General features: G+C 73.7%; 99 protein-coding genes, 3 pseudogenes and 3 riboswitches (2 of these 105 running past the window's edge). Of the genes and pseudogenes, 51 read left to right on the top strand and 51 right to left on the bottom strand.

What is annotated here, in order from left to right; translation table 11 throughout:
- From QWJ13_RS17145 to QWJ13_RS17130, 4 genes are all read right to left on the bottom strand, one after another.
- A protein-coding gene (locus QWJ13_RS17145) for a roadblock/LC7 domain-containing protein (protein ID WP_316525420.1) crosses the window boundary here: on the bottom strand, positions 1-315 show its 5' portion. Its footprint begins 81 nt before the window's first position; 315 of the gene's 396 nt are visible here — the first part of the coding sequence; it begins with the start codon at positions 313-315; its stop codon lies beyond the left edge, outside the window.
- Positions 316-397: 82 nt separating this feature from the next.
- The gene (locus tag QWJ13_RS17140) at positions 398-1,381 is read right to left on the bottom strand and encodes a transcriptional regulator (protein WP_316525418.1); all 984 of its coding nucleotides are present in this window, start codon (positions 1,379-1,381) and stop codon (positions 398-400) included.
- 4 nt (positions 1,382-1,385) lie between these two features.
- Positions 1,386-1,769, bottom strand: coding sequence for a hypothetical protein (locus QWJ13_RS17135; RefSeq protein ID WP_316525417.1), 384 nt, complete (start codon positions 1,767-1,769; stop codon positions 1,386-1,388).
- Between the two features lie 560 nt (positions 1,770-2,329).
- Positions 2,330-2,938 (bottom strand): TetR/AcrR family transcriptional regulator C-terminal domain-containing protein, encoded by a 609-nt coding sequence (locus QWJ13_RS17130; RefSeq protein WP_316525416.1) that lies wholly within the window; start codon positions 2,936-2,938, stop codon positions 2,330-2,332.
- A gap of 215 nt (positions 2,939-3,153) precedes the next feature.
- Here QWJ13_RS17130 and QWJ13_RS17125 point away from each other — a divergent pair, with 215 nt between their 5' ends.
- Together QWJ13_RS17125 and QWJ13_RS17120 are read left to right on the top strand one after the other, a co-directional pair.
- Positions 3,154-4,794 (top strand): amidohydrolase, encoded by a 1,641-nt coding sequence (locus QWJ13_RS17125; RefSeq protein ID WP_316525415.1) that lies wholly within the window; start codon positions 3,154-3,156, stop codon positions 4,792-4,794.
- Between the two features lie 124 nt (positions 4,795-4,918).
- Entirely contained in the window at positions 4,919-6,439 is a 1,521-nt protein-coding gene (locus QWJ13_RS17120) for an APC family permease (RefSeq protein ID WP_316525414.1), read from the top strand.
- A 130-nt stretch (positions 6,440-6,569) separates the two neighbouring features.
- Here QWJ13_RS17120 and QWJ13_RS17115 read toward each other — a convergent pair whose 3' ends face one another.
- From QWJ13_RS17115 to QWJ13_RS17105, 3 genes are all read right to left on the bottom strand, one after another.
- The gene (locus tag QWJ13_RS17115; RefSeq protein ID WP_316525413.1) at positions 6,570-7,580 is read right to left on the bottom strand and encodes an LLM class flavin-dependent oxidoreductase; all 1,011 of its coding nucleotides are present in this window, start codon (positions 7,578-7,580) and stop codon (positions 6,570-6,572) included.
- A 76-nt stretch (positions 7,581-7,656) separates the two neighbouring features.
- Positions 7,657-8,298, bottom strand: coding sequence for a DUF2269 domain-containing protein (locus tag QWJ13_RS17110; protein WP_316525412.1), 642 nt, complete (start codon positions 8,296-8,298; stop codon positions 7,657-7,659).
- Between the two features lie 164 nt (positions 8,299-8,462).
- Positions 8,463-9,650, bottom strand: coding sequence for a peptidoglycan-binding protein (locus QWJ13_RS17105; protein ID WP_316525411.1), 1,188 nt, complete (start codon positions 9,648-9,650; stop codon positions 8,463-8,465).
- Positions 9,651-10,037: 387 nt separating this feature from the next.
- On the opposite strand from QWJ13_RS17105, the pseudogene QWJ13_RS17100 reads away from it, so the two are divergent.
- From QWJ13_RS17100 to QWJ13_RS17085, 4 genes and pseudogenes are all read left to right on the top strand, one after another.
- Positions 10,038-11,352, top strand: a pseudogene (locus QWJ13_RS17100) (DUF6271 family protein).
- Positions 11,349-11,846: a GNAT family N-acetyltransferase gene (locus QWJ13_RS17095; protein WP_316525409.1), complete on the top strand. Its 498-nt coding sequence runs from the start codon at positions 11,349-11,351 to the stop codon at positions 11,844-11,846. Before QWJ13_RS17100 ends, QWJ13_RS17095 begins: the two are co-directional and overlap by 4 nt.
- Positions 11,847-11,986: 140 nt before the next feature.
- Entirely contained in the window at positions 11,987-13,000 is a 1,014-nt protein-coding gene (gene adhP, locus QWJ13_RS17090) for an alcohol dehydrogenase AdhP (protein WP_316525408.1), read from the top strand.
- Positions 13,001-13,604: 604 nt separating this feature from the next.
- Entirely contained in the window at positions 13,605-14,591 is a 987-nt protein-coding gene (locus QWJ13_RS17085) for a hypothetical protein (protein WP_316525407.1), read from the top strand.
- Positions 14,592-14,594: 3 nt separating this feature from the next.
- Here QWJ13_RS17085 and QWJ13_RS17080 read toward each other — a convergent pair whose 3' ends face one another.
- Together QWJ13_RS17080 and QWJ13_RS17075 are read right to left on the bottom strand one after the other, a co-directional pair.
- Positions 14,595-15,242 (bottom strand): response regulator transcription factor, encoded by a 648-nt coding sequence (locus QWJ13_RS17080; RefSeq protein ID WP_316525406.1) that lies wholly within the window; start codon positions 15,240-15,242, stop codon positions 14,595-14,597.
- Entirely contained in the window at positions 15,227-16,477 is a 1,251-nt protein-coding gene (locus tag QWJ13_RS17075) for a sensor histidine kinase (protein WP_316525404.1), read from the bottom strand. Before QWJ13_RS17075 ends, QWJ13_RS17080 begins: the two co-directional genes overlap by 16 nt.
- Before the next feature lie 228 nt (positions 16,478-16,705).
- On the opposite strand from QWJ13_RS17075, the pseudogene QWJ13_RS17070 reads away from it, so the two are divergent.
- The 9 genes and pseudogenes from QWJ13_RS17070 to QWJ13_RS17030 form a co-directional block, all read left to right on the top strand.
- Positions 16,706-18,316: pseudogene (locus QWJ13_RS17070) on the top strand (AMP-binding protein); the annotation flags it as partial.
- Positions 18,317-18,349: 33 nt separating this feature from the next.
- Entirely contained in the window at positions 18,350-18,733 is a 384-nt protein-coding gene (locus tag QWJ13_RS17065; protein ID WP_316526003.1) for an acyl-CoA thioesterase, read from the top strand.
- Positions 18,730-21,087: an oxidoreductase gene (locus tag QWJ13_RS17060; protein ID WP_316525403.1), complete on the top strand. Its 2,358-nt coding sequence runs from the start codon at positions 18,730-18,732 to the stop codon at positions 21,085-21,087. Before QWJ13_RS17065 ends, QWJ13_RS17060 begins: the two co-directional genes overlap by 4 nt.
- 3 nt (positions 21,088-21,090) lie before the next feature.
- On the top strand, positions 21,091-22,062 hold the full coding sequence (locus tag QWJ13_RS17055; RefSeq protein WP_316525402.1) for a carbon-nitrogen hydrolase family protein: 972 nt from the start codon (positions 21,091-21,093) through the stop codon (positions 22,060-22,062).
- On the top strand, positions 22,059-23,201 hold the full coding sequence (locus tag QWJ13_RS17050; RefSeq protein WP_316525401.1) for a cupin domain-containing protein: 1,143 nt from the start codon (positions 22,059-22,061) through the stop codon (positions 23,199-23,201). Before QWJ13_RS17055 ends, QWJ13_RS17050 begins: the two co-directional genes overlap by 4 nt.
- A 17-nt stretch (positions 23,202-23,218) precedes the next feature.
- Entirely contained in the window at positions 23,219-24,112 is an 894-nt protein-coding gene (locus QWJ13_RS17045; protein ID WP_316525400.1) for a fumarylacetoacetate hydrolase family protein, read from the top strand.
- A 43-nt stretch (positions 24,113-24,155) separates the two neighbouring features.
- Positions 24,156-24,908, top strand: a complete 753-nt coding sequence (locus tag QWJ13_RS17040; protein WP_316525399.1) for a maleate cis-trans isomerase family protein — start codon at positions 24,156-24,158, stop codon at positions 24,906-24,908.
- A gap of 93 nt (positions 24,909-25,001) precedes the next feature.
- Complete coding sequence (locus tag QWJ13_RS17035) at positions 25,002-25,847, top strand: PaaX family transcriptional regulator (protein WP_316525398.1); 846 nt, start codon at positions 25,002-25,004, stop codon at positions 25,845-25,847.
- Complete coding sequence (locus QWJ13_RS17030; protein WP_316525397.1) at positions 25,844-27,472, top strand: amidohydrolase; 1,629 nt, start codon at positions 25,844-25,846, stop codon at positions 27,470-27,472. The genes QWJ13_RS17035 and QWJ13_RS17030 overlap by 4 nt, the downstream gene beginning before the upstream one ends.
- 7 nt (positions 27,473-27,479) lie before the next feature.
- On the opposite strand, the gene QWJ13_RS17025 is transcribed toward QWJ13_RS17030, so the two are convergent.
- Both QWJ13_RS17025 and QWJ13_RS17020 read right to left on the bottom strand, forming a co-directional pair.
- On the bottom strand, positions 27,480-27,998 hold the full coding sequence (locus QWJ13_RS17025) for a universal stress protein (protein ID WP_316525395.1): 519 nt from the start codon (positions 27,996-27,998) through the stop codon (positions 27,480-27,482).
- Between the two features lie 95 nt (positions 27,999-28,093).
- Positions 28,094-28,771 carry a hypothetical protein gene (locus QWJ13_RS17020; protein WP_316525393.1) on the bottom strand — a complete coding sequence of 226 codons (678 nt, stop codon included), beginning with the start codon at positions 28,769-28,771 and terminating at the stop codon, positions 28,094-28,096.
- Between the two features lie 64 nt (positions 28,772-28,835).
- On the opposite strand from QWJ13_RS17020, the gene QWJ13_RS17015 reads away from it, so the two are divergent.
- The 3 genes from QWJ13_RS17015 (at position 28,836) to QWJ13_RS17005 (ending at position 31,048) form a co-directional block, all read left to right on the top strand.
- Positions 28,836-29,477 carry an alpha-ketoglutarate-dependent dioxygenase AlkB gene (locus QWJ13_RS17015; RefSeq protein ID WP_316525392.1) on the top strand — a complete coding sequence of 214 codons (642 nt, stop codon included), beginning with the start codon at positions 28,836-28,838 and terminating at the stop codon, positions 29,475-29,477.
- A gap of 87 nt (positions 29,478-29,564) precedes the next feature.
- Positions 29,565-30,329: a VOC family protein gene (locus QWJ13_RS17010; protein ID WP_316525391.1), complete on the top strand. Its 765-nt coding sequence runs from the start codon at positions 29,565-29,567 to the stop codon at positions 30,327-30,329.
- 110 nt (positions 30,330-30,439) lie between these two features.
- Positions 30,440-31,048, top strand: coding sequence for a DUF7691 family protein (locus tag QWJ13_RS17005; RefSeq protein WP_316525390.1), 609 nt, complete (start codon positions 30,440-30,442; stop codon positions 31,046-31,048).
- Between the two features lie 192 nt (positions 31,049-31,240).
- Here QWJ13_RS17005 and QWJ13_RS17000 read toward each other — a convergent pair whose 3' ends face one another.
- The 3 genes from QWJ13_RS17000 to QWJ13_RS16990 form a co-directional block, all read right to left on the bottom strand.
- Positions 31,241-32,119 carry a carbohydrate ABC transporter permease gene (locus tag QWJ13_RS17000; RefSeq protein WP_316525389.1) on the bottom strand — a complete coding sequence of 293 codons (879 nt, stop codon included), beginning with the start codon at positions 32,117-32,119 and terminating at the stop codon, positions 31,241-31,243.
- A 23-nt stretch (positions 32,120-32,142) separates the two neighbouring features.
- Positions 32,143-33,120, bottom strand: a complete 978-nt coding sequence (locus tag QWJ13_RS16995; protein ID WP_316525388.1) for a carbohydrate ABC transporter permease — start codon at positions 33,118-33,120, stop codon at positions 32,143-32,145.
- A 143-nt stretch (positions 33,121-33,263) separates the two neighbouring features.
- Positions 33,264-34,574, bottom strand: a complete 1,311-nt coding sequence (locus QWJ13_RS16990; RefSeq protein WP_316525387.1) for an extracellular solute-binding protein — start codon at positions 34,572-34,574, stop codon at positions 33,264-33,266.
- A 326-nt stretch (positions 34,575-34,900) separates the two neighbouring features.
- On the opposite strand from QWJ13_RS16990, the gene QWJ13_RS16985 reads away from it, so the two are divergent.
- A complete protein-coding gene (locus QWJ13_RS16985) occupies positions 34,901-35,707 on the top strand; it encodes an IclR family transcriptional regulator (protein WP_316525386.1) in 807 nt (268 codons plus the stop codon).
- Between the two features lie 48 nt (positions 35,708-35,755).
- Here the strand turns inward: QWJ13_RS16985 and QWJ13_RS16980 are convergent, their stop codons facing one another.
- The 3 genes from QWJ13_RS16980 to QWJ13_RS16970 all read right to left on the bottom strand — a co-directional run bounded on the left by QWJ13_RS16980 (position 35,756) and on the right by QWJ13_RS16970 (position 37,740).
- Complete coding sequence (locus QWJ13_RS16980; RefSeq protein ID WP_316525385.1) at positions 35,756-36,292, bottom strand: universal stress protein; 537 nt, start codon at positions 36,290-36,292, stop codon at positions 35,756-35,758.
- Between the two features lie 179 nt (positions 36,293-36,471).
- Complete coding sequence (locus QWJ13_RS16975; RefSeq protein WP_316525384.1) at positions 36,472-37,173, bottom strand: TetR/AcrR family transcriptional regulator; 702 nt, start codon at positions 37,171-37,173, stop codon at positions 36,472-36,474.
- A gap of 174 nt (positions 37,174-37,347) precedes the next feature.
- Positions 37,348-37,740: a ribonuclease gene (locus QWJ13_RS16970; protein ID WP_432277540.1), complete on the bottom strand. Its 393-nt coding sequence runs from the start codon at positions 37,738-37,740 to the stop codon at positions 37,348-37,350.
- Positions 37,741-38,045: 305 nt separating this feature from the next.
- On the opposite strand from QWJ13_RS16970, the gene QWJ13_RS16965 reads away from it, so the two are divergent.
- Both QWJ13_RS16965 and QWJ13_RS16960 read left to right on the top strand, forming a co-directional pair.
- Positions 38,046-39,617: a carboxyl transferase domain-containing protein gene (locus tag QWJ13_RS16965; RefSeq protein ID WP_316525383.1), complete on the top strand. Its 1,572-nt coding sequence runs from the start codon at positions 38,046-38,048 to the stop codon at positions 39,615-39,617.
- A gap of 487 nt (positions 39,618-40,104) precedes the next feature.
- Complete coding sequence (locus QWJ13_RS16960; RefSeq protein ID WP_316525382.1) at positions 40,105-40,479, top strand: aggregation-promoting factor C-terminal-like domain-containing protein; 375 nt, start codon at positions 40,105-40,107, stop codon at positions 40,477-40,479.
- A gap of 163 nt (positions 40,480-40,642) precedes the next feature.
- Here the strand turns inward: QWJ13_RS16960 and QWJ13_RS16955 are convergent, their stop codons facing one another.
- Positions 40,643-41,101 (bottom strand): HD domain-containing protein, encoded by a 459-nt coding sequence (locus tag QWJ13_RS16955; RefSeq protein WP_316525381.1) that lies wholly within the window; start codon positions 41,099-41,101, stop codon positions 40,643-40,645.
- 163 nt (positions 41,102-41,264) lie between these two features.
- Between QWJ13_RS16955 and QWJ13_RS16950 the strand changes: the two genes are divergently transcribed.
- A complete protein-coding gene (locus tag QWJ13_RS16950) occupies positions 41,265-42,191 on the top strand; it encodes an AEC family transporter (protein WP_316525380.1) in 927 nt (308 codons plus the stop codon).
- Between the two features lie 37 nt (positions 42,192-42,228).
- On the opposite strand, the gene QWJ13_RS16945 is transcribed toward QWJ13_RS16950, so the two are convergent.
- Positions 42,229-42,663, bottom strand: coding sequence for a MarR family winged helix-turn-helix transcriptional regulator (locus QWJ13_RS16945; protein ID WP_316526001.1), 435 nt, complete (start codon positions 42,661-42,663; stop codon positions 42,229-42,231).
- Between the two features lie 138 nt (positions 42,664-42,801).
- Between QWJ13_RS16945 and QWJ13_RS16940 the strand changes: the two genes are divergently transcribed.
- Positions 42,802-43,683, top strand: a complete 882-nt coding sequence (locus QWJ13_RS16940) for an alpha/beta fold hydrolase (protein ID WP_316525378.1) — start codon at positions 42,802-42,804, stop codon at positions 43,681-43,683.
- 327 nt (positions 43,684-44,010) lie between these two features.
- Here QWJ13_RS16940 and QWJ13_RS16935 read toward each other — a convergent pair whose 3' ends face one another.
- A complete protein-coding gene (locus QWJ13_RS16935) occupies positions 44,011-44,274 on the bottom strand; it encodes a dsRBD fold-containing protein (RefSeq protein WP_316525377.1) in 264 nt (87 codons plus the stop codon).
- Positions 44,275-44,954: 680 nt separating this feature from the next.
- Here QWJ13_RS16935 and QWJ13_RS16930 point away from each other — a divergent pair.
- Together QWJ13_RS16930 and QWJ13_RS16925 are read left to right on the top strand one after the other, a co-directional pair.
- Complete coding sequence (locus QWJ13_RS16930; protein ID WP_316525375.1) at positions 44,955-45,953, top strand: DMT family transporter; 999 nt, start codon at positions 44,955-44,957, stop codon at positions 45,951-45,953.
- A gap of 6 nt (positions 45,954-45,959) precedes the next feature.
- Positions 45,960-46,631, top strand: coding sequence for a DUF6629 family protein (locus QWJ13_RS16925; protein ID WP_316525373.1), 672 nt, complete (start codon positions 45,960-45,962; stop codon positions 46,629-46,631).
- A 22-nt stretch (positions 46,632-46,653) separates the two neighbouring features.
- Here QWJ13_RS16925 and QWJ13_RS16920 read toward each other — a convergent pair whose 3' ends face one another.
- Both QWJ13_RS16920 and QWJ13_RS16915 read right to left on the bottom strand, forming a co-directional pair.
- Complete coding sequence (locus tag QWJ13_RS16920; protein WP_316525372.1) at positions 46,654-48,003, bottom strand: MFS transporter; 1,350 nt, start codon at positions 48,001-48,003, stop codon at positions 46,654-46,656.
- The gene (locus tag QWJ13_RS16915) at positions 48,000-48,620 is read right to left on the bottom strand and encodes an ArsR/SmtB family transcription factor (RefSeq protein ID WP_316525371.1); all 621 of its coding nucleotides are present in this window, start codon (positions 48,618-48,620) and stop codon (positions 48,000-48,002) included. The genes QWJ13_RS16920 and QWJ13_RS16915 overlap by 4 nt, the downstream gene beginning before the upstream one ends.
- Positions 48,621-48,927: 307 nt before the next feature.
- Here QWJ13_RS16915 and QWJ13_RS16910 point away from each other — a divergent pair, with 307 nt between their 5' ends.
- The 3 genes from QWJ13_RS16910 to QWJ13_RS16900 all read left to right on the top strand — a co-directional run bounded on the left by QWJ13_RS16910 (position 48,928) and on the right by QWJ13_RS16900 (position 53,281).
- Positions 48,928-49,695 (top strand): histidine kinase, encoded by a 768-nt coding sequence (locus QWJ13_RS16910; RefSeq protein WP_316525370.1) that lies wholly within the window; start codon positions 48,928-48,930, stop codon positions 49,693-49,695.
- A 54-nt stretch (positions 49,696-49,749) separates the two neighbouring features.
- Positions 49,750-51,480 carry a DNA polymerase/3'-5' exonuclease PolX gene (polX, locus tag QWJ13_RS16905; protein WP_316525369.1) on the top strand — a complete coding sequence of 577 codons (1,731 nt, stop codon included), beginning with the start codon at positions 49,750-49,752 and terminating at the stop codon, positions 51,478-51,480.
- Between the two features lie 136 nt (positions 51,481-51,616).
- On the top strand, positions 51,617-53,281 hold the full coding sequence (locus QWJ13_RS16900) for a peptide-N4-asparagine amidase (RefSeq protein ID WP_316525368.1): 1,665 nt from the start codon (positions 51,617-51,619) through the stop codon (positions 53,279-53,281).
- A gap of 352 nt (positions 53,282-53,633) precedes the next feature.
- On the opposite strand, the gene QWJ13_RS16895 is transcribed toward QWJ13_RS16900, so the two are convergent.
- A complete protein-coding gene (locus tag QWJ13_RS16895) occupies positions 53,634-54,290 on the bottom strand; it encodes a response regulator (RefSeq protein ID WP_316526000.1) in 657 nt (218 codons plus the stop codon).
- 118 nt (positions 54,291-54,408) lie between these two features.
- Here QWJ13_RS16895 and QWJ13_RS16890 point away from each other — a divergent pair, with 118 nt between their 5' ends.
- The gene (locus QWJ13_RS16890; protein WP_316525367.1) at positions 54,409-56,079 is read left to right on the top strand and encodes a purple acid phosphatase family protein; all 1,671 of its coding nucleotides are present in this window, start codon (positions 54,409-54,411) and stop codon (positions 56,077-56,079) included.
- 89 nt (positions 56,080-56,168) lie between these two features.
- On the opposite strand, the gene QWJ13_RS16885 is transcribed toward QWJ13_RS16890, so the two are convergent.
- A complete protein-coding gene (locus QWJ13_RS16885; RefSeq protein ID WP_316525366.1) occupies positions 56,169-57,413 on the bottom strand; it encodes a sensor histidine kinase in 1,245 nt (414 codons plus the stop codon).
- Positions 57,414-57,571: 158 nt separating this feature from the next.
- On the opposite strand from QWJ13_RS16885, the gene QWJ13_RS16880 reads away from it, so the two are divergent.
- Together QWJ13_RS16880 and QWJ13_RS16875 are read left to right on the top strand one after the other, a co-directional pair.
- Entirely contained in the window at positions 57,572-58,144 is a 573-nt protein-coding gene (locus QWJ13_RS16880; protein WP_316525365.1) for a hypothetical protein, read from the top strand.
- 276 nt (positions 58,145-58,420) lie between these two features.
- A complete protein-coding gene (locus QWJ13_RS16875; RefSeq protein WP_432277556.1) occupies positions 58,421-59,083 on the top strand; it encodes a (2Fe-2S)-binding protein in 663 nt (220 codons plus the stop codon).
- 37 nt (positions 59,084-59,120) lie between these two features.
- On the opposite strand, the gene QWJ13_RS16870 is transcribed toward QWJ13_RS16875, so the two are convergent.
- Positions 59,121-59,915, bottom strand: a complete 795-nt coding sequence (locus QWJ13_RS16870) for a cache domain-containing protein (RefSeq protein WP_316525363.1) — start codon at positions 59,913-59,915, stop codon at positions 59,121-59,123.
- Between the two features lie 51 nt (positions 59,916-59,966).
- On the bottom strand, positions 59,967-60,716 hold the full coding sequence (locus tag QWJ13_RS16865) for a FadR/GntR family transcriptional regulator (RefSeq protein WP_316525362.1): 750 nt from the start codon (positions 60,714-60,716) through the stop codon (positions 59,967-59,969).
- A gap of 237 nt (positions 60,717-60,953) precedes the next feature.
- Here QWJ13_RS16865 and QWJ13_RS16860 point away from each other — a divergent pair, with 237 nt between their 5' ends.
- From QWJ13_RS16860 to QWJ13_RS16850, 3 genes are all read left to right on the top strand, one after another.
- Positions 60,954-62,522, top strand: coding sequence for an APC family permease (locus QWJ13_RS16860; protein ID WP_316525361.1), 1,569 nt, complete (start codon positions 60,954-60,956; stop codon positions 62,520-62,522).
- Between the two features lie 68 nt (positions 62,523-62,590).
- The gene (locus QWJ13_RS16855; RefSeq protein WP_432277555.1) at positions 62,591-63,709 is read left to right on the top strand and encodes a CaiB/BaiF CoA transferase family protein; all 1,119 of its coding nucleotides are present in this window, start codon (positions 62,591-62,593) and stop codon (positions 63,707-63,709) included.
- Entirely contained in the window at positions 63,706-64,878 is a 1,173-nt protein-coding gene (locus QWJ13_RS16850) for an acyl-CoA dehydrogenase family protein (protein ID WP_316525359.1), read from the top strand. The genes QWJ13_RS16855 and QWJ13_RS16850 overlap by 4 nt, the downstream gene beginning before the upstream one ends.
- A 160-nt stretch (positions 64,879-65,038) precedes the next feature.
- Here QWJ13_RS16850 and QWJ13_RS16845 read toward each other — a convergent pair whose 3' ends face one another.
- From QWJ13_RS16845 to QWJ13_RS16825, 5 genes are all read right to left on the bottom strand, one after another.
- Positions 65,039-66,091: an ABC transporter permease gene (locus tag QWJ13_RS16845; RefSeq protein WP_316525358.1), complete on the bottom strand. Its 1,053-nt coding sequence runs from the start codon at positions 66,089-66,091 to the stop codon at positions 65,039-65,041.
- A 207-nt stretch (positions 66,092-66,298) separates the two neighbouring features.
- Positions 66,299-67,885 (bottom strand): alpha-amylase family glycosyl hydrolase, encoded by a 1,587-nt coding sequence (locus QWJ13_RS16840; RefSeq protein WP_316525357.1) that lies wholly within the window; start codon positions 67,883-67,885, stop codon positions 66,299-66,301.
- A gap of 124 nt (positions 67,886-68,009) precedes the next feature.
- Positions 68,010-68,726: a bifunctional 4-hydroxy-2-oxoglutarate aldolase/2-dehydro-3-deoxy-phosphogluconate aldolase gene (locus QWJ13_RS16835; RefSeq protein ID WP_316525356.1), complete on the bottom strand. Its 717-nt coding sequence runs from the start codon at positions 68,724-68,726 to the stop codon at positions 68,010-68,012.
- Positions 68,723-70,345, bottom strand: coding sequence for an N-acyl-D-amino-acid deacylase family protein (locus QWJ13_RS16830; RefSeq protein ID WP_316525355.1), 1,623 nt, complete (start codon positions 70,343-70,345; stop codon positions 68,723-68,725). The genes QWJ13_RS16835 and QWJ13_RS16830 overlap by 4 nt, the downstream gene beginning before the upstream one ends.
- Positions 70,345-71,646, bottom strand: coding sequence for an alanine racemase (locus QWJ13_RS16825; RefSeq protein WP_316525354.1), 1,302 nt, complete (start codon positions 71,644-71,646; stop codon positions 70,345-70,347). The genes QWJ13_RS16830 and QWJ13_RS16825 overlap by 1 nt, the downstream gene beginning before the upstream one ends.
- Before the next feature lie 223 nt (positions 71,647-71,869).
- Between QWJ13_RS16825 and QWJ13_RS16820 the strand changes: the two genes are divergently transcribed.
- The 4 genes from QWJ13_RS16820 (at position 71,870) to QWJ13_RS16805 (ending at position 74,546) form a co-directional block, all read left to right on the top strand.
- Positions 71,870-72,982, top strand: a complete 1,113-nt coding sequence (locus QWJ13_RS16820) for a sugar kinase (RefSeq protein WP_316525353.1) — start codon at positions 71,870-71,872, stop codon at positions 72,980-72,982.
- Between the two features lie 31 nt (positions 72,983-73,013).
- Complete coding sequence (locus QWJ13_RS16815; RefSeq protein WP_316525352.1) at positions 73,014-73,763, top strand: IclR family transcriptional regulator; 750 nt, start codon at positions 73,014-73,016, stop codon at positions 73,761-73,763.
- A 27-nt stretch (positions 73,764-73,790) separates the two neighbouring features.
- Positions 73,791-74,201: a RidA family protein gene (locus QWJ13_RS16810; RefSeq protein ID WP_316525351.1), complete on the top strand. Its 411-nt coding sequence runs from the start codon at positions 73,791-73,793 to the stop codon at positions 74,199-74,201.
- 117 nt (positions 74,202-74,318) lie between these two features.
- Positions 74,319-74,546, top strand: a complete 228-nt coding sequence (locus QWJ13_RS16805; RefSeq protein ID WP_316525350.1) for a hypothetical protein — start codon at positions 74,319-74,321, stop codon at positions 74,544-74,546.
- Positions 74,547-74,571: 25 nt separating this feature from the next.
- Here QWJ13_RS16805 and QWJ13_RS16800 read toward each other — a convergent pair whose 3' ends face one another.
- Entirely contained in the window at positions 74,572-76,122 is a 1,551-nt protein-coding gene (locus tag QWJ13_RS16800) for an APC family permease (RefSeq protein ID WP_316525349.1), read from the bottom strand.
- Positions 76,123-76,461: 339 nt separating this feature from the next.
- The gene (locus QWJ13_RS16795) at positions 76,462-77,421 is read right to left on the bottom strand and encodes a M23 family metallopeptidase (RefSeq protein ID WP_316525348.1); all 960 of its coding nucleotides are present in this window, start codon (positions 77,419-77,421) and stop codon (positions 76,462-76,464) included.
- A gap of 2 nt (positions 77,422-77,423) precedes the next feature.
- A riboswitch (cyclic di-AMP (ydaO/yuaA leader) is annotated at positions 77,424-77,563 on the bottom strand.
- A 355-nt stretch (positions 77,564-77,918) separates the two neighbouring features.
- Here QWJ13_RS16795 and QWJ13_RS16790 point away from each other — a divergent pair.
- Complete coding sequence (locus tag QWJ13_RS16790) at positions 77,919-79,454, top strand: MFS transporter (protein WP_316525347.1); 1,536 nt, start codon at positions 77,919-77,921, stop codon at positions 79,452-79,454.
- A gap of 7 nt (positions 79,455-79,461) precedes the next feature.
- Here QWJ13_RS16790 and purB read toward each other — a convergent pair whose 3' ends face one another.
- Positions 79,462-80,901, bottom strand: a complete 1,440-nt coding sequence (purB, locus tag QWJ13_RS16785; RefSeq protein ID WP_316525346.1) for an adenylosuccinate lyase — start codon at positions 80,899-80,901, stop codon at positions 79,462-79,464.
- Between the two features lie 151 nt (positions 80,902-81,052).
- Here purB and QWJ13_RS16780 point away from each other — a divergent pair, with 151 nt between their 5' ends.
- Positions 81,053-83,167 (top strand): HelD family protein, encoded by a 2,115-nt coding sequence (locus QWJ13_RS16780; RefSeq protein ID WP_316525345.1) that lies wholly within the window; start codon positions 81,053-81,055, stop codon positions 83,165-83,167.
- A 39-nt stretch (positions 83,168-83,206) separates the two neighbouring features.
- Here QWJ13_RS16780 and QWJ13_RS16775 read toward each other — a convergent pair whose 3' ends face one another.
- The 3 genes from QWJ13_RS16775 to QWJ13_RS16765 form a co-directional block, all read right to left on the bottom strand.
- Positions 83,207-83,662, bottom strand: a complete 456-nt coding sequence (locus QWJ13_RS16775; RefSeq protein WP_316525344.1) for a MarR family winged helix-turn-helix transcriptional regulator — start codon at positions 83,660-83,662, stop codon at positions 83,207-83,209.
- 75 nt (positions 83,663-83,737) lie between these two features.
- Positions 83,738-84,154 (bottom strand): DUF3037 domain-containing protein, encoded by a 417-nt coding sequence (locus tag QWJ13_RS16770; RefSeq protein WP_316525343.1) that lies wholly within the window; start codon positions 84,152-84,154, stop codon positions 83,738-83,740.
- Positions 84,151-84,906 carry a HipA family kinase gene (locus QWJ13_RS16765; protein ID WP_316525999.1) on the bottom strand — a complete coding sequence of 252 codons (756 nt, stop codon included), beginning with the start codon at positions 84,904-84,906 and terminating at the stop codon, positions 84,151-84,153. The genes QWJ13_RS16770 and QWJ13_RS16765 overlap by 4 nt, the downstream gene beginning before the upstream one ends.
- A 202-nt stretch (positions 84,907-85,108) precedes the next feature.
- On the opposite strand from QWJ13_RS16765, the gene QWJ13_RS16760 reads away from it, so the two are divergent.
- Positions 85,109-86,467, top strand: coding sequence for an NAD(P)/FAD-dependent oxidoreductase (locus QWJ13_RS16760; protein ID WP_316525342.1), 1,359 nt, complete (start codon positions 85,109-85,111; stop codon positions 86,465-86,467).
- Between the two features lie 61 nt (positions 86,468-86,528).
- On the opposite strand, the gene QWJ13_RS16755 is transcribed toward QWJ13_RS16760, so the two are convergent.
- The gene (locus QWJ13_RS16755; RefSeq protein ID WP_316525341.1) at positions 86,529-87,866 is read right to left on the bottom strand and encodes an aminotransferase class I/II-fold pyridoxal phosphate-dependent enzyme; all 1,338 of its coding nucleotides are present in this window, start codon (positions 87,864-87,866) and stop codon (positions 86,529-86,531) included.
- Positions 87,867-87,900: 34 nt separating this feature from the next.
- Between QWJ13_RS16755 and QWJ13_RS16750 the strand changes: the two genes are divergently transcribed.
- From QWJ13_RS16750 to QWJ13_RS16725, 6 genes are all read left to right on the top strand, one after another.
- Positions 87,901-88,572 (top strand): pyridoxamine 5'-phosphate oxidase family protein, encoded by a 672-nt coding sequence (locus tag QWJ13_RS16750; protein WP_316525340.1) that lies wholly within the window; start codon positions 87,901-87,903, stop codon positions 88,570-88,572.
- 13 nt (positions 88,573-88,585) lie between these two features.
- A complete protein-coding gene (locus tag QWJ13_RS16745; protein ID WP_316525339.1) occupies positions 88,586-89,290 on the top strand; it encodes an FMN-binding negative transcriptional regulator in 705 nt (234 codons plus the stop codon).
- A gap of 195 nt (positions 89,291-89,485) precedes the next feature.
- Positions 89,486-90,820 (top strand): sugar porter family MFS transporter, encoded by a 1,335-nt coding sequence (locus tag QWJ13_RS16740; protein WP_432277554.1) that lies wholly within the window; start codon positions 89,486-89,488, stop codon positions 90,818-90,820.
- A gap of 73 nt (positions 90,821-90,893) precedes the next feature.
- Positions 90,894-91,595, top strand: coding sequence for a dienelactone hydrolase family protein (locus QWJ13_RS16735; RefSeq protein WP_316525337.1), 702 nt, complete (start codon positions 90,894-90,896; stop codon positions 91,593-91,595).
- Positions 91,596-91,660: 65 nt separating this feature from the next.
- Positions 91,661-92,929 carry an MFS transporter gene (locus QWJ13_RS16730; RefSeq protein WP_316525335.1) on the top strand — a complete coding sequence of 423 codons (1,269 nt, stop codon included), beginning with the start codon at positions 91,661-91,663 and terminating at the stop codon, positions 92,927-92,929.
- Between the two features lie 7 nt (positions 92,930-92,936).
- The gene (locus tag QWJ13_RS16725) at positions 92,937-93,194 is read left to right on the top strand and encodes a hypothetical protein (protein ID WP_316525334.1); all 258 of its coding nucleotides are present in this window, start codon (positions 92,937-92,939) and stop codon (positions 93,192-93,194) included.
- On the opposite strand, the gene QWJ13_RS16720 is transcribed toward QWJ13_RS16725, so the two are convergent.
- Together QWJ13_RS16720 and QWJ13_RS16715 are read right to left on the bottom strand one after the other, a co-directional pair.
- On the bottom strand, positions 93,172-93,960 hold the full coding sequence (locus QWJ13_RS16720; RefSeq protein ID WP_316525333.1) for a CPBP family intramembrane glutamic endopeptidase: 789 nt from the start codon (positions 93,958-93,960) through the stop codon (positions 93,172-93,174). The two genes, QWJ13_RS16725 and QWJ13_RS16720, sit on opposite strands and share 23 nt — an antisense overlap.
- 92 nt (positions 93,961-94,052) lie before the next feature.
- On the bottom strand, positions 94,053-95,558 hold the full coding sequence (locus QWJ13_RS16715) for a glutamate-cysteine ligase family protein (RefSeq protein WP_316525332.1): 1,506 nt from the start codon (positions 95,556-95,558) through the stop codon (positions 94,053-94,055).
- Positions 95,559-95,934: 376 nt separating this feature from the next.
- Here QWJ13_RS16715 and QWJ13_RS16710 point away from each other — a divergent pair, with 376 nt between their 5' ends.
- Together QWJ13_RS16710 and QWJ13_RS16705 are read left to right on the top strand one after the other, a co-directional pair.
- On the top strand, positions 95,935-96,507 hold the full coding sequence (locus tag QWJ13_RS16710; RefSeq protein ID WP_316525331.1) for a hypothetical protein: 573 nt from the start codon (positions 95,935-95,937) through the stop codon (positions 96,505-96,507).
- 403 nt (positions 96,508-96,910) lie between these two features.
- Positions 96,911-97,102, top strand: coding sequence for a DUF5999 family protein (locus QWJ13_RS16705; protein ID WP_316525330.1), 192 nt, complete (start codon positions 96,911-96,913; stop codon positions 97,100-97,102).
- A 130-nt stretch (positions 97,103-97,232) separates the two neighbouring features.
- Here the strand turns inward: QWJ13_RS16705 and gcvP are convergent, their stop codons facing one another.
- Complete coding sequence (gene gcvP, locus QWJ13_RS16700; RefSeq protein ID WP_316525329.1) at positions 97,233-100,133, bottom strand: aminomethyl-transferring glycine dehydrogenase; 2,901 nt, start codon at positions 100,131-100,133, stop codon at positions 97,233-97,235.
- Positions 100,134-100,237: 104 nt separating this feature from the next.
- Positions 100,238-100,370, bottom strand: a riboswitch (glycine riboswitch).
- Between the two features lies 1 nt (position 100,371).
- Positions 100,372-100,475: riboswitch (glycine riboswitch) on the bottom strand.
- A 233-nt stretch (positions 100,476-100,708) separates the two neighbouring features.
- Between gcvP and QWJ13_RS16695 the strand changes: the two genes are divergently transcribed.
- Positions 100,709-101,746 carry a PRC and DUF2382 domain-containing protein gene (locus QWJ13_RS16695; protein WP_316525328.1) on the top strand — a complete coding sequence of 346 codons (1,038 nt, stop codon included), beginning with the start codon at positions 100,709-100,711 and terminating at the stop codon, positions 101,744-101,746.
- Between the two features lie 187 nt (positions 101,747-101,933).
- On the top strand, positions 101,934-103,430 hold the full coding sequence (locus QWJ13_RS16690) for an MFS transporter (protein WP_316525327.1): 1,497 nt from the start codon (positions 101,934-101,936) through the stop codon (positions 103,428-103,430).
- 163 nt (positions 103,431-103,593) lie between these two features.
- On the opposite strand, the gene QWJ13_RS16685 is transcribed toward QWJ13_RS16690, so the two are convergent.
- The 10 genes and pseudogenes from QWJ13_RS16685 to QWJ13_RS16640 all read right to left on the bottom strand — a co-directional run.
- The gene (locus QWJ13_RS16685) at positions 103,594-105,039 is read right to left on the bottom strand and encodes a DNA polymerase IV (protein ID WP_316525326.1); all 1,446 of its coding nucleotides are present in this window, start codon (positions 105,037-105,039) and stop codon (positions 103,594-103,596) included.
- Between the two features lie 63 nt (positions 105,040-105,102).
- Complete coding sequence (locus QWJ13_RS16680; protein WP_432277553.1) at positions 105,103-105,807, bottom strand: SanA/YdcF family protein; 705 nt, start codon at positions 105,805-105,807, stop codon at positions 105,103-105,105.
- Positions 105,808-105,929: 122 nt separating this feature from the next.
- Positions 105,930-106,574 carry a MerR family transcriptional regulator gene (locus QWJ13_RS16675; RefSeq protein ID WP_432277539.1) on the bottom strand — a complete coding sequence of 215 codons (645 nt, stop codon included), beginning with the start codon at positions 106,572-106,574 and terminating at the stop codon, positions 105,930-105,932.
- A 236-nt stretch (positions 106,575-106,810) separates the two neighbouring features.
- Positions 106,811-107,287: a bifunctional nuclease family protein gene (locus tag QWJ13_RS16670; protein WP_030062493.1), complete on the bottom strand. Its 477-nt coding sequence runs from the start codon at positions 107,285-107,287 to the stop codon at positions 106,811-106,813.
- Positions 107,288-107,384: 97 nt separating this feature from the next.
- On the bottom strand, positions 107,385-108,077 hold the full coding sequence (gene ftsR / locus QWJ13_RS16665; protein WP_316525996.1) for a transcriptional regulator FtsR: 693 nt from the start codon (positions 108,075-108,077) through the stop codon (positions 107,385-107,387).
- Positions 108,078-108,256: 179 nt separating this feature from the next.
- Complete coding sequence (locus tag QWJ13_RS34370) at positions 108,257-108,799, bottom strand: double zinc ribbon and FHA domain-containing protein (protein WP_432277538.1); 543 nt, start codon at positions 108,797-108,799, stop codon at positions 108,257-108,259.
- A 568-nt stretch (positions 108,800-109,367) separates the two neighbouring features.
- Entirely contained in the window at positions 109,368-110,279 is a 912-nt protein-coding gene (locus tag QWJ13_RS16655; RefSeq protein WP_316525995.1) for a DUF881 domain-containing protein, read from the bottom strand.
- A gap of 265 nt (positions 110,280-110,544) precedes the next feature.
- The gene (locus tag QWJ13_RS16650) at positions 110,545-110,877 is read right to left on the bottom strand and encodes a small basic family protein (protein ID WP_316525322.1); all 333 of its coding nucleotides are present in this window, start codon (positions 110,875-110,877) and stop codon (positions 110,545-110,547) included.
- Complete coding sequence (locus QWJ13_RS16645) at positions 110,874-111,962, bottom strand: DUF881 domain-containing protein (RefSeq protein ID WP_316525320.1); 1,089 nt, start codon at positions 111,960-111,962, stop codon at positions 110,874-110,876. The genes QWJ13_RS16650 and QWJ13_RS16645 overlap by 4 nt, the downstream gene beginning before the upstream one ends.
- Before the next feature lie 177 nt (positions 111,963-112,139).
- A pseudogene (locus tag QWJ13_RS16640) lies at positions 112,140-113,046 on the bottom strand (sugar phosphate nucleotidyltransferase) (it continues 1,521 nt past the right edge of the window).

The raw sequence follows: 113,046 nt of genomic DNA, 5'->3' as shown, positions 1-113,046 counted from the left end.
CAGGTGCAGCCGGCCGACGTTGACCTCCGGGTGCGCCAGCAGGGTCAGCACGCAGCTGCCGCCGGCCGCGTAGGTAGCGACGTAGCCGTTCTCGCCGCGCACCAGCGACTCGCGGAACTCGCCCTGGCCGGTGGTGTCGGCGAGCCGCTGGGCCAGTGAGAGCGAGGCCGCCGTCATCGCGGCCAGGCCGGAGGGTTCGGTGCCGTGGGTGTCGTGCGCGACCAACAGGCCGTCCACGCTGGCGACCAGGCCGCCCGCGAGGTGCGGGACCCGGTGTTTGACGGCGCGCAGTTCGGCGAGCAACTCGGTCTCCAAGGCGATCAGTTGTCTCCTTCCGACACGCTGCTTGAGCGCCCGCCTCATGGCCGGAGCGACGGGGTCGCGGGCGGGGAATGGGTCAAAGCCGGGCCTCCAGAAGGTTTCGGACCCGGGTCAGCAGGGCGACGTCCGGGTCGGGGACGGCCAGCGGGTGGGCCGCTGCCGTGGTGGGCGGGCGTTCGGAGCGCGTGGGGGTGTCGGCGGGAGTGGCCCCCCGGAGACTGGCGCCGGGGACCCGGCGGTGCAGGCCTCCGACCGGTCCGTCGGCGACCGGCGCGGGGGCTTCGGCGGCCGGGGCCGCCGGTGGGGGAACCTCGGCAGCCGGGGCCGGGGTCGGCGCCGCGGCCGTCGGACGCGGGGTGTCCAGCAGCCCGGCGGCGGCCAACCGGCGGACGTCCGCCGTCACGCCGAAGCCGGAGCGGCCGAGCAGCCGGGCCAGGTCCGCCGGGGTTCTCCGGCCGTCGGCGTGGTCCAGCAGCTCGCGGCGGCGCCGCCCGGGCGGGCGGTGGGACACCGGCCGGCCGCGCTCGACGGGGCGGACGGGCGTCGCGTCGAGCAGGCCCCATGGCCAGATCCGGTCGAGCAGCTGCCGCCGTCGTTCGACCTCACGGCAGATCCTGGCCGGGGAGACTTCGGCGACCGGCCCGAGCCAGTGCCGGGCGTCGGCCTCGAACCGCCAGACGCCGCCGGCCGAATCGGCGAGGACGAAGAACGCGGCGTCGAACAGCGTTCCCAGATGGCCGAGTTCGAGCTCTCCCCGGGTGATCAGCCGCTGTTCGACCAGCGCCTCGCCGACCCTCGACCGCGAGCCGTGGAGCCGGAGCAGCTCGGCCCAGCGCTCGGGGGTGATCCGGCCGCAGCCGGTGAGCAGGTCGGCCAGGCCGGGCGCCCGGGGTGACTCGGCGGCGGTCACCTGCCCGTCGACCAGGTGGAGGCTGCCGAGCGGTCCACGCAGGGCGCCGGTGACGCGGCGGTCGGCGAGCAGGGCGAGCGCCTCGTCCGGGGTCTTCGGGGTGGCGGAGTCCGCGGGGAGCGGCGGCACGGTGCCGGTTGCGGCGATCACGCGCTCACCCCAGCACCAGTTCCTCGGCGAGGGCCTGGAGGCGGAAGCGGGCGGCGGCGAGGTTGCCCTGCTCCCGGTCGAGCCAGAGGTGCAGGACGAGCCTGCTGTCGAAGGCGGTGTCGATGAAGCGGATCAGGTGGTAGCTGCGGCCGGCGGTGACGATGATGTCCTCCAACGGGGCCCTGGGGTCCTCCGCGGCGGTGAAGGTCTGGCTCTCGACTGCCGCCCGCACCAGGTCGGTTGCCTCGGCGGCGGCGGTCTCGTACTCCCCGGTCGGGCTGTCCCCGAGGTTGCCGAGGGCCAGTCCGCTGCTCCAGTCCACCAGGCTCGCGGCGCGGGCCCCGGCGATCGCCATCGCTCCGGAGAGGCATTCGTCGATACCGGACACACCGGCTCCTTCGCGGGGTCTGGGCGGCCGGGCGCGACGGGGCGCCGACCGGTTCACCACCAGCAGTGGCAGGTTCGACACGGAAGGCTACTGCCGGATTTCATATGACGAACATTCCAGCGGCATATTCACTTCAGCAACGATCAGTTCCAGCCAAGATGTGACGACGGATCAGGCCAGGCGGAGGAGCCGGGCTGCTGGTGGACCAGGGGCGCCAGAGTGCCGTTCACCGGCCACCTGGCACGGGACCTTGGCCGATACCGGGCCGTGCCGCGGGGTTTCGAGGCCGAAGATGCGATAAGAGGACAAGCCTATGGGGCGCACAATACGACGAAGGGGCTCGTTCCGCTGGACGGAACGAGCCCCTTCGAATGGAGCGCCAGGCCCGGGTCGCACGGACTCTCCCTACTGAAAGTAGGGCGTGCTCTGGTAGCACCGCTGACGCCTGCTCAAGAGTCCGTTTCCCGGAAGGTCACTTCCTCTCGACGTGCAGGACACTAGCAGGTCATCACACCTGGTCAGAAATCGCGCCCACCCGAGCGAGGACGGAGGGCGACCGATCAGCCCAGCAGTGCCCGGTAGCCCTCGATCAGGGCGGTGAGGCCGAGCTCGAAGGCCCGGTCGGCGCGCTCGCGCCCGGCGGGGACGGCGTCCAGGGCCCCGGCCAGCCGGGGGGTCGCGGCGCGGTCGACGGCATCGACCATGACGTCCGGGGCGACCAGGTCCAGCGCCGAGCCCAGCAGGAAGCTCTCCAAGGCGGTGATCAGGCCCATCACGTCCTGGGCGGCGAAGCCCGCGTCCTCCAGAGTGACGACGGCCCGCTCGTACAGCTCGTGCATGAACGATTCGGCGAGCGGCGCGGTGGCGAGCAGCCGGACGATGCCGGGGTGTTCGGCGAAGGCGTCCCGGTAGGCGTGCGCCCAGGTGCGCAGCGCGGCGTCCCAGGGCTGGTCCCACATCGACTGCTCGCCGATGGCGCGCACCAGCTCGGCGCGCATCAGGGCGACGATCTCGGCCCGTCCGGCGACGTGGTGGTAGAGCGCGGAGGGGCTGACCTTGAGCGCGCCGGCCAGCGCGGGGATGGTGAGGTCCCCGGCCTCGTCGACCAGTCGCAGCGCGGTGTCCACGATGCGCTGCCGGTCCAGCAGGGGTGTGCGCGGCCTGGGCATGCCCGGTTCCTCACCTTCGGGGTCGCCGGGCGGCCCGTCGGCCCCGGCTGACCAAGATCGCCGTCCATCGTCGTTATCCAAGCGTTACTGAACGGCTTTCAGTAAAACCCTTCCACACCCGCCGGTGCCGCGCCTACGGTAACCGAACCCCATTCGGTTAGGCAGGCCGCGCACCCGTCGGCCTGCCCTGCCCCGGAGAGGACGCACACCCCCGTATGCGTGCCGAAACGATCTTCACCGGCGGCCGGATCCACACCGGAGACCCCGCCCTCCCCCGCACCCACGCCCTCGCCGTCAGCGCGGGGCGGATCGCCGCCCTCGGCGATGCCGCCCTGGCCCTGCGCGACGAAGGAACCGAGACCGTCGACCTCGACGGCGGCGCCCTGCTGCCTTCCTTCGGCGACGGCCACATCCACCCGCTGATGGGCGGCATCGGCCTGCTCGGCGTGCCGGTCCGCGACTGCACCAGCCTGGAGCAGGTCGTGGACGCCGTCCGCGACTGGGCGCAGCGGCACCCCGAGGCCGAGTGGATCACCGGCGACGCCGTCGACCCGTGGCTGGCCGAGGGCGGGCTGTTCGACGCCCGGCTGCTCGACGAGGCCGTACCGGACCGACCGGTGCTGCTGCGCACCATGGACCACCACACCGGCTGGGCCAACAGCGAGGCGCTGCGCCGGGCCGGGTACGGGCCGGACACACCCGAGCCGGTGGGCGGCGAGATCGTCCGCCGGCCGGACGGCAGCCCGCTCGGCACCCTGCGCGAGTTCGGGGCGCTCAACCCCGTCCTCGCGCTGGTCCCGCCGCGGCCGGTGGCCGAGCAGGTCGCCGCGCTGCGGGAGAGCACCGCCGCGCTCGCGGCCGCCGGGCTGACCTGGCTCCAGGATGCCTGGGTCGAGCCCGCACAGGTGGACACCTGGCTGGCGGCCGTGGCCGAGGAGGACCTGCCGGTCCGGGCCGGGCTCGCCCTGCTGCTCGAACCGGACGGCTGGCGCGAGCGGCTCCCCCGGCTGGCCGCCGACCGCGACCGGGTCGAGGCCGCCGGGCGCGGCCGGCTCAGCGCGCGGGCGGTCAAGTTCTTCGCCGACGGCGTCATCGAGTCCGGGACGGCCGCGCTGCTGGAGCCGTACAGCGACTGCCCGCACTCCCACGGCGTGGCCAACTGGACCGGCGCCGAACTGGCGGAGGCCGTCACCGCGGTGGACGCGCTGGGCTTCCAGCCGCACATCCACGCGATCGGCGACCACGGCGTGCGGATCGCGCTGGACGCCGTCGAGGCCGCCACCCGCCGCAACGGACTGCGCCCCCGCCGACCGGTGATCGCCCACGTCCAGCTGGTCCACCCGGAAGACCTGCCGCGCTTCGCCGAACTCGGTGTGATCGCCAACTTCGAGCCGCTGTGGGCGCAGACCGACCCGCTGATGACCGAGCTCACCCTGCCCCGGATCGGCCCGGAGCGCGGCGCCCGGCAGTACCAGATCGCCGCCCTGCTGCGCGGCGGCACCCGGGTCTCCTTCGGCAGCGACTGGCCGGTCACCCGGTACGAGCCGCTGGCCGGGCTGGCCACCGCCGTCACCCGGCAGAGCCCGGACGGCCTGCCGGAGGGCGGCTGGCTGCCCGAGGAACGGATCGGGCTCACCGAGGCGCTGGCGGCGTACTCGGCGGGCGTGGCGCACCAGGCCTTCGAGGAGGCCGAGTGGGGTGTGCTGCGGCCGGGCATGCGGGCCGACCTGGTGCAGCTGGCCACCGATCCGTACGCGGTGCCGGCCGCGGAGTTGGCCTCGATCGAGGTGTCCGGCACCTGGCTCGGCGGGCGCCGCACCCACGGTGGGCCCGGCGGCAACGGCTCGACGAACTGACGGACCTTCCCACCGGCGCCGGCCGACCCCCACGGCGGCGGTGCCTCGTTCTCCGGTCGGCGGCCGACGTGTTCGTCGCCGCCGACCGTCCCACCCTCGTTCGCACGACCCAGGAGAGCCCCCCATGAACCTGCCCTCCGACGCGGCCTCCTCCTCCGCACTCCGCCCTCCCGACACCTCGTCCGCTCCCGCCCCCGACGCCGGATCCCCGGTGCCTTCCGGCGGCCTGGAGCGCGGGGTGCTCGGCACCGGCGACATCGTCTTCTTCGTGGTGGCCGCCGCCGCGCCGCTGACCGTGATGGCCGGCGTGGCACCGTTCGCGATCTCCTTCGGCGGCATCGGCACACCGGTCGCCTACCTGGCCACCGGCGTGGTGCTGGCACTCTTCGCGGTCGGGTTCACCGCCATGACCGCGCACATCCGCAACGCCGGAGCCTTCTACGCCTACGTCACCCGCGGCCTCGGCCGGGCCGCCGGGCTGGGCGCCGCGCTGCTCGCGGTGCTCTCGTACAACGCGATCCAGATCGGCATGTTCGGTGCCTTCGGGTTCTTCGCCCACACCACGGCCGCCGACCTGCTCGGGCTGGACCTGCCCTGGCCGGTCTGGGCCCTGTTCGGGGTCGCGGCGGTCTGGTTCCTCGGCTACCGCTCGATAGACCTCGGGGCCAAGGTGCTCGGGGCGCTGCTGATCGCCGAGACCGGGATCCTGCTGGTGCTCGCGGTGGCGGTCCTGGTCAAGGGCGGGGCGCACGGGCTGAGCCTGTCCTCGTTCACACCCGAGCACGTGTTCTCCGGCGGGATGGGCGGGGTGCTGGGGCTCTCCTTCGCCGCCTTCATCGGCTTCGAGGCCACCGCGATCTACCGCGAGGAGGCCCGGCAGCCGCACCGGACCGTGCCGCGCGCGACCTACGCCGCGATCGCCTTCCTCGGCCTCTTCTACACCTTCATCACCTGGATGATCGTGCAGGCCTTCGGCGACGCCGAGGCCGTCGCGACCGCCACCGCCGACCCGGCCGGGATGTTCTTCACCGCGATGACCGATTACGTCGGCGGCTGGGCGACGGACGTGCAGCGGGTGCTGATCGTCACCAGCCTGCTCGCTGCGCTGCTGGCCTTCCACAACACCATCACCCGGTACGGCTACGCGCTGGCCGCCGAGGGGGCCGCGCCGGCCGCGCTCGGCCGGATCCACCCGCGCCACGGCTCGCCGTGGATCGGCGGCATCGCCCAGTCGGTGCTGGCGGCGGTGGCCGTCGCGGTGGCCGCGCTGATCGGTGCGGACCCGTACGACCAGTTCTTCCTCTGGGTGAACTCCCCCGGGGTGGTCGGCATCCTGGTGCTCCAGGCGCTGGCCGGACTGGCCGTGTTCGCCTTCTTCCGCCGCAACCGGGCGGCCGCCGCGAGCGCCGGGGTGTTCCGTACGGCCGTGGCGCCGCTCGCCGCCACGGTGCTGCTGTGCGGGGCCACGGGCCTGGTGGTGTGGCGGCTCGACCTGTTCACCGGCGCCGGTGCCGAGGTCAACTGGCCGTTGGTCGCGATCGTGCCGATGGTGTTCCTGACCGGTGTCGGGATCGCCCTGCGGCTGCGGGCCCGACGGCCGGAGGTCTATGCGCGGCTCGGGACGAGCGAGGTCGACGCGGGCTGAGCACGGCGGCAGGCCGGGGCGGACCGGGCCCGCCCGGGCCGGGCCGGGCGACGAACCCGCTCAGGCCCGCCCGCTCGGGCACCCCCGCTCGGGCACCCCCGCTCAGACCTGGCCGCTCAGACCTGGCCGCTCAGACCTGGCCCACGGCCTCGGCGAGCAGCCGGTAGGAGTCGAGCAGCGCGATGCGGTCGTAGGTGCTGGTGGTGACCAGGAACTCGTCCGCCCCGCTGCGCTCCACCAGCGCCGCCAGCTCGGCGGCGGCCTGCTCCGGGGTGCCCGCGATGTGGTCCTTGAGCGACTGCTCGAACCCGGCCCGCTCCCTGGCCGTCATCTCCCGGGCGCGGATCTCGGCGGCGGGGGCCAGCGGCGGGAACTCGCCGTGGGTGCGGGAGTACGCGCCGGCCCAGGCCTCCGGGACGAGCAGTTCGCGCGCCCGCTCCGCCGTGTCGGCGACCGCCACCGTGCCCGAGACCACCACATAGGGCTCGGCGGCCTGGGCCGAGGGGCGGAACCGGGTGCGGTAGCGGTCGATCGCCGCGAGCATCCGCTCCTCCCCGCGGGCGGCGGCGATGACCAGCGGCAGCCCGGCCTCGGCGGCCAGGTCGGCACCTGCGCCGGTGGCCAGGACGAAGGCCGGGACGTGCAGGCCCTCGGCCGGCCGGGCGTGGACGCCTCGGTGGGCCTGCTGCGAGCCGTCGAAGTAGCCGAGCAGTTCGGCCAGTTGGGCACCGAAGTCCTCCGCGGCGTCCTTCTCCCGCCCGAGCGCCCGCCGGACACCGTCGGTGAAGCCCACCGAGCGCCCGAGCCCCATGTCGATCCGCCCAGGGAACAGCGCGGCCAGCACCCCGAACTGCTCGGCCACCACCAGAGGTTGGTGGTTGGGCAGCATCACCCCGCCGGTGCCGACCCGGATGCGGGTGGTGGCCGACGCCACCGCCGCGGCGAGCACGGTGGGCGCCGAACCGGCCACCCCCGGCACACCGTGGTGCTCGGAGACCCAGAACCGGTGGTATCCGAGCCGCTCCGCCTCACGGGCGAAGGACACCGTGTCCCGTAGCGCCTGGGCCGGCTCCTCGCCCTGTCTGGTCCGGGAGCGGTCGAGCACGGAGAGCCTGGTCCTGGGCGGCGCGGCACTGGTCACGCCGGTGGACAACGCCCGCCCGCCGCGAGGGCATTCCCCGGGGTCGGAGCCAGGGCCAGGGCCGTCGGCCGACGGGTCAGGCGCCCGCCCCGGGTATTCGGCCCCGGCCGCCGCCCGCGGCCGCGGCCTTGCCCGTGCGACGGCCCCAGGGCTTGGACACCGACAGGATCACGGTGAAGAGGTAGAGGGCCAGCGCCACCGCCGGAACGATCACCGCGTTGTAGCGGACGAAGCCGAGCTCCGCCGCCGTGATCGCGCCGGTGGGATGCGCGTCCACCACGCGCACCGCGTCGTGCAGCCGGTCGGTGAGGGCGAAGACGGAGGCCGCCATCGCCCCGAGCGTCACCCAGAACTTGGTACTCACCCAGTAGTAGCGGAACAGCCCCCACGGTGTGCCGAGGCCGAGCGCCACCCCGCTCAGGAAGGTGAGCAGGCTCAACGGCAGGATCAGCACGTCACCGAGCAGGCCCATCGCCCGGTAGGCGGTGCGCAGCCGGTCGGCGTCCCCCGCGGGCAACGCCGTCAGCGCCGCCACCGCCAGGGTGAGCAGGCAGAGCATCAGCGCCAGCCAGCTCACCGAGGCGACGACGTGCAGGACGACCAGGGACTTGCGTGCCGCCGGCGGCAGGCGGCGGCCGGTGGACGCTGGTGGGGCCGGTGCGGCCGGCCGGCCCGGCGTCGGTTCGGACGCCGCGACGGCGCCGGTGGGCGAGCGCACGGGGAAACCTCCTTCGAGCGGGACCATCTCAGGACGGCCCCAGGCTCTCCCGTCCGAGCCTCGTCCGGCATCCGACGGTGGAAGTAACCTCGGCTACTCCCGGGCGAGTACGCGCCCCCGGCGACAGCCGGACCACGCCTCCCCCGGGAGTAGCGGCACCGCTGTCAGTCGGTCACCGCGAACCCCTGTGCCGCGCCCAGCTGGTACAGCGAGGCCGCTCCGGGAATCCCGTCCGCCGCACCTCCCTGGTATCCGCAGCGCCGCTGCCAGGCCGCGTACGCGGCGACCGTCCGGGTGCCGAACGAGCCGTCCACCCACCGCTGGTCGAGCAGCCCCTCGTCCGCCAGCGCCTGCTCCACGATCGCCACCTCGGCCCCGTACGTGAGGTGCCCCTGCTCGGCCCCCGGGTCGGCCCCGGCGGCGGCGACCACGTGGGACACCGAGACCGTCCGCTGCCCGGGCAGGTAGCCGAGCAGCCGGCGCAGCGAGCCCTCCCCCGGGACGCCGTCGGCGGCCTGCCCGGAATAGCCCAGACTCCTTTGGTAGTCCGCGTAGTTCTCGGTGTCCGCGTCCGTCCAGTTCGGGCCCGGACCGGAGCGGTAGTGGTCGCCGAAGCCGTGCGAGACCAGCGCCCGCCCGACCGTCGTCACCTGGTAGCCCTGGGCGCCGTAGCCGTACGCCAGGCCGTTGATGTTCACCTGGTAGCGGGCGGGCGTGGCCGGCGGCACCGGCTGGTGCTGCGAGGGCGGGACGTCCGGGCCGCCGGCCGTGAAGTCGGGCCAGGAGCCGGGGTCGGTGTGGTCGTTGTACGGCACGTGGGCGTGCGCGTACCAGCCGCCCTGGGTCTCCCAGACCTGCTCGTCGCGGTGGCCGGAGAAGTCGACCGGTCGGCCCATCGGCCAGTAGTCGGGCACGCCCCAGGAGGCGAGCCAGGCGTGGATGCGGCCCCAGCCGGCGCACGGGGTGTCGACGAGCCGGGGGTAGACGCCGCCCTGGTAGCGGCAGTAGGGGAAGAACACCGCCTCGATCTGGATCACCACCCGCCCGGCCCGGTTGGTGCGGGTCGGGCTCTGGCTGGGGCTGAGCAGGCTCTTCGAGCGGGAGTCGGCCGGGAACATCTGCGCCACCCGGCCGCTGAACGGGTCCCAGATGAGGTGCGGGGCGTCGCCGGCGCCGCCGCCGGTGAAGTAGCCGACCAGGTCCTCGTAGGGGCACCAGTCCTGCGGGGCGGCGGCGGTCGCGTTGCGGTCCCAGGTGATGTGGGCGATGGCCTTCGGCGGGTACTGCTGGTCGGTCGGCGCGTGATCGCCGAGGTCGTGGATGTCGGCACCGGGCAGCCACAGTTCAGGCATTGCGGCCTCCTCCGAACGGCGTGAGGGCATCACTTCCCATATCGGCAGGAACGGCTCGCGGATTAACCCGCGGGCGCAATTCGGCCTCGATGAACCCCTCACACTCGCCCGGCCGTTCGACTGCACGAGAGGTATTCGCCACCGCGTGCGAATCGGGTGCCCGTGCGGGGGCGGCCGGTCGTGCGGAGGGGGCGCATTCCACCCCCACCGGGGCCCCGCTGTCCATCGTTGACATCAAAAGTGGGCCGGTCCACGGTAGTCCGGCGGACCGGCCCCGGGCCCCCGCCCGGGGGCCTCGCGCGCACCCAACTCCCGCTTGTCTCAACAAATCTGACGATCCAACGGAGAATCCCGCACCAGCAAAGAGTCTGCCTCGCCCTGCCCACCATGCGCCCCTGCCCCGAGACCATCGCGGACCTCGCCGAGGAGGCGGCCTACGCCGTCGCGAACTTCGGGGTCGAGGCGCACCTCCTCATCCTGGACACCACCGGCGCCGCCGACTTCGCGAAGAACGCGGGCGCCGTGGCCGCGCTGGAGCCGACCCCCGGCGTGGTCGTCCACCACCTGGGCGAGGAGCGGCAGCGGGAGTTCCTGCGCCGGGTGGCCGAGCGCTCCGGCGCCGCCCACCCCGAGCTGCTGCTCGACCTGATGCTCCCGCCGGCCGTCGCGTACGGCTCCTGCGTCAACCGGCTCTTCCTGGGCGCGGCCGCCCTGGGCTGCGGCTCGGCGCACCTGCGCAACGACGACGCCGACTTCCAGGTCGTCGACGGGCGGAAGGTCTTCCCGATCCACCACGAGCTGCTCTCGATCGGCCGACCGGCCGGCGAGGCGGCGGCCGGGGTCACCCGCTCCGAGCTCGACCCGGCCGACGCGGACAGGCCGGTGATGCTGGTCAGCGGCTCCTTCATCGGCGAACTCAACGTGGACATCAGCGAGATCCGCGAGCTGGACCCGGCCGTCTACCGCGACGTGGTGCGCCTGTGGACCCCGCCGGTGTGGTCGCAGGAGGAACGGGACGCGATGGTGGACGTCTCCTTCAAGGGCGCCGGCTCCGAGCCGTTCGACACCGACGAGTCCGTCCTCGGCGCGCCCGACATCTGGGACGTCTACATGTGCAACATCGCCCTGGACCACCGGGCCTACGAGGTGCTGCCGCTCCTGCCCTCGATCGAGACCATCGGCAGCGACTACGCCCTGCTGCACGCCCTGGTCCACTCCCGGCTGCCCGGCGTCGTCCACAACCGCCACATCGTCAACTACTACACGCCCGAGCGCCGCACCGGCGCCGGCTTCGTCTCCTACCAGCTGCGGTTCGTCAAGTTCCTGCTCTCGATGCTGTACCTGTATCCGGTCTACGGCGGCATGATCGACCTCGGCCGCGGGCTGCTGGACGAGCGGCACGGGCTGAAGGTCGAGCCGATCCTCGACCTGGTGCGGGGCAGCGTCGACTGGGACCGGGCCGGGAACGAGCACTTGCCTGGACGTCCTGGACCGCTCCTACCGCAAGCTGGGCGGCAAGTACGCCGAACTCGCGGACGTGGTGGCCGAGCAGCGCCCGCGACTCCTGGACGAGGCGCGGGAGGACGCGCAGCGCTGGGCCGTGCTGGTGGAGGCCTGGGCGCCGCTGGTGGCCGCCGCCAAGGAGGAGGGGCTCGGCGCCGACACCGAGGAGACCGACGCCGCCGAGGTGCCCACCCGGTGAGCGAGGACCTCCTGATCCGGCGGCTGGCCGCCGACGACTGGGACGTCGTGGTCGCACTGGAACACGACGCCTACGCGGCCGACGGCCTGTCAGAGGGCCGGGAGGCGCTCCGGTCCCGTGCCGTCGGCTCGCCGGAGACCTGCTTCGTGCTGGAACGGCGCGGCACCGTCCGCGGCTACCTGCTGAGCCTGCCGTACCCCCCGTTGCACTGCCCCGACCTCACCCGGCCGGAGCAGGCGGCGCACGAGTCGGGCAACCTGCACGTGCACGACCTGGTGATCGCCGAGGAGCTGCGCGGGCGGGACGTCGCGCTGGGGTTCATGCGGCACTTCCGGGAGCGGGCGCAGGAGCTGGGCTTCGAGCGGATCTCGATGATCGCGGTGCGCGGGGCGGACATCCTGCTGCGGCTGCTCGGCTACCGCGCGCACCGGGAGGTGGCCGTCCCCGCGTGCTACGGGCGGCGCGCGGTCTACATGTCGATGCCGGTGGGCTGACCTGCGGGGATGCCCGGACGGATGATCACCCTTTCGGCCTAGTCCGGACGGCGCGGCTCACTCCGTCGGGTGAAGCTGGTGGCGGCTGCGCCCGCGCGCGGCCGCCGATCGCACCGCCCGTACACCCGAGGGAGCAGCGCATGAAGGCCGCCGTCGTCCACGACTTCACCGCACCGCTGGCCATCGAGGACCGGCCGGTACCGGAACCGGCCGCGCACCAGGTCCGGGTCCGGATCGAGACCTCCGGCCTCTGCCACACCGACATCCACGCCGCCCGCGGCGACTGGCCGGTCAAGCCCAGCCCGCCGTTCGTCCCCGGGCACGAGGGCGTCGGCATCGTGGAGGCGGCCGGCCCGCAGGTCCGGCACGTCCGGGTCGGCGAGCGGGTCGCCATCCCCTGGCTCGCGGACGCCTGCGGGCGCTGCGACCAGTGCGTCTCCGGCTGGGAGACGCTCTGCCTGGACCAGCACAACAGCGGCTACTCGGTGGACGGCGGCTACGCCGAGTACGCGCTCGCGCACGGCGACTACGTCGTCCCCGTCCCGGACGGCATCGACCCGCTGGACGCCGCGCCGCTGTCCTGCGCGGGCGTCACCACCTACAAGGCGCTCAAGGTCTCCGACGCCGGCCCCGGCACCCGGGTCCTGGTCTCCGGCATCGGCGGGCTCGGCCACCTGGCCCTCCAGTACGCCCGGATCTTCGGCGCCGAGACCATCGCCGTGGACGTCACCGACGACAAGCTGGCGCTCGCCCGCGAACTCGGCGCCGACCACGTCCTGGACGCCCGCACCCAGGACGTCGCCGCCGAGGTCCAGGCCCTGGGCGGCGCCCACGCCGCGATCGCCCTCGCCGTCAGCAACGCCTCCTTCCAGGCCGCGTACGGCGCCCTGCGGCGCGGCGGCACCCTCGTCCTGGTGGCGCTGCCGGCCGAGGGAAAGCTCGAACTCCCGGTCTTCGAGACGGTGTTGAACGGCACCAAGGTGATCGGTTCGATCGTCGGCACCCGCGAGGACCTCGCCGAGGTCTTCCGGCTGCACGCCCTCGGCCGCACCCGGGTGATCCGCGAGACCCGCCGGCTCGACGACGTGAACGGCTGCTTCGACGAGGTGCTGAGCGGCAAGGTCTCCGCCCGTCTGGTCTTCGACCTGCGCTGACCGGGGCGGTGCGGCCGCACCCCACCGGGCCCGCCATGTGGTTCGTCCGGTGGCGGGCCCGGCCCGGCGGCGGGCACCATGCCCGGATGCCGTCACCGCCGTACGCCGTCGCCCTCAACCCGCGCTGCCGCCCGCGCTCCCCGGCCGGCTCCTCGACGCCGCCGACGCCGACGAGGAGCCGGCCCTCGTGCTCGCGGACCGCCCGGACCTCACGCCGGAGCAGGTCCGCCGCTCGCCGAACGCGACGAGGACACCGCCGTCCGGCTCGCCTACGGCGGGCTGCTGCGCGTGGCGGACGTCGACCCGGCCGCCCGACCGGCCGTTGCGCTCGCCCTGCTGGACGAGGGGCGCGGCGACCCGGCCTGGACCCCGGGGCCGGCCCGGCACCCAGCTCCGCGCTTCGGCACCGCACCGGTTCCGACCGCCTGGATCGCCGACCGCTACGGCCCGGACCACCTGGCCTGGACCGCCCCCGCGACGACTGACCCGCCGACGACGTCCGGGAGCGGTCGCGGTCGCGTCTCCGTTCCGTTCGGCATGCGTACGAAGTGGCCGACGGTCCGGGATCATGGGGGCAACCACTCGTGCGGCAAGGGGAGTTGCCATGGGGGACGACAGCGGGTTGGCATCGGCCGCGGCAGCGGCGCTGCTGGGCGACGGGCCGCACCGGGCGGTGGCGGACGTGGTGCGGGCGCGGCTGCGGATGGTGCCGGAGGGGGCCCGGGCACTGGCGGCGGTGGAAGCGGCCCCGGGAGACCCCCGGGCTCGGGCACTGCTGACCGCTGCGGTGGCGCAACTGCTCGCCTCCGACCGGGCGTTCGCGCAGTACCTGGCCACCACCGGGCTCGGGAAGCCGTCCGATCCGACCACTGTCCACCTGCGGACCGGCCCGCCGTCCGCGCCGCCGGGCAGCCCGACCACCGTCCAGCTGCGGGTCGACCCCGCGGCCGCCCGGGCGCTCGCCGCCCGCAGGAGCGGGACCGGGATCGTGGCGGCACTCGCCCTGGTGCTGGTCACCGCGCTGGTCGCGCTCGGCGTCCATCTGGGCTCGCGCCCGCTGCTGAAGCCGGGCGGGCCCGATCTGCCGCACGCCGCACCGGCCTTGCGCGACCCGGCGGTGCTGCGCGGCGTGCTGCCGCAACAGCCGCCGCTGCCCGGCTGGCAGCTGGAGCACGGTCCGGACTCGGGGACGGGCCAGGACGGCCCCGTGCCGTGCCTGCTGCCGAGCTCCTGCGACCGGCAACTCGGCTACGCCACCGTGCTGTTCGGAGCCCCGGACGTCCAGCAGGTGACGCTGAGCGCGGTCTCCTTCGACTCCCCCGGGGCGGCCGCGCAGGCCTTCGCCGCCACCCTCGACCAGACCCCCGGGGCCGAGCCCACGGCGGCGCCCCTGGCCGGGATCGGCGACCAGAGCGCCGCCCGCGTCGAGGGGTCGTCGGCGGTGGCGCTGGTCCGGGTCGGCAGCGTCCTGCTGCTGACGCGCGAGAACGACCCCGGCCGGGTGATCGGCGACAACCTGCTCCCCGGTCTCCTCCGGCTGCTCGCCGAACGCGCCCGGGCGGCCCAGCAGGGCAGCAGTCCGACTCCCTGACCGTCAGGGCTTGTCGAGGTAGGCCAGCACTGCCAGTACCCGCCGGTTGCCGTTCTCGTCGTCGGTGAGCCCGAGCTTGCCGAACATCGAGGTGGTGTACTTGCCGATCGCGCTGTCGCTGAGGAACAGCCGCCCCGCGATGGCCTGGTTGGACAGCCCCTCCGCCATCAGGGCGAGCACCTGCGACTCGCGCTCGGTGAGCCGGTCCAGCCGCCGGTTGGCGGGGGCCGAGGAGACCAGCGCGCCGATCACGGCCGGGTCCATGGCCGCGCCGCCCGCCGCCACCCGTTCCAGGGCGTCGAAGAACTGGTCGCCGTCGAACACGCTCTCCTTGAGGAAGTACCCGACGCCGCCCGCGCCGTCGGCCAGCAACTCCCGGGCGTAGAGCTGCTCGACGTGCTGGGAGAGGATCAGCACCGGCAGTCCGGGCACCTCCCGGCGTGCGGCGAGGGCCGCCCGCAGTCCCTCGTCCGACTGGGTCGGCGGCATCCGGACGTCGACGACGGCGACGTCCGGGCGCCAGGTCAGCAGGGCGTCGAGGGTCTCCGGTCCGGTGGTGGCCGTCGCGACCACCTGGTGCCCGTAGGCCTCGATCAGGTGGACCAGTCCCTCGCGCAGCAGGTAGAGGTCCTCGGCTACAACAATTCGCATGGCACCATGATCGTCGCTCGGGTCGGGCCGCCGACCGGGCTGGTGAGCTCCAGGGTGCCGTCGAACACCGCGAGGCGCCGCCGCAGTCCGGCGAGGCCTCCCCCGCTCCCCTCCGCGGCACCGCCGCGCCCGTCGTCCAGGACCTCCACCACGACACCGGTCTCGCTGTGCCCGACGGTGATCCGCACCGTCGCCGCCCCGGCGTGTTTGGCGGCGTTGGTGAGCAGTTCGGCGACCCCGAAGTACACCGCGGACTCGACCGGCGGCTCCAGCCGGAACGGCCCGTCGGTGCCGACGGCCACGTCGAGCGGGCTGTTCAGGGCGAGCGCGCGGACGGCGTCCACCAGCCCGCGCTCGTTCAGCAGCGGCGGGTTGATGCCCCGGACCAGGTCGCGCAGTTCGGCCAGCGAGCTCGCCGCGCCGGCCCGGGCCGCCCGCATCAACGCCCGGGCCCGCTCGGGATCGGCCTCCATCAGCTTCTCCGCGGTGGCCAGCGAGAGTCCGAGCGCGACCAGGCCCGCCTGCGCGCCGTCGTGCAGGTCCCGTTCGATCCGGCGGATCTCGGCGGCCTGGGCGACCGTCACGTCGGCCCGCTGGGCGGTCAGCTCGTCCACCCGCTCGGCCAGCAGCATCGCGCCGGACGGGCCGAGGAAGCGGACGGCCACCGGCTCCACCAGCCGCCAGGCGTACGGCGAGGCGGCGACGGCCGCCACCGCGGCCGTCGCCCCGACCAGCCGGGCCGCCGGCTCCGGCCGCAGCAGCCCGTACACCGCCGACACCGCCACGGCCGGCGGGAGCAGCGCGGCCAGGCCCGCCGTGAACGGGACGGTCACGGCGAACCGCAGGTCGCGCCAGGTGGCCGGGTCGCTCCACCAGGTCCGCCAGGACTGGTCCATGAGGGCGTCCCTGCGGCTGCGCTCGTAGCCGTACCCGTTCCACCAGTAGCCGGTGGACATCCGGGTGACCGGCCCGGCCGTCCGGTAGCCGGCCGGAACGACGGTGCCGGTCCACCGCTCGACCAGGAAGCGCACCGCCCGGCAGACCGGACGGGCCAGGGCGAGCGTGCCGGTGCCCGCCAGCACCACGGGCAGCAGCCAGGACCACGGGTTGGCCGGGCCCCAGAGGACACCCAGGGCCGCGGCCGCCGCCCAGAGCGCCGGGATCGGCAGGGTGACGGCCGCCACCGCGACCGCCCGCAGGAACCCCCGCGCCGCGCGCCCGCCCCATGAACCCATGCCCCGCCCCCGCTCTCCGTCCGATGCGACCACTGTGCACCGTACGGAAACCGTCGGTGTCCTGCGAGGCCGAAGAGTGTGGCCGGCCCCACCCCATCGTGGGCCCCGGCCCATCCGCCACGCGCACGGCCCGCGTCCGTCGCCCGAATGCATGTATCGCTCTCTTGACTGGCGTCACCGACACGCCATACTGGCCTCACTCCCGCTCGCACGATGAGGTGCCCGCCCATGGAGCTCTCCCCCTCAGCGCACGTGGACACGTTCTGTCGAGACCACCTCCCACCCTTCGAGCAGTGGCCGGAACTCCTCTTCGAACTCCCGGAGTTGGCCTACCCCGACCGCCTGAACTGCGCCGCCGCACTACTCGACGACACCATCGAACGCCTCGGCCCGGACCGCCGCTGCCTGCTCACCGCCACCGAGCGGTGGTCCTACGGCGAACTGCGCGACCGCGCCGACCGGATCGCCCGCCTGCTGACCGAGGACCTCGGCCTCGCCACCGGCAACCGGGTCCTGCTGCGCGGCCCCAACACCCCCTGGCTGGCCGCCTGTTGGCTCGGCGTCCTGAAGGCCGGCGGGGTGGCCGTGACCACCGTGCCGCTGCTGCGGGCCGCCGAACTGAGCGAACTGTGCGGCATCGCCAAGCCCGCCGTCGCCCTGTGCGACCACCGCTTCCTGGCCGAACTGCACCGGGCGCACACCCCCGGGCTGCGCGTCCTGCCCTACGGCGGTACCGGCCCGGAGGACCTCACCGCCCGCTGCGCGGCCACACCCGCCGGCTTCACCGCCGTCCCGACCGCCGCCGACGACGTCGCGCTGATCGCCTTCACCTCCGGCACCACCGGCCGCCCCAAGGCCACCCTGCACTTCCACCGCGATGTGCTCGCCATCGCCGACACCTTCTCCCGCCACCTGCTGCACCCCACTCCCGAGGACCTGTTCGCCGGCACCCCGCCGCTCGGCTTCACCTTCGGCCTCGGCGGCCTGCTGGTCTTCCCGCTGCGGGCGGGCGCCGCCGGTCTGCTGCTGGAGCAGGCCACCCCCGAGCAGCTCGCCGAACAGGTCCGCCGGCACCGGGTGAGCGTGCTGTTCACCGCGCCGACCGCCTACCGGACGATCCTCGCCGCCGGGCTGGCCGACCGGCTGGCCGGGGTGCGGTGCTGCGTCTCGGCGGGCGAGCCACTGCCAGCCGCCGTCGGACAGGCCTTCCACGCGGCCACCGGGCGGCGGCTGATCGACGGCATCGGCGCCACCGAGCTGCTGCACGTGTTCGTCTCGGCCGCCGGGCAGGACATCCGCCCCGGCGCCACCGGCAAGCCGGTGCCCGGCTACCGGGCCACGGTGCTGGACGGGCAGGGCCGCCCGGTGCCGGACGGCGAACCCGGGCTGCTCGCCGTCAAGGGCCCGACCGGCTGCCGCTACCTGGACGACGAGCGCCAGCTCGACTACGTCCGCGACGGCTGGAACCTCACCGGCGACACCTACGTCCGGGACGGCGACGGCTACTTCTGGTACCGGGCGCGCCATGACGACATGATCGTCTCGGCCGGCTACAACATCGCCGGGCCCGAGGTGGAGCAGGCGCTGGCCGCCCACCCCGACGTGGCCGACTGCGCGGTGGTCGGCGCGCCGGACGAGCGGCGCGGCACCGTGGTCAAGGCGTACGTGGTGCTGCGCGCGGGCGTCCCGGCCGGCCCGGAGACGGTGCGCGCGCTCCAGGAGCACGTCAAGGGCGCCATCGCGCCGTACAAGTACCCGCGGGCGGTCGAGTTCGTGCCCGAGCTGCCGCGCACCGCGACTGGCAAGCTGCACCGCGCCGAGCTGCGGCGACGGGCCGCACTGACCCCGGCCAGCGTCGCCATCGAGCGCCGGGTGGAGTGGTCCGACACCGACGCCGCCGGGCACTACCACTTCTCCGCCGTGCAGCGCTGGGCCGAGGCGGCGGAGGCCGCGCTGCTGCGCCGGCTCGGGCTGGCGGAGCTGTTCGGGCGGATACCCCGGGTGCACTTCGAGGCGGACTACCGCGAGCGGCTCTGGTTCGGCGACCTGGTCCGCACCGAGCTGCGGGTGGTCCGGGTCGGCGGCTCCTCACTGCACTACGCCTTCGAGGTGTACGGCCCACACGGGCTGGCCGCGAGCGGGCGGATGTCGGTGGTGCACGCCGCCCCGCACGAGGCGGGCGCCGTGCCGTGGCCCGCGCAGGTCCGCCGCACCCTGGCGGAGGCCGGGCCGCAGCGCCCCGAGGTGCTCGCATGACCGCGGTGGCCCGGCGGATCGCGGTGATCGGCGCCGGGCCCGGCGGGCTCTACTTCGCCGCCCTGGCCAAGCAGCTGGCACCCGAACGGGAGCTCACCGTCTTCGAACGGGACGGCCGGGACGACGAGTTCGGCTTCGGCGTGGTCTTCTCCGACGAGACCCTGGACGGCATCGCCCAAGCCGACCCGCGGGTCTTCGCGGCGATCAGCGCCGAGTTCGCCCGCTGGAGCGACATCGACGTCCGCTACGCGGGCGAGGTGCGCACCAGCGGAGGCCACGGCTTCGCCGCCCTGGACCGCAACCGGCTGCGCGCCATCCTGCGGCGGCGCTGCGCCGAGCTGGCGGTGGACGTGCGCTACCGCACCCCCGCCCCACCGGTGGACGAACTGGCCGCCGAGTACGACCTGGTGGTGGCCGCCGACGGCATCCGCTCCGGCACCCGGGCGGCCCATCCGGAGGCCTTCCGCCCGGAGCTGGACGAACGCCACTGCCGCTACATGTGGCTCGCCACCGACAAGGTCTTCGAGGCCTTCACCTTCATCGTCGAGCAGTACGACTTCGGCGTCCTCCAGGTGCACGCCTACCCGTACAGCGCCACCCGCTCGACCTTCATTGTCGAAGCGGCCGCGGACGCCTGGCACCGTGCGGGCTTCGAGTCCCTGGCCGCCCGGGAGTTGACGCGCGGCGAGAGCGACCTGGCCAGCGTGCGGCGCTGCGCCGAGCTGCTGGCCGGCCACCTGGACGGCCACCGGCTGATCCCCAACGCCTCCCGCTGGATCCGCTTCACCACCGTCCGCAACGGGAGTTGGCGCCACCGCAACACGGTGCTGCTCGGCGACGCCGCGCACTCCGCGCACTTCTCGATCGGCTCGGGCACCAAGCTCGCCCTGGAGGACGCCCTCGCCCTGGCCGCAGCGCTGAGCGAACATCCCACCCTGGACAGCGCGTTGGAGTCCTACGAGGCCGAGCGGCGCCCGGTGGTGGAGTCCACCCAGCGCGCCGCGCAGGCCAGCCTGGAGTGGTTCGAGACCATCGGGCGGCGCACCGGGCAGGGCGCCGACCAATTCGCCTTCAACCTGCTCACCCGCAGCCGGCGGGTCACCTACGGCAACCTGCGCGCCCGCGACCGGGCCTTCGTGGACGCCGTGGACACCGCCTTCGGCGGCTCACCCGGGGTGCCGCCGATGTTCCGGCCACTGAAACTGGGCGCGCTGGAGCTGCGCAACCGTATCGTGGTGCCCCCGCTGGCCACCTTCACCTCCCCCGACGCGCTGCCCAGCGGCTTCGACCGGGCTCAGCTGACCGGGCACGCGCTCGGCGGCGCGGGGCTCGTCCTCGCCGGGATGACCGCGGTCGACCCCGAGGGCCGGGCCACCAACCGCTGCCCGGGCCTGTGGACCGACCACCAGGAGGCGGCCTGGCGCCAACTCCTGGACGCTGTCCGGTCGGTGAGCGACACCCCGGTCGGCATCCAGCTGACCCACGCCGGCCGCCGCGGCGCCACCGCCGCCCCCGGGCCGGACGGCATCGGGCGCCCGCTGGCCGACGGCTGGCCGCTGACCGCGCCCTCGGCCATCCCGTGGGACGCCGACAGCCCGGTGCCGCACGAGGCGAGCGAGATCCAACTCACCTCCATCACCGCGGACTTCGCGGCCGCCGCCGAACGCGCCGGCCGGGCCGGGTTCGACGCGCTGGAGCTCCAGTTCGGACACGGCCATCTGCTCTCCTCCTTCCTCTCGCCGCTCACCAACCACCGAACCGACCACTACGGCGGCCCGCTCGCGAACCGGCTGCGGCTGCCCCTGGAGGTGCTGACCGCGGTGCGCGCCGTCTGGCCGGCCGGCCGGCCCCTGCTGGTGCGGATCTCGGCGAGCGACTGGGCGCCCGGCGGCACCACCGAGGAGGAGGCCGTGGCGATCTGCCGGGCGCTCGCCGAGGCGGGGGCCGACGCGCTGGACGTCTCCACCGGCGAGGTGGTGGCGCACCAGCGGCCGCCGTACGGGCGTGGCTACCAGACGCCCTTCGCCGAGCTGATCCGCGCCGCCACCGGCCTGCCCACCATCGCGGTCGGCGCGATCTCCGGGCCGGACGACGCGAACTCCGTCCTGCCGGCCGGGCGGGCCGACCTGGTCGCGGTCGGCCGGGCGCAGCTGTACGACCCGCTCTGGACGCTGCACGCCGCCGCCGAACAGGGCTACACCGGGCCCGGGGCCCGCTGGCCCGAGCCCTGGCGGGCGGGCAGCCGCAAGCCGCCGGGCCCGAACGCCGACCGGGTCGCCCCGCGCCTGCACCTGCTGCGCGAGCCGCCCGCGCCCGTCCACCGCCGCTGGTCACCACCGCTTCCCGAGGAGTGACGGATGCCCCACCTGCCCCGCTTCACCGCCGCCGCCGTGCAGGCCTCCCCGGTCTACCTGGATCCGGCCGCCACCGTCGACAAGGCCGTCGCACTGGTCCAGGAGGCGGCCCGCCGCGGCGCCGAACTGGTCGTCTTCCCCGAGGTCTTCGTCCCCGGCTACCCGTACTGGAACTGGACGATGAACCCGGTGCAGGGCTCGCCCTGGTTCGAGCGCCTGTACCGCGCCGCCGTGGACGTCCCCGGTCCGCACGTCGACGCCCTGTGCGCCGCCGCCCGGCAGGCCGGCGTGGTGCTGGTGATCGGGATCTGCGAGCGCGGCCGGCCCGCCCTCGGGACGCTGTACAACACCCTGCTGATCATCGGCTCGGACGGAGAACTGCTCAGCGCGCACCGCAAGTTGGTGCCGACCTGGGCCGAGAAGCTGACCTGGGCGCAGGGCGACGGCAGCACCCTCAAGGTGCACCCCACCAGCGTCGGCCCGCTCGGCGCGCTGGCCTGCGGCGAGAACACCAACCCGCTGGCCCGCTTCACCCTGCTGGCCCAGGGCGAACTGGTCCACGCCGCCTGCTACATCGCGCTGCCGGTGGGCCCCGAGGACTACGACATGGCGGACTCGATCGCGCTGCGCACGGCCGCCCACTGCTTCGAGGGCAAGGTGTTCTCGGTCGTCTCCTGCTCCACCATCTCGCCCGAGATGGTGGAGCAGCTCGCCGGCGACGACCCGCGGGTCCGTAAGCAACTCGCCCGCCCGCACAGCGCCCTGTCCGGGATCTTCGGTCCGGACGGCCGTGCCGTCACCGATCCGCTGGTGGACGAGGAGGGCATCGTCTACGCCGAGATCGACCTCGGCCGCTGCGTCCAGCCCAAGCAGATGCACGACATCGTCGGCCACTACAACCGCTTCGACGTCTTCCGGCTGCACGTGGACGACCGTCCGCTGCGGCCGCTGGTCTTCCCCGAGGAGCAGGCGTGACCAGCCTCGAAAGCACCCCGCACCACGGCGATCCGCTCACCGACGACGACCGGATCGGCCGGGCCCGGGTCACCGACAGCCCCGAACTACTCGCCTACTACGAGGAGTTGGCGGAGCACCAGGCCGGCGCCCTGTGGACGGTCGCGAACGAGATCGAACCCTGGTACCCCCAGCCGAAGTCCGTCCCGGTGCTCTGGCGCTACGCCGACCTCCGTCCACTGGTGGGCAAGGCGCTGCCCCTGGTGAAGGCCGACGACGCGGGGCGCCGGGTGGTGATGCTGGTGAACCCCGGTCGGCGCGAACTGAGCGCCGCCGTCGGCCTGTTGTACACCGGCCTCCAGATCATGGGCCCCGGCGAGGCGATGACCGCGCACCGTCACCAGGCCTCCGCCCTGCGCTTCGTCCACGAGGGCACCGGTGCCTGGACGATCGTGGACGGGCAGAAGCTGAAGGTCGGCCCGCGGGACTTCGCCATCACCCCCAACAACACCTGGCACGAGCACGGGAACGAGTCCGACGACGCCCCGGTGATCTGGCAGGACGGCCTGGACATCCCGCTGGTCAACACGCTCGACGCCAACTTCTACGAGGTCCACCCCGAGCTCCACCAGCGGCCCGGGCCGGTCATCAACTCCTCACTGCTCAGCTACGGCGCCAACCTGCTGCCGTACGGCGTCGAGAAGTGGACCAGGCCCTACTCGCCGCTGTTCGGCTGGCCCTGGGAGCCCAGTTACGAGGCGCTGGCCCGGCTCGCCCGCGCCACCGAGGGCTCGCCCTACGAGGGCGTGATCATGGAGTACACCAACCCGGTCACCGGCGGCCCGGTGATGCCGACCATGTCCGCCCACCTGCAACTGCTGCGCCCGGGCCAGGCCACCCGCGCCCACCGGCACACCGGCTCGGTGGTCTACACGGCGGCCAAGGGGCACGGCGTCTCGGTGGTCGCCGGGCATCGCTTCGAGTGGCGGCAGGGGGACATCTTCGTCGTGCCGTCCTGGGCCTGGCACGAGCACGCGAACCTCGACCAGGGCGAGGACGCCTGCCTGTTCTCCTTCGACGACTTCCCGCTGACCCGTTCACTCGGCCTCCACCGCGAGGAAACCCACCCGGACGGGCACCAGCCCACCACGACCGCCTGACCAGGGAGCCCACCGCCATGCAGCTGCTGACCTTCCGCGCCGACGGCGAGGACACCCCCCGCCTCGGCGCCCGGCTCGACGGCGACCGGATCGCCGACCTGACCGCCCTCGCCACCGCCGCCGGAGTCCGGCTCCCCGCCGACCTCCTCGGGTTGATCCGCGCCGGGCGGCCCGCCCTGGCCACCGTCCACGCGCTGCTCGCCGCAGTCCCGCCCACCCGGCCGCTCGCCGAGGTCTCGCTGTGCGCGCCACTGCGCCCCGGCAAGATCGTCGGCGTCGGGCTCAACTACGTGGAGCACGTGGCCGAGGCGCACCGCAGCCTGGACACCGACCGCGAACTGCCGGACCGCCCGGTGCTGTTCAGCAAGCCCTCGACCGCCGTCACCGGCCCCGGCCGACCCATCCTGCACAACGCCCACCTCACCAAGCAGCTCGACTGGGAGTGCGAACTCGCCGTGGTGATCGGCACATCCGCCTTCCGGGTGGCCGAGGCCGACGCACTGCGGCACGTGTTCGGCTACAGCATCGTCAACGACATCAGCGCCCGCGACCAGCGCCGCTCCGGGCAGTGGTTCTTCTCCAAGGGCCAGGACAGCTACGCGCCGTTCGGCCCGGTCGTGGTGACGGCCGACGAGATCCCGGATCCGCAGCGGCTCGACCTCTCGCTGCGGGTCAACGGCGAGCTGCGGCAGGACTCCAACACCCGCCACATGCTGTTCGGCGTCGCCCGGCTGATCGCCGACATCTCCTCCGGGATCACCCTGGAACCGGGCGACGTGATCGCCACCGGCTCCCCCTCGGGCGTCGGCGCCGGGATGGTGCCCCCGCAGTTCCTCCAGCCCGGCGACCTGGTCGAGGCCACCATCGAGCGGATCGGCACGCTCGCCAACCCGGTGATCGACGCCCGATGATCGACGCCCGGTGATCGACGCCCGCTGAGAGGAGCCCCGCCCGATGACCACCTACCGGATCGGCCAGATCGTCCCCAGTTCCAACGTCACCATGGAGACCGAGGTCCCCGCCCTGCTGCGGGCCCGCGAGGCGGTCGCCCCCGAACGGTTCACCTTCCACTCCAGCCGGATGCGGATGACCAGGGTCACCCCCGAGCAACTGCGCGCCATGGACGCCGAGTCCGACCGCTGCGCCGCCGAGCTCTCGGACGCCCGGGTGGACGTGCTCGGCTACGCCTGCCTGGTCGCGGTGATGGCCGCCGGCCCCGGCTACCACCGCGACGCCGAGCGGCGGCTGCACTTGCGCACCGTCCAGAACGGTGCCCCCGCGCCCGTGGTCACCAGCGCCGGGGCCCTGGTCGCCGGGCTACACGAACTCGGGGCCGCGAAGGTGGCCATGGTCACCCCGTACCTGCGGCCGCTGGCCCGGACGGTGGTCGAATACCTCGCCGCGGAGGGCATCGAGGTGCTCGACCACGCCGCCCTGGAGATCGCCGACAACCTCGACGTGGCCGCCCACGATCCGGCCAAGCTGCCCGCGATCGCCCGCGGTCTCGCCTACACCGAGGCGGACGCGGTGGTGCTCTCGGCCTGTGTGCAGCTGCCCTCGCTGTCCGCCGTCGAGGAGGCCGAGCAGCAGCTGGGCAAGCCGGTGGTCTCGGCCGCCGTCTGCACCACCCACCAGCTCCTGCGGGCCCTCGGCCTGCCCGCCTTCGCCCCGGGGGCCGGGCAGTTGCTCTCCGGGGCGTACGCGTAGGACGGCTCGGGCGCCCGGGAAGGCAGGAACCCACGCCCTCGGACCGGCACTCTCGTTATGATCGCCACCACCGTCGGGGAGGAGGGCCCGCGCATGTCCGAGAGCACCACCCGGCCCAGCTCCCTGATCCACACCGTCTACGGCGAGTTCGTCCGCCGCCTCGGCGGCTGGATATCCATCGCCGACCTGATCGCGCTGCTGGCCGAGCTGGACGTCGACGGCCCGGCCGTCCGCTCGGCGACGTCCCGGCTGAAGAAGGCCGGCACCCTGCTCCAGGAGCGCCGCGCGGGGACCGGGTACCGGCTCGCGCCGGCGATGGAGCCGGTCTTCGAGGAGGGCGACCGGCGGATCTTCCACAGCCTGGGGCCCGCCGAACTGGCGGACGGCTGGGTGGTGGCGGTCTTCTCCGTCCCCGAGTCCGCCCGCGCCCACCGCCACCAGCTGCGCTCCCGGCTGAGCTGGCTCGGCTTCGGCAACGCCGCCCCCGGGGTCTGGCTGGCGCCCGCCCGGCTGCTGCCGGACGCCCGCCGGCTGCTGGACCGGCTCGGGCTGAGCGCCTACGTCCACCTGTTCCTCTCCGCCGAGTACGCGGGCTTCGCCGATCTCCGTACGGCGGTGGCGAGTTGGTGGGACCTCCCGGCGATCGAGGCGCAGTACGCGGCCTTCGTCGGCACCTGGCGCCCGGCCGCCGAGGAGCTGCGCGGGCGCTCGCCGGTCGACCCGGCCGAGGCGTTCCGCGACTACGTGCCGATGCTCACCCAGTGGCGCCGGCTGCCGTACCTGGACCCCGGGCTGCCCGCCCAGCTGCTGCCCGCCGGCTGGAACGCGGTGCCGGCCCGCGCGGTGTTCACCGAGTTGCACGGACTGCTCGCCGGGCCCAGCCTGCGGTACGTCGAGAAGGTCACCGGGCAGTCCCGCCGTCCCCAGGAGCCGCAATGACCGACCCCGCCCCCGCCTCGACCGCCGGGCTGCTGATCCGCGCCGCCGCCGTGCACACCCTGGTGCCCGGCGAGCCGCCGCGTCGCGCGATCGCCGTCACCGGCGGCCGGATCACCGCTCTCGCCCCCGCGCCCGACGGACTGGACGCCCTGATCGGGCCGGACACCGAGGTGGTGGACGCCCCCGGCTCGACCGTGCTGCCCGCCTTCGACGACACCCACACCCACCTGGTCCTGGCCGCCCAGAGCGTCCACGGGGTGCCGGTCCACCGGGCCCGCGACCTGACCGAGTTCCTCGGCCTGATCCGCGAGCGCGCCGCCCGCACCCCCGCCGGGGAGTGGATCCACACCACGGTCAACTGGCAGGAGGCGCTGCTGACCGAGCAACGGATGCCCACCACCGCCGAGTTGGACGCGGCCACCGCCGACCACCCGGTGCTGGTGCGGCGCGGCGCGTACAACATGGTGCTCAACTCGGCGGCGCTGCGGCTGGCCGGGATCACCGAGGCCACCGAGGCGCCGCCCGGCGGCGTGATCGAGCGCGACGAGCACGGGCGGCTCACCGGCCGACTGGTCAACCGGGCGGTGGAGCCGGTCGAACGGGTGCTGCCACGCCCCACCCTCGCCGAGCGGATCGAGGGCCTGCGCGCCGCCTCCGCCGCCTTCGCCGCCACCGGGATCGGCACCGTCCGCGACTGCCTCGTCCCCGTCGAGGACCTCGACGTGCTGGACGCCGCCCGGGCCGAGGGCGCGCTCGCCGTCCGGGTCCGGGCCCTGGTGTCCGGCTTCGCGGCCCGTACGCCCGAGCAGGTGGACGCGCTGCTGGACCGGATGGACGCCTGGCGCGCCGCCGGCCGGGACGACGACCGACTCAGCCTGTGGGGCGTCAAGTTCGGCATCGACGGCGGCTTCGAGGCGGGCGCGCTGGAGGAGCCCTACCAGGGGCAGCCGTGCTACCACGGCCGACTGCTCTGGGAGCCGGTCGAGCTGCTCGCGGCGGTGGACCGGGTGGTCGGACGCGGCTGGCGGGTCGGCGTGCACGCCTGGGGGGACCGGGGACTGCGCGTACTGCTGGACGTCTTCGAGCAGGTGGTCAAGCGCCGCCCCGGCCTGCCGCCCGGCACCCTGGTGGTCGAGCACGGCGGCCTGGCCCGCCCCGAACAGCGGGCCCGGGCGATCGCGCTCGGCGTCCCGGTGACGGTCCAGCACCCGCTGCTGCACGACGGCGCGCTCACCCAGCAGCGGGCCTGGGGCGAGGAGCGCACCGCCGCGCTCTTCCCGCTGCGCGAGTGGCTGGACGAGGGGGCGCTGCTCACCGGCGGCTCGGACTTCCCGGTCGGCCCGTACGGCGCGATGGTGTCGGTGTGGGGCATGACGACCAGGGACACCACGGCCGGGGTGATCGGCCCGGAGCACGCGATCGGACGGGCCGAGGCGGTCGCGCTGCACACCGTGAACGCGGCCCGACTGACCGGCGAGAGCGGTGTGCGCGGCAGCCTGCGCCCCGGGGCGTACGCCGACCTCACGGTGTGGCCGCTCGATCCGCTGGACTGCCCGGCGGACGCGCTGCGCGAGTTGCTTCCCAGCCGCACGGTGGTCAACGGTCGCACCGTGCACCACATGTGACGGATGGTCAGGCTGCGGCGAGCTCCCGCAGGTCGATGCCGCGGTGCAGCGCGCGCAGGTCCTCGTGCAGCGTGGACGGCGGGACGACGAGCACCCCGCAGCGGGCCCGCTTGAGGCACTGCCGGGCGACCGAGCGGCGCAGCGCACGACGCAGCCCGGTCCGCAGGCCGCCCTGCTCGCCGCTGGAGACCACCAGCAGGTCGTCCGGGCGGTCGGCGAGTCCGGTCAGCACGGCGGCGGCCTCGCCGCGCAGGACCATCGGCTGCGACGGCAGGCCGATCGGCAGGCCGCCGAAGGCCTGCCCCAGCGCCTGCTCCAGCCGCCCCTCGGCCAGCTCCTGCCAGGCGCGCAGCAGCGGCGGGCACGGCCGGGCACGGTAGTTGCGCTCGCCGCCGACCGGCGTCCAGGCGAGCACCGGGACCAGGACGGCCTGCCGGGCCCTGGCCTCCTCCGCCGCCCGGTGCAGGGCGGTCAGGCTGTGCAGTGAGCCGCTGACTCCGACGATGACGCGGGCGCCGTCCGACATGATCCTTCGCTTTCCGATGTCAAATCTCTTCGATGTCTGCGATTAAGCTGCCACACCGTTCGCTTGACCTGCAAATCGAAGGCATTCACTGAATATCACCTTGCATCGCCCGGCATACCCATACCCCGGCCTTCCATGCCCCGACCGTCCATGCCCCGACCCTCCAGGCCCGGCCCGCCCCCGCCCGAGCCGTCCACCAGTCGGACCTCCTGGAGCAGCCCCCAGGTGAAGTCGGCCTGACACGAGCGCGGCCGCCCGTCGGCGTCCGGCGCCGTGAAGTCCAGCCGGAACCTGGTCGGCGCGCTCCCCTCACGCGGCACGGCACGGGGGAACGCGACCCCGACGTCACCCACCACACAGCTCCACGGCGTGAGGTCGGCCAGCGTGCGCAGCGCGGGCGCCGGGGCGCCGGCCGCCCGCACCAGCCACTCGTTCAGCAGCCGGCCGCGGATCTCCGCCGGGCCGAGCAGGATCTCGAAGCGCAGCTCGGGCCAGAGCGGCAGCGCCCACTGCCGCACGGTGCAGGCGAGGTCGCCGATCCGGCGCGGCGCGCTCGCCTCGGCGGGGCCGAGCACGGCGGTGTACCGGGCGGCGCCGCGCGGGAACCCGGGTGCGCGGAGCATCGCCTGCCAGCGCTTGTTCGCCTCCCGCATCGAGGTCCGGGTGGCGCCGAGCCGCCGCACCGCGTCCTCGACCAGTCCGGGCTGGAAGTCGGCCATCCGACGCAGCAGCACCAGCTGGAACTCGGTGACCCCGAAGCCATTGATCGCCATGCCAGAAGCCTAGAACTCTTCCCATATTCGAGCGCACGTTCGAATTGCGGCGTACCCTGGCCCCATGCACGGCACCGTCCACCTCCAGCCCTCGCTGTTCGACGACGCGGACCGCGGCGGCATCCGCCTCGGCCCGCTCGACGGCCTGCGTCGGCAGCCGCTCGGTGACGGCGCCTGGCTGGACCTGCTGCCGGGCTGGCTGCACGGGGCGGACGAGCTGTTCGAGCAGCTGGCCACCACCGTGCCGTGGCGGGCCGAGCGCCGCGAGATGTACGAGCGGACGGTCGACGTCCCCCGCCTGCTGGCCTCCTACCCGGAGCGGGCCGAACCGCCGCACCCGGTGCTCGGCCAGGCCCGGGCGCTGCTGAGCCACCACTACGCCGAGGAGCTGGGCGAGCCGTTCCGCACCCTCGGCCTCTGCTACTACCGGGACGGCCGGGACAGCGTGGCCTGGCACGGCGACCGGATCGGGCGCGGCGCCCGCGAGGACACCATGGTGGCGATCCTCTCCGTCGGCGAGCCGCGCGTCCTGGCCCTGCGGCCCCGCTCCGGCGGCGCGGCCTCCGTCCGCCACCCGCTCGGCCACGGCGACCTGGTGGTGATGGGCGGCTCCTGCCAGCGCACCTGGGAGCACGCGATCCCCAAGACGGCCCGCCCGGTGGGCCCCCGGATCAGCATCCAGTTCCGGCCGCACGGGGTCTCCTGAGCTTGCCGCGCACCCGCCGGGCGCGGAGGCTGGCGAGAGGCGCCGAAGGCGCCGGGCGCCCGCCGCCGAACCCGCCAGGAGGGCCGCATGCCGAAGCCGGGCAACTACCGCGCCGGAATCCCGTGCTGGGTCGTGCTCTCGACGCCGGACACCGCCCGGGCGCAGGCCTTCTACGGTGCGCTGTTCGACTGGAAGTTCGTCCCGACCGGCCCCACCGAGGCGGTGGCCACCCGGTACGGCGCCCAGGTCGCGGCCCTCGAACGGGCCCGCCCGGCCGACCCGACCGCCGCCTGGACCACCTTCCTCGCCTGCCCGGACCCGCTGCGCACCACCGCCGCCGTCCGGGCCGGCGGCGGACGCCCGGTCCGCGGGCCGTACGAGGTGCCCGAACAGGGCCGCGCCGTGCTCGCCGTGGACCCGCTCGGCGCCCGCTTCGGACTCTGGCAGGCCGGCACCATCGACGGCGCCGGGCTGGTCGACGAGCCGGGCGCGCTCGCCTGGAACGAGCACCTCTCCCCCGACCCCGACGCCGCCCGGGCGTTCTACCGCCGGGTCTTCGGCTACACCTACGACCGGCCGCGGGCGGGCCACACCCTCGCCCGGGTCGCCGGGCACCCCGCGTGCAGCATCGGCCCCGCCACCCCGGGCACGGGCGCGGCCGCGCGCTGGCTGGCCCACTTCGCGACCGAGGACACCGACCGTACGACGGAGCGGCTGCGCACCCTCGGCGGCGCCGTGCTCGCCGGGCCCGCCCCGGCGCCGTTCGGCCGCACCGCGCTGGTCCGGGACGACGCCGGCGCGGAGTTCGCGCTGGTCGCCGTCCCGGCCCGCGGCTCCGCGGCGGCCGCCTGAGTCCGGTCCGGATCCTTCCCTTCCGTCCCGCCAACTTGCCCATCAGGCACGCTGGTTCGCCCGGAGGCCCCGCCCGGCCGACTGTCCGTCACGACCGCTACGGTGCTGGGATGAGTTCCTTCCTGAGCGCGTACCTGGTCGACCCCGCGGAGCTCCGTGCCCGGGTCGGCAGCGGCAACGACGGGGCGGTCGACGAGGCCCTCGCGTACTTCGGCCCGTCCCTGGACAGGTCCGACGAGCACTTCACCGACGAGATCGCGCAGGGCGCTCCGACCGCCCGGGAGGCGCTGCGCGCCGTGGTGCACGGCGGTCCCTACTCCGAGGACGAGGACCACGCCTTCCAGTACGGCTACGCGTACCGGCGGCTGTGCTGGCTGGTCGGGCAGCCCCTGGAGGTCGACTCCTTCGGCCCGTTCCGGGGCAACTGGCTGGACGTGGTCGACGAGGGCCTGAAGGCGTACGGGATCACCGCCGTCTCGGTCGCGGAGTTCCAGTACGCGGGTCTGCCCGGCAACCTGCCCTCCTGCGACGTGCCCTCCTGCGGCACCTGGTCGGCCGCGGACTGCCGGGAGGCGCTGGAGCAGTTCGAACAGGCCGAGCGCGAGGGCCGCACCCCCGTGCCGGAGCGCGAGGTGGCCGAGGCCGTCGCGGAGGTGGTCGGCTGGCTCCGGCTCGCGCAGCGCTGGAAGGACGGCGACATCGTCGGCTTCGTTTCCTGAGCGGCTTCGTTTCCTGAGCGGCTTCGTTTCCCGAGCGGCCTCGTTTGCTGAGCGGCCGTGTTTCCTGAGCGGCCGCGTTCGCTGAGCGGTCGCGTTCGCTGAGCGGCCGCCCTTCCGAGCCGCCGTGTCCCGAACGACCGCGGGAGTCCCGAACGGTGACGGGACTCCCGGGTGCTCCTCGGTCGGCGGAGGTCAGTCCTTCACCGCGCCGGCCAGCCCGGAGACCAGCTTGCGCTGCACCGCGATGAAGAAGATCAGCACCGGCACGGTCATCAGCGTGGACGCCGCCATGATGCCGCCCCAGTCGTTCTCGTCCGGCTTGAAGAAGACCAGCAGCGCCGAGGGCAGGGTCTGGTTCTGGGTGGCGCTGATGATGAAGGTCTTGGCGAAGACGAAGTCGTTCCAAGCCGCGATGAAGGAGAACACGCTGGTGGCGGCGAGGCCCGGCGCCACCAGCGGCAGCAGGATCCGCCACAGGATGCGGGTCCGGCCGGCGCCGTCGATCTGCGCCGCCTCCTCGATCGAGGCCGGCACGGCCGCGACGAAGCCGCGCATCATCCAGATCCCGAACGGCAGCGAGAACGCCAGCTGCACCAGGACCAGTGAGGCCAGGGTGTTCAGCCCGATGCCGGGGGCGAACCGCCCGGCGTCGCGGAACATGAAGAACAGCGGGATGGTCAGCGCCTCGACCGGGATCATCTGGGCGATCAGGAACATCACCATGATGGTGGTGCGGAACCTGAACCGGAACCTGGTCACGGCCACGGCCGCCAGGAAGACCACGATCGCCGACAGCACCACCACCGACAGCGCGACCACCAGGCTGTTCAGGAAGTACCGGCCGAAGCCGTCCACGCTGAGCACCTGACGGAAGCTCTCCAGCGTGGGGTGGGCGGTCCACGGCTTCGGGTCGAGCGACTGGATCTCGCCCTTGGGCTTGAAGGCCGAGAGCACCATCCAGAAGATCGGGAAGGCGGTGACCACGGCCAGCAGGACGGCGCCGGTGTTGGCGGCCAGCCGCCACCGGCCCCGGGTGTTCCGGGCGCCGCGGGTGCTCCGGGCCGGCTTCACGGCAGCGAGGGGGTTCGCCGGGCTCACAGTTCGTTCCCCGTCCGTCGCAGGGTGCGGATGTACAGGACCGTCGGGATCACCAGGATCAGCAGCATGATCACGCCGATCGCCGCGCCCAGCCCGTACTGCGAGGAGGCGAACGCCTTCTGATACGCGTACACGTTGAGCACCAGGTTCTGGCCCGCGATGCCGCCGCCCTCGGTCATCACATAGATCTGGGTAAAAACCTTGAAGTCCCAGATCACCGACTGGATCACCACGATGGTCAGGATCGGCCGCAGCATCGGCGCGGTGATCCGGCGGAAGGTGGTCCAGGTGTTGGCGCCGTCCAGGGCGGCCGCCTCCAGGATCTCCTCCGGGATGGCCCGGATGCCCGCGTAGAGGGTGACCATCACGAACGGGTAGGAGTGCCACACCACCACGGCCCCGACGATCAGGAACGCCGTCCACTTGTCGTAGAACCAGTTGAACTCGTGGAAGCCGGAGAGCCCCAGGCCCTCCAGGGTGTGGTTGACCAGGCCGAGGTTGGTGTCGAACAGGAAGCTCCACACCGTCGAGCCGGTCATCGCCGGCGCCGCCCAGGCGGCCATCGCCGCGGTGGTCAGCACCAGCCGGGGCCACCGGCCGACCTTGGTGAGCAGCACCGCGAGGGTGGCGCCGACGGCGAGGGTGGCGACCACGCAGAACGCGGCGAAGCCGATGGTCTGGAGCAGCACCGTCCAGAACTGCTCGTCCTCCAGGATCTTCGTGTAGTTGCCGAAGCCGACGAAGGAGGTCGGAGCGCCACCGGAGGCCTGGGCCTGGCCGAAGTCCAGGACGGACAGCAGGCCGAGCTGGTAGATCGGGTACGCGACCAGGGGGATCAGGATGACCGCGGCCGGCAGGAGCAGCAGCAACGGGGGCCGCCGGCGCCGGCCGCCCGGGGGTGCGGCCGGCGCCCTGCCCCCACGGCGCCGCTGCGGGGAGGGCGGCGCCGGGGCGGTCGAGGTGGATACGGACACGTGCGGGACCTGCTCTCTGCGACGGTGCGCGACGAAGGCTCTGCGTCGGTACGCGGCGGCCGGTGAGCGGCAGCCGATGCGCGGCAGCCGGTGCGCGGCGTTCAGTGCGCGGCGGCCGGTACGCGGCGTTCAGTGCCAGGCGGTCAGTGCGCGGCGAAGGCCGAGGAGACCTGCGCGGCCGCGTCGGCCGAGGCCTTGGCCACGTCCGCCTTGCCGGTGACGACCTGCTGGAGCATCGTCGGGATCACTGACTGGGCGTCGATCTGAGCCCACGCCTGGTCGAGCGGCACGAACTTGGTGCCGGCCGCGATGGTGTCGGTGAACGGCTTCAGGAACGCGTCCTTCGCCGCGACCTTGCCGCTGACGGACTTGAGCGTCGGCAGGTTGCCCATCGCGTCGTACATCTGCTCCTGGTACGTGGGGCTGGCCAGCAGCTCGGCGAACTCGACGGCCAGGGTGCGGTGCTTGGCCGCCTTCATCACGCCCAGGTTGTTGCCGCCGGCGAACGCCGGGGCGATCGAGCCGGGCTTCTCGCCGGGCAGCGGCACCACGCCGTACTTGCCCTTGACGGCGCCCGCGTCGACCTTGCCGCGGTTGGAGTTGAGCAGCACCGCCATCGCCGACTTGCCGGCCGCGAACAGGTCGGCGGTCTTTCCGCCCGTCAGGTCCGCGCACTGCTGGGCGGGGCAGCCGTCCGCGCCGAACAGGTCGGTGTAGCGCTTGATCCCGGCCTGCGAGGCCGGCGAGTCGATCGCCGCCTTGAACTTCGAGCCGTCCTGGGTGGCGATGTCGCCGCCCGCGTCCCAGACGAACGGCAGCGCGGCGAAGGTGTACTTGCCGCCGACCGCGATGCCGAAGGTGTCCGGGTGCGCGCCGTGGATCTTCTGGGTGGCGGTGACCAGTTCGGCGTAGGAGGTCGGCGGGGTGAGGCCGGCCTCGGTGAACAGGTCGGTGCGGTAGTACAGCGCCCGCACGCCGACCCACCAGGGCAGGCCGTAGGTCTTGCCGTCCACCACCGCGGTCTTGGCGATCGCCGGGTCGAGGTCGCCCTTGTCCTGCCACGTGTCCAGCTCGGCGGTGATGTCGGCGAGGCCGCCGGCGGCCACGTAGCCGGGCAGGTCGGTGTTGCCGAACTCGACCAGGTCGGGGGCGCTGTTCGGGTCGTTGAAAGCGCCCTTCATCTTGGCCGCGCGGGCCGAGGCGTCGGTGTCGATGTAGCTGACGTTGACGGTGACGCCCTGGTGGGAGGCCTGGAACTCGGTCACCGCCTTGGCGACCACGGCCTCCTTGGCCGCGTTGCCCGCCTCGTTGTACAGCCAGACCTGCACGGTGCCGGTCCGGTCGTCGCCGGCCTTGTCGCTCGCCGACGAGGCGGTGCCGGGGGCACAGGCGGTGGCGGCCAGGCAGCTGCCGGCGAGCGCGACGGCCGCGGCGGTCCGTCCGATGAGTCGCATGATGGAGACCTCCCCTCCCGACAGCTGCCGCCGAGACGTGGGCCGCCGGGGCCGAGCACGTCGAAGCAGGCCCTGACCGGGGCCGATGGTGGGTGAAGTGGTGGGGGTACGACAGGGCGCAGCGCTCGGGTGGGGCGACGTCGCCTGCTCGATGGCAGGGACGTTAGGCGGGGGCGATCGGCGCCAACAAGAGGGGCTTGGCGAAAGTTTTGCACTGCACAACGTTGTATCGAAGATGCGGCGATCCGGCTTCGAACGGGTACGTTCTGACAACCGCCGCCGACGAGCGCGGGAACACCGGCAGAACGACACCAGGGAACGGACCCATGACGGAGACGGCGCCCAAGAAACCCGCGACCGAACGCAATCAGTCCTCCTCGCTGCGCCGGGCGCTCGCCGTCCTCGGCTACGTCCGCGACCACAGCGACCGGCGCGGCGTGCCGCTCGCCCAACTCGCCGACGGGCTCGGCCTCAACAAGAGCACGGTGCTGCGCCTGGCCGGCCCCCTGCTGGACGAGCACCTGCTCGACCGGGACCGCGAGACCGGCTGGTTCCGGCTCGGCCACGGCTCGCTGCGGCTCGGTCAGGCCTATCTGACCACCCTCGACCTGCGCACCGTCGCCGCCGAACACCTGCGCCGGCTGCAACGGGAGGCGGGCGAGACCGTCCATCTGACCGTCTGGCAGACCCCCGGGATCGTCTACCTCGACAAGGTCGAGGACGAGACCAACGTCCGGATGGCCTCCCGAGTCGGCAGCCGGGCCCCCGCCTACTGCACCGCCACCGGAAAGGCGATCCTCGCCTGGCTGCCCGAGGAGGCCGTCGTCGAGGTGGTCGCGGCCGGTCTGCGCCCGGTCACCGCCTGGACCATCTCCGACGAACCCCGGCTGCGCGCCGACCTCTCCCGCATCCGCGCCCGCGGCTACTCGATCGACGACCGGGAGAACGAGCCCGAGGTGCGCTGCGTCGCCGCCCCGATCTTCGACCACACCGGCGAGGTGACCGCCGCCCTGTCCGTCTCCGGCCTCACCTCACGGATGACCGCCGCCCGGGTCCGCGCCCTCGGTCCGGTGGTCGCCCAGGTCGGCCTGCGGATCTCCCGCGAGCTGGGCTCCGACCGCCAGCCGTCCTGAACGCCACTGGGCCTGTCCCATCGGCGGGGACGCCCGGCAGGGCGTGCCCTAGATGCCGCTGCCCGTCGCCAACTCCCGGAGCCCGCAACCTCGTTCCAGCGCCTCCAGATCCCGCTGCAACGGCGGGTGCGGGACGGCCAGGACCGGGCAGGACGCGTGGCGGACGCAGTAGGCGGTGACGGAGGGGTGCACCAGCCGGGCGAGGCGGCCGCGTTCGCGTCCGGCGCCGAGGACGAGCAGGTCGCCGGGCCGGTCGGCGCAGCGGACCAGCGCGTGGCCGGTGTCGCCGCGCACGGCCTGGCAGCGCAGCCGGACTCCGGCGTAGCGTCCGGCGAAGGCCTCGTCGAGGGCTTGGCGCAGCCGGGCCACCGCGGCTTCGCGTCCGGCGTTGACCACCGGCGGGCACGGGGTACGGCGGTAGCCGAACTCGTCGCCGGGCGGGTTCCAGCAGAGCACGGCGAGCACCTCGACGTCGGCCCGACGGGCCTCGGCCACCGCGTGGTGCAGCGCGGCGAGGCTGCCGAGCGAGCCGCTGACCCCGACCACGATCCGGCCCTCGTGCGCACCCGCACCGCTGTCCGCCATGGCCCCGCCCCTTGTCTCTCCGCCCGATCCGCTTCCCGGGTCCGCTTCCCGGGTCCGCCTCCGGGGTCCGCCTCCCAGCAAAGCGGCTGGTACCGGTGCGGCTTCGGTTCCTTGACGCGGTTCTGACGCGGGGCCGGGCGTTCCGTACGCATCCCTGATGCGGTGTGGGCGCGGCGTGCTCAGCTCTCCGGCGGCCCGGCCGTCCCGGGCCGCTCCGGTGCGTCGGCTTCCCAGAGGTCCGCGAACATCCGGTCCAGGTGCTCCTCCCCGACGGGCGGGACCGGCAGCGGATGGCCGGCCCGGGTGCGGAAGCCGTCGAGCAGCAGGGCGAGGTAGCGGCGCCAGAGGTCGGGGCGCAGTTCGGTGGCGGCCGGCAGGGCGCGGCAGAGCGGGCCGAGCAGGAAGAGCAGGTCCATGGTGACCACGTCGCGGCGCATGGTGCCCTGCTCCTGGGCGCGGGCGATCAGGGTGCCGACGGTGGCGGCGTGCTGCCGGCTGATCTCGATCATGCCGGGGATGATCGGGATGGCCTGGGTGACCAGGTCGTTGATGCCCCGGTCGGCGGCGACCAGCTCGAAGATCCGCTCGAAGTACCGTTCGAGGCCGCTCCAGGCGTCCTCGGCGGCGAGCGCCTGCGCACCGGCGTCGGCCAGGCCGACCCCGGCGTCCGCGAACACCTCGCCGATCAGCGCCTCCCGGGTCGGGAAGTGCCGGTAGAGGGTGGCGTTGCCGACGCCCGCCTCCTTGGCGATCTGGTCCAGCGGCACGTCCAGGCCGTGCCTGGAGAACATGTCGCGGGCGGCGGCGAGCAGCAGGTCGCGGTTGCGCTGCGCGTCTCGCCGGAGCCGCCCCGGGGGGTTCGCGCTGCTCGGTGGTGCCATGCCCCGACCCTAGCAAGTGCCGGAGGGATCCACCCGGCCCCTTCGTCGGCGGCGCTCAACTGGCTTGCGGGGTCGGCGAGATACGTGGCAGGCCGAGCCCGAAGGGGGCCGATCCGGCGGTGAGCCCGGCGCGACTGCTGCGGCCGCACCGGGCTCACCCCTGTCCGACGGTGCTCAGCAGGTCTGGTCGATCAGCGAGAACGTGGCGTAGTGGTCCCCGGTGTAGTAGTCCTCCTGGTACGCCTGGCCGGTCACGATCCGGCGGGCGCCACGCGTCGGCGAGCCCGGGGTGATGACGGTGTACTCGTGGTAGTAGCCGTAGGACTCGCCGGGCAGGACGCCTTCCCGGTTCTGGAAGACCACGCCGTCCTGGGAGTACGGGAACGGCCCGTCGGAGGCGATCAGGTTGAGGGTGTCGGAGGCCTGCGACGGGAGGGCGGAGAGACAGACCGTGCCGCTCACGGCGGCGTGCGCCTGAGTGGCGACGGCGACCGGCGCGAGGGTCATCAGGGCGACGGCGGTGACGGCGGCGGCGCGGGTCTTCCACGCGCGTAGAGTGCGAGTCATGTCCACCAGCATGGCGGGACACCGTCAACTCCGGAAGCCCCCTGGGAAACTATTAACCAGTGAGTAACTTCCCTTTACCGAAGGCGACTTGAGCCGTACGTCGACCCCCGCGCGCCGGCCCCGGGGCCGTCCGCGAAACGCCCACGAACCGCCCGTCCGGCGCATGGGTCGACCGCCGTCGAACCAGCGCCACAGCCGCCGCACCCGGCGGTGCGGGCACTCGCGGCGCCCGAACCGGGCCGCATAGAGTGCCGTCCGAGACGGCCGATCATGGTGGGCCGGCACGATCTCTGACGGGGTGGGGCATGGGTACGGGCTCGGGAACATCGCTGACGGCGCACCAGCTGATCGGGCTGCTGGTCGACCCGGACGGCTTCCACAGCTGGGACGAGCCGCCGCCCGGCCCGCCCGCCGACCCGGGCTACCGCGCCTCGCTCGACCGGGCCCGCGAACGCACCGGCCTGGACGAAGCCGTCCTCACCGGCCTCGGCCTGGTCGACGGCCGTCCGGTCGCCCTGGTCGCCTCCGAGTTCGGCTTCCTCGGCGGCTCGATCGGCGTCGCCACCGCCGAGCGGATCACCCGCGCCGTCGAGCGCGCCACCGCCGAGCGGCTGCCGCTGCTCGCCCTGCCGGTCTCCGGCGGGACGCGGATGCAGGAGGGCTCGGCGGCCTTCCTCTGCATGCTGCGGATCACCGCCGCCGTCCAGGCGCACCGCGCGGCCGGTCTCCCCTACCTCACCTATCTGCGCAACCCCACCATGGGCGGGGTCTTCGCCTCCTGGGGCACGCTCGGCCAGCTGGTCCTCGCCGAGCCGGGCGCCCGGCTCGGCTTCCTCGGCCCGCGCGTGTACGAGGAACTGCGCGGCGTGGAGCTGCCGGCGGACGTCCAGCGGGCCGAGACGCTCGCCGGACAGGGCCTGGTGGACGCCGTCGTCCCGCCACAGGAGCTGCGCGAGCTGCTCCGCCGCACGCTCGCCGTGCTCGCCACCGTCCCGCCCTCCCCTCCTACCGGGTCTTCCGCCGCTCCTACGGAGTCTTCCGCCGACCTTTCCTCCGCCCCCGAGCACCCCGCCCCCGAGCACCCCGGCCGCGAGCACCCCGGCCGCGAGCGCCCCGACGCCTGGGACTCCGTCCGCCGCACCCGCCACCCCGACCGTCCGGGAGCCCGCGAGCTGCTGCGGCACACCGCCGAGGAGCTGGTGCTGCTGGACGCCCCCGGCGGCCGCGGCGGCGCGCTGGTCCGGGCGCTGGCCGTGCTCGGCGGGCGTCCCGTCCTGGTCGTCGGCCAGCAGCGGCAGACCCCCGAGCACGAGCGCCCCTTCACCGCCGCCGACCTGCGGGCCGTACGGCGCACCGCGCGCCTGGCCGAGCAGCTCGGGCTGCCGCTGGTCACCGTGGTGGACACGGCAGGCGCCGAGCTGTCCGCCCAGGCCGAGCTGGACGGCATCGCGGTGGAGATCGCCCACACCCTGACCACCCTGCTCGCGCTGCGCACCCCCGTGCTGGCCGTGCTGCTCGGCCAGGGCTCGGGCGGCGGGGCACTCGCCCTGCTCCCGGCGGACCGGGTGATCGCCGCCGAGCACGCCTGGCTGGCGCCTCTGCCGCCGGAGGGCGCTTCGGCGATCGTCCACCGGGACGGCGCGCACGCCCCCGAGCTGGCCCGCACCCAGGGGATCGGGGCGCAGCACCTGGCCGAGGTCGGGCTGGTCGACGAGGTGGTCCCGGAACTGCCGGACGCCGCCGAGGAGCCCGCGGCCTTCTGCGAGCGGCTCGGACGGGCGGTGGGCGCGGCGCTCGCCACCCTGGCGGCGGCCGGTGAGACGGACCGGCTGGCGGCCCGGGCGCTGCGGCACCGGCGGCTGGGCGATCTTCGGTAGCCGACAGCCGTGACGCTGTGGCGCCGGTCTCAGCGCGGGGTTGATCGTCTGCACCCACCGTGCGTCGACCGGGCCTGCGAGTGACGCCCGTGGACCCCCGCGCGGTGAGTGCGCTCACACGCGATCAACACCAACGACGGGCGGTAGTAGACGCCCCCGCGCCACCCGCTGCGCCCCGGTGCCCGCCGTGTTCGCCCAGCTCAGCACCGCTCGTTAGCGCCCGCCGCAGCCCGTCCTTCGAATCCACGGCCATCACGTCCGTACGATCGCGAGTCGTAACCGAGGGGGCTTGGCGACGACCGATCCCGTCTGCCAACAATGGCTCAGTCGTCAGCCACACCGGCACCTGTCCCGCCGGTGAACGGCTCACTGCCGCGTCACACCCCGTGACCGTTCCGGCCCTCCTCCGGACGTGGTCCTGGAGCGGGGAGTGACCCGGCCCAACCTGATTGAGGTCCAGTTCTTCATGCCCGCTTTCAAGCTCCGCATGCGCACTTCCGCCGCGATCCTCGCTGCCACCGCCGGTCTGACCGCCCTGGGCGCGGGTGTCCTGCCCGCCACCGCGAACGCCGCCACCGCCTCCCCGCAGGCCATCGCCGCCCAGATCGTCCCGGCCAACCAGCTCGCCTCGTTCAGCCAGATCATCTCCCACGAGTCCAGCTGGAACGTGACCGCGACCAACCCGAGCTCGGGTGCGTACGGACTTGCCCAGGCGCTGCCGGGCTCCAAGATGGCCACGCACGGCTCGGACTGGAAGACCAACCCGACCACCCAGATCAAGTGGGCGCTGGACTACATGAACTCCCGCTACGGCAGCCCGAACGGCGCCTGGGCGTTCTGGCAGACCCACCACTGGTACTAAGCCGACCCCATCGGCTCACCGAATCCCAACCGCCCCCTGACCACTCCCCCTCACCCCGGGGGTCGGACAGGGACCACCGGGGTGCCCGAGAGGGCCCGGACCCGCGCGATCCGCGTGGTCCGGGCCCTCTCGTGGTTCCCCGTACGGCTCGTCGCAGGGCCCCCTACAGTTCGTCGGTGAGCCCGAGCAGCTCGCGCATCCGCGCGTACTTGGCGGCCAGCCGCTCGGCGGTCGCCCGGTCCAGGGCGGCGAGGCGGACCGGATCCGAGTTGTGTGCCAGGTCCGCGCGCTTGACCAGCAGCGCGCCCGGTGTGGCCAGGATGCGCGCGGTGTACTCCTCGACCGGCTCGCCCGGACGCCGGGTGAGCGCGTCCACGATCGCCTTGGTCTCCTCCGGAAGCGCGGCCCCCGCCAGCCACTCCCGGCTCAGCCGGTCGTCCTCGACGGTGTCGTGCAGCCAGCCCGCCGCGATCTGCGCCTCGCTGCCGCCGCGCGCCGCCGCCCCGTGGGCGACCGCCGCGATGTGCTCCTCGTACGGGTGGCCGTTCTTGTCCACCTGCCCCCGGTGGGCCCGGCGCGCGATCGCCGCCACCTCGGACAGGCTCAGGTATTGGTCCTCCATCGGCTCATCCTAGGCACCCGAGCCGGGTGAAGCCCGGTCCGGCGGCCGCTGCTTTACTGCCCCGGGGGTTCACGGCTTCGGGGGAACCGCGCTCGGACGTTGACGCCCCCGACGGGAGACCCCCGTCGCACCCGGCAGATCCGTCCGAGCGATCCGAGGAACCATGCCAGCCCTGCACCCCCTGCTGTCCGCCTTCGCGCCGATCTGGGCGCTCACCGGCGCCGGCTACGTCGTCGGCCGCACCGGACTGCTCGGGCCGCAGGCCGAGACGGTGCTCAACCGGTTCGTCTTCCACGTGGCGATGCCGGCCGCGCTGTTCCTGATGATCGCCCGCACCCCGCTGGACCGCTTCGCCAACGCCTCGATGCTCGCCTTCGCCGCCGGCACCCTGGTCTCGATCGGCCTCGGGCTGCTCGCCGGACGACTGCTGTTCCACCGCGAGCCCGGCGAACTGGCCATCGGCGCGATGGCCGCCGGCTACGTCAACTCGGCCAACCTCGGTATCCCGGTGGCCATGCAGGTCCTCGGCGACGCCTCCTTCGTCGCACCCGTGGTGCTGTTCCAGATCCTGCTGGTCACCCCCACCCTCCTGGCCGTGCTGGACGGAGGCGCGGCCGGCCGTCGCGCGCTGCTCACCCTGCCCGTACGCAACCCGATCCTGCTGGCCGCCGCGCTCGGCGCGGTCGTCTCGGCGACCGGCGTGCACCTGCCCGCCGAACTGAACCGCTCCTGTGAACTGCTCGGCGGCGCGGGCGTGCCGACCGCCCTGATCACCCTCGGCATCTCGCTGCACAACCGGCCGCCGGCGGCCGGCCGGCCGCGTCGCACCGAGGTCGGGCTGATCGTCGCGCTCAAGACCCTCGCCCAGCCGGTGGTCGCACTCGCCGTGGCCGGGCCGCTGCTCCACCTGCCCGCGCACCAACTGCTCACCGTGGTGCTGTTCTCCGCGCTGCCCACCGCGCAGAACGTGTACACCTACGCGCGCGAGTACGAGCGGGGCACCGCCCTCGCCCGGGACGCGGTGCTCTGGTCGACGCTGGCGTCGATGGCCACGCTGTCGGTGATCAGCTGGGCCCTCGGGCCCGCGTAGCCGGCCCGGCGCGGCCACCTCCCCGACCCGCGCCCGGTCACTTCTCGCGGGCGGCCGTCACCACCCCGGTCATGGCGGTCAGGAAGCGCCGGGCCGTCTCCAGCTCGCCCGGCCCGAACTGCTGCATCGCCGCGACCAGATCGCCGATCAGCCCGCCGAAGAAGCCCTCCCCCATCTCCATCGCCCGCTGCTCGACCAGCAGCCGCACCCTGCGCCGGTCCTGCGGGTCGCGCTCGCGGCGGATCAGCCCGAGCCGCTCCAGCCGGTCCACCAGGCCGGTGGTCCCCGCCGAGTTCAGGCCCAGCGCCTCGCCGAGCCTGCCCGGCGTGACCACCTCCCCGGCCCTGGCCGCGTCCAGCAGGTGGATCAGCGCCCGCAGATCGGTCGGATGCAGACCGTTGCGGGCCGCGAACTCGGCGCCGAACAGGTCGAGTTCGACCGTCAGTGCACGCAGCAGGTGGACCAGCCCCATCGGCTCCGCAACGTCGGACACCCTGTCGCCCTTCCTCGGTAAGCATGTGCGAGACTCTTCTCTCGCTCAGCGAGATACTTGCTCAGCGAGTGATTTCGCCGACCAGGTCGCCATCACACCACACCCGCGGAGGCCCCGATGTCCGCCCGCACCGCCCCTTCCCTGACCCCCTTCCTCGCCGCCTACGATGCCCTGCTGGCCCGCTGGTCCGTCCCGGTCGAGGCGCTCACCGTCCGCACCGCCCACGGCACCACCCGGATCAACGCCTGCGGCCCCGCCGACGGCCGTCCGCTCGTCCTGCTGCACGGCGGCGGCGCCACCTCCACCATCTGGTTCGCCAACGCCGGCGCCTGGGCCGAAGCCGGGCACCGCGTCCTCGCCATCGACCTCATCGGCGACCCCGGCCGCAGCGTCCACGACGGCGCCGCACTCGACGGCGTCCCCGGCCTGCTCGGCTGGCTGGACGCCGTGCTCGACGAACTCGGCGTCCGGCAGGCCGACTTCTGCGCCCACTCGTACGGCGGCTGGATCGCCCTGGAGTACGCCCTGCACGCCCCCGCCCGGGTCGGTCGACTCGCCCTGCTCGACGCCACCCAGTGCTTCGCCGGCTTCCGCCCCGGCTACCTGCTGCGCGCCGTGCCCCTCTTCCTCCCCGGCCGCACCGCGGACCGCGCCCGTTCCTTCCTCGACTGGGACACCGGCACCACCCCTCGCCTCGATCCCACCTGGCGCGAGGTGTACGCCCTCGGCTACGCCGACTTCCCCGCCTCCCGCGTCGTCACCGGTCCCCAGCCCTCCGCCGACCGAATCCGCACCCTCACCACCCCCGTCCTCGCCCTCTTCGCCGCCCACAGCCGCGCCCACAACCCCCACCAGGTCGCCGACGCCGCCCGCCGCGCCCTCCCCGAAGCCGACGTCGCGGTCCTCCTGAACGCCGCCCACCACAACCTCCCCGTGGCCGCCGCCACCGAGGTCAACCGCCGCGTGACCGCCTTCCTCACCCCCACCCACCAGGACTGACGACTCCCCCACCCGCGTGAGAAGTCGGCCCACCCGACTTCTCACGCGGGCAGTCCACCGGGTAGGCCCAGCCCATCGCCTCCCTGCGATCACCTCGGCTTGCCACCCCGGCCACCGAACGACGCCGCCACCAGCACCCGCACCCGCTGGCCGGCGCTCGCGTCGTCGGCACGCGGGTCATCGGCGCAGGAAGTCGGCGCAGGAAGTCGGGCGGGCCGACTTCCTGCGCCGACGATTCCCCTGAGCGCGCGCCACCAACACCGTCGCAGGCCCCGGAACCGGCGCGCCCACCAGGTTGAGCGGACGCTTCGGCCCCGGATGGTGGATTCAGTAGATCAGGTAGTCCGGGCGGCGCCCTTCGTCGTCGATCTCCCCGGTGGCCTGGGTCCGCAGCTTGCGGGACAGTTCCTCCAGGGCCCGGGAGGCGGCGACCTCCTCGCCGATCCTGGCGAGCGGACGGTCCTCCACGCTCTTCACGGACTCGCCGTGCGCGCTCAGCCCCGGCGCCCTCGCACCGGTCAGCCTGGCCTCACACGTCGTGTGCACGCCGTCTTCCTCGAAGCTCAGCTCCACGTCCCACTGGTTGTGCATCGCCACACCTCCTGGCACCGGCCCCCGTCGCCGCCTGTCCCGGCCGACACGAACGGTGCCCCGCGGCGGCCGCTCACACCAGCGTGCGCCTGCCCCGCCGGTAGCGGCAAGCGCTGCCGGGATGCCCGGGGCCCGTCGTCCTCACGGCGCTACCACCGGTGGCCGATTCCCAGCCACAGGCGGGGCGCCCCACCTCCGCCCCGCCCGACCCTGCGCTGACGACGGGAGTTCGAAGACAGCCCCGGGACCCGCCGGATGCGGGTGTCGATGCCGCGCCATTGCTGGAGGCGGTGGAAGCGGTGGAAACAGCACTCGACGACGTTGTGGCGTCGGAGCGGGCCGGGTCGAACCCGCCGCAGGGACGTTCACCATTTCTGCGGATTCGACCGTTGAGCCGGTCGATGCGTTCGGGAATGGTGCCGGGCGGTGCCGGAGGTGGAGGGGATGCGGCAAGCGCGAGAGCCGTAGCCCTTGTCCGCGTTCGGCGCGCCGACCCGTGTGCCGTCGCTGCGGTTTGCCGCCGATGAGGGTGAAGGCCCGCCCCGCCGCACCGGGCGAGTGTCGGGTGATCGGCCAGGGCGGGGACCCGGCGGTAGGCTGACGGGAGCGGCCGCGACAGCCGATCCACCCTCTTGGACCCGTCGGCGCGGCACGGGCAGCGACAACCTGGTGGTCCCTCCGTGGCGGTCTTCCTCCTCGCTCTCAGTGCGGCCTGCTGTCTGGGGCTCGGCTTCGTCCTCCAGCAGCATGCGGCGCAGCAAGCTCCGCGTTCCGACATGCTGCGCTGGCGGCTGCTGCTGGACCTGATGCGGATGCCGCAGTGGCTGCTGGGCACCGGGTTCATGGTCAGCGGTCTGATCCTCTCCGCGCTCGCGCTCAATCAAGGCGAGGTGTCACTGGTCGAGCCGTTGCTGGCCACCAATCTGATCTTCGCCATGGCCCTGGCCCGGGTGCTGACCCGGCAGACCCTGGGCCGCTCCGGCTGGGGCGGGGTCCTGCTCCTGGCCCTGGGGGTGACGGCCTTCATCGTGGCCGGGCAGCCGACGGGCGGCGGGCCACCCGCCGGGGAGCTGCGGCACTGGCTGGTGGTCGGCACCGTGGTCGGGCTGGTCCTGCTGCTGGTCTCGATGGCCCGGCGGCTGCCGCTGTTCGAGGAGGCGACCCTGCTGGCACTCGCCGCCGGACTGCTCTACGGCCTCCAGGACGCGCTGACCCGCACCACCACGCAACGCTTCGACCACGAGGGCCTGTCCGCGGTGCTGCGCAGCTGGCAGCCGTACGCGGTGGTGGTGGCGGGCGTGGTCGGGCTGCTGCTGGTGCAGAGCGCCTTCGAGGCCGCGCCGCTGCGGATGTCCCTGCCGGCGTTGACCGCCGCCCAACCGCTGTCCGGGATCGCCTGCGCGGTGGGTTTCCTCGGCGACCGGCTGCGGGTGACCCCGGGGGCGCTGGCCTGGCAATCGATCGGACTGCTGGCGATCGTCACCGGGGTGATCGTGATCGGCCGCCACCCGGCGATGCCCGGGACCGTCCGCGACACCCTGGAGGGCATCGGGACGCTGCCGGAGGACCAGACGGCGGACAACCCGGCGGAAGACACGGCCGAGCAGGCCCCGGACGATCCGGGAGACCGCCCGACGGGCGGGTCCGAGGAGGACGGCCGCCCCGGGAGCACCGGTTAGGCCCCGATGTGTTGGAGCGCGCAGGCGGACGCCGTGGCCGGTGGGCTGGTCGCGGGAATCGGGGTCGCGTGCCTGGTCCGCGCCCACCGGTCCGGCCGGCCCGAGCGGTTGCCGCTCGCCGCGCTCCCCCTGGTGCTGGGCGTGCACCAGCTGGTCGAGGCGCTGGTCTGGCTCGGTACGAACGGCCAGCTGCCGGACGGCCTCACTGGAGCGGCCCGCACCACCTGGGCGGTGATCGCCCTTCCGCTGCTGCCCGTGCTGGTTCCCGCCGCCGTGTGGTGCGCGGCCACCGGGCGGCAGCGATGGATGCCCGCCGCCCTCACCTTGCTCGGAGCCGCGGTCGCCGTCCCGCTGGCCGTGGCCGTCGCGGCGCACCCGGTGTCGGCCACCGTGCACGGCCACACCCTCGGCTATGCCGTCGGCGTCCCGTACCCGGCTCTCCTGCTGGCCGGATATCTGCTCGCTACCGTCGGCTCCCTTCTCCTGAGCGGTGATCGCCTGCTGCGCCGGGTCGGCTTCCTCACCGGCGCGGGCGCCGTCGTCTGCGCGCTGCTCTGGCACCTCGCCTTCGTTTCCACCTGGTGCGCCCTCGCGGCCCTGACCAGCCTGTTGCTCTTCCGCTGGGCGGGCCACCGGCCGACTGCCGGCCTCGCCCACGCCGCCGGCCGGAACCGCTGACCTGCTTGGTCCCCCGAGCCTGTCACCCGCGGTGAGCGGGCTCCGGATCGACGGATCCGCTACGTGCCTGCCCCCGGAGGCGGTCCATCTCGCGCCACTCCGGCCGCAGCCCGGCCAGCGTCGTGGTCGCGAAGTAGAGGGCACCCGCCGCGAGCAGGCTGGGTATCAGGCCGACCAGGGCGATCGACGCACCGGCGACCAGCCCGCCGAGCGGGATGCCGGCCCAGGCCAGCGAGGAGCCGAGGGCCTGCACGCGGCCGAGCAGATGGCGGGGCACCCGCTCGAAGAGCACCGCGCCCAGGATCGGGTTGAGGAAGCCGGAGCCGAAGCCGCCGATCGCGAAGACCGTGAGTACCGTCCACATCGGCACGTCGAAGGCCAGCACCAGGAAGCGGGGGGCGCCGCACAGCAGGAAGCCCACGAAGAAGACCGTGCGCCGGGGCAGGCGGGAGGCGACGGCCGCCGCGATCAGGCTGCCGACGACCGCCGTGGCGCCCATGACACCGGCGCACAGCCCGATGGCCGCCGGACCGTTGCCGGACTCCCGCGCCCAGACGGGGAGGAGGACGGTCATGAAGCCGGCGTCGATCAGATTGGTGATGCCGACCATCACCGTCACGGCGAGCAACAACGGCTCGGACCGCAGGAACGTGAAGCCCTCGCGGAACATCCGCCAGTAGCCGGCCGGCCGTTCCTCCTCCTTCCCGGCCTCTGACACGTCGGAGGCCGCGGCGGGCACCGCCGGGCGCCCCATGCCGCGCGGCAGCGCGAGCGCGATGATCAGCGACCCGAGCGCGAAGGTGCCCGCGTTGACCGCCAGACCGGCCAGCGGCCCCATCAGGGCGACCAGCCCGCCGCCGACCGCCGGGCCGATCGTGGACGCCAGCCGCTCGGTGACGCCCGACAGCCCGGTGGCGCGCTCCATCGGCACCCTGGCGTGGTCGGCCGCCTCCGGGACCATGACGGACTTGGCCAAGTCCCCCGGGCCGCGCATCGCCCCGATCACCGCGACCATCACCAGCAGCACCCAGAACGGGAGCAGCCCCTGCGCGTGCAGCAGCGGGACCAGCCCGGCCGCCGCGGCGCTGACCGCGTCCGTCGTCCAGGACACCACGCGTGGCCCGAGCCGGTCGACCAACGGCCCGGTCAGCGCCTTGACCGTCACATAGGGCGCCATCTCGGCGAAGGCGACCAGACCCGTCATGGTGGCGCTGCCGGTGGTGGCCAGGACGAACCAGGGCAGGGCGATGGCCGAGACCCGGGTGCCCGTCACCGAGACCACCGTGGCCGTGAGCACCCCGGCCAGCGGCCGGTAGCTGTGCCCGGGGCCGTCGACGGCGGGTCTCGTGGTGGTGGTCGTGGTGCTGGTCATGTCCGCTCCCCCTCGTCGGTGTCGTCGCGCACGTCCGGCAGGACGTGGACGACGACGGATACCTGCTGCGACCCCTCCGGGACCGGCCCCTCGGCGCCCACCCAGCGATAGCGCCTGATCACCTCGCTCAGCTCGCCGGAGAGCCGCTCGGCCTCGGCGGGCGTCAGCTGGAGCACCATGTCGCTCAGGTTCAGCGCCTTGCGCCAGTCCCGCGGCATCGCTTCGAAGGCGTCCAGCGAGCGCTGGGCCGCCAGGGTGTGCGCGGCCAGCACGGACCGCAGGTACCCGGCGGCCTCGCCCAGCTGCTCGTCCGCCATCTCCTCCACCGACCAGAGCGTGAGGCGGTGGGCCGAACGCCACCAGCGCTCGCGGGCGTTGCCACGCGACTCGTCCTCCACGACGAAGCCCGCGGCGGCCAGCTGGCGCAGGTGGTAGCTGGTCGCACCGGAGTTGATCCCCAGCTCCGCGGCGAGCCGCGTGGCCGTGGAGGGCCCGTGCTTGCGCAGCAGCCCCACCACCCGCAAGCGCACCGGGTGTGCCATCGCCCGCATGCTCTCGGCGGTGAGCGAGACGACGCGCTGGTCTTCGCTGTGCTTCCAGCCGTGTTCTTCGGTCATGGCAGGAGACTAGAACCGCAAAGACTTCTTTGCAAAGGGTTTTTCGCGAAGAACTCTTTGCGGTTCGCCGAAGGAACCGGAGGAGACCGAAGGAAGCCGGAAGAAGCCGGAAGAAGCGGGCCGACCCCGCCGGACGGCGGGTGTCCGACCGGCCACTCGGCGGGGGCCCGGGGGTCGACCGCGCCCCGGAGCGGGATTGTCACCCGGGCGGCCGAGGCGCAGGCTGGCAGGAAGGGCCCGGGAAGCGGTCCATCCCGACCGGCCGCGTAACCGATGACAGCCGCCGGGGAACACGAGGGGCAGGACGATGGCACGCCGGAGGCTCTGGGGCTACGTCGCGTCGGGGGCCCGGGCGCTCGGCGCGTTCGGCGGCACCGTCGGCATGGGCGGCACGGGCGGCACCGGCCGCAGGAGCGGGTCCGCACGCGCGGGTGCCCTGACGACCGCCGAGGCCGAGGAGGGCCTCGGTCCGTTCGCGCCCGGCGCGCCGGCTGCCCCCAGGGCGCTCACCCGCCCCGAGCTGGAGCGGCTGCGCTGGACCGGACGGCAGGCCGGCTGCGAGCCGATGGCCCGGCACGTCCAGGTGGCCGACGTGGTCCGCCGGGTGGTGCGCGGCGGAGGCCGGGCCGAGGCCGTCTCCGTCCGGGTGGCCCCCGGCCTCCCGGTCGCGGCCGGGGACGCCCGACGGCTGGAGGCCGCCGTCGCCGGGCTGGTCGACCACGCGATCCGGCGCAGCCCGGCGGGCAGCCGGGTGCTGGTCCGGGTCGGCGTGACGGGCGGCGCGTCCGTGCTGCGCACGCCGGGGCGAACGCCGGGGCGGACATCAGGACGGGCATCAGGACGGACAGTGGGGCGGGCGGCGTACCGCGGCCGGGTCGAGATCCGGATCTCGGACCGCGGCACCCACGAGCCGCCCGGGGCGCGCGAGTGGCCGCTCCCGGGCGTCCCGGCGGACGGCCCGGTGGGTCCGGCCCTGCAAAGCCTGGTGCTGGCCGCGGGCGGCCGGCTCGCGGTGGAGACGCCCCCCGGAGGCGGGCTGACCGTGGTCCTGCTGCTGGCCGTCGCCCACGACTGACGGCGCTCACCCACACACCCGGCGAGCCGACCCCGCCAGCCCTAGACTTGCCCCATGCCCCGGCTCAACGACCAGGTCAGGGAGCTGCTCCAGGAGTACGCCGACCTGATCAACATCACCGGCGGGGACGCCTTCCGGGCCCGCGCCTACGAGAAGGCCGCCCGCGCGGTCGGCGGCCACCCCGAGGACCTCGAAGGCCTGGACGTCAAGGGCCTCCAGCAGATCCCGGGCGTGGGCAAGTCCACCGCCGAGAAGATCGCCGAGTTCCTCGCCTCCGGCCGGATCACCGCCTTGGAGACGCTGCGCGCCAAGATCCCGGCCGGCGTGCGGGAGATGATGGCCGTCCCCAGCGTCGGCCCCAAGCGCGCCCTCGCCCTCTACCGCGACCTCGGGATCGCCTCGGTGGACGACCTCGCGGCGGCGGTCAGCGCCGACAAGCTGTCCGACCTGCCCGGCTTCGGCGAGCGCAGCGGCGAGAAGATCCTGCACGGCATCGAGCTGATGCGGCAGTCCGGCGGCCGTACCCTGCTGGACACCGCCACCGAATTGGCCGAGCAGCTGGTCGCCGCGCTCTCCGCCGTCCCCGGCTGCACCCGCTGCGCGTACGCGGGCTCGCTGCGCCGGATGCGCGAGACGGTGGGCGACATCGACGTGCTCGCGACCGCCGAGGACTCCGCCCCGCTGATGGCCGCGCTCACCGAACTCCCGTACGTGGCCGAGGTGATCGGGAGCGGGACGACGAAGACCTCGGTGCGCACCACCCAGGGCGTCCAGGTGGACCTGCGGGTCGTCCCGGAGGAGGACTGGGGCGCGGCGCTGGTCTACTTCACGGGCTCGAAGGCGCACAACATCAAGCTGCGCACGATGGCCGTCCGGGCCGGCCTGAAGCTCTCCGAGTACGGGCTGTTCGAGGTGGACGGCGGCCGGAAGGTGGTCTCGCGGACCGAGGACGAGGTGTACGCCGCGCTCGGCCTGCCGTGGATCGCGCCGCCGCTGCGCGAGGACCGGGGCGAGATCGAGGCCGCGCTGAACGGCGAACTCCCTGACCTCGTCCAGGAGTCCGACCTGCGCGGCGATCTGCACACCCATACCGACCTGACCGACGGGCTGGCCACCCTGGAGGAGATGGTCGACACCGCCGCCGCCCGCGGCTACTCCTACTTCGCCGTCACCGACCACGCGCCGAACCTGGTCATGCAGCGGATGACCGACGAGAAGATGCTCGCCCAGCGCGAGCAGCTTCGGCAACTCGCGGACCGACACAAGAAGTTGAGGCTGCTCCACGGCACCGAGCTGAACATCGACCCGGACGGCGCGGTGGACTGGCCGCCCGAGTTCCTGGCCAGCTTCGACGTCTGCGTGGCCTCGGTGCACTCGCACTTCAACCTGGACCGCGCCGCCCAGACCCGCCGACTGGTCCGTGCCTGCGAGAACCCGTACGTGCACATCATCGGCCACCTCAGCACCCGACGGATCGGCAGTCGCGGGCCGATCGACGTCGACCTGGACGCGGTGTTCGAGGCCGCCGCGCGCACCGGCACCGCGATCGAGGTCAACAGCTCCCCCCAGCGCCTGGACCTGCGCGACGAGGACATCCTGCGGGCCAGGCGGCACGGCGTGCGCTTCACCATCGACAGCGACGCCCACGCCACCGGCCACCTCGCCTACCCGCGCTTCGGCATCGGCACGGCGCAGCGCGGCTGGCTCACCGCCGAGGACGTGGTCAACACCTGGACCTGGCAGAAGCTGAAGCACTTCCTCCGCAAGGACGCGGCCCAGAAGTGACCCAGCGACCCCGAAGTCGCCCCGAAGTCGCCCCGAAGAGCCTTGACGCAGCCATGCCACCCCCGGAAGGATTCCCGGATCATCCGACCGGCCCGTGGCACCCGCCCGCGGGCCGCCCGACCCCCGGGAACCCGCCTTGCCCCTGCGCCCGTTGCTCCGCCGCGCCGCCGGCCTGGTCGGCGCCGCCGTCCTCACCCTGGCCGGCACCCTCACCGCCGCCGGCCCGGCCCACGCCGACTTCGGCACCGACTACCACGACCCGGTCACCGCCACCCGGCCGCTGACCCGCCCCGACACCCGCTCCTGCACCGTCGAGGTGATGCACGAACGCGAGTTCCGCAACGGGTACGGCAACCCGCCGGACACCCCGTACACCGCCACCCTCACCCCGCCCGCCGACTGCGCCGGCCCCTGGTCCGCCGTGGTCCTGGACCTCCACGGGCAGGTCGCCGGACGACAGTTCGACCGGATCTTCAGCGTCCGCGTCGGCGGCGTCCAGGTGCTGCTCTCCTCCACCCCGGAGCCGTCCAAGGACGGCATCGCGTGGAACCTGGAGCACGACCTCACCCGCTACGCCCCGCTGTTCGCCGACGGCCCGCAGGACTTCTCCTTCGACCTCGCCAACGTCACCGACGCCACCTACACCGGCGTCTTCACCATCACCGCCAAGCTGACCTTCTACACCGCCGACGACCGCCGGCCGGCCGCCCGCACGGCCGACCGGCTGCTCACCACCGGGCCGTTCGGGCTCACCCAGGCCGCCCCCACCGCCGGGCGCGAACTCACCTTCCCGCGGAACCTGGAGCGCCTCACCGCCGAGGTCTACGCCCGGGGCGGCGGCGCCTGCGAGGAGTTCGCCTACGCCTCCGCGCCGGACGCCTTCGCCGCCGCCAACCCGGGCACCGGCATCTGCGGCAAGGGCCCGTTCCGCGAGCTGCGGCTCACCGTGGACGGCCGGGTGGCCGGCGCGGTCTGGCCGTACCCGGTGATCTACACCGGCGGCTGGGACCCGCTGCTCTGGCGGCCCGTCCCCGGCATCTTCGCCTTCGACCTGCCCGCCTACCGGCTCGACCTCACCCCGTACGTCGGCCTGCTGCTGGACGGTCGGCCGCACACCGTGGGCGTCACCGTGAACGCCGCCGAGGCGCAGAGCAACGACGTCTGGACCGGCCAGGTCAACCTCTTCGCCGAGACCGACCACGGCGCCGCCCGCACCACCGGGCAGCTCACCGACTACCGGGTCGCCCCGGAGGCCGCGGTGGGCACCGAACTCGCCGACCACGGCGGCGGCAGCGGCGACTGGACGGTCACCGCGGCCCGGCACGACCTCGCCCGGGGCTGGGTTCAGACCTCGCACGGCCGGATCACCACCGAGGTCCGCGACGACCTCGCCTTCCGCTCCGCCCAGCAACTGCGCGACACCGGAAACGACTTGACGCTGCACAACGGCACCGACCTCACCCGCACCACCGCCACCTGGGGCGGCGGGCCGCACCGCACCACCACCGTGCACGAGGGTGAACCGCTGGACGTCAGCTACCGGGTGAGCCACGACGCGGCCGGCAACACCGACCAGAGCACCAGCATGGACCTCGGCTACCACCGCGAGGCCACCGCGGCGACCGGCGGCCACGTCACCGAGCGCTCCACCGTCGACCAAACCCTGCGCCCCACCGCCCAGCGCCACGACGGCGACCGCACCGTCCGCACCGGCAGCAGCACCGAGGAGTACCGCAGCACCGGGCCCGAGGGACCGTACCAGCGGACGCTCGCCTTCGTGGACGGCTGGCCGCGCCCCTGAAGCCCCTGCCGCCCGATGTGCGAAGATCGCCCGAAATTGCCCGAATTCATGCCGCACACCTCTGGTGCACGGCACGTAGGAGGCGCATGATGGGAGTTGGACCTGTGAGGCAGCTGAAATAGTTCGACCGCAGGAGGCAGTGGCGACAGATCGAGACGGATCAGGGTCTGCCGCTGGGCACTACCTCGGTCGACGATCGAACTACGGCCGGAGGACTTCACGTCCGGAAGCCACCCCAGTCTCACAGGTTCCGCGCGTCCACGGAGCATCCCCTCGGCCCCGTGGACGCGTTCCCGTCCCGCCATCGCACGACTCCTGCCATCGCACGACTCCTGCTACCGCGCGGCTCCCGCTACTGAGCGGCCCAGCCCATCTCCCAGGCGTGCACCGCGATCCCGACCCGGTTCGCCACCCCGATCTTGCGCTGGATGCTGGCGACATGGGTCTTCACCGTCCCCGCGGAGATGAACAGCTCGGCGGCGATGTCCGCGTTGGTGCGGCCCGCCGCGACGTGCCCGGCGATCTCCACCTCCCGTTCGGTCAGCCGCGCCACGTAGGCGGGCCGCCGGCGCTCCGGGCGGCGCGGCGCCGTCACGTGCCGCAGCAGCCGGACGGTGACCGACGGGCTGATCAGACTCTCCCCGTCCGCCGCCGCCCGCACCGCCTCGGCGAGCAGGGACGGGCCGGAACGCTTCAGCAGGAAGCCGGACGCCCCGTGTCGCAGGGCCGGGTACACGTACTCGTCCAGGTCGAAGGTCGTCAGCACCACCACCCGCACCGGCTCCGCCGCCTCCGGTCCGGCCAGCCGCCTGGTCAGCTCCAGCCCGTCCATCCGCGGCATCCGGATGTCCACCAGCGCGACGTCCGGCCGCAGTTCGGCCGCCAGCTCCAGCGCGGCCAGCCCGTCCGCCGCCTCGCCCACCACCTCGATGTCCGGCTGGGCCGCCAGGATCCGCCGCACGCCGCGCCGCACGGCCTCCTGGTCGTCCGCGATCAGCGTGCGGATCATCCGGGGGGCCTCGCCGTTCGTAGTCGTCACGCCCAGCAGTCTGGCGTACGGCCCCCGGACGGGAAAGTTCACGTGGCGGTCCGGGCGCGGTTCACCTTCGTCCGGTGGGCTGGCCGTCATGAACCATTCCAGTGGACGTCCTTCCGTCAGCAGGCGCGGGCTCCTCGCGGGTGCGACCGGCGTCGGTCTCGGCGGCGCCGTCTCCCTCTCGGGCCTCTCCGCCACCCCGGCCGCCGCTTCCCCCACCACGCCTCCCGCCGCCTCCCCGCTGCTCTGGCAGCGGCCGGGCCGCTCCGGCGCGCCGCGGGTGGCCGGCCTGCACCTCCAGTTCGGCTCGGACGCCTCGCGCGAGGTGGTGGTCTCCTGGCACACCACCACGTCGGTCGCCAACCCGCGGGTGGTGTACGGAACTTCGAACGGAGGCTTCGGCCGGACGGTCCAGGCCGCGACCCGCACCTACCGGGACGCCGCCTCCGGCACCGAGGTGCAGGTGCACCACGCCCGGCTGACCGGCCTGCTCGCCGACACGGACTACGTCTACGCCGCCGTCCACGACGGCACCAGCCCCGAGCTCGGCACCGTCCGCACCGCCCCGCGCGGCCGCTCCGCCTTCACCTTCACCAGCTTCGGCGACCAGGGCACCCCCACCCTCGGCAAGAAGACCGCCAACGGCTGGGTGAACGACAACCTCGGCAGCCCCGCCGCCGGCGACACCACCGCCGGGGTCGAGCGGATCGCCCCGCTGTTCCACCTGCTCAACGGCGACCTCTGCTACGCCAATATCGCCACCGACCGGGTCCGCACCTGGTCCGACTGGTTCGAGAACAACAGCCGCTCGGCCCGCCACCGCCCCTGGATGCCCGCGGCCGGCAACCACGAGAACGAGAAGGGCAACGGCCCGATCGGCTACGGCGCCTACCAGGCGTACTTCGAGCTGCCGGACGCCCGTTCCGACGCGGAGACCAGCGGCCTGTGGTACTCGTTCACGGCCGGATCGGTGCGGGTGATCAGCCTCAACAACGACGACGTGGCCTACCAGGACGGTGGCAGCAGCTACGTCCACGGCTACTCCGGAGGCGCCCAGCAGCGCTGGCTGGAGCGGGAGTTGATCGCCGCCAACGCGGACCCGGGGATCGACTGGATCGTGGTCTGCATGCACCAGGTGGTGATCTCCACCGCCGACAAGTTCAACGGCGCCGACCTGGGGGTGCGCGAGGCCTGGGTGCCGCTGTTCGACAAGTACGGCGTGGACCTGGTGGTCTGCGGCCACGAGCACCACTACGAGCGCTCGCACCCGATCCGCGGCCAGCAGCCGACCGACACCCGCACGCCGATCCCGGTCTCCACCGACACTTCGAGGATCGACACCACCAAGGGCACCGTGCACATGGTCATCGGCGGTGGCGGCACCTCGGCCCCGTCCAACCAGCTCTTCTTCAGTCCGGCCAAGGCCCGGGTGATCACCGGCGTCGGCGCCGCCGACCCGGCCACCGGCAAGCGCCCTCCGGTGTACGTGATCGAGGACGCCCCCTGGTCCGCCTTCCGGGACGCCGACAACCCGTACGGCTTCGCGTCCTTCGACGTCGACCCGGGCGGCCGGGACGGGCAGACCACCATCGGCGTCACCTACTACTCGGTCAGTGGGCCGTACGGGGACCTGGTGCCGGTCGACCGCTTCACCCTGACCCGCCCGCGCGGCACCCGCGGCCGGCAGACCGGCGGTGGCAACGGGCAGGGCGGCAACGGGCAAGGTGGCGACAGCCAGGGCGGCAACAGCCAGGGCCGCTGACCCCCTCCGGCGGATCCGAGGAGCGGCGCCGGCCCACCGGGTCGGCGCCGCCGGGCGCGCGCCTCAGCACCCCACCTCAACGCCCCGCCTCAACGCCCCGGCAGCGAGCAGCTGACCCGCCAGCCCGCGGGGGTGCCGGGGCCGGCGGTCAGCGAGCCCCCGTGGGCGGCGGCACGGGCGGTGAGGCCGGCCAGGCCGGTGCCACCGGCTCCCGGGCGGCGGCGCGGCAGGGGCGTGCGGGCCGGTCCGCCGTCGTCGGTGACGGTCAGCTCGACCGCGCCGTCCACGCCGGGCGCCACCCGGACGGTCACCTCGCCGGCCTGCGGGGCGTGCCGGCGGATGTTGGTGAGGCACTCCAGGACGACGGCGTAGGCGGTCGCCTCGGCCTCGGCAGAGAGCCGCCCGGCGGTGTCGGGGACCAGGTCCGCGGTGGCGCGCAGGCTGCCGGTGGCGCCGAAGCGGTCGACCAGTTCGGGGAGGTCGGCCAGGCCCAGTCGGCGGGTGGTCGCTCCGCCTGCCGACTCACCCCGGTCCGGCCCGGCGTCCTGGCCCTCCTGGCCATCCGGTTCACGCAGCGCGCCGACCATCTCGTCCATCGAGTCCAGCGCCCGCAGCCCGGCCTGCTCCAGGCGGCGCAGCAGCGCGGCGGTCTCCTCCGGCTCCTGGCCCGGGAGTTGGCCGGCCTGGGCCTCCAGCACGATGCCGGTGATCTCATGGGCCACGAAGTCGTGCAGCCCCCGGGCCACTTCGAGCCGCTGCTCGCGCCGGGCCCGGACCACCGCCCGCTCCCGGCGGGCGTCCAGGACGCGCAGGTAGAGCGCCACGCCCGCGACGACGAGCACCGGCAGCAGCGAGACCAGCAGCCCGGCCACCACCCCGGCCGCGCTGTCCTTCGGCGTCCGCAGGGCGAACCGCAGCGGCAGCACCAGGGCCGCGAGCCCGAGCAGGGCGCCGACCGGCCCGACCCAGCGGTCGGGCAGTCGGCGGACAGCCCGGAAGAGCAGCGCGAGCAGGGCGAGCCACTCGAAGGGCAGCCAGAACGCGGGCAGCCGGTAGGGGCCGGAGTAGAGCAGGTCGACCAGCAGCGAGGCACCGGCCACCGCCAAGCCGACCACGCCGGGCGTGTTCCGCCCGGTGGGCCAGGGCAGCGGCGCCACCGCCGCGGCGAGCGCGGCGGTCAGGGCGAGCAGCAAGGCCGCGCCTCGGGCGTCCGCGGGCGCCAGCAGGATCGGTGTCAGGACGACGAGCACGGAGGCGACGGCGAGCCGTCGGCGGATCCGGACCGACCGCGACCGTGGGGACCCGGAGGGGGCAGAGAGGGAGTCGGTGCGCACCCGGCCGAGCCTACGGGCAGCTCTCCCGGGGGAGGCGACCTCCTCCTCGGGAGCGAGCGGCCCGCCCTCAACTCCCCTCCGCAGCGGGAGGTCCGCACGGCCGGCGGCGAGCATGATCGATGCATCACAACCCACCGCGTCGAAGGAGAACGAACGCCATGGAACGCCGCCTCGCCACCGCCGCAGCCTCCCTCCTCCTGCTGGTCGCGACGGCGGTGACCGCGGCGCCGGCCGCCACCGCCGCGCCGACCCCGACCCCGACCGTTCAATCAACCTCCACCGCAAGCGACTTCGGTCCGGTGAGCGTGCGCGGCACCGGCGACACCATCCTCACCACCGCTTTCCAGGGCTTCGAGGGCGACCCGGTGCGGATCTCGGTGGACGCCCACGCCGCCACCAACACCGACCCGCGCACCACCGCCGGTCACTTCCACGTCCGCCATGTGCACACCGACGGCCGGCTGGTCGCCGACTTCGAGGGGGACATCGGCTGCCTGGCCGTCGGCGGCCGGGAGGCGATCGCCACCGGGGTGGTCACCAAGGGCGAGGCACCGTGGTTCCCGGGCGTGGACCTGGTCGGCCAGAAGGTCTCGATCTCGCTGGAGGACAACGGGCGGCACGGGGACCGGATGGGCTGGGTCTGGGGCGTGTTCGGCCAGCCGGTGTCCGACTGCCAGGGCACGGTACCGTTCATCCGCACGACCGGTGGCGACTTCTCCGTGCGCGGCTGACACCGGAGCGACCGGGCCCGCCAGGGTCTTTCGGGCGACGACTGCGGCCGCGCGCGACGCCACCGCCGCACCCGAAGACCCGGAGGCCCCGTTGTCCCTCGACCGTCCGACCAGCCGGACACCGACCGGCTCGGAGTTCAACGACCGCACAGGGGACGGCCGTTGAACTCCGAGCCCAACCACAAGACGCCCGGTCACGAGACTCCCGGCCACGGGACGCCCGGCCACGGGACGTCCGACTACGCCCGACTCGCCGCCGTCGGACCGTACTTCGCGCTGGACACCACCCCGACCGGGCGACCGCCGGAGGGCTTCCGGCCGCTGGCCGAGCTGCACGGCACCGGCCCGGACGCTCCGTTGGCGGCGCGGCTGCGGGTGGTGGCCCAGCGCCTCGGCACCGGGGAGCCCCGGGTCGCCGCCTCGATCCTGCACCTGGGGCTGGCCGCCCGCTTCTGGTCGGTGGGCCTCGGCTCGGCCGTCCTGCTGGGGACGGTCCCGACCCTGGAGGACGCCTGGGTGCGGATTCCGGATCAGGGCCCGCTCGACCTGTGGAGCCCGCCGGAGCCGGCCCGTTCGGCCGCCGGGACGCTCGCCGACCAGCTCCACCAGGCCGTCCTGCTGGGCCAGTTGGAGCCACTGGCGGCCGCCGTACGGGCCGCCGCCCCGCTCTCCCGCCGTCTGCTGCTCGGCAACGCCGCCTCCGCGCTGGCCGGGACGCTGCGGGTGCTGGACGCCCATGCGCCGGGCGCCGCAACGGCGTTGGTCGCGGAGCTGCTGGAGCGCGAGCCGCTGGCCGGGTCGGGCACGCTGCGCACCGGGCCGCGCGGCACGGCGTTCCGGCGCAACAGCTGCTGCCTCTACTACCGGGTGGGGCCGGGCGCCGGGCTCTGCGGGGACTGCTGCTTCAGCACGCCGCCCGGCCGCCGGAAGCCCGACTAGCCGGAGGCGAAGCCATTAATACCTTCACGAATGAAGGTCATACGAACAAGTCGCCGCGGCCGCCCACCACGGTCCAGTCCACCGCCTCCGACGGCACCGCCCCCCGCCCGACCGCCGGGTCCGCGAGCAGCCCGCGCGCCAGCGAACCCACCGGCAGGGCGGGGGTGGTGGCGGCCAACACCCGCCCCTCACCGTCGAGCAGCGCGGCCTCGCCGGGCAGCGCGCGCAACGCGGGCACCAGCAGCCGTTCCAGCGCGGCCAGCGGGACGTCCCCGGCCGCCACCCCGACGAAGCCCGCGCCCGGGACGACCACCGGGCGGGCGCAGCACAGCACGTACCGGTCGGCACAGAGCAGGTCGACATGCGGCCCGGCCACCACGGGCCGTCCCTCGTCCCGGGGCCGGGCGAACCAGGGCAGCACCCGGTAGTCGTAGAACTCGGCGTCCGCCGGGTCGAGCGCGAGCCGCAGCCGCCGCTCCCCCGCCCCGCGCGCGCCGCGGTACCACCACTCCACGTGCAGTTCGGCGTCGGCGAGCGCGCCGGGCGCCGCGACCGCCCCGCAGCCGAACCAGCGCGAGCCGGTCCCGGCCAGCAGCTCGCTCACCGCCCCGTGCACCGCGGCGAGTTCGGCGGCGGCGGGCCGGCGCCCCGCGGCGGCCGCCCGGCTCCAGCAGTCGGCGGCGGCCGCCCGCAGGCCGTCCAGCTCGGCGAGCACCGATTCGACGGCGGCGGCGATCCGCCGGGCGCACCGCTCCACCGCGAGACGGTCGAGGGCATCGGGCAGGGCAACGGGCAGGACGGCGGGCAGGGCAGGGCTGAAGGTGCTGGTCATGACGGCTCCGACGGCGAGGGAGGGTTCCGGGGACGACGGCACGCCCCCGGCTCAGCCGTCGTCCGCCAACTCCAGGTGACGCCGGACCAGATGGTGCACACAGGCCACCACATGCGCCTCGGCGGCGGCCCGGGCACCGGCCGCGTCCCCGGCCAGCACGGCGACCAGGATCTCCCGGTGCTGCTCCGCGAAGCGCTCCTGGTCCGGCCCGTACGGCGCGGGCAGCCAGAGCAGCGGTCCGAGTTCGGCCTGGAGCCGGACGGCGAGCTGGGTGAGCCGTACCGACTGGGCGGCGACGGCGAGTTCGATGTGGAAGCGGGCGTCGGCACGGCGCTGCTCGGCGGGCCCGGTGGCATCGCGCAACTCGTGCACCAGCCGGGTGAGCCGGGTCCCGAGGTCGGCGGGGGCGCGTTCGGCGGCCAGCCGGGCGGCGGTGCCGAAGACGGCCAACTCCTCGTCCCCGAGGTCGCGCAGGTCCACGGTGGCGAGGTCGCTCAGCCGGGCGAGCTGGAGGCGTTCCGAGCCCTCGGCCGGGGTGCGCACGAAGCTGCCGCCGTTGCGGCCGCGCCGGGTCTCGATCAGTCCGGCCTCGCGGAGCAGCGCGAGCGCCTCGCGGACGGTGCCGTTGGCGACGCCGAGTTGGTCGGCGAGGTCGTTCTCGCTGGGCAGCTGGTCCCCGTCGGCGACCAGTCCGAGGGCGATCGCCTCGGTGATCCGGCGGGCCACCGCGTCCGCGCGCCCGAGGTCGGTCAGCGGGGCGAGGACGGCGCTGAGCAGCGGGGTCGCACTGCCGATGGTCATCACGCCGCCCCTCCTCGGTCGCCGCCGCCGGATCGCCGCGCGGCCGGATGTTCCCCGCAGAGTACCTCCGGTCGGGCGCGCACCCTTGCCGCTAGAAACTCAATCTCGTATGTTTTCCCGCAACCTCGGCCCGAGCGTCAACCCGCACCACTTCCCGGCATCAACCCCCGCAGCACTCCCCGGCGCCAACCCCCGTAGCGCTCCCCACGCATCACGACACGTTCCCAGGAGCTGGTCATGACCGATGCCAGTGCACGTGCCACCCTCCCTTCCGCCGATCCGGACGCCGAACGGCTGGCCGCCCTCGGCTACACCTCCGAGTTCAAACGCGACATGAGCCTGTGGGCGAACTTCTCGCTCGGCTTCACCTATCTCTCCCCCGTCGTCGGCGTCTACACCCTCTTCGCCTCCTCCCTCCAGACCGCCGGGCCGCCGATGGTCTGGAGCTTCCTGATCGCGGGCCTCGGCCAACTGCTGGTGGCCCTGGTGTTCAGCGAGGTGGTCGCCCAGTTCCCGGTGGCCGGCGGGGTGTACCCGTGGGCCCGCCGGCTCTGGGGCCGCACCTGGGGCTGGCTGACCGGCTGGGTCTACCTGCTGGCGCTGATGTCCACCATCGCGGCCGTCTCCTACGGCGCCGGCCCGTACGTGGCCGTCCTGTTGGGCGTCGAGCCGAGCACCGCGACCACCGTGTGGTGCGCGCTCGGCCTGCTGGCGCTCGCCACCGTGATCAACCTCGGCGGTACCCGGGTGCTGTCGGCGGCGGCGATGTTCGGCTTCGCCGCCGAGCTGCTCGGCGCCCTGGCGGTCGGCGCCTGGCTGCTGCTGACGCACCGCTACCACGGCCTCGGCGTGGTCTTCGACAGCTTCGGCGCGGGCGGCGACGGCAACTACGCCGACGCCTTCCTGGCCGCCGGGCTGATCGCGGTCTTCCTCTTCTTCGGCTTCGAGGCCTGCGGCGACGTCGCCGAGGAGGTGCCCGACCCGGGCCGGCAGATCCCCAAGTCGATGCGGCGCACCATCTACGTCGGCGGCGCGGCCGCGATCGGCGTCAGCCTGGCCCTGGTGATGTCGATCCGGGACATCGGCGCGGTGGTCTCCGGCGACGACAAGGACCCGGTGGCCGCGGTGCTGCACGACGCCTTCGGCGCGGCCGGCGCCCGGGTGGTGATCGGCGTGGTGCTGATCTCCTTCCTGTCCTGCGTGCTGAGCCTCCAGGCCGCCGCCAGCCGGCTCGCCTACTCCTTCGCCCGGGACCGGATGATCGTGGGCAGTCGGCTGCTGGCCACCGTCTCCGACCGGCTGCGGGTGCCGCCGTACGCGCTGCTGCTCGCCGCGGCGCTGCCCGGCGTGATCATCGTGGGTGCCTCGGCGCTGTCCGAGGGGGCGCTCACGAAGATCATCTCCTTCTCCAGCATCGGCATCTACCTGGCCTTCCAGATGGTGGTGCTGGCCGCCCTGCGGGCCCGGCTGCGCGGCTGGCGCCCGAGCGGGGACTTCCGGCTCGGCCGCTGGGGCCTGGCGGTGAACATCGGCGCCCTGGTCTACGGCGTCGCCGCGATCGTCAACATCTGCTGGGGCCGCACCCCGGACGCCGCTTGGTACGACGACTACCTGGTGCTGCTCTCGGCGGTGGTCGTGCTCGCGGCCGGCGGCCTCTATCTGCTGCTGGCCCGCCCGCACCTGCGCGGCGACGCGCCCTCCGGTGACGCGACGGCGGGCGGAGCGACGGCCGGCGGAGCGACCTCCGGTGGCTCGACCTCCGATGGCTCGACGTCCACGGACGGTCCGGCGAGGAGGCGGTCGTGACCGGGCTCCCACTGGACGGCCTCCTGGTCGCCGACTTCGGCCGGGTCCTCGCCGCGCCCTACCTGACCATGCTGCTGGCCGACCTCGGCGCCGACGTGATCAAGGTCGAGCAGCCCGGCACCGGCGACGACACCCGCGCCTGGGGCCCGCCGCACGCCCAGGGCGAGGCCACCTACTTCCTCTCCGTCAACCGCAACAAGCGCTCCCTCACCCTCGACCTGCGCGACCCGGCCGACCAGGCCCGCGCCGTCGAACTCGTCCGCCGGGCCGACGTGCTGGTGGAGAACTTCCGCCCCGGCACGATGGACCGCCACGGACTCGGCCCGGCGAACGCCCAGAGCCTCAACCCGCGACTGGTCTACTGCTCGATCACCGGCTTCGGCTCCGGCCGAGGCGCCGAACTGCCCGGCTACGACCTGCTGGTGCAGGCCGTCGGCGGTCTGATGTCGGTCACCGGGCCGGCCCCCGGCGAGCCGGTGAAGGCCGGCGTCGCGCTGGTGGACGTCCTGACCGGGCTGCACGCGGCGGTCGGCGTGCTGGCCGCGCTGCGCGAGCGCGAGTCCACCGGCCGGGGCCAGCTGGTGGAACTGAACCTGCTCTCCACGCTGCTCTCCGGCCTGGTCAACCAGTCCGCCGGCTACACCCTGGCCGGCGCGGTGCCCGGCATCCTCGGCAACCGCCACCCGTCCATCGCGCCGTACGAGGTGTTCACCGCCGCCGACCGCCCGTTGGTCGTCGCGGTCGGCAACGACCGGCAGTTCGCCGCGCTCTGCCGGGGCGTGGGCGCGCCCGAGCTGGCCTCCGACCCGCGCTTCGCCACCAACTCCGACCGGGTCGCCCATGTGACGGAGCTCGCCCGCGAGCTCACCGCCCGGCTCGAACGGCGCACCGCCGCCGAGTGGTTCGCGCTGCTCACCCCACTCGGCGTGCCCTGCGGCCCGGTGAACGACCTGGCCGAGGCCTTCGACCTCGCCGACTCGCTCGGCCTGCACCCCCGGGCACCGCTGCCCGGCCCGGACGGCCGCCCGCTGGACCTGGTCGCCAACCCGATCGGCCTCTCCCGCACCCCGCCCCGCTACCAGCTGCCCCCGCCCCGGCTCGGCGAGCACACCGCCGAACTGACCGCCTGGCTGGACGCCCCCCACGACCGGCCCACACCCGACAAGCACCCCGAGGACCACGCATGAGCACCGCCATGTCCGACCCGCTCGACCTGATCGACTTCGCCACCCTGCTCACCGAGGAGGAGCGCGAGATCCAGGCCACCGTGGCCAAGTTCCTCGCCGACCGGGTCCGCCCGCACCTGCCGGAGTGGTTCGACAACGCCCACTTCGCCCGCGAACTCGCCCCCGAACTCGGCGCGTTGGGCCTGCTCGGGATGCACCTGGAGGGCTACGGCTGCGCCGGCACCAACGCCGTCTCCTACGGCCTGGCCTGCCTGGAACTGGAGGCCGCCGACTCCGGCTTCCGCAGCTTCGTCTCCGTCCAGGGCTCGCTCTCGATGTACTCGATCCACCGGTGGGGATCGGAGGAGCAGAAACGGGAGTGGCTGCCGAGGCTCGCCGCCGGCACCGCGATCGGCTGCTTCGGGCTCACCGAACCGGACTTCGGCAGCAACCCGGCCGGGATGCGCACCCGCGCGGTGCGCGACGGCTCGGACTGGATCCTCGACGGCACCAAGATGTGGATCACCAACGGCGGTATCGCGGACGTCGCCACCGTCTGGGCGAACACCGAGGACGGCGTGCGCGGCTTCCTCGTCCCGCGCGGCACGCCCGGCTTCACCACCCGCGACATCAGGCAGAAGCTGTCGCTGCGCGCCTCGGTCACCTCCGAGCTGCACCTGGACGGCGTCCGGCTGCCCGACGAGGCGCGGCTGCCGGGGGCGCGGGGGCTGCGCGGTCCGCTGTCCTGCCTGAACGAGGCGCGGTTCGGCATCCTGTTCGGCGCGGTCGGCGCCGCCCGGGACTCGCTCCAGGCGGCGCTGCGGTACGCGGACACGCGGGTCCAGTTCGACCGGCCGATCAGCGGCTTCCAGCTGACCCAGCGCAAGTTCGCCGACATGGCGCTCGCGCTCGGCAACTCCGCGCTGCTGGCCGTCCACCTCGGCCGGCTCAAGGACGGCGGGCGGCTGCGCGCGGAGCAGGTCAGCGTCGGCAAGCTCAACAACGTGCGCGAGGCGCTGGCGATCGCCCGCGAGTGCCGGACGGTCCTCGGGGCCAACGGCATCTCGCTGGAGTACTCGCCGATCCGGCACGCCAACAACCTGGAGTCGGTGCTGACCTACGAGGGCACCAGCGAGATCCACACCCTGGTGGTCGGCCAGGCGCTCACCGGGCAGGCGGCGTACCGGTAGAACGGCAGCGGCAGCGGCAGCGGCAGCGATAACGGTGGATCGGCACGTGCGACGGCCCGCGTCCGGCTTGTCCGGAGCCGGGCGCGGGCCGTCGATCCCCACCCGGTGCCGATGCCCGTGGCCCGGGTGAAGCCCCTGCGGGGCGGTCGTGGTCGGATGGTCAGACCGCGACCGCCTCCTCCATCTCCTCCTCGGCCTCCTGCGGCGTCTCCACCGGGCGCCGTCCACGGCCCTCGTACATCGCCGCGGCCACCATGGCCGCGCCGCCGAGCAGCAGCCAGACCAGCAGGGTCACCAGGTGCCCGCCGAGGCCCGCGCCGCCGTCGAAGTACAGGATGCTGCGTGCGCCCTCCAGGAAGCCGGCACCGGTCCAGAAGCCGTGCAGGCCCGCAAAGAAACCGTTCTGCAATTCCGGCTGGTAGACCCCGCCGGAGGAGGTGAAGTTCAGCATCACGAACAGCACCATCAGCGCCAGCGTGGTCCACTTCTTCAGGAAACTGTGCAGGCCGATGCCGATCAGCACGATGCCCGCCGAGTAGAGCCAGCCGAGCGCCCAGATCGCGGCGTGGTCGTGGTCGACCACCTGGAAGACCGGCCCCGCGGTGACGATCCCGATCACGCTGACCGCCAGCGAGACCACCACCCCGACCAGCGCCCGCACGGCGATGCTCAGCCCCGCGCCGGCCGCCCCGATCACCGCGACGCTCGCGTACGAGCCGATGCTCAGCGCGACCAGCAGGAAGAACAGGCCCTGACCGGTCGGGTCGCCCTTGGCGGGGGTGGTCAGGTCGGTGACGTGCAGCGGCACGCCCTGTTGGTCGGTGACGTTGGTGAACACCGCCGTGGCGGCCACCACCGAGGTTTCCGAGTTCCCCTTGGCGACGATCAGCTCGGGGCTCTTGGCGTCCGGGACGAAGGCCCCCACCAGCTCGCGGTCGCGCAGCTGCTGCTCGGCGGCGGCGCGGTCGTCCACGGTGCGCACGTCGAGCGCGTCCCCGGCCTTGGCCTGGATCGCCTGCGCCAGGCCCGTGGCCTGCGGCGTGGTGCCGACCACGGCCACCTCCAGGTGGTGCGGCTGCGGCTGGTGGAAGGCGCCCTGATAGGCGAGCGCCATGCCCAGGCACATCAGCAGCGGGGTGATCAGGTGGATGGCCAGGTGTTTGAGCGAGTGCCCCAGGGTGGGCGCTGCGGCGGGGTTCCGGGGTGTGCCCATGGTGTTCGTACCGTCCTCCGGTGGTGTCTCTCAGCTTCACTAGTGGGTGGCAAATACAACCAATACGGGTGGTGAATGCAACCAACTATCGATGTAGCTTACAACCATCCGACAGGGATCGAAAGCCGGGCCCCGCATCCGGCCCGGCTCCCTCGCCCGGCGCTCAGCCCGGGACCCCTTGCTCGGCCCGGACCGAAGGTCCCGCGCTCAGCCCAGATCGAAGATCCCGTACGAGAACCCGTCCGCCCGCAGCTCCCCGTCCGCCACCCGCACGCCCTGGACGTCCAGCGGTCGAATGACCCTCGACAGGTCCGACAGCCGTACGGCGGCCGGCTCCCGGCGCGGGTTGACCGCCACCAGGTACCGCCCGGCCCGGGTGTACACCAGCGGGTACCCGGCGTGCCGGACCTCCACCCCGCCGGCCGAACCCAGCCCCGGGTGCTCCCGGCGCAGCGAGATCAGCCGCCGGACGGTGTGCAGCAGCGAGGTCGGGTCGGCGCGCTGGGAGAGCACGTCCGGGCGGCGCGGGTCCGGGTCCACCGGCAGGTACAGCCGCTCGGGCGGCGCACTGGAGAAGCCGGCGGTCGGGCCCGGCGTCCACTGCATCGGAGTGCGCGAGCCGGCCCGGTTGAAGCCCGGGCCGAGCACGCTGCCCTCGGTGTCGGGCAGGCCCGGCAGGTAGCGCATGCCGATCTCGTCGCCGTAGTAGACGGCCGGGAGGGTGGGCCAGGTGAGCAGGAAGGCGAAGGCCGGGGCGAGTTGCTCGGCGGTGCGCGGGCCGGTGGCCAGCCGGGAGAAGTCGTGGTTGGCGGTGGGCAGCACGATCTGCCCGCTGCCCTCGGTGAGTTCGGCGGCGGAGCGCCAGGCGTCCAGGAAGGGCTGCGGGGTGCCCCGGCCCTCGGCCTCGAAGTAGCAGGCCTCCTGGTGCCAGAACTCCTCGACCGTCCCGCCGTTGTTGTTCCACAGCGAGCGCAGCGGCAGGCCGTGGTCCTCGCCGCCGAAGTGCAGGAAGAAGTCGGCGTGGAAGCCGGCCGCGACGGCGGCGGCCGGGTCCCCCCACTCGGCGAGCAGGGCGGCCTCGGGGTGGGTGCGGTCCAGCCAGTCGCGCAGCTCGGTCCAGAGCTTGGCGGTCTCCACCTTGCCCGGGTCGTCCTTGACCAGCGAGTACGCCATGTCCACCCGGAAGCCGGAGATCCCGAGGCCGAGCCAGTGCGCCATGATCCCGCGCAGTGCCGAGCGGTTGGCGCGCGGGCCGTCCGCGTCCACCGCCTGCCGCCAGGGCTCCGCCGAACTGCTGCGGGCGTAGCCGAAGTTGAGCGCGGGCTGGCAGTCGAAGAAGTTCGGCCGATACCAGCCGGGGCGGCTGCCGGGCGAGGCGACGAAGCCGTCCACCGGGCGGTCGGACCAGATGTACCGGTGGTCGGACGGGTCCTCGGCGGAGGCCAGGAACCAGGGGTGACGGTCGGAGGTGTGCCCGGCGACCAGGTCCAGCAGGACCCGGATGCCCTTGCGGCGGGCGGCCTCGACCAGGGCCGCCAGGTCCTCGGCGCTGCCGTAGCGCGGGGCGGGGGCGAGGTAGTCGGTGACGTCGTACCCGGCGTCGCGGAACGGCGAGGCGAAGCAGGGATTGAGCCAGACGGTGTCGACGCCGAGCCAGGAGAGGTGGTCCAGGTGCGCGGCGATGCCGGCGAAGTCCCCGATGCCGTCACCGTCGGAGTCGGCGAAGGTCTGCGGGTAGATCTGGTAGAGCACGGCGTCGGCGAGCCAGTCGGGGCCGGGGCGGGTCGAGGTCATGGCGGTTCCTCCTGCCGGGTCCGGGGCCCGGACGTGGCCGGGCGGGGAGGGAGTTGAGCCGGGTGCCCCCGATTCTCGTCCAATCCCGGCCGTCCCGACAGCCCGCCTCGCCCGCCGACGCCCCTTACTCTCCAGCTTCCCCGCAGGCCGCCGTGAACGCGCGGGCCCGCCGGGTGATCTCCGCCCAGTCCCCCGCCGCGACCACGTCCGGCGGCACCACGTCCGTTCCCGCGCAGACCGCGAGGGCGCCGTGCGCCAGGAACTCGGCCGCGTTGCCCGCGTTCACCCCGCCGGAGGCCACCAGTGGGACGTCGGGGTACGGGCCGCGCAGGTCCTTGAAGTAGCCGGGGCCGAACGCCCGGGCCGGGAAGATCTTGACGGCGGCGGAGCCGAGGTCCACCGCGTGCGCCACCTCGGTCGGGGTGAGCGCCCCGAGCACCACCGGCACCCCGGCGGCGGCCCCCGCCTCGGCGACCTCCGGGCGGCAGCCGGGGGTGACCAGGAAGGACGCCCCGGCCTCGATCCCGCGCCGGGCCTGCTCGGCGGTCAGCACCGTCCCGACGCCGACCCGCCAGCCGGCCTTCGAGGCCTGGAGCAGATGATCCGTCACATTCGGTGTGGTGTAGGTGAATTCGGTCAGGTTGATGCCGCCATCGGCGAGTGCGGCGCAGAGCGCGGCGGCGTCGGGGATCCGGGGTGCGCGGACCACCGCGATCACCGGGTCGGCGCGCAACAGCTCGCGCAGCGACTCCTGCGAGGCTTCACCCAGCGGTTCACGCAGCAGCGCGCTTGGCAACTCACTCGGCGGCGAAGGATCGGTCGTGGCGGGGTGCTCGGTCATATGGCCAGGGTTCCTCGGTCGGTGCGGCGCAGGGCGCGCCCGGGGCGGGCCCCGGTGGTGCGGCCCTGCCGGACGACGGCGGTGCCGTTGACGTACACGTACTCGATGCCCTCGGCGGGCCGCCGGGGGTGCTCGAAGGTGGCGGCGTCCCGGACGGCGTCGGGGTCGAGGAGCACCAGGTCGGCGTGGTGGCCGGGGGCGATCCGGCCGCGCCGGTCCAGGCCCAGCCGGGCGGCGGGGCGCCCGGTCATCCGGGCGATCGTCTCCTCCAGCGTCAGGACGCCCAACTCCCGGCTGTAGTGGCCGAGGTAGCGCGGGAAGGTGCCCCAGGCCCGCGGATGCGGCCGGGACCCGACCAGCAGCCCGTCGCTGCCGACGGTGTGGGCGCGGTGGCGCATGATCGCCCGGACGTTGTCCTCGTGCCCGACGTGCTGGAGGATCGTGGTGCCCAACTCGTCCCGGCGCAGCAGGTCCAGGAACACCTCGGTGCCGGTCCGTCGCTCCTCCACGGCGAGTTCGGCGACGGTACGGCCGACCGCCCCGGCGAGCGAGGCCGAGCGGACGCCGGAGATCTGGATCGTCGTCCAGTCGGTGACCACGCCGTGGCAGCCGTCGCTGCCCTTCTCCTCCACCTCGTACCGGATCCTGGCGCACTGCGCCGGGTCGGAGAGCCGGGCCAGCGTCGCGGCCGGGCCGCCTTCGGTGGCCCAACTGGGCAGCAGGGCGGCCAGGGTGGTGGATCCGGGCAGGTAGGGGTAGCTGTCCAGGGTGAGGTCGACGCCGTCGGCCAGCGCCTGGTCGAGCAGTTCCAGCAGTTCGCCGGCCCGGCCCCGGTTGACCCTGAAGTTCATCGTGGCGTGGGTCAGGTGCAGTGCGCAGCCGCTCTGCCGGGCGATCTCCACCATCTCCGCGTATCCCTCCAACGCCCCTTCGCCGTAGGAGCGTTGGTGCGGGGCGTGGAACCCGCCGTAGGCCGCGACGACGGTGCACAGCTCGACCAGCTCGGCGGTGTCGGCGTACATCCCGGGGGTGTAGCTGAGGCCGCTGGACATGCCGACCGCACCGTCCAGCAGGCTCTTCGCCAGCACCTGCCGCATCCGGTCGAGTTCGGCCGGGGTGGGCGCGCGGTTGGCCCAGCCCATGGCGAGCATCCGCAGCGTGCCGTGCGGTACGAGGTAGCAGGCGTTGACGGCGACACCGGTGCGGTCGATGCGGTCCAGGTAGCCGGCGACGTCCCGCCAGTCCCAGTCGAAGCCGTCCGGATCGCCGTTCCAGCCGGCGAGTTGGCGGCGCAGCGCGGGCAGCGTGATGCCGTCCACCGGGGCGTAGGACAGGCCGTCCTGGCCGAGGACCTCGCAGGTGACGCCCTGGGTGACCTTGGCCGGGTGTTCGGGTTCGCGCAGCAGGGCGAGGTCGGAGTGGGCGTGCATGTCGATGAAGCCGGGGGCCAGGACCAGCCCGTCGGCGTCCACCACCTCGGGCGCGTCCAGGCCCTCGCCGATTTCGGCGATCAGGCCGTCGGCGATCCGGACGTCCGCCCGGTAGCGCTCGGCGCCGGTGCCGTCGACGACGGTCGCGCCCCGGAAGACCGTCGCCCGGGCCGATCTCTGCCCGGGCATCAGAAGAACGTCCTGACCAGGCCGGTGACCTTCGGCTCGGCCGCGTTCGCGTCGTCCAGCACCGGGATGGCCGTCCACTTGTCGAAGGCCGTGCACGGGTGCGAGACGCCCAGCCGCAGCACCGCGCCGATCGGCGCGAGGTCGCCCGCGTCGCGCAGGAAGGCGTGCTGGTCGTTGAGCGCGGTGATCCTGGCCGCGGTGCCGGTCAACTCGGCGCCGCCGCGTACCCGTTGCGGCTCCGGCAGGCCCTCGTCGAAGGGCAGGTCGCGCTTGCCGGCGTCCAGCAGCGCGAGCTGCGGCTCGGGCCGGGAGACCACCCGGGCCCAGCCGTGCAGCGCGCCGCGGAACGGCACCTCCCCGCCGCCGCGGGCCAGCGGCGAGATGCCCCGGTAGAAGCCGTCGTCGTGGGCGATGTACGCCCCCGAGCGCAGCACCACGAACGCCTCCGGCAGCTTCGCCAGCTCCTCGACCACCAGGTCGAAGTAGGCGCTGCCGCCGGCCGAGACCACCGGCCGCACGCCGTCCGGGTAGGCGCCGGCGAGCCGGCCGTGCAGTTCGCCGAGCTCCCGGAGGTAGCCGCGGACGGCGGCCAGCCCCTCGGCCGAGGCGTCGTGGGCGAGCGCGCCCTCGTAGCCGCCGACTCCGGCCAGGCGCAGCGTGGGGGCGCGCAGCACCGCGGCGGCGACCGCGACCGCGGCGTCCACCCCGCGGGCGCCGGTCCGCCCGCCGGGGCCGCCGAGTTCGACCATCACCTCGATCGGGCGCTCGGCTCCGGCGGCGCGCAGCGCCTCGTCCATCAGGCGCACGCTCTCGACGGAGTCGACCCAGGAGAGGAAGGCGAAGTCCGGGTCGGCGGCGAGCTCCTCGGCCAGCCAGGCGAGTCCGGCCGGGTCGAGCAGGGTGTTGGCGAGCAGGACGCGCTGCACCCCGAAGGCCCGGGCGATCCACACCTGGGGCAGGTTGGCGAGCGTGATGCCGTGGCTGCCGGCGTCGAGCTGGGCCTGCCAGAGGGCGGGCGCCATGGTGGTCTTGCCGTGCGGGGCGAGCGCGACCCCGGCCTTGGCGCACCAGTGGGCCATGGTGCGGATGTTGTGGTCGAGGGCGGCGCCGTCGAGGGTGAGCAGCGGGGTGCCGAGCGAGGAGAGGGTGGGGCCGGTGGCGAGCCACTCCCGGGTGGTGCGGCCCCACGCGCCGGGTGGCGCGGCCTTGAACCGCCAGTCGAGCGGTTCGTCGGCCAGGGCGGCCACCGCGCCGCGGGCGATGCCCGGCCCGGTCGCACTGCTTGTGAAGGTCTGCTCCACCGTGTTCCTCCATCCGCACAGGTTGCAACATGTGCAACGAGGGTTGCACATGCTGGCAGCACGGTTCTAGCATCGGCGCCGGATCACGGTCAACGGACCTGACTCCCGGTCAACGGGGTCGACTCGGGTACGGCGCTCACCGGCAACGCGGCGCCCACCGGCAACGGAGTCGACCCGGTGGGCCCGCTCTCGACGGAACGGCCGCAGACGAGGAGCCCCGCACATGCCGCGACAGGACACCCAGGGCCCGACCCGCCCCGGCCCTCCCCCGACGGCCGTGTGCGTGGGCGAGTCGATGGCCGTCCTGCTGCCGGACCGTCCCGGCCCGCTGGAGTCGGTGGGCAGCTTCCGGCTGTCCGTGGGCGGCGCCGAGTCCAACGTGGCCGGCGCGCTGGCCGCGCTCGGGGTGCCGACCGCCTGGATCAGCCGGGTCGGTGACGACGGCTTCGGCCGCCGGCTGCTCGCCGAGGTCGCCGCCCGCGGGGTGGACGTCTCGGGGGTCGCCGTCGACCCGCACCGCCCGACCGGCCTCTACCTCAAGGAGGTCGGCGGCACCACCGGCGACCGCCACGACCTCGGCCCCGGCCGCAGTCGGCTGCACTACCACCGGCGCGGCTCGGCGGCCGCGGCGCTCTCCCCCGAGCTGCTCGCCGACCCGGCGGCGGCCGCCCTGCTGGCCGGCGCCCGGCTGCTGCACCTGTCCGGCATCACCGCCGCGCTCTCCGACGACTGCCTGGCCCTGCTGGGCGCGCTGCTCGCCGACCGCCGCCCGGGCCGGACGGTCAGCTTCGACCTCAACTGGCGCCCCTCGCTCTGGCGCGAGCGCGACCCGGCCGTGCTGCCGCCGCTGCTGGACGCCGCGGACCTGCTGCTGCTCGGCGCCGACGAGGCCGAGGCCGCCTTCGGCACCGGCGACCCGGCCACCCTGCGCCGCCGCTTCCCCTCCCCGGCCACCGTGGTGGTCAAGGACGCCGCCAGACAGGTGACCGCCCTGGACCGGGACGGTACGGCGGTCACCGAGCCGGCCCTCGCGGTCGAGGTGGTCGAGGCCACCGGCGCCGGCGACGCCTTCGCGGCCGGCTACCTGGCCGGCACCGTCCGGGGCCTGGACCAGCGCCGCCGGCTGCGGCTCGGCCACCTCAGCGCCGCCTGCGCGCTGACCGCCCACGGCGACCAGGCCGAGCTGCCGGACCCCGCCGTGGTGGCCGCCCTGCTCGACGCCTCCCCCGCCCAGTGGGCCGCCACCCGGGTCACCGCGGCGGGCATCACCGGCCCGGCCCTGCGCTGCGGCCCGACCGACCGGGCGCCGTCCGCCGACCGGTCCCGGGCACAATGAGCGGGAACCCCAGCCCTCGAAGCGGAGCACGATGAGCCAGACCGTCACCCGCGCCCTGCGCATCCTCGCCGAACTCGGCGAGGGCGAGCGCTCCCTCGACCAGCTCGCCGAGGTGCTCGGCGTCCACAAGACGACCGTGCTGCGGCTGCTCCAGAGCCTGGAAGAGGAACGATTCGTCTACCGCGACGCGGCCTACCGCTACCACCTGGGCGCCGGTCTCTTCGCCCTCTCCGGCCTGGCCCTGGAGCAGCGCGGGGTGCGCCGGATCGCCGCCCCGCACCTGGCCGAGCTGAACGCCGCCACCGGCCAGACCGTGCACCTGGCCGCGTACGAGGGCGGCGAGGTGGTCTACATCGACAAGTTCGACTCCCGCCACCCGGTCAGGATGTACTCCCGGATCGGCCTGCGCGCCGCCCTGCACAGCGCCGCCGTCTCCAAGGTGCTGCTGGCCGACCTCCCGCTGCCCGAGCGGCGCCGGGTGGTGGCCGGGATCGACTTCACCCCGCACACCGAGCGCACCCTGACCACCCCCGAGGCGCTGCTCGCGGAGCTGGAGAAGGTCGCCGCCCAGGGCTGGGCGCAGGACCACGCCGAGCACGAGTCCTTCATCAACTGCGTGGCCGCGCCGGTCCGGGACGCCAGCGGCCGGGTGGTCGCCGCCGCCTCCATCTCCGTCCCGGACGTGGTCCTGCCGTACGAGCAGGTGCTGGACCTGCTCCCGCAGCTGCTCGCCACCACCCGCGCCGTGTCGGCCGACTGCGGCCGCCCCGACCACATCTGACGCCCCATCAACGAGTAAGGAACCCCGATGTCCTCCGACAAGACCGAGATCCGCACCGACGGCGCCCCCGCCCCCGCCTGGATGTTCTCCCAGGGCGTCCGCAAGGGCCCGATCCTCCAGGTCTCTGGCCAGGGCCCGCAGGACCCGGCCACCGGCGAGTACCTGCACCACGGCGACGTGAAGGCACAGACCCGCCGCACCCTGGAGAACGTCAAGGCCATCGTCGAGGCCGGCGGCGCCACCATCGAGGACGTGGTGATGTTCCGCGTCTACCTCACCAAGCGCGCCGACTTCCCGCTGATGAACGAGGTCTACGCCGAGTTCATCGACGAGAACGTCAAGCCCGGCGGCGTGAAGCCGTGCCGCACCACGATCTTCGTCGAGCTGCCGCAGGAGCCGATGCTGGTCGAGATCGACGCCCAGGCCGTCGTCTCCTGACGACCCGCCGCGCCGAAGGGCCCGGACGCCACCCCCGCGTCCGGGCCCTTCCGCCTGCTTGCCACACCTCCACTCGGACATTAGGTTAGGCTCACCTAACTAACTGGAGGTCCGTCCATGAGCCTGCCCACCGGCGATCCCGAGGTCCCCGAGCCCACCACCGCCGAACGGGTCCGCAGCCTGCTCGGCACGACCTCCTCGCTCACCGTCCGCGCCCTGGGCGAGCAACACCACCTGGACACCCCGGTCTCCGTGCACGGCTCCCGGCTGCGGCTGCGCGCCGCCCTGGACGACCCGCTGACCGCGGCCGCCGCCCAGCACGGCCTGCCGGTCCACCGGCACTGACCCTTCCCCCAGCCGGGCCGCCCGGTCAGCGCTCGACCGCGTCCTCCAGCACCACCCGCCCCATCCGCGCGTACAGCTCCGGCCGCCACCGGCGCACCACGAGCGCCAGCACCACCCCGCCCACGAACACCCCGATCACCAGGTACGGGATCAGCCGGAACAGCAGCGTGTGCGCGGCCGCCCCGGCCGCGGCGTCCTTGTTGAGCACCAGCAGCACCACCACCCCGGCCATCGCCGCCCCGCCCACCAGCGGCGCGACCAGCGTCCGGAACCAGTGCGCGGTCTCCGGATGCCGCCGCAGCACGTGGAAGTAGCCGACCACGGCGAAGGAGCAGAGCGTCTGCACCACCAGGATCGCCATCGTCCCGAGCAGCGCCAGCAGCGTGTACAGGTGCGCGTACGGGTCCATCCCGGCCGCCAGGAACCCCGCCACCAGCCCCGCCGCGGTCAGCGACTGCGCCACCGAGGCGACGTACGGCGAGCCGTGCCGCGGGTGGGTACGGCCGAGCGCCGGGAGCAGCAGCCCCTCCCGTCCGATCGCGTACAGGTAGCGGGCCGCGCACTGGTGGAAGGCCATCGCGCAGGCGAACGAGCCGCTGACGACCAGCCATTGGAACACCTTCACCGCCCAGGCCCCCAGGTGGGCGCGCAACGGGTCGAAGAACAGGCTGTTGCCGTCCTTGCCCGGCACCGTGCCGCTCGCCACCGCGATGGCGTGCTCGACTCCGTTGCCGGAGACGATCATCCAGGACACGAAGACGTAGAACAGCCCGACCCCGACCACCGAGATCAGCGTCGCCCGCGGCACCACCCGCTTCGGGTCGCGGGACTCCTCGCCGTACATCGCGGTCGACTCGAAGCCCACCCAGGACCAGAACGCGAAGAACAGTCCGAGCCCGGCCGCCTCCGCACCCGAACTCCCCACTCCCTTCAGCGAGTTCAGTGGGTTCAGGGAGCCGGGCAGCAGACCTTCCGGCCCGCCGCCGGAGCACAGCACGGCCAGCGAGACCGCGCCCAGCACCCCGATCTCCAGCACCAGGGCGATCCCCAGCACCTTGGCCGTCAGGTGCAGGTCGAACCAGGCCATCACCCCGATCACCGCGACCCCGGCCAACGCGTACCAGCCCCAGCCGAGTTCCACCCCCAGCTGCGAACGGACCAGCCCGCGCAGGGAGTAGGCGAAGAAGCCGATCGCCGAGGCCTCGGTGACGACGTACGCGAGCACCGCCAGCAGCCCCGAGGCCATCCCGACCACCCGCCCCAGCCCGTGCGAGATGTAGCCGTAGAACGCCCCGGCGGCGGTGATGTGCCGGGCCATCGCCACGTACCCGATCGAGAACACCGTCAGCGCGACGGTCGCCACCACGTACGCGGCGGGCGCGCCACCGCCGTTGCCCTGGCCGACGATGATCGGCAGGTTGCCCGTCATCGCGGTGATCGGGGCGGCGCCGGCGAGCGCCATGAACACCACGCCGGCCAGGCCGACCGAGTCCGCCTTCAGCCGGTCGACCCCGTCGGGCCCGGACCGCTCCCGCCCGGCCGTCTCCCCCGCCACGCCCTCGCTCCGGACCGCCATCCGGCCTCCTCGACTCCCGGACCCGCCCGCCCGCCGGACCGGCCGGGCGCTGACCGTCCGACAGCATCGCGCGGCCGCGAAGCCCGCGACACCGGCGATCGACGCCCCGCGCACCGGAGTTGACGCCGCGTTCGACGGGTCGAACGGAGCGGGAACGACAGCGGCCGGCCCGGCCGTACGAGGAGTTCCCCGTACGGCCGGGCCGGCCTGGGCGTGTCCCGCGCCCATGGCCGCCGTGCGGCGATCACCCGGTCGAGCGGTCACCCGACATGACCATCCCGGAGGATCGGTTCGCCCGCAGCAGCGGTGGTTCCTGGTTCCTACTGCCGAGCCTCAGGCTCAGAGCGCGACGCCGTGCGCGCGCAGGAAGGCGACCGGGTTGATGTCCGAGCCGTACTCCGAGCCGTTGCGGATCTCGAAGTGCAGGTGCGGGCCGGTCACGTTGCCGGTGGCGCCGGAGAGGCCGATCTGCTGGCCGGCGGTGACGCTCTGACCGATCTTCACACCGATCTTGGAGAGGTGCGCGTACTCGGCGTAGTGGCCGTCGGCGAGCTTGATCTCGACCTCGTTGCCGTAGGCACCACCGTTGCCGGCCTTGACCACGACACCGTTGGCGATCGCGCGCAGCGGGGTGCCGGTGGCGGCGACGAAGTCCTGACCGGTGTGGTGGCCGGAGGCCCACATCGAGCCGGCCACGCCGTAGGCGGTGCCCAGCTTCGGGTTGGCCAGCGGGGCGACGAAGCCGGAGGTGGCGGCGGCGACCGGAGTGGCGGTCACGGCCTGGGTCGGGGTGGCGACCTGGAGCTGGGTCTGGAGCTGCGCGGCCGGCTGGGCGGCCTCGGTCCGCACCTGGACCTGGGCCTGGGCCTGCGGCTCGGCGGCCTGGGTCGCCGGGGCGGCCGGCTTGGCCGGGGCCGCGGGCTTCGCCGGGGCGGCGTCGGCGGCGTGGCCCGGCAGCGCGAGCTGCTGGCCAGGGAAGATCAGGTCCGGGTTGGCGCCGACGACCGAGCGGTTCTGCTCGTACAGCGCGTGCCAGCCGCCCTCGACGTCCTTGACGTCGGCGATCTTGGACAGGGTGTCGCCACTGACGACGCGGTAGCTCTCCGACGCGGCGGAAGCGGCCGGAGCGGCCGACTTGGCGGCGGAAGCGGCCTGCGCGGCCGGAGCAGCCGGAGCCTGGTGGGCCTGGGCGCTGATCGCGGTCACCAGCGGAAGGGCGAACGACACACCGGTGACGGCGGTGGCGATGCCGATGCGGGCGGCGCGGGGCAGGGCGATACGACGAGCCTGAGCAGGCATGGAATTTTCCTCTCCGACGCCTGCGAGGTGAGCTGTCGGGTTCGGGCTGGAGTTGCCCGGCCGCGCATGCGCGGCTTCACCCCGAGCCGGTCCTGGACGCCCGCGCACTGAGGCGCGAACTCCGGTCCGGCGACTTACCTGTGGGTCCCCCGCTCCTGCCGTACAGAGTTCGTTTCGAACCACCGGGCAGCGGCAGGACTCGGCGTTCCACCCGGCGGATCCGTCCGGACTGGCCGGGCGGTCGCTGAACTAAAACCCATCCGTTCGGGTGAAGCAATGTCGATCTCTTGAAACGGCGACGACCCCCCGCCCCCCGGTGACCCTCCGCAGGCCCGACCACACGATACGTACACAACCCATTCACTCCCGGCCACTGATCCACGACCCTGCGCCGAGATTCACGACACCGCGCACCCGCCCGCTCACCCACCGCATCCGGCCAACACGCCCACCGGTGACCCTTGTCACGTACGCCCCGGACAACGCAGGATTCGCCCGTGGCCACCTCCGAGGCCGGCACCCTGCGCCTGGGCACCGCGCAGGGTCGCTGGGTACTACTGGCGACGGTGCTCGGCTCCAGCATGGCGATGCTCGACGGCACCGTGGTGAACGTCGCGCTGCCCCGGATCGGCGCCGATCTCGGCGCCACACTGGCGTCCCTGCAATGGACGCTGAACGCCTATCTGCTCACCCTGGCGGGCCTGATCCTGCTCGGCGGCGCGCTCGGCGACCGCTACGGGCGGCGCAAGGTCTTCCTGATCGGCGTGGTCTGGTTCGCCGCCGCCTCCGCGGCCTGCGCCGCCGCGCCGAACATCCATGTGCTGATCGCCGCCCGCGCCGTCCAGGGCATCGGCGGCGCGCTGCTCACCCCCGGCTCGCTCGCCATGCTCCAGGCCGTCTTCCACCCTGACGACCGCTCGGCGGCGGTCGGCCTCTGGTCCGGCCTCGGCGGGGTGTCGGCCGCGGTCGGCCCCTTCCTCGGCGGCTGGCTGGTGGACGGCCCCGGCTGGCGCTGGATCTTCCTGCTGAACCTGCCGCTCGCCGCCGCCGTGATCGCCGTCGCCACCCGGTCGGTGCCGGAGAGCCGGGACGAGAGCGCCTCCGGCCGCTTCGACGCGCTCGGCGCCCTGCTCGCCGCCCTCGCCCTCGGCGCGATCACCTACGCGCTGACCGCGGCCGGCGAGGGCCTGTCCCCCGCGGTCTGGGTCAGCGGGGTGCTCGGGGTGCTGCTCGCCGCCGCCTTCGTGGTGGTCGAACGCCGGGCGCCCGAGCCGATGCTGCCGCTCGGCCTGTTCTCCTCCCGGCTGTTCACCGCGGTGAACCTGGTCACCCTGTGCGTGTACGCGGCATTCAGCGGCGTCTTCTTCCTGCTGGTGGTGCAGCTCCAGATCGTGTCCGGGTTCTCGCCGCTGGTCTCGGGCTTCGCCCTGGTGCCGATCACCGTGCTGATGCTGGCCCTGTCGGCGCGCGCCGGGCGGCTCGGCAAGCGGATCGGCCCGCGCATCCCGCTGACCGTCGGCCCGCTGCTGTGCGCCGCCGGGGTGCTGCTGATGCTGCGCACCGGCCCCGACTCCTCGTACTGGGCGGACGTGCTGCCCGCCGTCACCGTGATGGGCTGCGGGATGACGCTGCTGGTGGCGCCACTGACGGCGACGGTGCTGGCCGCCGTCGAGGTGCGGCACGCGGGCATCGCCAGCGGGGTCAACAACGCCGCCGCCCGCGCGGCCGGGCTGCTCGCGGTGGCCGCCCTGCCGGCCCTGGCCGGGCTGAGCGGCGACGCCTACCGGGTGCCCTCCGCGGTCGACTCCGCCTTCCACACCGCGATGCTGATCTGCGCGGGCCTGCTGGCCGGCGGCGGGCTGATCGCCTTCGCGACCGTACGGGGCAATGTGCTCGCGTCCGAGGAGCAGCCGGTGGCCGAGCCGAACTGCGACTGGCCGTGCGGCCCCACCGCTCCGCCGCTCGACCCGGGCCACGTCCCCACCACGCGCGAGGGCCCCGCCACCGGTCCGGCAGCGGGGCCCCAGCGCTGATACTCCGTCAGAGGATGTCGGCGGGCGCGTACTTGGCGGCCGCCGGGTAGGCGTCGGCGACGGCCTCGACCCGGCGGACCACCTCGGCGACCTGGGCGCCGGCCGCACCGGTGAAGGACAGCTTGTCGGCCAGCAGCGCGTCCAGCCCGGCCCGGTCCAGCGGGATCCGCTCGTCGGCGGCCAGGCGGTCGAGCAGCTCGTTCTCACGGGCGCCCGCGCGCATCGCCAGCGCGGAGGCGACGGCGTGCTCCTTGATGACCTCGTGCCCGGTCTCCCGGCCCACGCCCGCGCGCACCGCGCCCATCAGCACCTTGGTGGTGGCGAGGAACGGCAGGTAGCGGTCCAGCTCGGCCTCGATCACGGCGGGGAAGGCGCCGAACTCGTCGAGGACGGTCAGGAAGGTCTCCAGCAGGCCGTCGAAGGCGAAGAAGGCGTCCGGCAGCGCGACCCGGCGCACCACCGAGCAGGAGACGTCGCCCTCGTTCCACTGGTCGCCGGCCAGCTCGCCGGTCATCGAGGCGTAGCCGCGCAGGATGACGGCCAGGCCGTTGACACGCTCGCAGGAGCGGGTGTTCATCTTGTGCGGCATCGCGGAGGAGCCGACCTGGCCCTCCTTGAAGCCCTCCGTGACCAGCTCGTGGCCGGCCATCAGGCGGATGGTCTTCGCCAGGCTGGACGGCGCGGCGGCCAGCTGGACGAGGGCGGTGAGCACCTCGAAGTCCAGCGAGCGCGGGTAGACCTGGCCGACGCTGGTCAGCACGTTCTCGAAACCGAGGTGCGCGGCGACCCGGCGCTCCAGCTCGGCCAGCTTCTCGGTGTCGCCGCCGAGCAGGTCCAGCATGTCCTGGGCGGTGCCGACCGGGCCCTTGATCCCGCGCAGCGGGTAGCGGGCGATCAGCTCCTCCAGGCGGCGGAAGGCGACCAGCAGCTCGTCCGCGATCGACGCGAACCGCTTGCCCAGGGTGGTGGCCTGCGCGGCCACGTTGTGCGAACGGCCGGCCATGACCAGCTCGGAGTGCTGGGCGGCGAGCCGGGCCAGGCGCACCAGCACCGCGACGGTGCGGTCCCGCACGTGCTCAAGGGACTGGCGGATCTGGAGCTGCTCGACGTTCTCGGTCAGATCCCGGGAGGTCATGCCCTTGTGGATCTGCTCGTGGCCGGCGAGGTCGCTGAACTCCTCGATGCGGGCCTTCACGTCGTGGCGGGTGATCCGCTCACGGGCGGCGATCGAGCCGAGGTCGACCTGGTCGATCACTCGCTCGTAGTCGGCGACGGCATTCGCCGGAACCTCGATGCCGAGGTCCTGCTGGGCCTTCAGGACGGCGAGCCACAGGTGGCGCTCAAGGACCACCTTGTGCTCGGGGGACCACAGCTGGGCCAGGGTCGCCGAGGCGTACCGGGAGGCCAGGACATTGGGGATCTGGGGCTTCGCGCTCACGCTTCGCAAGAGTAACAGCCGAGGTCACGCCGGACGTCGGCGGATGGGGTAGGCTGGGTCAATTGAGCACACTTCAAGTGAAGGATAGCAGCCTTCTCACCGCAAGGATACCACATCGATGAGCGAACCTCCAGCGACTCCAGCGACTCCAGCGACTCCCATGGCTCCCGGAAATCCCGGCGATGCCCTGGCCAAGGCCCTGCGCACCGAGCAGGCCCAGCTCACCCGGCTCTACGCCCGGCTGGACACCGTGCGCGAACGGGCCCGCCGCGCCGCCGACGGCGCCCACGACGACGCCGCGCCCGGCGGCACCCACCAGGCCCGGCTGGAACGCGAGGTGCGCGCCCGCGAGGCCGCCCGCCACGCCGCCCGACTGGACGCGGTCGAGCGCGGCCTGTGCTTCGGCCGGCTCGACGAGCGCGACGGCACCGTCCACTACATCGGCCGCACCGGCCTGGCCGACGAGGCGTACGAACCGCTGCTGATCGACTGGCGCGCCCCGGCCGCCCGCCCCTTCTACACCGCCACCCCCGCCCACCCCGGCCCCGTGGTGCGCCGCCGCCACCTGCACACCCGGGGGCGCACCGTCACCGGCCTGGACGACGAGGCACTCGACCTCGCCGGGCTGGACGAGCCCGGCCGGCGCGGGCTGGTCGGCGAGGCCGCGCTGCTCGCCGCCCTCGACCGCGAGCGCACCGGCCGGATGGGCACCGCCGTCGCCACCATCCAGGCCGAGCAGGACCGGGTGATCCGCTCCCCGCTGCGCGGCGCCCTGGTGGTCCAGGGCGGCCCCGGCACCGGAAAGACGCTGGCCGCCCTGCACCGCGCCGCCTACCTGCTGTTCACCCACCGCGCCGCGTTGGAGCGCCGGGGCGTGCTGGTGATCGGCCCCAACGCCGGCTTCCTGCGGTACATCGACGAGGTGCTGCCCGCCCTCGGCGAGACCGAGGTGGTGCTGCGCACCGTCGGCGAACTCGTCCCCGGCGTCACCGCCACCGGAAGCGACGCCCCCGCCACCGCCTTCGCCAAGGGAGGCCCCTGGATGGCCGAGGTGCTGCGCCGCGCGGTGGCCGCCCACCAGACGGCCCCCGCCGACGGCCTGGACCTCGGCGAGGGGCTGCGCGTCTCCGCCAGGGCCTGCGCCGAGGCCCGGGACGCCGCCCGCGGCCTGCGGCTGCCGCACAACCGGGCCCGGAGCTTCTACCTGGGCACCCTGCTCGACGCCCTCGCCATCGCCCAGGCGCTCACCCTCGGCCGCCCGTACGACGAAGAGGAGGCCCACTACGCCCCGCGCGAGTTGTGGGAGCGCCCGGACGTCCGCGCCGCGCTCGACCCGCTCTGGCCCCGGCTCAGCCCCCGGCAGCTGCTCGAACGGCTGCTCACCGACGGCGAGTTGCTCGCCGAGGCGGCCCCCGAGCAGGCCGCCGCCCTGCTCCGCCCGGCCGGCTCCCCGTGGACGGTCGAGGACGTCCCGCTGCTCGACGAGGCCGCCGAACTCCTCGGCACCGAACGGGAGTCCACCGAATCCCGCCGGGATCAGGACGAACTCGCCTACGCCCACGGCGTGTTGACCATCACCGGACAGACCGGGGACGCACTGCTGGACTCCGCCGCCCTGGCCGAGCGCTTCCGCGACGACGGCCCGTACCGCACCACCGCCGAACGCGCCGCCGCCGACCGCACCTGGGCGTACGGCCACGTCGTGGTGGACGAGGCCCAGGAACTGTCCGCGATGGCCTGGCGCGCCGTCCTGCGGCGCGTCCCGACCGACTCGCTCACCATCGTCGGCGACCTCGCCCAGACCGGATCGCCCGCCGGCGCCCGCAGTTGGGCCCAGATGCTCGACCCGCACCTGCCCGGGCGCTGGCGCGAGGAGCGGCTGACCGTCAACTACCGCACGCCGGAGCCCGTCATGGCCCTCGCCGCCGCCGTCCTGCGCACCGCACTGCCCGGCCACCGGCCGCCCGAGTCCATCCGCCCGGGCACCGAGCGGCCGCGCGCGCTCCCCGTCCCGGACGGCGACTTCGCCGCCGCGCTGGCCCGGCTGCCCCGCGGCCCTGGCACCCTCGGCGTGATCGCACCGGACGCCCTGGCCGCGGAGCTGGGCGCGCTCACCGTGGCGGACGCCAAGGGGCTGGAGTTCGACGCGGTCGTGGTGGTCGAGCCCGGCGGGCTCGCCCCGCGCGACCTCTACGTCGCCCTCACCCGGACCACCCGCTCGCTCACCCTGCTCCACCGCCGGCCGCTGCCGCCGGAACTCGCCGAGCCGCTCTGACCGGGCCGGAACGCGGGCGGCGCCGGCCCCGGAGACGCCCTACTGCGCGCCGCCCGTACGGCCGGCCAGCACCGGCAGGACCTGGGCGCAGATCGAGTGCAGCGCGATCCGCTGCTCGTCGGTCATCGCCTCGAAGGCCTGGTGGGTGCGGGCCATCTCGCCGCGGATGCGGTTCAGGATGTCCCGGCCCTCGGCCGTGATCACCACGATCTTCACCCGGCGGTCCCCGGCGGCCGCCTCCCGGTTGGCCAGGCCCAGCGACTCCAGCCGGTCCACGATCCCGGTGACGTTCGACGCGTCGCAGCCCAGCCGCCCGGCCAGTGCCCGCATCGGCACCGGCTCCTGCACCGCGCCCAGCGCCTTGGCCTGCGAGGAGGAGAGCCCGTGCCGGGCGGCCGCCGCCGCGAAGTCGTGGAAGTACGCGGCACCGACGGCGGCCAACGCCTCCATCAACTCGGCGTTGGTCGGTACGGTCGTCGTCGCTGTCGAACCCATGGGGTCAGCGTACGGCCAGGTGCTTCAGCAACTCAAGCTTTGACCCGGGCAACCGTCGGCGAGCCGCGCGCGAGGTCAGAGCACCAGCTGGTCGAAGAGCCGCCGCAGCTCCATGTCCGGGTCCGCGGTGAGCCCGGTGTGCACCGGCCCCGGCTGGACGATCGCGCTGCGCGGCGCGGTCAGCCAGCGGAACCGCTGCCCGGGGTTGTCCCCGGCCGCCGGACCGGCCTGCGGGCCACCATGGCAGACCGCCTCGATCCCCTGGAGCGCCCGGCGCACACCCTGCACGTCCGCCACCGGGTCCAGCGCCAGCAGCCGGGCCTGGTCCAGATGGGTACGGGCGGCCAGGTGCGCGCTCTGCCGGCAGTACAGCAGCACCCCGACGTTGACGCACTCGCCCCGCTCGACCCTCGGCACCGCGCGGATCACGGCGTACTCGTAGTCGTGCAGCTCGACGGTGGCCGGCAGCGCGGACGGCGACGGCTCGGTCATGCGGACACCTCCGGCAGCCAGTCGCGCGGACCGGCCAGTCGCTCGGTCAGCTGGGCGCGGTACGCGGCGCGCACCTCGTCGGGCGAGTCGAAGCCGAACTCGTCCATCAGCCAGACCTCGGGGATCTGCGCCACCGCACCCTCGATCGCCGCCTCGGCGAGCGGTGCGAGCGCCTTGTCGGCCGCCGCCAGGTCCGGCTTGGCCCGCAGCAGCGCGTGGTCGGAGGCGTCGTACGGGCGGCGGATCCAGGCGGCCGCGCCCGACCAGTTGTGGTGGAAGATCAGGCTCGCGCCGTGGTCGATCAGCCGCAGCCCGCCGGTCGCCACCAGCAGGTTGGGGTTGCGCCAGGAGCGGTCGACGTTGCCGATCAGCGCGTCGAACCAGAGCACCTGCCCGGCGAGTTCCGGGTCCACCTCGAAGCAGAGCGGGTCGAAGTTGAGCGCGCCGCTGACGAAGGCCATCCCGAGGTTGGTCCCGCCGCTGGCCCGCATCTGGTCCTGGATCTGATGGTCCGGCTCGCTGCGCGCGAGCACCGGGTCCAGGTCGACCGTCACCAGCTCCGGCACCGGCAGCCCGAGCCGCCGCCCGAGCTCCCCGGCCAGCACCTCCGCGACCAACGCCTTGCGGCCCTGCGCCGCACCGACCCATTTCAGCGCGTACAGCCGCCGATCGTCGGCCTCGACCAGGCCCGGCATCGAGCCGCCTTCTCGCAGTGGCGTCACGTACCGGATCGCCGTCACCTCGGGTAGCACGGCCGACAGCTTATCGGTGTCCCGGCCGCCGCCCCACTCCTCCCCCATCCGCCCCTCCCCAGCGGCAGCCGCCGTCTCCCCTCCGCCCCCCACGGCCCCGGCCCGCCCCCTCCCTCATCCGCCCCTCCCCAGTGGCAGCCCCCGCTGCTCCGTGCGAGTGTGGCGGACAGTAATGGGGACCTTCACGGCAAAGGGATGAACGATGGAACGACCTCGGATCCTGATCGTGGGCGGTGGCTTCGCCGGCTTGGAGTGCGCCCGCCGTCTCGAACACAAGCTGTCACCATCGGAGGCCGAGATCTCGCTGGTCACGCCCTTCAGCTACCAGCTCTACCTCCCCCTCCTCCCCCACGTCGCCGCCGGCGTCCTCACCCCGCAGTCCGTGGCCATCTCCCTGCGCCGCTCGCTGCGCCGCACCCACATCGTCCCCGGCGGCGCGATCGGCGTGGATCCCGCCTCCAAGGTGTGCGTCATCCGCAAGATCACCGACGAGGTGATCGCGCAGAAGTACGACTACCTGGTGCTCGCCCCCGGCAGCGTCACCCGCACCTTCGACATCCCCGGCCTCACCGACTACGCCCGCGGCATGAAGACGCTCGCCGAGGCGGCCTACGTCCGTGACCACGTGATCTCCCAACTCGACCTCGCCTCCGCCACCTTGGACCAGAAGGAGCGCGAGTCCCGGCTCCAGTTCGTGGTGGTCGGCGGCGGCTACGCGGGCACCGAGACGGCCGCCTGCCTCCAGCGACTGACCACCGCCGCCACCCACCGCTACCCGCGCCTGGACGCCCGGCAGATCAAGTGGCACCTGATCGACATCGCCCCGAAGCTGATGCCGGAGCTCGGCGACCCGCTCGGCGAGGCCGCCCTGGAGGTGCTGCGCGCCCGCGGCATCGAGGTGTCGCTGGGCGTCTCGGTGGCCGAAGTCGGCGCCGAGACGGTCAAGTTCACCGACGGCAGGGTCCTTCCCTGCCGCACCCTGATCTGGACCGCGGGCGTGGCCGCGAGCCCGCTGATCGGCACCCTGGACGCCGAGACGGTCCGCGGCCGGCTCGCCGTGACGGCGGAGATGCGGGTGCCGCAGTTCGAGGGCATGTTCGCGCTCGGCGACGCCGCCGCCGTCCCCGACCTGGCCAAGGGCGACGGGGCGGTCTGCCCGCCGACCGCCCAGCACTCCGCCCGCCAGGGCCGCGCGGTCGCCGGCAACGTGATCGCCTCGCTCCGCCACCAGCCGCTGGAGCCGTACTACCACAAGGACTTGGGCCTGGTGGTCGACCTCGGCGGCAAGGACGCGGTCTCCAAGCCGCTGGGTGTGGAACTGCGCGGGGTGCCCGCCCAGTTGGTGGCGCGCGGCTACCACCTGATGGCGATGCGCACCAATGCGGCCAAGTTCCGGGTGGGCGCCAACTGGCTGCTCAACGCGACGGCCGGCGACGACTTCGTCCGCACCGGCTTCCTCGCCCGCCAGCCCGCCCGGCTGCGCGACTTCGAGTACACCGACGCCTATCTGACGAAGGATCAAGTGCGGGCGCACGCCCAGTCGCTGCTCGCCAAGGGCTGACCGACGCCGAACGGCCGCTCCCGCCGGCACCGCGGGGGCGGCCGTTCGCGCGCGGCGGCACTCACACCAGCCGGGACCCGCCCCCGCCCGTCCCGAGCACCGCCGCCAGGTCCTCCGCCAGCTCCCGCGCCTGCGCCGGCTCCAGCCCCGCCACGGTGAACCGCAGCCCGGGCGGCGACTGGATCCGGTACCGCGCGCCGGGCGCGGCGACCCAGCCGCGCTGCACCAGCGCCGCCAGCACCGAGGTCTCGTCGGGCACCGGCACCCAGACGTTCAGCCCGCTCTCCCCGTGCGCCGCGATCCCGCGCGCCGCCAGTTCGCCCAGCAGCGCGTCCCGCCGGGCCCGGTAGACGGCGGCCACCCGGTGGACCGGCGCGGCGTCGCCCTGCCACAGCTCCGCGAGGGCCCGCTGCAACAGGAGGCTGACCCAGCCGGCGCCCAGCCGCAGCCGGCCGGCCACTCGCCCGATCGTCTCCTCGTCGCCGACCGCCACCGAGATCCGCAGGTCCGGCCCGTACGCCTTGGCCGCCGAGCGCACCACCGCCCAGTGCCGGGTGCCGGCGCCGACCAGCGGGTGGTACGGCTGGTCGACCATGCCGTGCCCGTGGTCGTCCTCGATCAGCAGCACCTCGGGGTGCCCGGCCAGCACGGCCCGCAGCGCCTCGGCCCGGCGCGCGGTGAGCGCCGCCCCGGTCGGGTTCTGCGCCCGGCTGGTGACCACCACCGCCCGCACGCCCTCGGCCAGCGCCGCGGCCAGCGAGGCGGGCAGCGGGCCCTCGTCGTCCAGCCGGACCGCGACGGGCTTCAGCCCCAGCGCGGGCAGCAGGTCGAGCAGGCTGCCCCAGCCCGGGTCCTCGACGGCCACCGCGTCGCCGGGGCGCAGCCGGGCGCCGAGGGTCCGCTCGATGGTGTCCAGCGAGCCGGAGGCGACGACGATCGGGCCGCCGGGCAGGCCGTCGGCTTCGAAGGAGGCTCGGGCGAGCGCGAGCAGCCGCGGGTCGACGGCCGCGTGCCCGTAGAGCACCGGGTCGGTGCGCGCGGCCTCGGCGGCGACCGCGAGGGCCTGGGCGAGGTCGGGCAGCAGGGCCGTGTCGGGGTTGCCGGTGGACAGGTCGCGGGCGTGCGGCGGGACGGGGATGCGGATCTGGTCGCGCGGGGTGAGGGCGGGCCTGGGGAGGATGCGGCTGCCCTTGCGACCGGCGGTCTCGATCACGCCGCGGTCGCGCAGCAGCCGGTAGGCGGCGGCGACGGTGTTGGGGTTGACGCCCAGTTCGGCGGCGAGGTCGCGCAGCGGGGGCAGCGCGGTTCCGGGGGTGAGCTGTCCACCGCTCACGCCCTGTTCGATGTGGGCCGCGATCTCACTGGCGCGTCGCCCTTTCAGCGGATAGTCTCCTAGCACAAACCAAATTATGCACTAGTACATAGAGGATGTCATGTCAGCCAGCCCGGAAGGCTCGCAGAGTTACTCCCGCACCCCCAGGACCACCCCCACCCGCTACCGCGACCGGGCCACCTGGGAGCAGGAGGCGATCCACGCCATCCTCGACAGCACCTACCTCTGCCACCTCGGCTTCGTCGTCGACGGCGCCCCGGTGGTCCTGCCGACGATCTTCGCCCGGGTCGGCAGCCGGCTCTACGTCCACGGCTCCACCGGCAGCCGCCCGCTGCGCGGCGCCTCCGGCGAGCAGGGCATGCCGGTCTGCGTCACCGTCACCCAGGTCGACGCGCTGGTGCTGACCAAGTCCGCGTTCAACCACTCGGTGAACTTCCGCTCGGTGGTCGCCCACGGCACCGCGCACCAGGTCACCGACCCCGAGGAGCTGGACGTCGCGCTCGCCGCCCTGGTCGACCACGCGGTGCCGGGCCGCTCCGCCGAGATCCGCCCGGCCAACGCCAAGGAACTCGCCGCCACCGCCGTCATCCGGCTGGAGCTGGACGAGGTCTCGGCCAAGACCCGCGAGGACAACGCCGCCGACGATCCGGAGGACGCCGACCTGCCGCACTGGTCCGGCCTGATCCCGGTCACCACCGTGCACGGCACCCCCGAGCCGCACCCCGGCACCGCCGTCCCGCTCCCCGCGCACCTGCGCGACTACCCCCGCTGACGGGAGGCTCACCATGCTGATCAGATCCTGGGACCGCGGCGACGAGCAGGAGTGGCGCGCCTGGCTGGCCGAGGGCCGCGACTTCGGCCTGCTCGCCGCCAACGGCGCGCCCGGCGAGGGGCCCGTGCTCGTCCCGACGCACTTCCTGCTGGACGCCGAACGCGGCGAGATCCTGCTCCACCTCGCCGCGCCCAACCCGCTGCTGGCCGCCGTCCGGGCCGACCCCCGGGTCACCCTCGCGGTCACCGACGGCTACGCCTTCGCCCCGGGCCACTGGCGCGGCGCACCGGGCACGCCGACCAGCTACTACGCCTCGGTCCACTTCCACTGCACCGCCGAGGTGGTGGAGTCCGCGGCCGGCAAGGCCGAGATCCTCAACCGCCAGCTGGCGCACTTCCAGCCCGAGACGCCGGAGGTCCGGGTGGTGCCCGGTGAGGACGGGCTGGCCCGGCAGCTGCCCGGCTTGCGCGGGCTGCGGCTGACCGTGAACGAGGTGCGGGCCAAGTTCAAGTACGACGACAAAAAGACCGCCGAGGCGCAGTACGCGATCGCCGACCACCTCGCCGAGCGCGCCGCGGGCCCGGGACGCGCCCGCGACCAGTACGCCGCCGCCCGTACCCAGCTGCTCCGCCGCCACCGGCGGCGCACCACCGGGGCCGGCGGCACCGGTCCCCGCCCGGGCCAGGGGCGCGCCGACCGGCCGCGCGCCGCCGACTGACCCGGGATCACCCGGTCGGCGGCCAACTCGGGCAAGCCGGGCCCGGCGCTGATCGAATGTGAGACGAGCCCTGCCCACTCGGCGTCAGAGCGGGCCCGTCGACCCCCGGGAGCGCGCGTGTCCTCAGTCCACAGCCATCGGGCGGCCGGCGAGGCCCACCTCGGTCACGTGGTGTTCATCTCGGCGGCCGCCGCCATGGGTGGCTTCCTGTTCGGCTACGACAGCGCGGTGATCAACGGCGCCGTGACCGGCATCCAGAAGCACTTCGCGGTCGGCCACGGCACCACCGCCTTCGTGGTGGCCATCGCGCTGCTCGGCTCGGCGGTGGGCGCGGTGATCGCCGGCCGGCTCGCCGACCACCTCGGCCGGGTGCGCACGATGCTGCTGGCCGCCGTGCTGTTCGCGGCCAGCGGCATCGGCTCGATGTTCCCGCCGAACATCGAGACCCTCGCCACCTGGCGCGTGGTCGGCGGCATCGCGATCGGCATCGCCTCGGTGATCGCCCCCACCTACATCGCCGAGGTCGCCCCGACCGCCTACCGCGGCCGGCTCGCCTCCTTCCAGCAGATGGCGATCGTGCTCGGCATCACCGTCTCCCAGCTCGCCAACTGGGCCCTCAACCAAGCCGCCGGCGGCGAGTCCACCAACCACCTCGGCGGCGTCCAGGCCTGGCAGTGGATGCTCGGCGTCGAGGCCATCCCGGCCCTGGTGTACGGGCTGATGGCGCTGGCCATCCCGGAGTCTCCGCGCTTCCTGATCGCCGACCACCGCGAGGCGCAGGCCCGCAAGGTGCTGCTGGAGGTCGAGGGCGAGGGCGTGGACCTGGACGCCCGGGTGGCCGAGATCCGCTCGGTGCTGGAGTCCGCGCGCAAGCCCCGGCTCAAGGATCTGCTGGGCGGCCGCTTCGGCCTGCTGCCGATCGTCTGGGTCGGCATCGGCGCCTCGGTGTTCCAGCAGTTCGTCGGCATCAACGTGATCTTCTACTACTCGTCCTTCCTGTGGCAGTCGGTCGGCATCAAGGAGTCCGACTCACTGCTGATCAGCCTCTCCACCTCGATCATCAACGTGATCGGCACGGTGATCGCGATGGCCCTGGTGGACCGGATCGGCCGCAAGCCGCTCGCCCTGGCCGGCTCGATCGGCATGGCGGCCGCGCTGGGCACCGCCGCCTGGGCGTTCTCCTACCGGGAGGGCACCGGCGACACCGCGACCCTGGACAACACCCACGCCACCGTCGCCCTGCTCGCCGCGCACGTCTTCGTGCTCTGCTTCGCCTTCTCCTGGGGCGTGGTGGTCTGGGTCCTGCTCGGCGAGATGTTCCCCAACCGGATCCGCGCGCTGGCCCTGTCCGTCGCCGCCTCGGCGCAGTGGATCGCCAACTGGGCGATCACCGTCAGCTTCCCGGACCTCGCCGACTGGAACCTCTCCGCGACGTACGTCATCTACGCGGCCTTCGCCCTGCTCTCCATCCCGTTCGTGGCCTTCTGCATCAAGGAGACCAAGGGCCGCGCCCTGGAGGAGATGGGCTGACCCGGCCCGCCGACCCCTGCCGCTCGCGACCCGCACCCCCGCCGCGCGCGGCCCGACCCACCGAGAGGAAGCCATGCCTGACCAGGGCGGCTCCCGGCAGAACGTCACCTTCCCGAGCAACGGCCGTACCGCGCACGGCTACCTGGCCCGTCCGCCGCAGGGCGTCGGCCCGGGCCTGGTGGTGGTGCAGGAGTGGTGGGGGCTCACCTCGCACATCGCCGCCATGGCCGACCGCTTCGCCGCCGAGGGCTTCACCGTCCTCGCCCCCGACCTGTTCGGCGGCGCCACCACCCACGACAGCGCCGAGGCGGCCCGGTTCAGGCGCGAACTCCCGGTCGACCGGGCGGTGGCGGACCTCTCCGGGGCCGTCGACCACCTGCTCGCGCTGGACGGGGTGGTCGGCGACGCGGTCGGCGTGGTCGGCTTCTGCATGGGCGGCGGCTTCGCCCTGCTGCTGGCCGCCCGGGCCGGCGACAAGGTGGCCGCCGTGGTCCCGTTCTACGGCCTGCCGCCCGACCCGGACTTCGACTACCGCGGCCTGACCGCCCACGTGCTCGGCCACTTCGGCGAGCTGGACGGCTCGATCCCGATGACGGCCGTGGACGAGGCGGCGATCCGGATCGGCGAGGCCACCGACGTCCGTCCGGAGATCCACTTCTACCCGGCCGGGCACGCCTTCATGAACGACGAGAACCTGATCGGCACCTACGACCCCCTCCAGGCCCGGATCGCCTGGCGCCGCACCCTCACCTTCCTCTGGGGCCACCTCGGCTGAACCGCTCCGGGCTCCGGTACGAAAACGGGATGGACACCTGTACGACCTTTCGGCATAGTCTCCGGGTGCCAATCCCTCCCCCGCACCCCCGCCGTTTCGCCTGGGCGAGCCGCAACTTCCGCATCCAGACCTCCGCCACCGTGATCAGCGGCCTCGGCAACGCCGGCGCCCCCATCGCCACCGCCTTCGCCGTGCTCGGCGCCGGCGGCACCACCACCGAGGTCGGCTACGTCACCGCCGCCCGCCTGGTGCCCATGGTGCTGCTGATGCTGCTCGGCGGCACCCTCGCCGACCGGTTGCCGCGCCACCTGATCATGGTCGCCGCCAATGTGTTCAGCGGGGTCTCCCAGGCCGTCCTGGCCGCGCTGGTGCTGGCCGGGGACGTCCCGCTCTGGCAGCTGCTGGTGCTCTCCGCGGCCGGCGGGGCCGGCTACGCCCTCTACGCCCCGGCCTCCGGCGGCATGATCATGCAGGCCGTCCCCCAGGAGCACGCCGCGCGCGCCTTCGCGGTCTTCCGGATGGGACTCAACGCCTCCCAGATCGGCGGCGCCGCCCTCGGCGGCGCGCTCACCGCGGCCGTCGGCCCCGGCTGGGTGCTCGCCCTGGACGCCCTCTGCTTCCTGGTCGCCGCCGCGCTGCGCTTCTTCCTGGAGCCGGAGCAGGCCCCCGCCCCCTCCGGCTCCAGCATGCTGCGCGACCTGCGCGAGGGCTGGCGGGAGTTCACCTCCCGCCGCTGGCTCTGGGTGATCGTGCTCCAGTTCTCCGTCCTGCTCGCCTGCGTCAGCGCGGTCGAGTCGGTGTACGGGCCGGCCGCCGCCAAGGAACGGCTCGGCGGCGCGGGCGCCTGGGGCCTGGCGATGTCCGCGTACGGCGTCGGCCTGGTGGCCACCGGTGTGCTGATGACGCGCTGGCGCCCCCGCCGGATCCTGCTGGTCGGCAACTGGGGGGTCTTCCTGTTCGGCGTGCCCGCCCTGGCCCTCGCCGCCGAGGTGTCGCTGCCGCTGCTGGTGGTGGCGATGTTCCTGTCCGGCGTCGGCGTCACCGTCTTCGGCGTCAACTGGATGGTCGCGCTCCAGCAGGAGATACCCGAGGAGATGTTCTCCAGAGTCACCGCGTACGACGAACTCGGCTCCTACTCGCTGGCCCCGATCGGCACCGCGCTGGCCGGCCCCGCCGCCGTGGCACTCGGACTGTCCGGCGCGCTCTGGGCCTGTGCCGCCGCCTGCCTGGTGCTCAGCGTGGCCGTCCTGGTGGACCCGCAGGTGCGTCGGCTGAGCCGTCGCGGCACGCCGGGCGCACCGGTGGCCGTCCAGGAGCCCACCCTCGCCTCCTGACCACCGCGTGCGCCCGCGTGCGCCCGCTCAGCTGTTCTCCGCCGCCAAGTGGGCCCCGCTGCTGCGCTACGCCGGGGGCCGGCCGTTCACCTGGGTGGACGACGTCATCCCGCCGCGCCTGGTCCGCCGCTCCCGGTGGCGCCGGGACCGCCTGCTGCTGCGCGTCGACCCCGGCCAGGGCCTGGGGCGCCGGCACGTCGACCGGCTGCTCGCCCGCCCGCCGCGCGGCCCGGCGCCGTCGGTCAGGGGGTCGGCAGCCAGCTGACGTGCCCGGCCAGCAGCGCGTACCCGACGAAGGCCACCGTGTCGATCAGCGCGTGCGCCGCCACCAGCGGCATCACCCGCCCCCAGCGCCGGTACAGCAGGCAGAACACCACGCCCATCACCATGTTGCCGACCAGCCCGCCGACCCCCTGGTACAGGTGGTACGAGCCGCGCAACACCGAACTCGCCACCACCGCGGCCAGCCAGGACCACCCCAGCTGCCCCACCCGGCGCAGCAGGTAGCCGAGGACGACGACCTCCTCCAGGATGGCGTTCTGCCAGGCCGAAGCCACCAGCACCGGCACCCGCCACCACACGTCCGGCAGCCCGGACGGCGCCACCGTCAGGTTGTACCCGGCCGCCTGCGAGGCCAGGTAGAGCGCCAGTCCCGACCCGCCGATCGCGGCCGCGACGGCGGCGCCCCGGCCGAGGTCGCGCGGCTTCTGCCCGAGGTCGAAGCCCAGCACCCGCAGCGCGACGCCCTCGCGCACCAGCAGGTAGCCGACCAGCACCACCGGCATCAGCCCGCGCCCGATGTAGTACAGCTGCCACACCAGGTCCAGCCAGGGCCGCCCGGGCGCCCGCGAGCCGTTCAGCGTGGCGACCTGCTGGCCGAGCTTGAGCGGTTCGGTGAGCGAGCCGGTGAAGCTGATCAGCGCGCTGATCCCGCTGGCCCCGAGGGAGAGGCCGAGGACGATCAGCAGCTCCACGCCGAACAGCCGACGGGTGGGCTTCGCGGTCTCCGGCGCGGTCGGGACGGTCGTCACGGGGGCTCCAGCGGACGGGCGGTCGCTCCGGCCGTCGGCCGACCGCCGGAGCGATCATCCTGACACAACCGCCGCACGGCCCCGACGGGCGCCTAGGCCACCGGCCAGGTGTGCACCGGCTCGCCGCCGCGCATGTGTTCGGCGTAGCGCCTGGTCATCGCCGCGAGCGCGGCCGGCCGGTCCATCCCGTACTGCTCGCGCAGCCGGTGGAAGGTCGCGGCTTGCCAGGACGCGCCGTTGGTGCGGCGCAGGCAGCGCTGCTCGATGATGCCCAGGTAGCGGTCCCGGTCGGCGGGCTCCACGCCCCACTCGTCCAGTCCCTGGTAGGCCATCGGGAGCAGCTCGTTCAGCACCAGGTCGACGGCGGACACCGTCTGCAACCCGCCGCCGCGCCCGGCCCGCCCGGGGCGGGGCCACTGGAACACCGCGTCGATGCCGTACCGGGCGCCCTGCCGGAAGTTCTCGTCCGCCCGTTCGAACGGCAGCCGGGTCCAGATCGGCCGGGGCTGCTCGGCGAGCACCCGCACGAGCCCGTAGTAGAAGGCGGCGTTGGCCAGGGTGTCGGCCACCGTCGGCCCGGCCGGCAGCGCCCGGTTCTCCACCCGCAGGTGCGCCACCCCGCCCGCGACGTCGTACACCGGCCGGTTCCAGCGGTAGATGGTGCCGTTGTGCAGCCGCATCTCGGCGAGCCTGGGCGCGCCGCCGGAGGTCAGCACCTTCAGCGGGTCCTCGTCGTCGCAGATCGGCAGCAGCGCGGGGAAGTACCGCAGGTTCTCCTCGAACAGGTCGTACGCCGAGTCCACCCAGCGCTCGCCGAACCAGGTGATCGGGCGCACGCCCTGTGCCTTGAGCTCCGCCGAACGGGTGTCGCAGGCCTGTTGGAAGAGCACCGGACGGGTCTCCCGCCACAGCTCCCGACCGAACAGGAACGGCGAGTTGGCGCCGAGCGCGAGCTGCGGCCCGCAGAGCGCCTGGGCCGCGTTCCACACCGAGGAGAACCGCTCCGGGGTGACCTGGAGGTGCAGCTGGAGCGAGGTCGCGGCGGCCTCGGCGACCATGGTGATCGACTCCAGCTGGAGGTGCTCGACGCCCTCGATGTCCAGCGCGATCTCCTCCCCCCGGGCGGCCAGGATCTGGTCGCTGAGCAGGCTGTACCGCTGGTTGTGGCTCATCGAGTCCAGCCCGGTGTGGGCGTGCTCCAGCGTCGGCAGGATGCCCACCATGACGATCCGGGTGCCCGCCTCGGCCGCCCGCCGGTCGGCGTAGCGCAGCCCGGTGTCGATCTCCTCGCGCAGTTCCTCGAAGACGTGCCCGCAGAGCCGGTGCGGCGTGATGTTGACCTCGATGTTGAACTTGCCGAGCTCGGTCTGGAAGTCGCTGGAGCCGATCTCGCTCAGCACCTGCGCGTTGTTCATGGCCGGCAGGCCCTGTTCGTCGGACAGGTTGAGCTCGATCTCCAGGCCTATCACCGCCCGCGGCCGGTCGAACCGGTCCTCCCGGATCATCCGTCCCAGCGCTTCGAGGCACGCCTGGAGCTTGCGCCGGTACAGCTGCCGGTCCGCCAGTTCCGCCCGAGTCGCCACGACCTTCTCGCCCACGGTCCCCTCCTCCAGAGCCACCCCGTCGAGCACCCGGTCGACCGACCGTGCAACCAATATGCCCACCTCGAAGATCGATACCCGAACGCTTGTACTGGCTTGCATTGCAAGGCATCTGACGGAAAATCAGACGAACTGTAGACTTGCCCGTCACCACGGCCCGTGATAAACAGATCACCCTGCGCACCCGTTCGAATTCGCACAGCGCTCCGGCCGGTCCGCCATTGCCCCGAAGCCCGTCTACGGCGGCGACCGCGCCGGCACCGCGATCCTGCACAACCGGACCCGGCAGGCCCCGTCACCGATGACGCGCCGCCGCGCCGCGCCGGTATGCCGCACTCGCACGCCGATCTCGCTTGGAGAGGCGGACCCCGCCATGACTCTGCAAACCCCCCAGCCCCCGCCGAGCGCGCTGCGCGCGGTCCTGGGCGCGCTCGACTCGGAGACCGCGCTGCGCCAGCCCGCCGCCGCAGCGCTGCGCCATCCGAACGGCCCCCTGCTCCCCGCCCACCCGCTCGCGGTGCACGTCCTGAACGGCCCGCGCCCGGAGCTCCCGGCCGCCCGCCGCACCGGATGGCGCTTCCTGATCAAGGACGGCACCGAGGTGGCCGCCGCCGCCGAGGTGGTGCAGAGTGCCGAGGGCCACACCTTCTCCCACTTCACCGCCGGTCCGTACCTCGACTCGACGGTCCGGGCGCTGCGCGAGGCCTGGCAGCTCGCCCAGAGCTCCCGGACGCCCCGGCAGCCCCGACTGCTGACCTTCCCCGGCCAGTACGCCACGGCGCTGTGGCTGCACAGCCCCGACACCGGGCCCTCCGGCGACCTGCTGATCCCGCTGGCCCCGGCCCCGCTCGGCGTCACCGCGCACCGCGCCAGCCCGGCCGCCGAACTGCTGCCGCTGCTCGCCCGCGCCCCGCTCGCCCGACCGCTGCTGCTCGGCTCCTCCTGACCCGCCGCAACCCCCACGGGCCGCCGGGCCCACCCGCCCGGCGGCCCCCGGCCATGCCCCCGGCACACCTCACCGGACGGGACCACCCGGCCGGGCCATCCGCCATGACCCCAACGGGTCATGCCCCGGCTGGCCCACTGGCGCACCCCACCCCGTCGGCCCCACCTGAACGGGTGATCTCTGCCCAGGAGTTGTGGCGCATGTCACGAAATCCCTGCGCGCGGGTCCGCGGATGCCGACACTGGGAACCAGCGTGGAAGGACCACCTGTCCTACCCACTTGAGCGTCGGTCCACACCTGGTCGGCGCGCGGACAGGATCCGACTACCGCGGCGGCCCCGGACGGCACCACCTCCGGCGGCCGCCCCACGGGGAGGATCGCAGAGCGAAGCGAGGGTACGCGTATGTGCCAGCACCGTCCTGAGTGCCCGTCGGCCGAGTCCGAGGACCGCGAGGCGGCCGAATCGGTGGCCCGCCACCCGGAGCAGGGCTGGAGCCTGCTCTGCAACGGCGTCGTCGTGTTCGAGGACACCGGAGAACTGCTGCCCGACGGCCGGGTGATCGCCCCGCGCCGCCCTGTCGCCCACGCGGCCTGACCACCCGGTCCGACCGTACGGCGGGGGCAGCCGCCGACTCCACAGCAGGAACAGCACGAAGAACAGCACGAAGGGGCAGGGCCCCGGCGGAAACTCCGCCGGGGCCCTGCCGCGTCACCGCTGGGGTCCGTCAGACGCCGTACTCGTCCAGCGGCGGGCAGGAGCAGACCAGGTTGCGGTCGCCGTACGCGCCGTCGATCCGGCTCACCGGCGGCCAGTACTTGTCCGCCGGGTTCACGCCCGCCGGGAAGACGGCCTCCTGCCGCGAGTAGCCGTGCGCCCAGTCGCCGGCCAGCGTGGCGGCGGTGTGCGGGGCGTTGCGCAGCGGGTTGTCCTCGGCCGCCCACTCGCCCGAGCCGACCTTGTCGATCTCGCCGCGGATGGTGATCATCGCGTCGCAGAACCGGTCGATCTCGTACAGGTCCTCGGACTCGGTCGGCTCGATCATCAGCGTGCCGGCCACCGGGAAGGACATCGTCGGCGCGTGGAAGCCGTAGTCGATCAGGCGCTTGGCGATGTCGTCCACCGTCACGCCCGTCTCCTTGGTCAGCGGACGCAGGTCGATGATGCACTCGTGCGCGACCAGCCCGCCCGGACCGGTGTAGAGCACCGGGAAGTGCGGCGCCAGGCGCTTGGCGATGTAGTTGGCGTTCAGCACCGCGACCTGGGTCGCGTGCTTGAGGCCCTCGCCGCCCATCAGCCGGACGTACGCCCAGGAGATCGGCAGGATGGCCGCCGAGCCCCACGGCGCGGCCGAGATCGGGCCGACACCGGTGGCCGGGCCGGCCTCCGCCTGGAGCGGGTGGTTCGGCAGGTGCGGCGCCAGGTGGGCGCGCACCGCGACCGGGCCGACGCCCGGGCCGCCGCCGCCGTGCGGGATGCAGAAGGTCTTGTGCAGGTTCAGGTGCGAGACGTCCGCGCCGAACTTGCCCGGCTTGGCCAGGCCGACCAGGGCGTTCAGGTTGGCACCGTCCACGTACACCTGACCGCCGGCCTCGTGCACCAGGGCGCAGATGTCGGTGATCTGGGTCTCGTACACGCCGTGGGTGGACGGGTAGGTGACCATCAGAACGGCGAGGTTGTCGCGGTTCTGCTCGATCTTGGCCTTCAGGTCCTCGACGTCCACGTCGCCGTCGACCAGGGTCTTCACCACGACCACGCGCATGCCCGCCATCACCGCGGAGGCCGCGTTGGTGCCGTGCGCCGAGGACGGGATCAGGCAGACGTCGCGCTGGGTGTCGCCGTTGGCGTGGTGGTAGGCGCGCACGGCCAGCAAACCGGCCAGCTCGCCCTGCGAGCCCGCGTTCGGCTGGATTGACACGGCGTCGTAGCCGGTCACCTCGACCAGCTGCTGCTCCAGCTGGCGGATCAGGGTCAGGAAGCCCTGGGCCTGGTCGATCGGAGCGAAGGGGTGCAGCTGGCCGAACTCCGGCCAGGTCACCGCCTCCATCTCGGTGGTGGCGTTGAGCTTCATGGTGCAGGAGCCCAGCGGGATCATGCCGCGGTCCAGCGCGTAGTCCCGGTCCGACAGGCGGCGCAGGTAGCGCAGCATGGCGGTCTCCGAGCGGTGGCTGTGGAAGACCGGGTGGGTCAGGTACTCGTCCTCGCGCAGCAGCGCGGCCGGCAGCGCCTCGGCGCTCTCGGCGATCTCCACGCCCTCGACGCCGAACGCGGCCCAGACGCCGGCCAGGTGCTCGCGGGTGGTGGTCTCGTCGGTGGAGACCGAGATCCGGTCCTCGCCGTCCTGGTACACGTTGATGCCGTTGGCGCGGGCGGCGGCGGCGATCTCGGCGGCGCGGCCCGGGACGACGGCGGTGACGGTGTCGAAGAACTCGCCGTGCAGCAGCTCGACGCCGCCGGCCCGCAGGCCCTCGGCGAGGGCGGCGGCGTAGCGGTGGGTGCGGCGGGCGATGTCGGCCAGGCCGTCCGGACCGTGGTAGACGGCGTACATCGAGGCCATCACGGCGAGCAGCACCTGGGCGGTGCAGATGTTGCTGGTGGCCTTCTCGCGGCGGATGTGCTGCTCGCGGGTCTGGAGCGCCAGGCGGTAGGCGCGGTTGCCGTCGGCGTCGACGGAGACGCCGACCAGGCGGCCGGGCAGCGAGCGGGCGTACTCGGAGCGCACCGACAGGTAGCCGGCGTGCGGGCCGCCGAAGCCCATCGGCACGCCGAAGCGCTGCGAGGTGCCGCAGGCGATGTCGGCGCCCAGCGAGCCCGGGGACTTGAGCAGGGTCAGCGCGAGCAGGTCGGCGGCGACGGCGACGATCGCGCCCAGGCCGTGCGCCTGCTCGATCACCGGGGTGAGGTCGCGCACGACACCGGTGGCGCCGGGGTACTGGAGCAGCACGCCGAAGACGCCGCGCTCGACGATCTCGGCCGGGATGCCCTCGGACAGGTCGGCGACGACGACCTCGACGCCGGTCGGCACGGCACGGGTGTTGATCACCGCGACGGTCTGCGGCAGGGTCTCGGCGTCGACCAGGAAGACGCCGCCCTTGACCTTGGTGACGCGGCGGGCCAGCGCCATCGCCTCGGCGGCGGCGGTGCCCTCGTCCAGCAGCGAGGAGCCGGAGGTCGGCAGGCCGGTCAGGTCGGAGACCAGGGTCTGGAAGTTGAGCAGCGCCTCCAGGCGGCCCTGCGAGATCTCCGGCTGGTACGGCGTGTAGGCCGTGTACCAGGCCGGGTTCTCCATGACGTTGCGCAGGATCACCGGCGGGGTGAAGGTGCCGTAGTAGCCCAGGCCGATCATCGGCTGGAGCACCTGGTTGCGGCCGGCCAGCTCGCGCAGCTCGGCCAGGACCTGGGCCTCGGTCCGGCCCGCGGGCAGGTCCAGGGCGGTGATGGAACGGATCGCCTCGGGCACCGCGGTGGCGGCGAGTTCGTCCAGCGAGCCGTAGCCGACGGACGCCAGCATCTTCTCCTGCGCGGCCGCGTCGGGGCCGATGTGGCGGTTCTCGAAGGGGCTGGCCAGCTCAAGCTCGGTGAGGGTCGAGGCGCTGGTGGGGCGTCCCGCGTTCGGCTGGGCGTTCATGGTGGTCGAGGCCTCCTGGTCACGGACCGGCTGGGGCACGTACGTGGGCCGGCCTTCGCCCCTGCGGGCGACGGACCAGCCTGGACGGACGAACCCGACAGGCCTCCCCCTCTGTCATCGGGACCTGAGAGCTTCACCCGCACGGGGCGCTGTGGGCGCTCCGCCGGCTTGCACCGTCGGTGAGGGTGGTGATCGCCGGCTCCCGTGCCGACACTCCTGCCCTGCTTTCCAGAGTGACCTACCCCACACGGTACGGATGCCTGAGAGATTCCGGGGAGGAGTTGCTCCTTCGGCGCTCCGACCAGCGGTTTTCGTGATCGAAGACTCTCCCGAGCGGGCTCTGCGGTCGCCGCCCAGGGTACCAGCGGGAGGCCCCCCGATCACCGGTGCATCAGGTCGTTCGGGGTCTACGCGCGTCCCCTCGGACGGTCCAGTGCGCAGCCCGTCCGGCGCACTCCGGTCGCGTCCGCCCGATTCATGGCTTTTGGTATGAAGTGGCGGACGGAACGGGTGCTCCGGCCGCCTTCCTGCGGAGTTCCGCGGCTCAGCGCACTGGCAGCGCACTGGAGGAAAGCGTGCAGACCGACATCGACCCCCGGGACCTCATCGGCCACAGAGCCGTCGACCGCAACGGAGACAAGATCGGCACGGTCGACGAGGTCTACCTGGACGACGCCACCGGCCGGCCCGAGTGGGCCGCGGTCCGGACCGGCATCTTCGGCCGGGACGCCTTCGTCCCGCTGACCACGAGTGAGTTCGCCGGCGACGAGCTCCGGGTGCCGTACGACAAGTCGCTGGTCAAGGAGTCGCCGGACTTCGGCGTCGGCCAGCACCTCTCCCCCGCCCAGGAGCTCCAGCTCTACCGCTACTACGGGCTCGACACCCCGGCGGACGGTCACCCGAGCGGCGAGGCCGGGAGCCGCGCCAAGGAGCCGGACCTCGACTTCGGCACCACCGCGGCCGCCGCCGCGACGACCGCGGCGGCCCCCGCCAAGTCGCTCACCTTCCACACCGCCGAGCGCCACGCCGAGCCCGCCCCGATCCCGGCCGCCGCCACTCCCGCCGCCGCGGAGGCCGACCTGCGACCCCTCGGTACCCCCGCGCCGGCCGCCGCAGCGGCGCCCGCGGCCGCGGCCCCCATCGTGGAGCCGAAGCACCAGGCGCAACCCGCTCCCACGCCCGCCGCCGCGACCACCAGCAGCCCGGTCGAGATCACCTGCCGTGAGGAACGGCTGGACATCACCACCGAGTGGCACACCATCGGCACCGCGAAGCTGCGCAGGTACGTGACGACCGAACAGGTCGAGCGCCGCATCCCGCTGGTGCATGAGCGCGTCCGGGTCGAGCGGATGCCGGTCGGCGAGGCCGAGCGCGCGGGCCTCACCGACAAGGAGATCGCCGAGGCCGTCGAGGAGGTCACTCTCCGTGAGGAACGCCCGGTGATCCGCAAGCGCTTCGCCCCCGTCGAACGGGTCCGCCTCGTCGTCGAGCGCTACACCACCGAGGAGGTGATCCGGGAGGAGGTCCGCCGCGAGCACATCGAAGTCCACGACACCACCACCCCCGCCTCCCCCACCGACCCGACCACCGACACCCCCCGCGACCTCACCTGACGGCACCCCACGGCCAGGGCCCCGGACACCCGTCCGGGGCCCTGGCCGTGCCACCACACCCCCGCACCTCTTGTCGCGTACCCGACCCTTCCCCTTTGCCAAAGCTTAACCACTCGATATTTGACACTCTGAAGTATCCCCTGCAAAGTTACTTCAGTTCATTCACTATGTACGGGAGGAAGCAACCGTGAGTGAGGCACCACAGCCCACCACCGCGGCCGAGAAGCAGAGCAACGCCCGGGTCCTGCCGGCCCTCATCCTGGCGATGCTGTCGTTCAGCGTGGTGCAGACCGCGGTCGTCCCGATCCTGCCGTCGCTGGCCAAGGAACTGGACGTCTCCGCCTCCAGCATCACCTGGCTGATGACCGCCAACCTGCTCTCCGCAGCCGTGCTGACTCCCCTCCTGGGCCGCTTCGGCGACCTCCGGGGCCGCAAGCCGATGCTGCTGATCTCGCTGGCCGGACTGGTCGCCGGTTCGGCCCTGGCGGTCAGCACCCACTCCTTCACCTGGCTGGTCGTCGCCCGCGTCCTCCAGGGCGCCGGCGGCGGTGTGCTGCCGCTGGCGATCAGCATCGTCCGGGACGAGCTGCCCAAGCAGAAGGTCACCGGCGGCGTCGCCGCCATCAGCGCCTCGATGGGCGTCGGCTCCGGCCTCGGCCTGGTCGCCACCGGTCTCCTGCTGGAGCACTGGAGCTACAAGTCGATCTTCTGGATGGGCCTCCTCTTCGGCCTGCTCGCGGTCGCCCTGGTCGCCTTCCGCGTCCCGTCCGACCCGGTCGTCGACAAGGACGGCGGCGCCGACCCGCTGGGCGCCCTCACCCTGGCCGGCTGGCTCTCCGCGCTGCTGGTCGCGGTCAGCCAGGGCAACCACTGGGGCTGGACCTCCACCAAGACCCTCGGCCTGTTCGCCGTCGCCGCCGTGGTCGCCCTGGTCTGGGTGATCATCGAGTCCAAGGTCGCGCACCCGCTGGTGGACATGAAGATGATGTCCCGCCCGGCCGTCGCCTTCACCAACCTGGCCGGCCTGCTCATCGGCTTCGGCATGTACGGCTCGTTCATGGTCATCAGCAACTTCGCCCAGACCCCGGAGAAGCTGACCCACTACGGCTTCACCGCCACCGTGCTGCACGCCGGCGTCATGCTGCTGCCGTCCGCCCTCGGCTCGATGGTCGCCGCCCCGCTCGGCGCCCTGCTGATCGGCCGCCGCGGCCCGCGCCTGCCGCTGGTCCTCGGTGGCGTCCTCGGCGCCGTCGCGATGGCCTACCTGGCCGTACGCCACAGCCACGAGGCCGACATCTACACCGCCTCGGCGATCTTCGGCCTCGGCATCGGCCTCGCGTTCTCCGCGATGCCGGCCTACATCAACGGCGCCGTCCCGGCCGAGCAGAGCGGCATCGCCAACGGCATGAACGCCGTGCTGCGCACCGTCGGCGGCGCGATCGGCACCGCCGTCATGGCCGCCATCCTGACCGGCGACACCATGAAGCTGCCGCCGCAGATCCCGTTCACCTTCCCGACCCTGGACGCCTACAAGCACGCGTTCTGGACCGCGGCCGTCGTCTGCATCGTCGCCGGCGTCGTCCCGTTCCTGATCCGCGGCGTCAAGTCGGCCGCCGCCCCGACCGTCGTCGGCGGCTCGGCCCAACAGAGCTCCAGCCCCGAGCTGGTCAAGACCGACGCCTGACGAGGCGTCCGGCCCCCGCGCTCAGGGACAGGGCGCGGGGCACCCGGCCTCCGTACGTCGCGAGGGCATCACGAACGTACGGAGCCGGCACGGTGATCGGCCCCACCCGGTACTCCCCCACCGGGTGGGGCCGCTTTCGTTTCCTCAGCCACCCGGGTCCGTCTCAGCCACTCGGGCCCGTCTCGTGCTCCTCGTCCTCCCCGCCCTGGACCTGCCGCAGCGGCAGCGGCCGAGCCGCTTCGAGCGCCGGGTCGTCCATCGCGAAGGTCCGCACCCGCCCCCGCTCGCTCCACGGCGTCTCGAACCGCACGGTGACCCTCCCGACGCCGCTGCCCTGCACCCAGCCCGGACCGAACTCGGTGTGCCGCACGTCCTGTCCGGGCAGCCAGCGCCGCACCACGGCGGCCTCCGCGTCCTCCTCCGCCGGAACCGCCGGGGCGTCCGAGGCATCGGAGGCCGCAAGGGCCGCTGCGGCCGCCGCCTCCTCGGCCTGCTCGGCGGCCTCCTCCCGGAGCGCCTGCGCGAACAGGTCCTCCTGGGTGTAGTCGGCGAGCTGGGCGACGCCGACGCCGAGCAGCCGGACGCCGCCGGTGATGTCCACCTGCTCGGCCAGCCGACGCGCGGTGGCGGTGATCACCGCCTCGTCGTCGGTGGGCCCGCCGAGCGTCTCCGAGCGGGTCAGCGTCGAGAAGTCGAACCGCCGGACCTTGAGCACCACCGTCCGCCCCGAGCGCCCGGCCGCCCGCAGCCGCCGCACGCACCGGGCGGCCAGCGCCTCCACCTCGCGCAGCACCCGCTCCCGGTCCGTCAGGTCCACCTCGTAGGTGTCCTCCACCGACACCGACTTCGCGTCCTGGTCGGCGATCACCGGCCGCTCGTCCAGTCCTATGGACATCTGGAAGATCCCGGCACCGTGCGCCCGCCCGACCAGCTGCACCAGCTCCGCCTCTCCCGCCTCCGCGAGGTCGGCCACCGTGTTCAGCCCGGCCCGGCGCAGCACCTGCTCGGTGGCCGGCCCGATCCCGGGCAGCGCCCGCACCGGCATCGGGCCGAGCACGGCCCGCTCCTGCCCCGGCTCGATCAGCACCAGCCCGTTCGGCTTGGCCTTCTCGGAGGCGATCTTGGCCATCAGCTTGGAGCCGGCCGCCCCGACCGAGCCGGTCAACCCGGTCAGCCGCTCGATGTCCGCCCGCAGGTCCTCCGCCAGGGCGAGCACCAGCCGCTCGCCGGTCTCGTGGTCCGTCTCCGCCAGCACCGGGCCGTACGGACCGGCCTCCAGGTCCACGAAGGCCTCGTCCAGGCTGAGCGGCTGCACCAACGGGGACAGCTGCCGCAGCAGCCCCATCACGATCTCGCTGTTCTGCCGGTAGGCCTCGAACCGCCCGACCAGGAAGGCGGCGTTGGGGCAGAGCCGGCGCGCCTGCGCCATCGGCATCGCCGAGTGCACCCCGAACTTCCGCGCCTCGTACGAGGCCGTGGCGACCACCCCGCGCCCGCCGAGCCCGCCGACCACCACCGGTTTGCCGCGCAGGCTCGGCTTGGCCGCCTGCTCCACCGCCGCGAAGAAGGCGTCCATGTCGAGGTGGATGATGCTCGGCAGAGATCGCACCCGCCGATCATCGCGCACGGGTCCGACAGTACGTACGAACCCGGCCGCCGGACGCCCCGCCGGCTACTTCCCCGCGGCCTCGGCCAGCGCCTTCGGTATGCCGTCCTCCCGGGGCCCGAGGAACACCGGGTCCGGCCGCAGCCAGGCGTTGGCCGCCGCCTTGCCCGCCCCGGCGACTTCCCGCAGCCCGCCGTACAGCCAGGTCACGTCGTGCGGCTCCGGCACCCCGACCGCGTACGAGCGGATGCCCGCCGCCTCGCACAGCGCCAGCGCCCGGCGGACGTGGAAGTCCTGGCTGACCAGCACCGCGCGGTCCACCCCGAAGATCCGCCGCGCCCGGGTGCAGGAGTCCCAGGTGTCGAAGCCCGCGTAGTCCCGGACCACCCGGTCCTCGGGCACCCCGTGCTGGGTCAGGTAGGTGTACATCGCGTCGGGCTCGTCGTACTCGACCCGCCCGTTGTCCCCGGTCACCAGGATCGCCCGCACCTTCCCCTCCCGGTACAGGTCCAGCGCCGCGACCAGCCGGTGCTCCAGGTACGGAGAGGGCCTGCCCTGGTCCAGCCCGGCGCCGAAGACCACCGCGACGGGCGCGGCGGGCGCGCTCGCGACCGTGCCGACCCGGTCCCCGGCGGAGAACCACACCCAGGCGCTCGGCGCCAGTGCCAGCGAGCAGAGCACCGTCCCGACCTGGAACACCCTGCGCTGCGTCGACCGCTGACGCAGCCGCGCCCCCAGCAGTCCGGCCCTGCGCCGCAGCAGCCCCATCATCCCGGTGCCGACCTCCACGTGCCCTCCCTCGATCACGTCCGATCACGTCAACCAGGCAAAACGACGGGGCCGCGGCCCCGAACGGTTCCCCGTCCGGGCCCGCGGCCCCGTCGATCGGCTGTTCAGACCGCCCGGTTGCGCCGCTGCGCCAGCTCGTCGGCCGGGTCGTGGCCGACCAGCGTCTCGCCGGTGTCGGTGCGCTCGGCGTGCAGTCGCCCGAGGGTGAGCTCCAGCTCCCGCCAGACCGCGCCCACCGCGATGCCGAAGACTCCCTGACCGCCCTTCAGCAGGTCCACCACCTGCTGCGGCGTGGTGCACTCGTAGACCGTCGCACCGTCGCACATCAGCGTCATCCCGGCCAGGTCGGCCGAGTCGGCGGCCTGGAGGTGGGCGACCGCCACCCGGATGTTCTGCAACGAGACACCCGCGTCGAGCAGCCGCTTCACGATCTTCAGCAGCAGGATGTCGCGGAAGCTGTAGAGCCGCTGGCTGGTCGACGGGTACGCGGTGCGGACGCTGGGCTCCAGCAGTCCGGTCCGGGCCCAGTAGTCCAGCTGGCGGTAGGTGATGCCGGCCGCCGCACAGGCCGTCGGGCCGCGGAAGCCGAGAAGGTCGGACGTCGGGGCCAGCCGCTCGATGGCCGGCTGGCCCGGTTGTACGGCCGGAAACCTGCCCACCCGGGGCAGATCCGTGACGGTACGAGCGGTGCGCGGCATGTGCACGGCGCACCGGCCTCCCACCACCGCGTCATCGCCGGTGCTGCTCATGCCTGCCTCCGTCCACTTGTGCTGCGGGCAACCCGACTGCGGGCATCGGCCACCCGGACAGCCACTCCTGCTGACGGTAGGCAGTCCCCTATGACCCGTCAACGATCGCCACGCCGGGTCAGGCAAACCACATCACTCAGGAGAGTGGTTTTTCGTGCCCCTAGTGTGGGTAAGTGGGCGTTCTTTCGCAAAACGGCGGCCCAAAGGCCGTACCGTCGCCCCCGCACCGGCCCCCGCTACTGCGGGCCGCCGCCCCCGAAGTCCTCCGGCGAGACCTGGTCCAGGAACTCCCGGAACTTCTCGACCTCGTCCTCCTGCTCGTCCGGGATCGCGATGCCCGCCTCGGCGAGCACCTCCTCGCTCCCGTAGATCGGCGTGCCGGTGCGCAGCGCCAGCGCTATGGCGTCGGACGGCCGGGCGCTGACCTCGACCCCGCCGGCGAACACCAGCTCGGCGTAGAACACGCCCTCCCGCAGGTCGGTGATCCGGACCTCGGTGAGCTGCTGGCCGAGCGCCTCCAGGACGTCCTTGAACAGGTCGTGCGTCAGCGGGCGCACCGGCGTCATGCCCTGCTGGGCGAAGGCGATCGCGGTCGCCTCGCCGGGGCCGATCCAGATCGGCAGGTAGCGATCTCCCCCGACCTCCCGCAGCAGCACGATCGGCTGGTTGGAGGGCATCTCCACCCGGACACCCACGACGTCGAGCTCATTCACACAGGCAACCCTATGGCTCCGCTCCCGGATATGAAAGCGCAGGGCCGACGCCGCTGGTCAGCGGGGTGCGTCCGGCGCCCGATGGGCGCCGCGGCCGCTATCCGCGGTTTCGCAGACCGGCCTGGACCATCGCCGCGTGCAGCCGCACGGACAGCGTCGCGAGTTCCCGGGCCGTGGCCTCCGCGTGCGCCCGGGTCTGCGGGTTGCGGTGCCGGCGCAGCGGCGCCACCACCTGCTCCACCAACGCGATCTCGCGGTCCGCCGCCGCCTTCATGGCCCGCAGGTGCCGGGGCTCCAGACCGTACCGGCCGAGCTCCGCGACCAGCCTGGCCACCTGGAGCGCCTCACCGTCGTACCCGCCGTCCGGGCCCGGGGCGACCAGCCCGTAGGACTCCCACTCGGCCAGCTCCGGCTCCCCGGCCTCGGCCGCCGCCAGCAGCTCGGCGCGCCCCAGCCGGACCCCGGAGGGCACCTCGCCGGCGGCCACCAACTCCCGGTCCGCCTCCTCCAGCGGCCCGGGCCGGGTGTCGGCGGAGGGCAGCGCGGGCGGGTTCTCACCGCGCTCGATGGCGTCCAGGTGCTCGCGGATCACCCGCAGTGGAAGGTAGTGGTCCCGCTGCATGCGCAGGACGTAGGCCAGCCGCTCGACGTCGGCCGGACTGAACTTGCGGTACCCCGAGGGCGTGCGCTGCGGCTCGACCAGTCCCTCCGCCTCCAGGAAGCGGATCTTGGAGATGGTGACCTCGGGGAAGTCGTCGCGCAGGAAGGCCAGCACCGCGCCGATGCTCAGCAGTTCGTCACCGCCGCGCCGACGCCCGGCTGGGCGCTCCGCCCGGACCGGTTGCCGCGGGCCCGCGACCACCCCGCGCCCGCCGCGGTCCGCGTGCGGACCGGACGGGGTTGGAGTGGCCGCCCCGAGAGAAGAGGAAGGGATGTTCGTATTCACTCGGGCTCCTGCCTGCGTCGTTTTCAGTACCCCCGGTGGTGGCCGGCGAAGAACACCAGCCGGTACTTCCCGATCTGCACCTCGTCGCCGTTGTTCAGCGCCACCTCGTCGATCCGCTCCCGGTTCACGTAGGTGCCGTTGAGGCTGCCCACGTCCGCGACGCTGAAGCCGGCCGGGGTGCGGCGGAACTCCACGTGGCGGCGCGAGACCGTGACGTCGTCCAGGAAGATGTCACCCTGCGGGTGACGCCCGGCCGTGGTGACGTCCGAGTCCAGCAGGAAGCGGCTGCCCGAGTTCGGGCCGCGCTGCACGATCAGCAGGGCCGAGCCCGGCGGCAGCGCGTCGATCGCCGACAGCACCTCGGCCGACAGGGCCGGAGTGGCGCCGGTGCCGGTCGTGGCGCTCGGGTCGTACGACTCCAGGCCGGAGATGGAGATGGTCGACGTGGTCTCCGCCGCCCCCTCCGGGAGCAGGCCACCGCGCAGCGCCGCCCCGCAGTTGGAGCAGAACCGGGCCGAGGCCGGGTTCGGGTTGGCGCACCGGGGGCAGGGAGTGGGGCCAGCCATGTTCACAGCCTCCTGGCGCGGCACACCCGACGGGTTGTGCCCGGCGTACGGATCCGGAGCAAACCCTCCACCAGAGGTTGAGGGTCCTGACGGGAAACCTATGCGCGGCTCGCCGGAGGGGTCAACCGACGCGCCGTAGCCCGCCTGATTCCCCGCGTACTGGGCGGCGCCGCCGTCCCGGTACAGCTGCTGACCTGCGTACGGCCCGGCCTCGGGAGCGGGGCGCATGCCGGGCACGGCCGCCTCGTCCTCGGGCCGGCGGTGACGTGCGGTGGGCGCCTCGACGGCGGCCGCGTCGCGACCCTTGTTGCGACCGAACAACTTCGAGAAGAAACTCACGGGCGAATCCCCTTGCGTGTGACAGACCCGCCCGCGGGGCAGGGTGAGAACCTCGGACATACTGCGAGCCCGGATGCTGCGGCTCGGCCCCGCCGGAGTGGTACTCCGACGGCTGGTGCTGCGGTTGTTGCTACGGAGCGTACTGGTGCGAACCAGTCTCGCCCATGTGACGGCGACGCCTCGCGGCGGGTGCCGCCCGCCCTTGACGGGCCGTTCGTCGGGCGCCCCGTCACTTCGAAGCCGGCTTGGCGTACTGCGGTGACTTCGGGTCCACGAGGGCGTCGACGACCACCTTCTGCTGCTGGGCGATCGTCGCCCGCGCCTGGTTGTTCTCCAGGGTGCGGACGACACCTCCCGGGATGTTCAGCGCGGGTGTCAGGTCCTGCGGGTTTCCGACGACGGTGAACCGATAGGGCTGCGAGACCTTCTTCCCGTCGATCTGCACCCCGCCGCCCGACTGGTCGGTGAAGTAGGTGTTGACCACCACGCGCACATCGTTGATCTGAATCGCCTCCGCCCCCGCCGCTCGAAGTTCTTGCAGGGTGTCCAGCAGCATATCTGCCTTCACCTGCCCTTGGGGATCATCGACCGTGAGTACGATGCCCGGACCAGTGGCTTTGACGGTACCGGCGAGCACGCCGAGTTCCGTCATCTTCTTCCTGGTCTGCTCCTGGGCCTCCTTGGCCTGGTTGGAGCTGTTCTCCAACTTCGCCAGGGACTGCTCAAGCTCCGTCTTCTCCTGCTGGAGACGCTGCTGACGGCTGTCCAGTTCGTCGAGGATGCGCACCAGGTCCTCCTGGCGGGCTCCGCGCAGCTGGCTGTGGTGGTCGTTGGTCGACCGCACCTGGATCGCCAGCGCCAGACCGAGCGAGAACAGCAGCAGCGCCACCACCAGCTGCCCTCGGGACAGCCGCGGCGGCCAGAGTGCCGCCTTCAGCCGCTGCCGGCCGGCGTTCCGGTCGGGACCGGACGGCTGCTCGGCGGCCTCCTCGACGGTCGGCTCGGGCTCCGCTTCCGGCTCGGCCACCGTCTCGGGTTCAGGTTCGGGCTCAGGTTCGGGCTCAGGCTTGCCCTTGGCCTCCGACACGGCCTCGGGTGCCGGTTCGATCGCCTTCGTGAGCCGCAGCGTCGGCTCGGAGATCGAAGCGCCCTCAAGTTCAGCCTTAGCGTCAGGCTTCCCCGCCGAGGCCTCCTCGGCCTCGGCCGCCTCGGCGGTCTTCCCGGCCGCCTCAGCAGCCTCGTCCGCCTCCGCCGCACCATCCGGCCCGGACTCCCCGTCCGGCCCCGGGTCGGGCGCCTCGGCGCCCTTCGCGGCAGCCTTCCCGTCCGGCTTTCCGCCGGGCGTCCCGGCCTCCTGCTCGGCCGCCGCGGACTCCGGTTTCTCCTCCGCCGCCTCGCGGCCCGGCTCAGGCGCGGAAGACATGGCGTCGGATCCCGGCCGCGTTGGAGAAGATGCGGATGCCGAGGACGACGACCACACCGGTGGACAGCTGCGAGCCGACGCCCAGCTGGTCGCCGAGGAAGACGATCAGCGCCGCGACCACCACGTTGGACAGGAACGACACGATGAACACCTTGTCGTTGAAGATCCCGTCGAGCATCGCCCGGACACCGCCGAACACCGCGTCCAACGCCGCCACCACCGCGATCGGCAGGTAGGGCACGACAGCGTCCGGCACCTCGGGTTGGACGAAGAGGCCGACGACCACCCCGATCACAAGACCCAGTACGGCAATCACGGTCTGGCTGCTCCTGTCCCTGTCGTGGTCTTGGCGGCTCCGGTCGTCGGACGCCGCTTGGCGCTCGGGCTGCCGCCGGTCGCGGCCGGCGAGGCGGATGTGGAAGACGAGGCCGATGGTGAGACGGACGCGCCAGGGCTCTGCGGGGTTCCGGCTCCGGCCGACACGGCGCCGCTCTGAGCCGGCGGGGCCTCCGCGGGCGAGGGCTCGGAGGCCACCGGCTGCGCGGTCCGCAGGGTCACCCCCACCGCGGCCGGCAGCGTCAGGCTCTTCTGCGCGGAGAGCGTCGACTTGATGCCGTACTGCTCCTGCAGCAGCCGCAGGTACTGCCCGGCCATGTCCTTCTCGAAGGCGCCGAGGAGCTTGGAGCCGTCCCCGATCGCCTGGATGTTGTACGGGGGCACCAGCGGCCGGTTGTCCACCAGCACCGCCTCGCCCGCGGCCCGGATCGCGGACAGCGCGGTCAGCCGCTGGCCGTTGATCGCGATCGCCTCGGCCCCGGAGCCCCAGAGGCCGTTCACCACGAGCTGGAGGTCGCGGTCCCGCAGTCGGCCGCTGTTGGAGAACCCCTGCCCGGCCCGCGGGTCGACGTTGCCGCCGTGGCCGGTACCGGCCGCGTCCTCCAGGACCAGCTTCAAGCCCGGCCCGGTGACCTCGCCGAGGCCCACGGCCCCGGTCAGCCCGCCGGAGTCACCGTCCCCCGAGGCGAGTGCCTGCTGCTGGGTGTTGTCGACCTTGAGCCGCAGCTCCTGCACCTGCTTCTGCAAGTGGTCGGCCGAGGTGTTGCTGTCGTTGATCCGGTGGATCAGCGCGTCCCGTTCCTTGGCCAGCGTCGGCTCGGCCTTGTGCGCGTTCACCGCGCCGACCGTCACCACCGCGCCGACCAGGGCCAGCCCCGCCCCCAGGGTGAGCAGGCCCGGCAGGGTGCCGGGCATCCGGCTGTCGCGGGCACCGCCGCGCGCGGCGGCCGCCTCCGCGTAGCCCTCGTCCAGGCTGTGGTCCATCACGTTGGTCAGCAGGGACATCGAGGCATCCGGACGGTTGTACCGTCCGTTCGGGGCACTCGGCGTCGGCGTCGCTGGCATGGAGACCATCGTCCCATGGCGTCGAAGAGGCCCGTGCACGGCCCCTGAGCTGCACACACGCTGCACACATGACGCAAGTGACGGATCACTCCGAATGACGTGAAAACGGACGGCGGGGCGCGCGGTCCACCGCGCCCGCCGTTCAGTGTCTCAGAGCCCGGCCCGTGCTGGGCTCCGTCACCGCCCCGCCCCGTCGACCACGGCCTTGCTCGTCCAGCAGCGCCTCCGGTGGCCTCTCGTCGTCGGGAGCCCTCCCCTCCCACAGGTGGGTGACCGCCTCGGCCGGGTCGGCAGCACCAGCGTCCAGCGTCGTCCGCCTCGACCGCGGACGCGTCGGTGGTGTCAACCGGCGGCTGCCGGCTTCCCGCCTCCACCACGGAGCGCATGACCATGCCCTTGGCCGCCCACGGCGTCGCGATGTCCCGCCGCCCGGATGGCGCGCGTACCGGAATCCGCGCGTCGATCGCTCAGCGGCCGACCTGGGTGCGCGCCACCAGGCCGACCAGCGGACGAGGCCGCGGCCCCGTCCAGCACCCCGCTGAACTCGGGCTTCCCCAAGCCGCCACGCCGTCCCATAGCACCGTGCCCTCGGCGGAGGCCGCCTTCGCGAGGTCGTCGGCGTCGTCGTCGTCCAGATGACCTGGGTGCCGTGGTAGGCGGCGACCTGCTCGGCGATCGGGTCGTGGTCACCGGCAGCGCCACCTGACCCTGCGCCCTCGGCCGCGACCAGGTCCAACAGCACCAGCAGCGCCCGGTCGTCGTCGATCACCCGGCCAGCTCGTCCACGAACGCGACGCGCTCACCCGCGGGTCCGAACCGCACGCCGAACGCCGCCCGCGAGGGAGGCCGCAGCTCGCCGAGCCTGGCCAGACCGGCCCTGCGCTCCTCCGCGTCCTCGGTCGGCCGCGCCTCGTCCAGCCCGGTGGAGACGGTGAGCGCCTCCACCCCAGCCGGCCGGGGATGCTCGGCAGAACCAGGCCCGCACTTTGCCGTGCGCAATGTCCCCGACCACCTTCAGCCCGGCCTCCCGGACCCCGGTGATGTCCACCGTCCGCAGCAGGTTGCCCGCGTAGGAGTCGAAGAC

This window comes from Kitasatospora brasiliensis (assembly GCF_032654805.1).
In the GTDB taxonomy this organism is placed as follows: domain Bacteria; phylum Actinomycetota; class Actinomycetes; order Streptomycetales; family Streptomycetaceae; genus Kitasatospora; species Kitasatospora brasiliensis.
The sequence above is the reverse complement of the archived record's forward strand: the minus strand, read 5'-3'. Positions and strand labels throughout refer to the sequence as shown.

Bases quoted from the DNA above. Each gene is read 5' to 3' on its own strand.
- QWJ13_RS17105 (WP_316525411.1), bottom strand. From the start codon at position 9,650: ATGCCTGAACTGTGGCTGCCCGGTGCCGACATCCACGACCTCGGCGAT.
- QWJ13_RS17010 (WP_316525391.1), top strand. From the start codon at position 29,565: ATGCCGAAGCCGGGCAACTACCGCGCCGGAATCCCGTGCTGGGTCGTG.
- QWJ13_RS16770 (WP_316525343.1), bottom strand. From the start codon at position 84,154: ATGACCGAGCCGTCGCCGTCCGCGCTGCCGGCCACCGTCGAGCTGCAC.
- polX (WP_316525369.1), top strand. From the start codon at position 49,750: ATGCCCCGGCTCAACGACCAGGTCAGGGAGCTGCTCCAGGAGTACGCC.
- QWJ13_RS16830 (WP_316525355.1), bottom strand. From the start codon at position 70,345: ATGCCCGGGCAGAGATCGGCCCGGGCGACGGTCTTCCGGGGCGCGACC.
- QWJ13_RS16970 (WP_432277540.1), bottom strand. From the start codon at position 37,740: ATGACTCGCACTCTACGCGCGTGGAAGACCCGCGCCGCCGCCGTCACC.
- QWJ13_RS16795 (WP_316525348.1), bottom strand. From the start codon at position 77,421: ATGCCTGCTCAGGCTCGTCGTATCGCCCTGCCCCGCGCCGCCCGCATC.
- QWJ13_RS17020 (WP_316525393.1), bottom strand. From the start codon at position 28,771: ATGGCGATCAATGGCTTCGGGGTCACCGAGTTCCAGCTGGTGCTGCTG.
- QWJ13_RS16740 (WP_432277554.1), top strand. From the start codon at position 89,486: ATGGGTGGCTTCCTGTTCGGCTACGACAGCGCGGTGATCAACGGCGCC.
- QWJ13_RS16845 (WP_316525358.1), bottom strand. From the start codon at position 66,091: ATGGGCACACCCCGGAACCCCGCCGCAGCGCCCACCCTGGGGCACTCG.
- QWJ13_RS16880 (WP_316525365.1), top strand. From the start codon at position 57,572: ATGGAACGCCGCCTCGCCACCGCCGCAGCCTCCCTCCTCCTGCTGGTC.
- QWJ13_RS16745 (WP_316525339.1), top strand. From the start codon at position 88,586: ATGCTGATCAGATCCTGGGACCGCGGCGACGAGCAGGAGTGGCGCGCC.
- QWJ13_RS17030 (WP_316525397.1), top strand. From the start codon at position 25,844: ATGACCGACCCCGCCCCCGCCTCGACCGCCGGGCTGCTGATCCGCGCC.
- QWJ13_RS16890 (WP_316525367.1), top strand. From the start codon at position 54,409: ATGAACCATTCCAGTGGACGTCCTTCCGTCAGCAGGCGCGGGCTCCTC.
- QWJ13_RS16800 (WP_316525349.1), bottom strand. From the start codon at position 76,122: ATGGCGGTCCGGAGCGAGGGCGTGGCGGGGGAGACGGCCGGGCGGGAG.
- QWJ13_RS16860 (WP_316525361.1), top strand. From the start codon at position 60,954: ATGACCGATGCCAGTGCACGTGCCACCCTCCCTTCCGCCGATCCGGAC.
- QWJ13_RS17035 (WP_316525398.1), top strand. From the start codon at position 25,002: ATGTCCGAGAGCACCACCCGGCCCAGCTCCCTGATCCACACCGTCTAC.
- QWJ13_RS16990 (WP_316525387.1), bottom strand. From the start codon at position 34,574: ATGCGACTCATCGGACGGACCGCCGCGGCCGTCGCGCTCGCCGGCAGC.
- QWJ13_RS16925 (WP_316525373.1), top strand. From the start codon at position 45,960: ATGTGTTGGAGCGCGCAGGCGGACGCCGTGGCCGGTGGGCTGGTCGCG.
- QWJ13_RS16820 (WP_316525353.1), top strand. From the start codon at position 71,870: ATGCCGCGACAGGACACCCAGGGCCCGACCCGCCCCGGCCCTCCCCCG.
- QWJ13_RS16945 (WP_316526001.1), bottom strand. From the start codon at position 42,663: ATGGGGCTGGTCCACCTGCTGCGTGCACTGACGGTCGAACTCGACCTG.
- QWJ13_RS16645 (WP_316525320.1), bottom strand. From the start codon at position 111,962: ATGCCAGCGACGCCGACGCCGAGTGCCCCGAACGGACGGTACAACCGT.
- QWJ13_RS16975 (WP_316525384.1), bottom strand. From the start codon at position 37,173: ATGGCACCACCGAGCAGCGCGAACCCCCCGGGGCGGCTCCGGCGAGAC.
- QWJ13_RS17085 (WP_316525407.1), top strand. From the start codon at position 13,605: ATGGGGGACGACAGCGGGTTGGCATCGGCCGCGGCAGCGGCGCTGCTG.
- QWJ13_RS16855 (WP_432277555.1), top strand. From the start codon at position 62,591: ATGCTGCTGGCCGACCTCGGCGCCGACGTGATCAAGGTCGAGCAGCCC.
- QWJ13_RS16750 (WP_316525340.1), top strand. From the start codon at position 87,901: ATGTCAGCCAGCCCGGAAGGCTCGCAGAGTTACTCCCGCACCCCCAGG.
- QWJ13_RS16840 (WP_316525357.1), bottom strand. From the start codon at position 67,885: ATGACCTCGACCCGCCCCGGCCCCGACTGGCTCGCCGACGCCGTGCTC.
- QWJ13_RS17015 (WP_316525392.1), top strand. From the start codon at position 28,836: ATGCACGGCACCGTCCACCTCCAGCCCTCGCTGTTCGACGACGCGGAC.
- QWJ13_RS16965 (WP_316525383.1), top strand. From the start codon at position 38,046: ATGGGTACGGGCTCGGGAACATCGCTGACGGCGCACCAGCTGATCGGG.
- QWJ13_RS16710 (WP_316525331.1), top strand. From the start codon at position 95,935: ATGACTCTGCAAACCCCCCAGCCCCCGCCGAGCGCGCTGCGCGCGGTC.
- QWJ13_RS16980 (WP_316525385.1), bottom strand. From the start codon at position 36,292: ATGGCGGACAGCGGTGCGGGTGCGCACGAGGGCCGGATCGTGGTCGGG.
- QWJ13_RS17130 (WP_316525416.1), bottom strand. From the start codon at position 2,938: ATGCCCAGGCCGCGCACACCCCTGCTGGACCGGCAGCGCATCGTGGAC.
- QWJ13_RS16940 (WP_316525378.1), top strand. From the start codon at position 42,802: ATGTCCGCCCGCACCGCCCCTTCCCTGACCCCCTTCCTCGCCGCCTAC.
- QWJ13_RS17125 (WP_316525415.1), top strand. From the start codon at position 3,154: ATGCGTGCCGAAACGATCTTCACCGGCGGCCGGATCCACACCGGAGAC.
- QWJ13_RS16920 (WP_316525372.1), bottom strand. From the start codon at position 48,003: ATGACCAGCACCACGACCACCACCACGAGACCCGCCGTCGACGGCCCC.
- QWJ13_RS16675 (WP_432277539.1), bottom strand. From the start codon at position 106,574: ATGAGCAGCACCGGCGATGACGCGGTGGTGGGAGGCCGGTGCGCCGTG.
- QWJ13_RS16850 (WP_316525359.1), top strand. From the start codon at position 63,706: ATGAGCACCGCCATGTCCGACCCGCTCGACCTGATCGACTTCGCCACC.
- QWJ13_RS16735 (WP_316525337.1), top strand. From the start codon at position 90,894: ATGCCTGACCAGGGCGGCTCCCGGCAGAACGTCACCTTCCCGAGCAAC.
- QWJ13_RS16705 (WP_316525330.1), top strand. From the start codon at position 96,911: ATGTGCCAGCACCGTCCTGAGTGCCCGTCGGCCGAGTCCGAGGACCGC.
- QWJ13_RS16865 (WP_316525362.1), bottom strand. From the start codon at position 60,716: ATGACCATCGGCAGTGCGACCCCGCTGCTCAGCGCCGTCCTCGCCCCG.
- adhP (WP_316525408.1), top strand. From the start codon at position 11,987: ATGAAGGCCGCCGTCGTCCACGACTTCACCGCACCGCTGGCCATCGAG.
- QWJ13_RS16805 (WP_316525350.1), top strand. From the start codon at position 74,319: ATGAGCCTGCCCACCGGCGATCCCGAGGTCCCCGAGCCCACCACCGCC.
- QWJ13_RS17060 (WP_316525403.1), top strand. From the start codon at position 18,730: ATGACCGCGGTGGCCCGGCGGATCGCGGTGATCGGCGCCGGGCCCGGC.
- QWJ13_RS16955 (WP_316525381.1), bottom strand. From the start codon at position 41,101: ATGGAGGACCAATACCTGAGCCTGTCCGAGGTGGCGGCGATCGCGCGC.
- QWJ13_RS17055 (WP_316525402.1), top strand. From the start codon at position 21,091: ATGCCCCACCTGCCCCGCTTCACCGCCGCCGCCGTGCAGGCCTCCCCG.
- QWJ13_RS16775 (WP_316525344.1), bottom strand. From the start codon at position 83,662: ATGGGTTCGACAGCGACGACGACCGTACCGACCAACGCCGAGTTGATG.
- QWJ13_RS16960 (WP_316525382.1), top strand. From the start codon at position 40,105: ATGCGCACTTCCGCCGCGATCCTCGCTGCCACCGCCGGTCTGACCGCC.
- QWJ13_RS17005 (WP_316525390.1), top strand. From the start codon at position 30,440: ATGAGTTCCTTCCTGAGCGCGTACCTGGTCGACCCCGCGGAGCTCCGT.
- QWJ13_RS16950 (WP_316525380.1), top strand. From the start codon at position 41,265: ATGCCAGCCCTGCACCCCCTGCTGTCCGCCTTCGCGCCGATCTGGGCG.
- QWJ13_RS17075 (WP_316525404.1), bottom strand. From the start codon at position 16,477: ATGGGTTCATGGGGCGGGCGCGCGGCGCGGGGGTTCCTGCGGGCGGTC.
- QWJ13_RS16810 (WP_316525351.1), top strand. From the start codon at position 73,791: ATGTCCTCCGACAAGACCGAGATCCGCACCGACGGCGCCCCCGCCCCC.
- QWJ13_RS17025 (WP_316525395.1), bottom strand. From the start codon at position 27,998: ATGTCGGACGGCGCCCGCGTCATCGTCGGAGTCAGCGGCTCACTGCAC.
- QWJ13_RS16870 (WP_316525363.1), bottom strand. From the start codon at position 59,915: ATGACCAGCACCTTCAGCCCTGCCCTGCCCGCCGTCCTGCCCGTTGCC.
- QWJ13_RS16985 (WP_316525386.1), top strand. From the start codon at position 34,901: ATGACGGAGACGGCGCCCAAGAAACCCGCGACCGAACGCAATCAGTCC.
- QWJ13_RS17120 (WP_316525414.1), top strand. From the start codon at position 4,919: ATGAACCTGCCCTCCGACGCGGCCTCCTCCTCCGCACTCCGCCCTCCC.
- QWJ13_RS16895 (WP_316526000.1), bottom strand. From the start codon at position 54,290: ATGATCCGCACGCTGATCGCGGACGACCAGGAGGCCGTGCGGCGCGGC.
- QWJ13_RS16760 (WP_316525342.1), top strand. From the start codon at position 85,109: ATGGAACGACCTCGGATCCTGATCGTGGGCGGTGGCTTCGCCGGCTTG.
- QWJ13_RS17045 (WP_316525400.1), top strand. From the start codon at position 23,219: ATGCAGCTGCTGACCTTCCGCGCCGACGGCGAGGACACCCCCCGCCTC.
- QWJ13_RS17080 (WP_316525406.1), bottom strand. From the start codon at position 15,242: ATGCGAATTGTTGTAGCCGAGGACCTCTACCTGCTGCGCGAGGGACTG.
- QWJ13_RS34370 (WP_432277538.1), bottom strand. From the start codon at position 108,799: ATGGCTGGCCCCACTCCCTGCCCCCGGTGCGCCAACCCGAACCCGGCC.
- QWJ13_RS16815 (WP_316525352.1), top strand. From the start codon at position 73,014: ATGAGCCAGACCGTCACCCGCGCCCTGCGCATCCTCGCCGAACTCGGC.
- QWJ13_RS17040 (WP_316525399.1), top strand. From the start codon at position 24,156: ATGACCACCTACCGGATCGGCCAGATCGTCCCCAGTTCCAACGTCACC.
- QWJ13_RS16935 (WP_316525377.1), bottom strand. From the start codon at position 44,274: ATGCACAACCAGTGGGACGTGGAGCTGAGCTTCGAGGAAGACGGCGTG.
- gcvP (WP_316525329.1), bottom strand. From the start codon at position 100,133: ATGAACGCCCAGCCGAACGCGGGACGCCCCACCAGCGCCTCGACCCTC.
- QWJ13_RS16915 (WP_316525371.1), bottom strand. From the start codon at position 48,620: ATGACCGAAGAACACGGCTGGAAGCACAGCGAAGACCAGCGCGTCGTC.
- QWJ13_RS16680 (WP_432277553.1), bottom strand. From the start codon at position 105,807: ATGATGGGGCTGCTGCGGCGCAGGGCCGGACTGCTGGGGGCGCGGCTG.
- QWJ13_RS16910 (WP_316525370.1), top strand. From the start codon at position 48,928: ATGGCACGCCGGAGGCTCTGGGGCTACGTCGCGTCGGGGGCCCGGGCG.
- QWJ13_RS16835 (WP_316525356.1), bottom strand. From the start codon at position 68,726: ATGACCGAGCACCCCGCCACGACCGATCCTTCGCCGCCGAGTGAGTTG.
- QWJ13_RS16780 (WP_316525345.1), top strand. From the start codon at position 81,053: ATGGCTCCCGGAAATCCCGGCGATGCCCTGGCCAAGGCCCTGCGCACC.